We start from the raw sequence: 80,869 nt of genomic DNA on the forward strand, positions 1-80,869 counted from the left end.
CCGCGGGCCGCGCGCCCGCGCTCGCGCTGCCGCGGGGCGGGCGGGGTGCCGCCCCCGCGGAGAGCACGGCGGCGAACAGCAGCGCCGCCGCCGCCGCAAGCAGTGCCGTGGACCGGGCGAACATCCCGGTCCACAGCACGTTATCGCCCGCGAAGCGCAGCACGCGCGCCGCGAACGACACATCGCCGCCGGCGGAGGTAACGCCGCCGCCCCACTGGCCGAAATGCCCGGCGATGAAGGCAGCGCCCAGCCGGATAAAGCCCGCGGCACCGCCCTCGCTTAATGCCAGCCCGGCCAGCCACAGGAGCTGGAACCCGCAGGCCAGCGCCGCAAACGCCGCAAGCCGCGGCCATAACCGCCGCTTCTCCCCTCGCCAGTCCGCGATTGCGACGCCCAGCAGCCAAACAAGCCCGAGCCCGAAGGCGGCATACGACAGCCGCACGCCGATGAGCACGCCGAAGAGAAACAGCACGGCGGTCAGACGGGGCCAAGACCTGCGTTCCATCGCCCGCTGCCAGCTCCACAGGAACCACCACAACACGGCAATCCCGGCCGCTTCCGACATGGGCCGTTCCGCTTGCAGCCAAGTATAAGGCGACGTGATCGTCAGCAGCACCGCCAGCATCGCCCACGGCCGCGTCAACCGCCGTCGGGCAAGCAGCCATATCGGCACCGCTGACAAGCCGGTCAGCAGAATATTCAGCAGGATATAGGCGTCGGAAGGGCTGCCGGCCAGCCTTCGCAGCGCCATCGCGCCCATGACGAAATACGGATAGCCCGGAAAATGAGGCTGCATCGCCAGCAGGTCGAACCGCTCAAGCGCCAGCACGAAGTCCACTTCATCCCAGCTCGCCGCGTACGGGCTGCGATGAAGCCAGCTGTAGCCCGCCCACAGCAGCACGAGCAAGCCGGTCAGCCAAGGCGCGATACGCGCGCAAACGACAGCCGCCTTCCAGCCGACCGCCGCATGTTTGCTCCCCGATTCCCGATCGCCCACTTAACCCGCCTCCCTCAATACCGTTTGTTCCTCCAGCCCGACCTGCCTTACGCCATTTTCTTCCGCGAGAGCACCTGCATCGCCACGCCGTCCCCGTTTAGCCGAAGCTAACTATCTGCTTCAGCTTGCCGCTCACAGGGACCAGCCCATCAGCCGTTCCTATTCCAGGGCCCCGCCTATCTGCCGCTTCATTCCCGCTTCGCCGCCCGCCCCCGCACTTGAGCGCCTTCCGCGGCCAATTGCACGCCTGCGGCAAGCTTCCTCTTACGCACGCGGCTTTGATTGCCGACCGGACGCCGCATCTCCCGCCAGATCGCCGGCAGCACATGCCCCATATACTTGCGGAATTTAATAAACGACTGTCCGTACACCCGGACTTGATACGTGATCGGCACTTCTTCCATCACGAAGCCCTTCCGCACCAGATTGAGCGTCAGCACCTGCGCATAATTGTAATCATGGATGATTTCCGCGCTTTCCAGCGCTTCCCGCGAGAAACCGCGCATGCCCGACTGCCCGTCCCAAATCATGCGGCGCAGCAGCAAGGCCTGAAGCAGCGTAAAGCAGACATTGCCGATGCGCCGATGCAGCTTCATGCCCTGAATCGTCCCCTTAAACCGCGAGCCCATCGTATAATCCGCACGCCCCGAGCGAATAGGCGCGATGACCTCCGGAATCTCCTCCGCCGGATATTCGTTGTCCGCATCGATCATCAGCCCGATGTCGGCGCCCAGCCGCACGCAGCCTGCCAGCCCTTCCCGCACCGCCGCGCCCAGCCCGCGATTGCGTTCGAAAGACACGACATGCTCGGCTCCTGCCTTGCGCGCCTCCTCGACCGTGCCGTCCGTGGAACCGTCGTCCACGACCAGCACCTCGACTTCCCAGTCCATCCCTATTTCCCGGGGAATGCGCGCGATGACCCCGCCGATATTCCGCTCTTCGTTATAGGCGGGCAAAAACACGACCAGTTTCCTCTTCATCTTGATGTCTCCACTCTCTACGGAATCATTCGTTCGCGTTATTCAAATGCATCCTTCAGTATCGGCCCGCGGCTGTGGCTCGGAAGCGGCGCGCCCAGCAAATAACTAAGCGTCGGCGCAACCGATACGAGCGATTGCTTCGCGTCGATCTTGACGCCCTTTCTCACGTGCTGTCCGTACAGGAAGAAAGGCACGTACCGCTCTCCTTCGTCCAAATGCCCGTGACCGCCGATCCCGTCAGCCTGTCCATGATCCGCGCAGACGATGAACGTCGCGTTGTCCGCATCCCCGCGTTCCGTCAACCAGCCGACGAACTCCGCGATCAGCGCATCCGCTTCCTCGATTTTCTGCCGATACTCGTCGTACAGGGCGCCCATGCTGTGACCCGTTTGGTCGGTCGCGATGAACTGCACGACGAGCAGGTCCGGATTCTGTTCCGCGACGATAAGCTTCGCGCGCTCCATGATGTTGCGATCCGCCTTATCGTTATGCATCACGGCGGTCACGCTCTCCACATCGTCGCCCATGGAATCGATGAGATGCGCGATGCCGAGCAGTCGCCCGCGTTTGCCGATTTTGCGCAGGCTGTCGAAGATGGATTCGACCTTGATGCCGAGCTTCCATACCATGTTGGACGTAATCCCGTGTTCGCGCGGATAGGTGCCCGTGAACATCGAGGAGAAGCAGACGACCGTACGCGCCGGATACACCGTCTCCATCTGCGTATATTCCGCTCCTTCAGCCCGCCACTTCTTCAGGAAAGGCGCATTCGCTTCCTCGAACCTGTCCTTCCGCATGCCGTCGATAACCAATACGAACACTTTGCCCTCCGTCGACTTCGCGGGCCGTGCTGCAGGCACCGTATTGCCCGCCATCTCTTTGGGCTTCCAATCGAATAGATAGTGATGCAGCACCCATGCATAGACAGCCGCCCCGATCACGAACCAAGCGTAGCTCCCCCAGCCAAAATCATTCGCCTGCGCGGACGTTCCCGCCCACTTCGCGCCCGCCGTATCGACCACGAAGAGCAAAAGCAGGAATTTGGGCAGCTGCTCCTGCGCATTGCCGCTCGTGGAATCGCTGTTCTTCAGCACCAGCTTCCAGAAACGTCTGAAATTCCACCACGAGGTGCCGATGCGCAGATGATAATAGAACGTCCCCCAGAAGTAGATCGTGAAGAACAAAAACAAACCGATCCCTAACGCATACAGCCCGAGGTCAAGCTCCGTATCCCGCCAAAGCAGCAGCGCTGCGATTACAGGAAACCACAGATAATTGCGAAGAAACAACGGAAAATCGTAATAAAAATAAAGCGCGAACAGTGGCAGCGCAGCCAGCAGGCCAAGCCCCAACTGCTCCCAGAAGCTCCCGTCTCCCCATGCGTTCATATGGTAAAGAACGTATACGCTAAGCGTAAATATGGGCGTAAAAGGCTTTCCCTCGTTTAACAAATTCCAACAGCGCGCCGCTATGATTTCGAATCCTGACGCTTTCTTCATTCCCCTTGCCCCTCTCTCTTGTGCAGCCTAAGCCAGCCTCGCAGTTCCTTCCACGTAACGGCTGACAAAACGATCGATGCCGCTCCCGTTGCGAAGGCAAAAACAAACTTATAGCCGTGCGACAACAACGCTGCCGTATATGCAGCGCTCCCCGCGATGCCCAGCACGCCAAGCGATGCCGTCATCGTCGTCTCGTAGGTTCCGATGCCGCCGGGCGTAATATGAAAAAGCTGCCCGGCGACCGTCATTCCGGTCACCCATATCGCTTGCAAGGGATTCACGGAGAGTCCGAGCGCATGCACGACCCCATAGAGGACCGCTCCTTCCAGCAGCCAACTGGCAAACGTAAACATGGCCGCCGCGGCGCCCCTTCCCGAGGCAAGCGTCGTCCTCATATGCTCATAATGCCGCAGCACGAACCTAAGAGGCCCCTGGAGCCTTCCAACGTAGGTCGACTGTTTCCTCAGCCGCTCCAGTCCCAACCAGCCCATAGCGGCAATAAGCACTGCCATGCCTATCGCGGCCAAGTACCAAGGGGACGCTTCCAAGCCAAGCAGCAGCGCTCCCGAAGAGCCGATCAGCAACAGCGAGGCCATATCCAGCACGCGCATCGCGGCTACGGAGTGAAGCGCGTCGTCCAACCGCATGGAGGCGCTCCTCGCAAGCAAGCCGGTTCGCGCCAAGTCTCCTGCCTTCACGGGCAGCATATGATTGACCAGGAGACTGACGAACAACGGATGGATGTATAGCCGCAGCGGATCTGCCTTTTCCCGTCCCGCATAGAGACGCCACGAGATCGCCTTCAGCCAGAAGGAGAGTCCGTAGCCGACGGTCATGAGCGTCAGCATGCCCGGCGAATGCAGTAATCGCGACGCCGCTTCGCCGAGCATCCTTCCCTGAAACCAACGAACCGTAAACCATATAAAACAGGCCGTCAAACCAAGGCCGCCCACTAGAAGAACTAGTTTTCGCATACATTCATCCTGTCATCGGGAAGATTCACTTCGGCTCTAGTGAGAACCGTTATCATTTAGTAGTATAGTCGGCTCCATGCGTATTCGTCAAACGTTTTCATCCGCGTTTCGTTCCGATCAAGCCTGAATAACGACAAACAAAAAAAGCCGATCCTCCGGCAGATGACACCATCTGCTGGAGAATCGGCTTTCGATGCAGGCTGTTAGCCTTGTTTAACGGCGATCCGGTTCATTGCACGCTGCAGCGCAAGCTCGGCACGCAATTGATCGTGATTGTCTTTCTTGCCGCTCAGGCGCTGTTCGGCGCGCTGTTTGGCCGCTTCCGCGCGAGCAAGGTCGATATCGCCCGGCAGTTCCGCGCTTTCGGCCAGGATAACGACTTTATCCTTGCGGATCTCGAGGAAACCGCCGCCAACGGCGATTTTCTCTTCGGCGTTCTTCTTCTTGATCGTAATGGGAGCGATCTTCAAAGGCGTGACCATCGGGATATGATTCGGCATAATGCCCATCTCGCCCTCGGAGCCTTTGACGATCACCATATTGACATCCTCAGCATAAACCTTACGCTCAGGCGTTACGATTTCCAATAAAAAGGAGCTCATGATCTTACCCTCCCATGCGCCCTACGAGGTAAGACGCAACTTCGTTAGCTTAGGCGTATTAAACCTCTTGTGCGAGTTTTTGCGCCTTCGCAACTGCATCTTCGATCGTTCCGACGTTGTGGAATGCCGGTTCTGGAAGGTCGTCATGCTTGCCTTCGAGAATTTCCTTGAAGCTGCGTACCGTTTCTTTAACCGGCACGTACAAGCCCGGGATACCATTGAACGCTTCGGCAACGTGAAGCGGCTGCGACAGGAACAATTGGATACGACGCGCGCGGAGAACGATGAATTTGTCTTCTTCGGACAACTCATCCATACCGAGGATCGCGATGATATCGAGAAGTTCTTTGTAGCGTTGCAAAATTTTCTTAACGCCTTGCGCAACTTGGTAATGCTCTTCGCCGAGAATCTCGGGCGTCAGGATACGGGAAGACGATGCGAGCGGGTCAACGGCCGGGAAGATACCCATTGCCGCGATGCTGCGCTCAAGGTTGGTCGTTGCATCCAAGTGAGCGAACGCCGTAGCAGGAGCCGGATCCGTATAGTCATCGGCAGGAACGTAGATCGCTTGAATGGAAGTAACGGAACCTTTTTTCGTCGAAGTGATACGCTCTTGCAGTTGACCCATTTCAGTTGCCAGCGTCGGCTGGTAACCTACTGCGGACGGCATACGGCCGAGCAATGCGGATACTTCGGAACCGGCCTGCGTGAAGCGGAAGATGTTATCGACGAGCAGCAGAACGTCTCTGCCTTCCACGTCACGGAAATATTCAGCCATTGTCAGACCTGTCAGAGCTACGCGAAGACGCGCGCCTGGAGGCTCGTTCATTTGGCCGAATACCATCGCCGTTTTATCGATAACGCCGGAATCGCTCATCTCGTGGTAAAGGTCGTTACCTTCACGAGTACGCTCGCCGACGCCGGCGAATACGGAAATACCGCCGAGTTCTTGCGCGATGTTGTGGATCAGCTCTTGCAATGTTACGGTTTTACCTACGCCCGCGCCGCCGAAGAGACCGATTTTACCGCCTTTGGCATATGGCGCCATAAGGTCGATAACTTTAATCCCCGTTACCAGGATTTCTTGGGAAGTCGACAGCTCTTCGAACGTAGGAGCTTGACGGTGGATCGGGTTCGCGATCGAACGGTCGATGTCACCATTGTTGTCGATTGGATCGCCAAGTACGTTAAATACACGGCCAAGTGTTGCAGGTCCTACAGGTACTGTGATCGGGTTACCCGTATCTACAGCTTCTGTTCCTCTGACCAGTCCGTCAGTGGTAGACATTGCAACGCAGCGAACCAGGTTGTCGCCGAGGTGAGTTGCAACTTCAACCGTCAGTTTGATGTCGACTTCGCCCGGGTTTTGAGCTTTTTTCTCGATTTTTATCGCATTAAGAATCTCAGGCAAATGTCCGTTGTCGAACGCAATGTCGACTACAGGTCCTGTTACCTGGACTACACGCCCCTTGCTCATTCGTGTACCTCCTTCAATTTTCCGGAGAAAGACGCACTCCAGAAGCATTTTTCTTAGATAGATGGATGATAAATCTTACGACTGCGCATTCGCTCCGCCGACGATTTCCGCAATTTCTTGCGTAATTGCCGCTTGGCGCGCACGGTTGTATGTTAACGTCAAACCTGCGATCATCTTCGTCGCGTTCTTCGTTGCATTGCCCATTGCCGTCATTCGTGCGCCGAACTCACTCGCTTTGCCTTCTAATACCGCGCTGTAAATCACCGTTTCCGCGTATTTGGGAAGCAAGACGTCGAGTACCTTCTCAGGTGACGGCTCATATTCATAACTAGCCTTCGCACCCGAAAATTGCGACTGATCGAGCGGAAGCAGCTGCTTGATTACGGGAACTTGGGTAATTGCATTATAGAATTGGTTATATACGAGGTTCAGCTCGTCGTATTTGCCAGCTTCAAACCTCTTAACGGCGGCTGCCGCAAGCGACTTGATATCCGCAAATTTCGGCGAGTCGGACAGGCCCGTTACTTCATCTGCTATGGCGATGCCCCGGCGCTTGAAGTAGTCGCTGCCTTTACGTCCAATAACGAAGATCTCGTATTCTGCAGGAGACTTATGCTTCTCTTGCAAAGCCACCCATACTTTACGAAGTACGTTCGCATTATAACCGCCTGCCAAACCGCGATCCGAAGTGACGACCAGATACGCCGTACGCTTGATTTCACGGCTTTGCAGCATGGGATGCTTAATAGCGCCTCCGCCCGATGCAATGCTCGCTACGACTTCCTTGATCTTGTCGGTATATGGACGGGATGCTACCGCAGCATCCTGAGCTCTCCTCAACTTCGCGGACGAGACCATCTCCATTGCCTTCGTAATCTGCTTCGTATTCTGCGTGCTCTTGATCGCGCGTTTGATTTCGCGCATGCCTTTAGCCATTCGTTGTCACCACCTTGTTACCGGCTTTCTCTGGCGAAGCTTCGCTCCACCCTCAGCCGGTTCTATTCTGCGCTATTATTCGAACCGCACGCACGGCGTGCGGCCCGAAGGTGAGAATATGGTTTAAACCGACGCTGCAAAGCTGTTTTTGAACGATTTGATTGCCTCAACCAGCGCTTTCTCGTTGTCGGAAGTCAGATCTTTCGTATCGCGGATGGAAGCGAGAATTTCTGGCTTGTTCCCATCCACGTAGGCCAGCAGGCCAGCTTCGAAACGACGTACGTCTTGAACCGGAATGTCATCTGTGTGCCCACGCGTTACCGTGTACAGCGATACGACTTGACGTTCTACCGGCAGCGGCTGGTTAACGCCCTGCTTCAGAATTTCAAGCGTACGTTCGCCGCGGTTCAGACGGGATTGGGTTACTTTATCAAGATCGGAACCGAATGCTGCGAAAGCAGCCAATTCGCGGTATTGGGCAAGGTCGGTCTTGAGCGTGCCCGCTACTTTTTTCATGGCTTTGATTTGAGCCGAGGAACCTACGCGGGATACAGAGTTACCAACGTTAACCGCTGGACGCTGACCGGAGTAGAACAGGTCGGACTCAAGGAAGATTTGACCGTCCGTAATCGAAATTACGTTCGTCGGGATGTAAGCCGAGATATCGCCGGCTTGCGTCTCGATGAATGGCAGAGCAGTCAAGGAACCGCCGCCGAGCTCATCGTTCAGCTTCGCTGCGCGCTCCAGCAAACGGGAGTGAAGGTAGAATACGTCGCCCGGATAAGCTTCCCGACCCGGAGGACGGCGGAGCAGCAAGGAAAGCTCGCGGTATGCTGCCGCTTGTTTGGAAAGGTCATCATAGATAACAAGCACGTGTTTGCCGTTGTACATGAAGTACTCGCCCATCGAGCAGCCCGTGTAAGGCGCAATGTAAAGGAGCGGGGACGGCTCGGACGCGCTCGCAGTTACGACGATCGTGTATTCCAAAGCGCCTTGTTGGCGAAGGGATTCAACGACCGTACGAACCGTGGATTGCTTTTGTCCGATGGCAACGTAGATACAAATTACGCCGTTGCCTTTTTGGTTAACGATCGTATCGATCGCGATTTGCGTTTTACCCGTTTGGCGGTCGCCGATGATAAGCTCCCGTTGGCCGCGGCCGATCGGAATCATCGCATCGATGGCTTTGATGCCCGTTTGCATCGGCTCGAATACCGATTTACGAGCCATAACGCCCGGTGCCGGAGATTCGATCGGACGCGTAGCTGTCGTTGCGATCGGTCCGTTGCCGTCAACCGGTTGACCCAGTGCGTTAACGACGCGGCCCAGAAGCGCTTCGCCTACAGGTACTTCCATGATGCGGCCGGTTCTTTTCACTTGGTCGCCTTCGCGGATGCCCGTGTATGGTCCCATGATAACGACACCGACGTTGCTCTCTTCAAGGTTAAGGGCCATGCCCATAACGCCGTTCGAGAATTCGAGCAGTTCGCCAGCCATTGCGTTCTCAAGGCCGTGGACGCGAGCGATACCGTCACCGACTTGGATGACCGTACCGACGTCTACGACTTGAATTTCGGATTTAAATTGTTCGATCTGTTGTTTAATCAGCGTGCTGATTTCATCAGGTCTGATACTCAATTCCGTTCACCCCTATCTACAATGCTTGAGTTTTCAATGCTTGTTCCAGTCGAGCAAGCTTGCCGGAGAGGCTGCCGTCGTACAGACGGTCGCCGATGCGCACTTGTACGCCGCCGAGCAGAGCCGGTTCAACGATTTGATTCGCGATAATGCGTTTGCCCACCAGTTCGCCGAATTGGGCGGAAACTTTGGACAATTCTTCGCTGGACAGCGATTTTGCCGTATATATCGTAGCGCGTGCCTGACCAAGCGCTTCTCCCGCTACTTTCGTATAAGCTTCGTACACGCTGCCGATTGCGCCTTGACGGCCACGGACGATCAGAAGCTCTACCGTATTCAGAACCATAACCGATACTTTGTCGGACAAGGCACCTTTGATGATGGCGATCTTCTGGCTGACTTCAACGTTCGGCAGCGCCAGGAATTTGCGGATCTGCGCATCTCCGGTCAATGCTTCGACGACGACTTTCAGCTGCGTCTCGACATCGGCGACCGCGTTGCTGCTCTGTGCCAGCTCGAACAGCGCTTTAGCGTAGCGTTTAGCTACGACGCTCTCGCGGCTCATTTGCTTCCAACCTCGTTCAAGTATTGGTCAACGAGCTGCTCTTGGGACTTGTCATCGATTTGTTTCTCGATGATTTTGGATGCGATCATGACGGACATGCCGCTGACTTGGCCGCGAAGCGCCGCGATCGCTTTGTTTTTCTCGTTCTCGATATCTTTGACCGCTTCGTCCTTCAGGCGAGTCGCCTCGGATTTTGCAGTGTGTACGATCTCGTCCGCTTGCTTCGAGCTCGTTTGTTTGGCTTGCTCGATAATGTCATACGCGTCTTTACGTGCTTGCTGAAGACTGGATTTTTGCTCTTCGTATTGTTGTTCCGCTTGCTTGCGGCTGTTCTCCGCGCTCTCAAGCTGATCCTTCACGAACTGCTTGCGCTGTTCCATGATGGAAAGCAGAGGACCGAACGCATAACGGCTAAGCAACCAGTATAGAATTCCGAAGGCAATCAGTTGGATGAAAAAATTTGTCCATACGATATCCAACGTACGTCACTCCTTTCCGTAAATTAGCCGGCCGCAACGGTGCTGCCAGCAAAAGGAAGGCGCGGAGGCAATGGCACTCCCCGCCGGTTTTGCAAGTTCGCTATTAAGCTTCGCCGTAGAAAATGAACGCAAGAACGAGGGAGATGATTGGAAGTGCCTCGACGAGCGCGACACCGATGAACATCGTCGTTTGAAGCGTACCGCGAAGTTCAGGTTGACGGGAAATACCTTCTACCGTACGACCTACGATCAAACCGTTACCAATACCTGCGCCTAGTGCTCCCAGACCGAATACAATTGCTGCTGCAATTAAAGCTGTTGCTCCCATTAGAGAAATCCTCCTTAAATGTTTGAAAATAGTAGTTTTATATTGTCCCGCATTGAACGGGGTTGTTACTGTGTTAATGGTCTTCGTGAACGATCGCCTGCGACATGTATACCATGGTCAGCATAACGAATACGAAGGATTGAATCGCGCCGATAAACATACTGAAGCCCTGCCATACGATCAGCGCCGGAATACCTACCCAGCTCAGCTGCATGATGACGGAAATCATAACCTCGCCCGCGAAAATGTTGCCGTAGAGACGCAGCGACAGAGACAAAGGTTTCGAGATTTCCTTGATGACGTTCAGCGGGAAGAATGGAATGTAAGGCTCGAAATAGTGTTTCAGATAATGTTTGCGGTTACGGCGCAAGCCCTCAACGTGCGTGAGAACGATGACGATCGCCATCAAAGCACCTGCAACGGCCACGTCTGCGGTAGGCGATTTCCACCAGGAGATGTGCGCCTCTTCTTCACCGTCAGGAATAAACAATTCCATGCCGAGGAAAGTCGCTCCGTGATGCGCTTCCGTGACGATGCCGAGCGGAAGGCCAAGCATGTTCGCCACGAACAGATACATGATCAAGGAAATGCCGAGAATCAAGTACGGCCGTCCCTTCTTGATATCCATCGACGTTCCGATCAGGTTAATGACGAACTCGATTACCCACTCCAAGAAGTTCTGCATTTTCGTCGGATTCGTTACGGATGCACCCCGAACCGCCACTTTTGCAAGCACGAACACGATTATGCTGGTGATAACAATGGTGAGGATTGCAGCGAGGTCCCAACGCATGCCGAGCCAATGCACTTCAGGAAAAATATGTTCCATTAGTTGTTTTCACCCCTTTCATCGGAGAAATGCCTTGCTGCCGATCTGCCCTTGGAACGAAATCCCAGTATGAGTGTTGCCAATTGGGCAACAAATAATCCCGCGACCGTTCCGTAGACGTTGAAAGAAAAGTACCGGGTTGCCACGACTGCCGCCAGCAGACCGATGCACGCGCGCGTCAGAAAGCCTAGATTGCCGCGCCGCTTGATGCCGGCTGCCGCGTTAGCGCCCGCCCGTTGTACTTTCCACGAAAGATGGAAGGCGTTTACAAGACTTGCCGCAGTGCCTAAAACAAGGCCGCCGAAGAGCGATTCTCGTTCTGGGAACAGGGCCCACCCCACGAAACAGAGAGACAAAAAAAAGAACGTAACCCGCATGACCGTTCGAAGGTGGCCGGACAAATCATCCATTAGTTAGCTTTGCCCCCTGTGAACGTTCGAATCAAAAGCACCGTCATAATGACGGCCACGACAAAACCCGCAGCCATGCCGACAATGCCGCCATTTCCGGCGTCAATTTTCGACCCGATCCAGTAGCCCAGCCCGAGACATGCACCTATGGTGCCGCCGACAGATCCGATCAGGCCCATTGCCCGCCACGGATTATCGCCGAGAGTACCGTTTGCTGCGTTGCGATTCTTGTCGTTATCGGATGGATTCGTCATAGAATCACTCCAAAACTCTTATTTATTTTAGCCAAGCCGGTTCCGATTTGTCAATTGATATAAATTCAAACATTTAGTGAACGGTTAGCCGGAAACCCTTGATTTACCTAGGGTTTCCGGTTTTTCAAACCGTACAGTAGCACTGTATGCTGTAGCGTTGGCGGGCATGCCTGCCTAGCAGTGTAAACTATGAACGTTGTGTGAACGACTCCGGGCGCTCCGCGCGTCTTCCAAAATGATGCAGGATCGCCTGCACAATCCGGACGGAGGCTTGTCCGTCGCCGTATGGATTAGCCGCTTGGCTCATTCGGCTATACAGCTGTTCGTCCGACAACAGCGCCCGCGCGCGGTCGTAAACGACAGCTTCGTCGGTGCCGACAAGCTCCAGCGTTCCGGCCTTGATGCCCTCCGGGCGCTCTGTCGTATCCCGAAGCACGAGGGTCGGCACGCCAAAGGACGGCGCTTCTTCCTGCAAGCCGCCGGAATCGGTCATGATCATATGCGCATGCGGATAGAAATTATGGAATTCGAACACGTCGAGCGGCTCGATCAGCTTAATGCGCGGATGGTTGCCGAGAATTTCGTTGGCCGGCTCGCGGACTGCCGGATTCAAGTGCACCGCGTAGACGACCACCACGTCTTCGAACTCGTCCGCGATCCGTTTCACCGCCCGGAAAATATTGCGATGCGGCTCGCCCAGCGCCTCGCGGCGATGCGCCGTCATCAGAATCATCCGTTTGCCCGCCGCCCATTGGATGACCGGGTGCATGAAGGAAGGATCGACCGTGTACTGGAATACGTCCGTTGCCGTATTGCCCGTTATGTAGATTGCCGATTCCGGCTTGTTTTCTTTGCGCAGATTGTCCGCCGCTTGATCGGTCGGCGCGAAATGCACGTCCGAGAGCACGCCGGCCAGCTGGCGGTTCATTTCTTCCGGGTACGGCGACATCTTGTTCCAGGTGCGAAGGCCCGCCTCGACATGGCCCACTTGAATTTGCTGCGCGAAAGAGGCGTAGCTCGCAAGGAAGGTCGTCTGCGTATCGCCGTGAACGAGCACGATATCCGGCTTCGATTCGCGAAGGACCGGTTCCAGCCCCTCCAGCACGCGAACCGTCGTCTCGGTCAGCGTTTGTCTTTCTTTCATCACGTTTAGATCGTAATCCGGCGTGATCTTGAAGAAATCGAGCACTTGGTCGAGCATCTGCCGGTGCTGCGCCGTAACGCAGACGATCGATTCGATCTCGTCCGGATGTTTCTCGAGCTCCAATACGAGCGGAGCCATCTTCACCGCTTCCGGCCGCGTGCCGAAAATGGTCATTACCTTCAACTTTGCCAATGGGAGTCACTCCTAATTATTTGGTTCCGAACATGCGGTCGCCGGCATCGCCGAGACCCGGTACGATATAGCCGTGGTCATTGAGATGGCTGTCGAGCGAAGCCAGAAAAATATCGACGTCGGGATGTGCCTCCTGGACGGCCTTCACGCCTTCCGGAGCCGCGATCAGGCACATCAGCTTGATCTGCGTGCAGCCCCGCGATTTCAACGATGCGATCGCCGCGTTCGCGGACCCGCCCGTCGCCAGCATCGGGTCGACGACGATCAGCAGCCGTTCCGTGGCGTCGGCCGGCAGGTTCACGTAATATTCGACGGGCTGCAGCGTCTCCGGGTTGCGGAACAGTCCGATATGTCCGACTTTAGCGGCGGGAATCAGCTTCAGCATGCCTTCCACCATGCCAAGGCCGGCACGCAAGATCGGAATCAGGCCCAGCATGCGGCCGGAAACGACTTTGCTCGGCGCTTCGACGATCGGCGTCTGGACGTTGATCGTCTCCAGCGGCAGATCGCGCGTAATCTCATACGCCATCATGGTAGCGATCTCGTCTACAAGCTCGCGGAAATCCTTCGTCTTGGTGTCTTTGTCGCGAATATGCGTCAGCTTATGCTGAATGAGCGGATGGTCGCAAATTGTAAGAGTGCCCATTATTCATCCTCCTGGAAATCTTCTTCAACTGAGTATTATAACATTCGACGTCCAATTGTGCACACGCGGCCCCGAAGCCCCCAAATCCTATGCAAAGTATGCCCGAATGCGCCGATTTCTTGCAATTGAAGAGGACTCGCGAAAGCAGCGTGCAACAGCGTGAACGACCGCGCTAGCTGCTTCCCCCGCCGCAGGAGGAACCGCCGCCGCACGAAGATCCTCCGCTGCAGGACGATCCGCCATCGCTCCCGCCGCCGCTGTCGCCGCCACCACCGCAGGAGGACCCATTGTCGCTGCCGCCGTCGCAGGATGATCCGTCTCCCCCGTTGGAACCGTCCTCGCTGCTGCAGGCGAAGACATTCCCGCCGCTCCCGTTATTGAGTTCCTCATCGGGTCGATAATCGTCCATCCGGGAGGGGAATAGATCCGCCGGCCCCCACGACGAGAAGAAGAAGGCACCCGATAATGCGCCCGTCATCATGCCCGAAGAGCTCCAATCCGAGTCGTAGGCAGCCGCTCGCGGCTCCTCATGGCGAGAAGCGGCAAGTCCCCTTCCGCGCTCGATCAGGTAATCGACGATGGCCGACAGATCCGGAAACCGCTCCGCGGATCGAACGTTGAACCGACTGCCCTTAAGCGTCTCCGCATCAGATGACTCCAGAGCTTCCATCAGCTCGTGCGGCAATGGCGTCCGGTAAAACGCCCCCCACAGCCGCGCGCTTCCTGCGGCAGGCAGAAACAGCTCGCCGTAGATCCAGTCGAACCAGGCGCGCTCTCCGGGATCCGGCTTGGCATCCGGCGCATGCGGCGCATGATGAATAAGCTGTCCGCAGAATCCGTTGCAGAAGGTCTCGTATTCCCGCGTGAACATGAGCATCTCATGCCACACGCCGTCGACCTTCGCGCTGTACATCGGCACCCCGCGAAGCACGCCGCACATCAGGAAATACCGCTTCAGCTCGAACCAGCGCCAGCGCCATTCCGCGTCGCGAAGGTTCGGTTCGCCGCGCAGGACCCTGTCCTTGACGCGCGCCTCGAAATCCGCCGTCAGAGCTGCCTCCAGCCGTAAAGCGGCAGGCCGCGCCGGATGTCCCTCCGGAACGCCGAGGCACTCCGGCGGGACGGGAAGCGGCGCAGAGGAGCGGCTCATGCGCGGACGGCCCGGGCCGCGGGCGGAAGCGCCGTTTCTCGACTTCATCAAATTGGACACGACGACTACGGCGAGCAAAATGATAATAATTGTCAACAACGGCACTCGGACCGCACCGCCTTTCGGGATAGATAACTCCATCATAGCACGCACGGCACAGGCAGCATGCGGTTTTTGAGGAAAAATTAACTTATGCATCTTACCTGATTTACGCGCCAGAAAAAATCCCCCTCCGGTCTGGAGGGCGCTTAGCGCGTTGTTCCAGCGGAGAGGGATCTATCTTCGTCACCGATGATGGCTGCAAGCCGTTTATTTCTTAGCCGCGAAGCAGCAGCCGGTTCATATGATCAACCGTAAACTTGACGCCTTGCTCGCCGAGTTCTCCCGTCCACGTGCTGGAGTGCGGCTCTATGCTCAGTCCGCCCTGGTAACCAACGCCGTACAGGATCGCCATGAACGTTCCCCAGTCGGTTTGGTCGAGACCCGCCGGCGGATCGTCGAAGCGCTTGCCGTTCACGATGACCGAGCCTTTGATATGCACGTGCAGGAAACGATGTCCCCAATCCGTCATCTCGCGCAAATAATCCTGTCCGTTGTAACGGGCATGGGACGGGTCGAATTTGATGCCGAGCTCGGGCAGGTGACCATGGATGAGCTTCCATGCCGTCTCGTCGACGATATAGCTGTTCCAGTGGCAATTGTACGTCGCGATGCGGACGCCGCGGTCCCGGCCGTAATCCAGCAGCTTCTCGAGATAGGCAATCGAAGCACGAACATTCTCGAAGTAGGACAGCTCTTCGACATAGTTGGCTCCGCAGACGAAGACCGGGCAGCCCAGCTCCCGACAAGCGTCGATCAGCGCGTAGGAAGCTTGAAGCTCTTCCTCGACGATGCTGCCGTCCTTCGCGATCCGGTCGGGGCCCCAGCGGCCGATCGAACCTACGCCGACGCCGGTGCGCTCGCTCGCTGCCTTCAATTCGGGCAATTTGACGACAAAGTCGCTCGCCGGCACGCCGACATTAATGCAAAACTCCAAAAACTCCAGGCCGAGTCCGGCGGCATAATCGAAACTTTCCGCCTTCGGGTCAGCAATGATGCCTAATCTCATGTTCGAGTCTCCTCCACGGTCCATATTATGCGCGTTCAGCCGCAGGACGGCCGACCGTTTATGGATTCGACGGAGCGCCGCTTTCCCCTGCCTCGCGCGGCAAATCAAAAAACCAAAGAGCCATTGGCCTGCTGCGCGGTCGCAGCGGCCAATGGCTCGTCAAGAACGGGCAGCGCGGCAGCCGAAGCCGCGGCTGACCGCGTGAAAGGCAATCTTAGTAAGCGATGCCCGGGTAAAGCGGGTACTGCGACACGAGGTCGCTGACCATGCCGCGCGCTTTCTCCAGCACGGCTTCGTCTTTCGGGTTCTTCAGCGTCATCGCGATGACTTCCGCGATCGTCTTCATCGCTTCCGTGCCCATGCCGCGGGAAGTCGCCGCCGGCGTGCCGATGCGGATGCCGCTCGTGATGAACGGGCTTGTCGGATCGAACGGAATCGCGTTTTTGTTGACCGTGATTTGAACGGAATCCAAGACATGCTCCGCGTCCTTGCCCGTGATGTTCAGGTTGCGCAGATCGATCAGCATGAGGTGGTTGTCCGTGCCGCCGGAAACGATGTTGATGCCTTGCGCGATCAGTCCGTCAGCCAAAGCTTTGGCGTTGTCGATGACGTTCTTGCCGTATTCTTTGAACGAAGGCTGCAGCGCTTCGCCGAATGCAACTGCTTTAGCCGCAATGATGTGCATCAACGGGCCGCCTTGGGAGCCGGGGAATACCGCTTTGTCGATCGCTTGCGCCCATGCTTTGCGGCATAGGATCATACCGCCGCGCGGTCCGCGAAGCGTCTTGTGCGTCGTCGTCGTCACGAAGTGCGCATGCGGAACCGGGCTTGGGTGAAGACCCGCGGCTACCAGACCTGCGATATGCGCCATGTCGACGAAGAGCAGCGCGCCTACGTCATTGGCGATTTGGCCGAGTTTCTCGAAATCGATGATGCGCGGGTACGCCGAAGCGCCTGCGACGATCATGCGAGGGCGGTGTTTGAACGCCAGCTTGCGCACTTCTTCGTAATCGATCGTGAACGTGTTCTCGTTAACGCCGTAAGCAACGAAATTGTACAGCAGGCCGGATGCGTTAACCGGGCTGCCGTGGGTCAAGTGACCGCCGTGCGCGAGGTTCATGCCGAGAACGGTATCGCCGGGATTCAAGGCCGCCAGGTAAACAGCCATGTTGGCTTGCGCGCCGGAGTGAGGCTGAACGTTGGCATGCTCGGCGCCGAAAAGTTCTTTGGCGCGATTGCGCGCGATATCTTCCGCGATATCGACATGCTCGCATCCGCCGTAGTAGCGTTTGCCCGGGTAGCCTTCCGCGTATTTGTTCGTCAGGACGGAGCCCATCGCTTCCAGAACCGCCTCGGAGACGATGTTCTCGGATGCGATCAGCTCGATGTTGTCGCGCTGGCGCTGCAGCTCCAGGCCCATTGCTTTCATGATTTCGGGATCTTGCTTACGTAGGTTTTCCATAATTATATCTCCTCCTAAAAGTTAAATGAGCGCAGCCCGGAGCCGGGAGTAAGGATGAACCGGCATGAAAACAACCGATCCGGTCCGATGCATGCGCGTAGTCATGACGATGCGTTAGTCGCAGTTGCCGCTGGCGGCGTCCGCCTCCGGCTCGCGCACATAAACCGCACGTTCCCCGCCGATCAACTTCGGCCTCGTGAAGGCCATCGTCAAATGAGCGGACCCGATCGAACGAACGGATGGGCGCACCGGTACCGCAACGCGCTTCAAATGCATGCCGATGAACGTGTCGCCGATATCGATGCCGGCATGCGCCTGCACGGTTTCGACGAGGCACGCGTCAGGCAGCGCGCGGAACGCATAGGCTGCCATGGAGCCGCCCGCTTTCCGCACCGGGACGGCCGATACGAGCTCAAGCCCGTACCGCTCCGCCGCTTCGCGTTCGATGACAAGCGCCCTGTTCAAATGCTCGCAGCATTGAAAGACCGGGTAAAAGCCAAGCTCGCGCCGCACAGCTTCGATGCCGGCATAGATCGCCTCCGCCGTCTCCAGCGTGCCGGACGTGCCGATCCGCTGGCCAAGCACCTCGCTCGTGGACACGCCCACGACGAGCAATTGCCCTTGCCGGAGGTTCCCGGCCTCCGCCAGCTCGCGCACGGCCGTCTCCACGTCACTCGTCAGTCGCGCCGGCTGCCAAGCCGCTTCCGTATCCATATGGCTCACGGTCATCCGCTCCTTATTCCGCGTGCGCGGGATGCGCGTATTTCGCTTCGATCTGCTTCACTTTGCCCAAACGGCCGACATGACGCTCGCCGCCCGAGAACGGCGTTTCCAGCCAGATGCGGATGATTTCCTGCGCGATGCCCGGTCCGATGACGCGCTCGCCCATGGCCAGCACGTTGGTGTCGTTGTGGTCGCGCGTCGCTTGCGCCGAGAACATGTCGTGCACGAGCGCGCAGCGGATGCCCGTTACTTTGTTCGCGGCGATCGACATTCCGATGCCCGTGCCGCAAATGAGAATACCCCGATCAGCTTTCCCTTGCGCGACCAGCTCGCATACCGGCAGCGCGTAATCCGGATAATCGACGGACTGCTCGCAGTCGCAGCCGACATCCTCCACTTCATGGCCCAGCGATTGAATGAATGGGACAACGACTTCCTTTAGGCTGAAGCCCCCGTGGTCTGCTCCGATGGCGATTTTCATCCTGCATATACCTCCCGATTGAGACCGCGCGATGGCGGAAATTGTCGATTCGCAATGGTTCTAGTATACCTGATTTCGCCGGAAAAGACGAAAAAAGAGCAAGCATGCTTACGCACGCTGCTCTTTGCCCAGGCGACCGGCCGTATGATCCGATGCTCCACCGTGGTTGGACCCACTTTCGTCGCCAGTTACATCGGAAACCGTCTTTAATTGCTTTTATCATACCGGATCATGCCGGCAAAATCAATCCATTCCGGGCGAAATGCCCCACCCAATTATTTACGCTGCTGCAGCCGGTCGAGCAGCTTGTGAAGGGCTTTCTCGATCTCCGCTGCGCTCTCTTCGTAAATCTGAACCGAGCCGCCGAAGGGATCGGCGATGTCGAAGCTCGGGATGCCGGCTTCCAGCTCGAGCAGCCTGCGGCGCTCCGCGTCCGTCAGCTGCCCGCCGAGCGCCTGCTTCATTTGGAAATCCGTATACAAGCTCTCCAGCTCCGCGATTCGCCGCTGCCCCTCTTCGTCCTGGTGCACGAATTCCAGCAGCGTATGCGTCTTATCGACGGCCGCAGGGAAGCGCTGGAGCAGATGCCGCTTATGGCTGGCCGTCATCGTCAAGATAAGATCCGCCCAAGTGATCGATCCGCTCTCGAGCGCAGTAGACCCGTTATTATGATGAATGTCCCGCCTGCGAAGCACGGACTGCGCGTTCGTCGATACTGGCAGCCCGTCGACCGTGGATACGCCGGCGGAGCGGACCTCCAGGGACACGCCGCGCTTCTGGGCAAGCGACCGAAGCATCGCCTCCGCCATGGGCGAGCGGCAAGTGTTGCCGGTACATACGAATAAAATCCGTTTCATGCGAGAGCCCTCCTCTAAGTTGATGGCAGGCTTGCTGCCTTCAGAATATGATTAACAGCCCAAACGTAAATAGAATGACCCCGCCGATCGCTTCCCCGTATTCGCCGAGGCTGGAGCTGACCCTGCGGCCGAGCATCAATCCCGCGATGGACATGCAGCCGCCGGCCAAGCCGAACAGCAGCACCGCGACCAGCATATCCACGGCGAACATGCCGAGCGAGAGACCGACCGAGAACGAATCGATGCTGACGCTGAGCGCGAAGATCAGCATGCCCCAGCCGCTGCGGGGATTAATCGACGTCACCGCCCCGCCGCGGAGCGAGGTGTAAATCATATGGCCGCCGAGCAAGAGCAGCAGCCCGCCCCCGGCCAAAGCGGCTACGCTGCCAAGCAGCGCGCCGACGTAATTGCCCGTGAAAATGCCCATCACCGGCATCAAGATATGAAAAAGCGCGATAAGCGCGCTCAGCTTGAGAATGTCCAGCAGCCGAATGCCTTTGAGCCCGATGCCCACGCCTAGCGAAAATGCATCCATCCCGAGTGCCAGCGCGATAATGACCAGCGTCATCAACTGCCCCGCGTGCATGCCCGTCTCCACCATGCCGAACCACTCCCTGTCCATAATCTCATCCAAGCATATGCGGACAAGGTTGGAAAGATGACCGGAAGGGCTGGTTGGATTGGCGGGAAGGGTGGTTGGATTGGCAAGAAAGCTGGTTAAAGGCTGAGACGGCGATTCTAAGCGAAGGCAGTTTAGCGGAACGGTCAGGCTAGCGCGATGGGCAGGCTAGCGACGGGCGACATGCAATGGCCAGTGGCGAGTTGTGAGCCGTTATTCAAAGCGTTCTGCCGCGTGGGGCTGCGCAATTCGTGCAGCAGACCCTAGCCAGCGAAGCCTGGGATGAAGTGCTGCCGGTGACTTGCCAATGTAGTGCACCTCTTGGCTCGATTCGGCTTGGCTTGCGGCGCCGGCAGGCTGCGGCGCGACAGCCGCGTTAGACGCGGACGACCGCGTGGCCGGCTGCTTTGGCCAGGCGGTTCATGAGCGCGTGCCCGATGCCCTGCTCGGGGCACGTCTCGGCCCAGATGCGCTGCACGCCCTGCGCATCGAACTCGCGCAGCGAGGTATATAAGCCGTGCGCGGCGGTGTCGAGCCGCGCCAGGCTGCCGACGACGAGCACGCAGTCGGCGTCGTACCGGGCGGCATGCTCGGCAAAGGCGAGCACGCCCGTCCGCTCGCCGCTCTCGCGCGCCCTGCGGACGGCGGCATTGATCCAATCGGCGACCGCGCCCGGTTCGCCCTTGACCAGCTGCATCTGCCCTTGCGGCGCATAATGCGCGTACTTCATGCCGGGGGACCGCGGCGCCTGCCCGGCTGCCGCATCCTCCGCGGCTTCGGGCGCGGCGACGGCGTCGTAGACGACCGTCGCTCCGGCTTCCTGGAGGTCCTCGGCGGTGACCCCGCCCGGGCGCAGGATCCGTACGGTGCCGCCATCCACGACCTCGACGACGGTGGACTCCAGTCCCACGCCGGCGGCGCCGCCGTCGACAATGCCGTCGATCCGGCCGCTCAGGTCGCCCCGCACATGCGCGGCCAGCGTCGGACTCGGACGGCCGGAACGATTCGCGCTCGGCGCGGCGAGCGGGCAGCCCGATTCCGCGATCAGCGCGAGCGCCACGGGATGCGCAGGCATGCGCACTGCCACCGTATCGAGGCCTGCCGTGACGCGCGCCGATACCGCGCCGGGCTTCACGGGCAGCACGATCGTCAGCGGCCCCGGCCAAAACCGGTCCATGAGCCGATCCGCCAACGCGCCAGCTCCCTCCGCCGCAAGCGGAAGCGTCAGCTCTGCGAGCTGCGCGAGGTCCGAGATATGGACGATGAGCGGATTGTCCGAAGGCCTGCCTTTGGCCTCGAAGATCCGCGCCACCGCATCCGTCCGGCGAGCGTCCGCGCCAAGACCATACACCGTCTCCGTCGGAAAGGCGACGGCGCCTCCCGCTCGCAGCAATTCCGCGGCCGCTCGCAACTGCTCACGATCCGGATCCTGGCTGTCCACGCGCCAAAAGCTTGTATTTCGTAGAGGTACATTCATATTCACGTTCGTTTCTCCAGCTTCTGCAAAAATGCTTCTTTTTATAGCTATTATACCATACGCGTTACCGCATGAAACAAAGCAGGCCCGCTCACGGCTGCCTATAAAAAAATCAGGCCCATTCGCATAACGCGAGTGAGCCTGTCGTCCATCATTAGCTGAACAGATGTTTGATGAAGCTGAAGATCGATTTGAGCAGCTCCCACAGGAAAAACTTCACTTCCGGCTGCTGCGGCGCGCCGTTGTCGCTACCGTCTACCGCAGAGGCCTTCGCGTCTGTTTGCTTGACGTTTGCTGCGTTGTCCACTTGTTTATTGCTGTCATTCCCGGTATCGCCCGCTTTTGATGCCGCTGTCGTCACGGCTGCCGTCGCCGGGGTTGATGATTCGCCGCTCACGGCGTCCACGAAGCAAAGAGGAGGAAACAGCACGCACCACCAGTTCTGTCCGGCACCTGCGCCGAGGGTAATACGAAGCGCTTCATAGTTGCCGGCCGGGTAAACTTCCGTACCGTATATTTTGGTGGGGAACGGGACGATCCCGAGTTCCGCCTTGTATCCGTAGTGGAATCCGCGCGCTTGGAGCTTCGCGGCAATCAGAGTATTGATGTCGCCTATGCGGGCGTTGATCGTGCTGCGGGCTTCTTCGATCGTTTGGGGACCGGTAACCCAGGTTTTCATTTCCTCGACGATCGCATCGCGAACCTCGCGCTTGACCAGTTGGTCCATCGCGCTATCGGAATTCGCGAGAATGCGCAGGCGGATGGATTCCGAAGGGATGCTGCCGCCGGCAATCGCCGCGTCTGCACGCTGGAGCTCCCAGCTCATGAGAAGAATTGCCGCAATCAGAACAACGTAGCCGTACACCGGACGATAAGGAAAACGGGAATAAGTGCGGATCATTTGACACAAGCTCCTTTGTGGCACCCGTCGGTGCGGCGGCTTGCGTTCCGGAACGATAATATTCCCATTATGTCCGGCGATGGCAGTCTCTAAACCTAGCAATCTAGTGAAATTGAGAATCTGTCGGCGGGCGTTGGAGCGGCGGGGGTGCGGCGGGCAAAGGGGTGGGAAGGCGAAGTTAGTGGCGCCTGGGGCGGGCTGTGGAGTTGCTGGCTCGGCATGGCGGGTTGCGAAGCTGCTTGCGTGCGACGATGGGCTGCGGTGCTGCTGGCTTGCGAGGATCTGTAGCGAAGCTGTTAACTCCCGGGGCGGTGCTCAAAACTGGCGGCATGAGAAAACGGGCTGCGGAGTTGCTTGCATGCATGGACGGTCTGAGGAGTAGCTGGCGCGGGAAAACGAGTTGCGAAGCTTTGGCACAAGTCTGCGGGCTGTGAAGCTACTGCACGATGGGACGGGCCTCGGAGCTATGGGAACGCGGAAAGACGGGCTACGTAACTGCTAGTACGAGAGGAATGGCTGCGGGGCAACCTTCTGTCTAACGAATGTCACAAACCTTATTCGTGCGATTTTGCCTTCTGCCAAACTCTAACGATTACAGGAGAGCTTATTCGTCGAAAAACAGGCCCTAACGAGCGATTCGAGGAGCATTAACGCCTGTGAGATGCGTTAGAATTCCAAACGGCTCCAAAACCCGCCAATAAGGCTTCTGAGGATCGTTAGATTTTTCTCCGTCCTCTTCCGTCCCCCCCAATGTAGCGCGTGCAGACCGAAGCAGTGATCTAACAACTTCGAACAGAGTCGGGGGACGCGCCCGGACTCGTTATGATGCGGTATGTGTGAATGGCTAAAAAGAAAAAGCCAGCCCCGTCGTTAACAGGTGCCGGCTTAGCGTACCTCTATCGCGCAGTTATCGCCGCGCGTTCTACTCCACCGCCAGCACATGGCGGTCGATGCCCGCATAGTCAGGGATGATGCGGACTTCGCGCCAAGCGCCGATGCCGCGCAGCAGGTCGGCGACCGCCTCGGCCTGGCCGATGCCGAGCTCGAAGCCGACGATGCGCGGCAGCGCGGAGAGCTGCGAGAGCTGCTCCGCCATGCGGCGGTACGGCGTAAGGCCGTCGTCGCCGCCGTCGAGCGCGAGCCGCGGCTCGTGATCGCGCACCTCCGGCTGCAGGCCGGCAATGTCGCCCGCCGGTATATACGGCGGGTTGGAGACGAGCACGTCGATGCGCAGGCCGGCTACGCCTCCGGCCGCGCCATCGACGCTGCCGGGCCGCGGCTGCGCGAACGGCCCGAGCAGGTCGCCCTGCACGAACGTCATGCGCGCGGCCGCTTCATGGCTCGCCGCGTTCGTGCGGGCGACCGCCAGCGCGTCCGGCGACAGGTCGGACGCGCACACCCGCCATCGCGGACGCAGCGTCGCCAGCGTCACGCCGATGGCGCCGCTGCCCGTGCCGACGTCGACGACCGTCGGCACGGCAGCGCTGGCCGCGGCAAGCGGCTCGCTCCCGATCTCCGCAGCTGATGCAGCCTCACCGGCTCCCTCGGCACCAGCAGGTCCGTCATCTCCCTGCTCCCCTGCAGTTCCCGCGGCCGTAGTCCCTAGCGCTTCCGCAGCTCCCCGGGATGCTGTCCCTCCGGCTCCTTCAGTCCCCTCGGCAAACTCAGCTCCCGACGCCTCCGGCCACAGCCGGTCGGCCGCTTCCAGCACGGCCTCCACGAGCAGCTCCGTCTCCGGCCGCGGGATGAGCACGGCCGGCGTCACCGCGAACGGCAAGCCGTAGAACCATTGCTCGCCGATCAGATATTGCACCGGCTCGCCCGCGGCCTTGCGCGAGAGCAGCTCCCGCCACCGCTTATAATGCTGCGGCGGGAACGGATCCCGCCAATCGCGCAGCAGCTGCGCGCGATCAAGACCCAGCACATGCAGGAGCAGAAGCTCCGCATTGCTGCGCGGTTCCGCGATGCCGCGCGCCTGCAGCATCGCGGCCGCCTTCAGACAAGCATCCGCGATCGTCATGGGGATGAGCAGCGACACGCCGACCCCCTCTGCTTCCAGCAGCGCAGCCACTTCTTCGGGAACTCCGCAGTCCCCATCCCGACCGTCCTTATCCGCATCGCTTCCATGATCCTTGTGCTCCGCCATATCCACACCGCTCCTTCCATCCGCGTACTCAGCCGTTCAATCCATCTCTCAGCGTCGTGAGGCACCAAAAACGGGAGCGTGCCAAGGGGCAGCGCTGATATCGCTTCAGCGTTCTCCCCAAGACTGCTCCCGTTCATCCCGACTATTGCGGGCGATTACGCCAAGTTCTCGCGTTCCATCAATTCCGTCTGCGCCGTCAAAGTCAGCGCGTTGATGATCTCTTCCATGTCGCCGTTCAGCACGGAATCCAGCTTGTGCAGCGTCAGGCCGATGCGGTGATCGGTCACTCGGCTCTGCGGGTAGTTGTACGTGCGGATCCGCTCGCTGCGGTCGCCCGTGCCCACTTTGCTCTTCCGTTCGCCGGCGTACTTGGCCTCTTCCTCTTGGCGCTTCAAATCCGAGATCCGCGCGCGAAGCACTTGAAGAGCCTTCGCCTTGTTCTCGTTCTGGGACTTGCCGTCTTGACACTGCGCCATGATGCCCGTCGGCACGTGAAGCACGCGCACGGCGGATTTGGTCGTGTTGACGGACTGGCCGCCCGCGCCGCTGGAGCAGTACGTATCGACGCGAATGTCTTTATCGAGAATCTCGACTTCGACCTCTTCCACTTCCGGCATGACGGCTACCGTCGACGTCGAAGTGTGGATGCGGCCGCCGGATTCCGTAACCGGAATGCGCTGCACGCGGTGCGCGCCGCTCTCGTATTTCAGCTTGCTGTACGCGCCTTTGCCCGTCACCATGAAGATGACCTCTTTGAAGCCGCCGAGATCGCTCTCGCTCGCCTCCATCAGCTCCACGCGCCAGCCCTGCGTATCGGCGAATTTCATGTACATCCGGTACAAATCCGACGCGAACAAAGCCGCCTCGTCGCCGCCGGCCGCGCCGCGGATCTCGACGATGACGTTCTTGTCGTCGTTCGGGTCCTTAGGAAGCAGCAGCACGTGAATTTCTTCTTCCAGCTGCGCCATGCGAGCGCTCAGCTCGTCGATCTCCATCTTGACCATCTCGCGCATATCGTCGTCGAGCTTCTCGTTCTGCATGACCTTCGCATCGTCAAGCTGCTCGGATACCTGCTTGTATTCCATATATGCCGTATAAGTGGGCTGCAAATCCGATTGTTCCTTGGAGAGCTCGCGCAGTCGCTTCGGTTCGCTTGCCACATCCGGATCGCACAACAGCTCGCTTAACTTCTCGTATCGATCGGCGAGTGCCTGTAAACGGTCCAACACTGTCTTCACCTCTATATTGTTTTAGAATAAATCCAATCTTCGTCTCCCTAGTATAACATAACGCGCCGCATTCCATAAACGTGACAATTTTGGAGAATTGGCAGGGATCGCAAGGCAGAGGCAGCCGATCTCAAAAAAGGAACCTTCCGTGCGCGGCCGCTGCGGCAGTGTTCGCCCCAGCGGCCGCGCAGACGCCTTCGCGTCCGACGGAAGATTCCCTCTTGCAGGTCATGCAATCGAATTAGTTGGACATGACGTTGTAGCTCGTGACTTCGTCGACCGCCAAACGGATCGTCGGATGTCCCGGCTTCGCCGCCTTGCCGACCGCAATCAGCATGATAGGCAGGTAACGCTCGCTGACACCGAACGTTTCCTTGAACTTCGAGGCGTCATAGCCGCCCATCGGCACCGTATCCCAACCGCGTGCGCGTGCCGCAAGCATCAATTGCATGGAGACGAGGCCTCCGTCCGTTGCCACGATCTTCGTTCTCACTTCGGAGGGCAGGGACGAATACATCCCGACGGAGCGCTCCACGAACGCTTTCGCCGTGTCGGCCGGCATGAAGCCCGCTTCGACCGCGCGGCCGAAAATCGTCTCGGTCAGCTTGTAGGATTCCATGTCTCCCAGCACGGCGATGACCGCGGAGGCTTCCACCACTTGCTGTTGATTGAACGCGATCGGCAGCAGCTGCTGCTTCAGTTCTTCGGAATCGATGACGAGGAAGCGCCAAGGCTGGAGGTTCGAAGAAGACGGGGCCAGTATCGCCTCCCCGAGCAGCTCGTTTATTTCCTCGCGGGAAATTTTGAAGTTCGGATCGTACGCTCTAACGGACCGGCGCTCGCGGATAACCGTGGAGAAAGCTTGTTCTTCGCCTTGTTTTTGTTGAGTAGCCATCATGAATTCCTCCCAATAATAAAATGATTTCTAGTCTGTGTTAAAATCTGCACAGTATAGATCAAAAAAATAGCCGTCACTTGCAGTATATGTGTCTCCGATCAACTGTTGCATATATCGCACAGTATAAGGCGAAAAAAATCCGTTGTCAACCGCCTGCTTTTTCATGCTTGCTTTCGCAATTGATCGTCCGGTCAGCCAACTCGCCAAGCGTGTATCTCCCGAGCAGCGCCTGAAGCGATTTGTCCATCTCGGTCGAAATCTCGGAGAAAATCGTATTCATCTCCACGCCAAACGGATGCGTCCCCGTCGTCTCCTTCATGCCGTTGCAAAGCGGATCCGCGACCTGCAGCGCATTGAAGACGTCGGCGAGGGAAACCGTATGCGGGTCCTTGCGCAGGCGATAACCGCCGTCGCGGCCTTCGCGCGTCTCGAGTATGCCTCCCCTTGCGAGAATGGCGAGGATGCGTCGAAGCAAGGTCGGCTCGGACTGAAGCTGGAGAGCGAGTTCCGCGCTCGGACAAGTTTGGACGTTGTCCCGGGACAAAATGACAAGCGCCTGCAGGGCAAGCCCGAACCACTTGGGATTATGAGAGCCCGTGCATTTCTCCATGTTCATTTTGATTCCCTCCTTATCGCGCTGCGTGAGCTTCGTGTGCTTGAATTGTATCGAATCCGCGAGCCCCCGGCAAGAGGCAAATCCCTGGCTTTGTAACGGAGATGTACCGGGTTCGAGCATCTGCCGGGCTGATGAGATAGCGATTGAGCCAACTTCCGGCCGACTTCAAGCCGCGTCGGAATCGGCATCGATGCGCGCACAAGCAAAAGACCCGGTGGCCCGGGTCCCTGTCGATGACGATATGAGCCAATCTTATACGTTGAAACGGAAATGCATGACGTCGCCGTCCTGCACCACGTATTCTTTGCCTTCCAGACGGAGCTGGCCGCGCTCTTTGGCCGCGTTCATGGAGCCTGCCGCCATCAGATCATCGTACGAAACAACCTCGGCACGGATGAAGCCGCGTTCGAAATCGGTATGGATGACGCCCGCCGCTTGCGGCGCCTTCATGCCCTTGCGGATCGTCCAGGCGCGAACTTCCTGCACGCCGGCCGTGAAGTACGTGTACAACCCAAGCAGCTTGTAAGCCGCGTGAATGAGGCGGTTCAAGCCGGATTCCGTCAGGCCGAGCTCTTCCAGGAACATTTCCTTGTCTTCGCCTTCCAGCTCCGCGATCTCGGCTTCCACTTTCGCGCTGATCGGCACGACTTGCGCGCCTTCGGCCTTGGCGAATTCGCGCACGAGCTCGACGTAGCTGTTGCCGTCGGAATTCGCCGCTTCGCCCTCGCTGACGTTAGCCGCGTACAGCACCGGTTTCATCGTCAGCAGGTGAAGATCGCGCACGAGCGCCTTCTCGTCATCGGAGAGTTCGATGCTGCGCGCGGGCTGATCGTTGTACAGCGCTTCTTTGATGCGTTCGAGCGTTTCCACCTCTTGGGCAACCTTCTTGTCGCCGCCCTTCAGGTTTTTGCGGGAGCGCTCGATTTTGCGGTCGACGGAGTCGATGTCCGCCAAGATCAGCTCGAGGTTGATCGTGTTGATGTCGCCGATCGGGTCCACTTTGCCGGATACGTGCGTGATGTTGTCGTCCTGGAAGCAGCGAACCACGTGCACGATCGCGTCCACCTCGCGGATGTGGGCGAGGAACTTGTTGCCAAGGCCTTCGCCTTTGCTCGCGCCCTTCACGATTCCCGCGATATCGATGAATTCGAAGGCGGTCGGCACCGTTTTGTTCGGCACCACCAATTCCGTCAATTTATCCAAACGCTCGTCCGGCACCTCCACGACCCCGACGTTCGGGTCGATCGTGCAGAACGGATAGTTCGCGGACTCCGCGCCCGCTTGCGTAATTGCGTTAAACAGCGTCGATTTGCCTACGTTCGGCAAGCCAACGATACCAGCTTTCAAAGCCATTGCCGTACACCCCTGTTCCGTTTTAAACAATCTCAGGCCATTATACATGAAGGGACCTAAATAAAAAAGGCGAATCCGTCCCCTTCCCGCAATTTGCCTGTATCTTGTCCATGGTCATCGAGCCAGTCCGTCCCCGACCCCCCGCAAGGCCTGGAGCCTCCGAAAGCTGGAATTACCTCCCCTTCAGCCGCAGGGACTTTCTTCCTTATTTGGAACCGATTCATTGCGGGAAACGATGCCAGCCTTTAGGATGAAACTATTCTGCGGCGTCGCGATTGTCGCGGCTTCAATAGGGGAGGTTCGAAAATGACGTTCGGCATGACGCTTCTCGAGATCTTCGTCGCGTTGGTTTGTTTGGCCGTACTGTTCGGGGTTTGGGTGAACAGCGACGACCCCGCGCTAACGGGACTCGCCATTCTGACCGCATTGCTGACCTTCAATGCGATTCTGCTTGCGCAAGCATTAGGCTCGGAAGGAGCTTACCTTTTCTTTCGCCTGTCGCTTTCGGCCGCCCGCGTCTGGCTGTCGCTCAATCTGACCGGGGCGCTCATTGCGTTCACCGCCTATATCTTCGTAAAACAAGCCGACAGGTAGGGTGTATGAATTCCTGCGATTCAAGACCTCGATTCCATCGTTCTCAGCGCATGCCGGCCCCGCAATCCGAACATACTACGGGCGACGTTACCTGTTGGAGGTGAAACGGCATGGAGAACAAGACCCACGAAGGCAATTACAAAGGCACCACCCATATGAAAGCCAAAAACCAAGACATGGCCTTCGTCAACGATACATTGGAGGACGCCAAGTCCATCACGAATTACAGCAGCGTGAAGAAGAAAACGGATAAATAACGCGCAGGCTCCGATTGAACATCCGGCCCTTACCCGTTATCGCAACCCGACATTTCGGGCGGCCAAAACCGCCCAGGCAGAACAAAGGCGCCCGCCTCGGTCTACTTGACCGAACGGACGCCTTTGTTGTTGTTCCGCTTGCCTGCAGGCATACGGAAGCAGTCTACGCACCACCGCCTGCCGCGCCGGTATAAATATGGATCGCATCCCGCAGGAATTCGGCCGTCCCGGGCTGGTTCACGTCGTAATACGCCCGGAAGCGCTCGTCGTCCACGTACATTTGCGCCAGATTGGCATGCGCCTCCTTGCTGTAACCGTCCCAGTAGAAGCTCAGCCATTGGCGGTGCAGGTCCGCAGCGCGCTGGGCGGCCTCGCCTGCCGGATCCCCGGTCTTGAACGCCTCCGCAAGCGTACCGAGCACCTCCTGCGTCAGCCGGTTCTGCTGCTCGTGCTGCTCCTGCGTCATGCCTTTCAGCTTGGCGTTCGACCTGTTTACGGCATCGTCGCCGTATTTCTCCCGCGCTTCCTTGCCGTACTGCTGCTCGTTCTCGTCGATCATCCGCTGCTTGAAGCCCTCGAATTTCTCTTGGTCGCTCATGTCTGTTCTCCCCTCGGCCGATGCGATCGTCTTCTCCACGTTCGCGATAAGCGCATCGAGCTGTTTTCGTTTATCGAGAAGCTGCTCGCGATGCCGGCGCAGGGCCGCTTCGCCGTCGAAGGCCGGGTCCGTCACGATTGCTTTGATCTGGTCCAAATGAACGCCGAGCTCCCGATAGAACAGGATCTGCTGCAGCTTGCCGACCTCGGCCTGACCGTAAATCCGGTAGCCGGACGCGTTCGTCCTGGCCGGCTTCAAGAGTCCGATCTCGTCGTAGAACCGCAGCGTCCGCGTGCTGATTCCCGCGAGCCTGCCCAGCTTCTGCACGGTGTATTCCACCTTCTCACCTCCCGATAACCTCACTCTACACATTGACGTAACGTGAATGTCAAACCCGAATTTCGCGGGGAAATAAAATCAATCATGCTCCATCGCCGACTCCATATAGCCTGCCGTTTCAGCCGCCGGTCCAATCAAAAACCCGGCGTGCCGCAGCGCCGGGTTAATAGATTATTTGCATGGTTGGAGCGAACCGCAGTTTGCAGGAATACTTCTAATCCTTCTAGATCCACGCGTCCTTGGAGTAGCCGCGCTCTTCCCAGTACCCGGTATGATCGTAGTCGATCAGCTCGATGATTTTCAGCCACTTCACCGACTTGTACGCGTACATCTTCGGCACGACGAGCCGAACGGGACCGCCGAGATCGCTCGGAATCGGCTGCCCGTCGTGGAGGACGGCAACGATGACGTCGTCCATGTCCGCCTGCTCCAGCGTCAGCGAGTCCGTGTAGACGCCGTCGCCGGAATAAAATTTGACCATTTTGGCGCTCGATTTCACCCCGGCCATGCGAAGAAGGTCCTTCAGCTTGATGCCTTCCCACGTGTTGCTGTATACCGACCAGCCCGTGACGCAGTGAAAGTCGCTGACCTGCACCTCGCGCTTCAACGCCACGAACTGCTCCCAGTTCCACTGCAGCTTCTTCTCGACCAGCCCTTCGACGGTCAATGAAAAATTGCTATTGTCGAACTTCGGGATCGGCGTAACCGTGTACACGCGAAACGAACCCTTGCTGCCTCCGCCGATCGGCGGACTGGAGGCCGGCAGCGGCGAAGGCGCGGGTATCAGCCTGTTGGCATCCTTCTCTACCGCCGCGCTGTAATCCATTCCGGAGCCCAGCTGATTGCCGAGCCAGCGCAGGAAAGACGGCCCCGCCGCAATGGCGATGCCGGCGCCGACGGCCGTCTTGATGAAAGTCGCCCGCGACATCACGGCCGTGGGCTTCGCCGCCGGATGGAGGCCGTCATTTCGGCCCGCGCTCGAAGCATCGACCGCTAAGCCCTCGCCGACCCGACCGGTCTTCACGGTGCGGCGGTGCGGCTCCTTGAGCCATTTGAGCCGCGTGACGGAATGATAAATAACGTAAGGCAGGCCGATCCACGTGAGCAGATCATGGACCAGCAGCGCGTTGCTCGACCAGCGCGGCCCGATGGCCCGGAACTGCCACAGCAGCAGGCCCGAGATCAGCCAGCCGACGAGCAGCGCAAACACGATAATGACATTGGCCTTCTGCGCCGTCTTGCCTCGCAGCTGCTTCCAGTGCTTCCCGGCAAGTAGCAAATAATACACGACCGGCAAGAGCGAAGCGATCCCGACGATGATATGCACGTACCGGATGATGACGCGTCCCTCTCCGAGAATGCCGCGCCACAGTCCTTGGAACAAGATCAATCCCGTAAACGCCAGCACAACGACAATCCAACCGTTCCAAGCATGCAGGGACACCAGCTTCTTGCCATATCCCTTGCGAAGCTTACTCAGCCATCCCGCCATGGGATCGACCTCCTCATTCCGCATTCGAGATTACTACGGTTACGAATCCGCAAAGAGCAGAAAGCGCTTTTACCTTATTATAACGCTCCGGGCGCAGGAAACGAACTCGGTGTAGCATATATTCCCTTCCAGCATAGCGAAGGAACATAACCGAAGAACAACGAAAAGATTACGAAAGTATTAAATCAGCGGGGTCCAATCGGACGCGGGGCTCGTGCGAGTGGCGCGCGAAGCGCGGCCGACAGCGCAGCTGGCCGCACCGGCGCAGCCAAGCGGAAGCGAGGCAAGCACTGCGCAAAGCGCATCAAGCGCGAAATAGACGAGCGACGCGAGGCGCGCATAAGCGTCGCGCGAAGCGCAGCGGACAGCGCAGCGGACAGCGCAGCTGGCCGCACCGGCGCAGCCGAGCGGAAGCGAGGCAAGCACTGCGCGAAGCGCATCAAGCGCGAAGCAGACGAGCGACGCGAGACGCGCATAAGCGTCGCGCGAAGCGCGGCGGACAGCGCAGCTGGCCGCACAGGCGCAGCCAAGCGGAAGCGAGGCAAGCACTGCGCGAAGCGCATCAAGCGCGAAGCAGACGAGCGACGCGAGGCGCATATGAGCACGGAGCGCGAAGCGCCGGCGGACAGCGCAGCTGGCCGCACCGGCGCAGCCAAGCGGAAGCGAGGCAAGCACTGCGCGAAGCGCATCAAGCGCGAAATAGACGAGCGACGCGAGGCGCATATGAGCACGGAGCGCGAAGCGCCGGCGGACAGCGCAGCTGGCCGCCCTCCGGCGAAGCCGAGCGGAAGCGAGGCAAGCACTCCGCGAAGCGCATCAAGCGCGAAATAGACGAGCGACGCGAGACGCATATGAGCACCGCGCGAAGCGCCGGCGGACAGCGCAGCTGGCCGCCCTCCGGCGAAGCCAAGCGAAGCCAGCCCAAAATAAAAACCGGGACGAGACGAAGGAGAGCGACCTTGGTGCGGAGCACCACGGAAGCGCTAATTCGTCTCGTCCCGGCTCACGGGCTGGCGAGCTTTCATCAAAGGGGGGAGGGGGGCATTGCCCCCACTCGCTCTACCACCCTGCGAAGGTTTGCGAATGGGAACGACTTTGGTGCGGAGCACCACGGGAGTGCCCATCGCAACACCGCAGCTTAGATTTGGCCTTGAATCTTATTCTTCAGCGAATCCTTCGACTGCAGACCAACCATTTTGTCGACCGGCTGTCCGTCTTTGAACAGGATCAGCGTAGGGATGGACATAACGCCGAATTGGGAAGCCAATTCAGGCTCTTCGTCGACGTTGATTTTACCGATGTTCGCCGTGCCGGCAAGCTCGGTGGAAAGCTCCTCTACGATCGGAAGCTGCATTTTGCAAGGTCCGCACCAAGGGGCCCAGAAGTCTACGAGCGTAACGCCGCTCTCGATGCTCGAATTGAAGTTATCTTTCGTCAATACTTGTGCCATAACACAATCATCCTCTCTACAAATAAGTTCGAAGCTATGGGAAGGGGACAAACCCGTCTCACCGATAAAGAAGCTAGCACTCCTTGCATTCCTTGATCTGGCCTAGGACATCGGAAATCGTAATTCCGCTGAAGTAGGCCTCCAGCTGCTTCTCCGCCTTGCAGAAAATCCCATCCATCACTTCCTGCATGTTGGAGCCGACGACACAATCCATATCCGGATTGCCCGAGCACCAGCTCGGGATAACGGAGCCCTGCGCCATGAGCCGATAAATATCGGCCAAATTGACGATCGCCGGGTCCAATGTCAGCCGGTAGCCGCCGCCCGCGCCTTCCCGCGTATCGACATAGCCGCCGCGTTTCAAGCAGCTCATGACTTTACGGATCCGGGCAGGATTGGTAGAGACGTTCTCGGCGATGGCCTCGCTCGGCGCCATGCGCTCCGGCAAGTAAGCCAAGTAAACTAAACTGTGGACGGCAATCGTGAATTCGCTGTTCATGGTTTAAGGCACCCCGCTTTGTACTGTAATCATATCAGTTACAGTTGAAGCTGTCAACGGCGTTGGCCTTATTATTTTGCGAAAAACGTCCCGTTCTTATTCGCGGGTTCTTATGTGCAGGACCGCGGTCAGTCCAGCTCGAACAGCTTCAGCTGCTCGGGCTCTTCCTTGGGCGGCGCCAGCTCGTAGGAGCCTCTCGGGGGCAGCTGGCCGAGCATGGCCATTAACTGCAGGGCATTGTCGGCGGCATCGCCGCCGGAGTTATTGTTGAACAGCACGCAAACCTCGTCCGACAGCCGCTCGAGCCGCCGCAGCCGTTCGGCCCATTCCGCAAGCTCCCGCTCATCGTACCGGTACAAATACCGGACATCGCGCCAATTCGGCTGACCCGCCGACACCCAGCCGTTCGCGTTGCGGCCGTGAAAACGCACGATCGTCAGCGCATCGTCGGCCGCCGCCTCCACGATGGGAATGCAGCCGTCCCCGACCTGCGGCTCGTCGCAAACGGTATGGATCCAGCCCTCGCGCCGCTCGAAAGCCAGCGTCTTCTCCCGCATCTCGCCGGCAAACCAGCTCTGATGGCGGAATTCCAGCCCGCATGGAACATCGCCCATTCGCGCTTTCGCGCTACGCAGGACATCGACGTTCTGGCGCGTGCAATTGAACCAAGGCGGGTATTGGAACAGCACGGCCATCAGCTTTCCCGCCGCCCGAATCGGCGCGATCGCGTCCAGGAACGCGCGGAACATCGCTTCTTCACCGTCAAACGGATGGCCGCCCTTGCCGCCGCGGGCATGGCCGGTCATGCCCTGGTAAGCTTTGATGACGAAACGAAAGCCCTCCGGGGTATCGCTCGCCCATTTCTCCATGACTTGCGGCGCTTGGATGGCGTAGAACGTGCTGTCTACCTCTACTACCCGAAACCAATGCGCGTAAACCGGCAGCTTGTTCCGCGAAGCGCCGGCTTCCCGGTACAGCTCGGAATGGTCCCCCCATCCGCAAAGCCCGATTTCGATCATAGCCGCCTGCCTCCTTTCGGATGCTTGTCCGCCCCTTCAGGAACGATTCCCGAATAATCACAGTGTACCGTTCATCGTTTAGGTAAATCAAACTTCCCGCCCCCCGTCTCTCAGCCGAATGCAGCGCTTTTCCGGAGCGGTACTTCGCTGGCGACTTGTTTCGGGACGCAGGTTATCGAACCCTTGATTGATTGCCCAATCTGCATTAGCATGGGGATAGGTCAATTAATGCGTACGTTGGCTGCTGCCATTCAAGCCGCCCGATTCGGGGCGGATCCACAAAATACACTCAGGGAAAGGTTGTCGTGATCAGATGCATATAGACCTCTATTCCGATATCGCTTGTCCATGGTGCCGAATCGGGAAACAGAACCTTGCCCGCGCTCTGCAGTTATGGGCCGAGCAAAACGACGAACCCGTTACCGTTGCTTATCATGCGTACCAATTGGATCCCGAATTGCCGGAAGAAGGTCAAGCGTTCGACGAAGCGATGATCAGAAAAATGGGCGGCGCGGATTCCATGAAGCGCGTCGTCGAGCATGTAACGGGCGCAGGCGCGGCGGTCGGGCTGACGTTCCGGTTCGACCGGGTCGGCAAGATGCCCAACACGCGGCTGGCGCACCGCTTCGTGGCTCTCCTTCCCGAAGAGAAGAAAGAAGAAGCCGTCGAAGCCTTGTTCAAATCGTACTTCGAAGACGGCGGGGACGTGACGCAGATGACGGAAATCTTGGCCGTCGCGGAACAAATCGGGGTGTATGCGCCCGATCTGCAGGAACGCTTGGAACGGGGCGAGGGCGAAGACGCCGTCGAGGCTGCCTTGAGGCGCGGGCGCCAAATCGGCGTGCAGGGCGTGCCGTTCTTCGTGTTCAATAACCGCTACGCGCTGTCCGGCGCGTATCCCGCGGAAGAGCTGTTCGGTCTGATGGGCGGCGCCAGGGTCTAAATACATGCATGATGCGCGCCTGTTAACGCGCAAAAAACGTCCGGAATCGGCTGCTGCCGACTTCGGACGTTTTTTTATGCGGTGCACGCTTTATTTGGCAGCTTTTGCCGCGTAGACGTTGATATGATCGATATGCGCCACTTTTCCCTTAGCGACCGTGCTCGGACCGACGAATTTCAGCTCATAGGCTGCCGCCGGATGGTACACGTAGATTTTATCCGTGCCGTTGAAGCGAACTTCCTTCGGCATGCCGAGCGTCTGGATAACGGAAGTGAAGGTCAACGACTTGATGCCTACCGACTGATCGACGGATTCGCCGAAGTTGCGGAGATCGTAGATGATTCCGGATGCATTGACGCCGAAGGCGAAGGCGCCTTTGCCCATGCCGAAGTTGTACCCTTCGTAGTGGTTGCCTTTTCCGGCGCCCGTATCCGGTTCGCCCCATTTATAATGAACGGCGGAGATCGGCGTTTTGCCCGCGATGGCGTTCAGCCCCGGAATCTTGCCTTGTTTGGCGAGCGAGTAGATGGTCTTGATATAGGCGCTGCCTTTTTGCGCGCTCAGGCTGGCCGCGGTCGTTGATGCGGTCGCGCTCGCTGCATGGGCTTGCGGATGCGGAACGAATGCGGCGGAACCCGCAACGATGACGCCGGCCAGGGCCAGCTTGCTCCATAGTTTCAGGGACGATTGATTGGTGCTCTTCATGATGCACACTCCTCTTCAGTGTATGTTTGCGCCTAGGGACGACGGCTTGACTGTTTTTCTCTACACCCTCATATTACCCACTCTGCCCAGCGGTTCCGTTACAAAAAAGTAACGAAATAGCTACAATAAAGTAACAAGTAACAATAGGAAAGTAAGCACGCAATCGCCCCATTGGCCGCAGCCGCGGAGAAGCGTTCGCGCGAAATGCCGCCGGCGCAGACCGGGAATCGATAGGAAAACACGAAAAAGACGGCCTGCTCAATGCACGCCGCCTACGAATTTCAGCCCTGCTGCGCCGATAATAATCATCGCGATAAAGACCAGTTTTCGTTTGTCCCTCGATTCGCCGAACACCAGCATCCCTAGAATGACGCTGCCGACGGAACCGATTCCCGTCCAGATCGCATAGGCCGTACTGATGGGTATGTCCTGCAGCGACCGCGATAAGCAGTAGAAGCTGACAAACCCCGAACCCAGCGCGAGCAGCGTGCCCTTCCAATTCTTAAAGCCGTTCGACAGCTTGATTCCCGTGACGCCCCCGACCTCCCCGAGTCCGGAAAGCAGCAAAAATAACCATGCCACGACAGATTCCCCCTTTCATGCGTTCTCTCTTAGTCTACAGAGGATTTCGTCGACTGAACCGTTTGCGCCGATGGAACTGCTTGGGGCGATTGGCTGGAACCTTCTGCCTCATCCCGGCCGGAAATCACCTTCAGTCCGACGATGCCGCCCACCAGCATGGCGATAAACAGCAGCTTCAATATATTCACGGGCTCGTCGAGCACGACGATGCCCACGATAACCGTGCCTACCGTTCCGATCCCCGTGAAGACCGCATAAGCCGTGCCGATCTCGACCCGCTTCATCGCTTTGGCGAAGAACACGAAGCTTACCGCTAGGAGCGCGATCGTGATCAGACTCGGCAGCCACCGGGTAAAACCCTCGGATTCCTGCAAGCCGTAGGCCCATGCCACTTCCAGGAAGCCCGCAATCAGCAAATACAACCATGCCATGGCATGTTCATCCTCCTTATCCCGCTTGCTCCGAACGAAGCGCGTGCTGCAGCCAGCCCCATAACAGGGTTTGCCGCCGGCGGTACAGCTCCGTATCGTACAGCTTGTGTTCCACGAGCAGCCCGTCGATGACGGCGTAGAAGAGCGCGAGCAGCCGTTCGACTCGTTCCTCGTTGTCCGCTTCCGTTCCCGCGCATTCGCGGAGCAGCTTCAACATTGGACCGGTAAACACATCCTCGTATGCGATAAACTCGCTCCGCAGACGCTCCTCCAAATTCCGCGGCGGCATCAGCATCGTCCGCTTCAGGAACGACTGCCCGTTGGTCAGCCCGTCGAGGTCGGTGAAGAAGCGGAATGCCGCGTAAAAGCGCTCTATAGGCGGCTGATCCTCCATGTTTTGGAGCAGCAGCGTGAACTTCTCGTGTTCTTCGTGTACCGCATCGTCCAGCAGCGCAAGAAACAGCTGTTCTTTGGACTCGAAATGCGCATAGATCGAAGGCGTCTTGATGCCGACGGATTTGGCGATCTCCGACAAGGAGACGCCGTCGTAACCCGACTCCGCGAACAGTGTCAGGGCAGCTTGCTTGAGACTTTTGGCTGTCATGGACATGCACTCCTTTTCGGCGCGAAGCGTGTTTCCTAACGAACGTTAGTTAACCTCTGGCTATGATAGCTTGGTACGGGGGTTCTGTCAAGGGGCTTCGGTTTTGCGAATGGGCGCTCCCGTGGTGCTCCGCACCAAAGTCGCTCCCATTCGCAAAACCTGCGCGGCGGGGTAGTGCACAAACCCTGGGGTCCCCCCTTCTCCCCGTAGGTGCGCTTCGCTTGCACCTTTCACTTCGTAGCTCCGGTTTTGCGATGGGCGCTCTCGTGGTGCTTCGCACCAAAGTCAGGCTCCGGTTTTGCGATGGGCGCTCTCGTGGTGCTTTGCACCAAAGTCGCTCCCATTCGCAAAACCTCCGCGGCGGGGTAGTAGTGCACAAACCTTGGGGGTCCCCCCATCTCCCCGTAGGTGCGCTTCGCTTGGCACCTTTTACTTCGGAGCTTCGGTTTCGCCCATGGGCGCTCCCGTGGTGCTTCGCACCAAAGATACTCCCATTCGCAAAACCTGCGCGGCGGGGTAATGCGCAACCTTGGGGGCCCCCGCTCCCCTCCATGAGCTGCGCTTTTCACTTCTAGCGTCTGTGTCGGCGGGGTAGTTCGTAAACACGGGTACTTCTCCCTTCCCCCTACGTGCCGCGCTTGGTGCCTTTTGCCTGCTACATCTTCGCCGCGTTGTAATTGGGTCTCTGCGCGGCCGTTTCTTTCTTCAATTACGTTCGTATCGGTGCCATGCCCACTGGAAATGGCTGGTTAATTATGTTATTATGTAATTACGTAATTACTAATTAATCGCGAGGTGATGAGAATGAACGACGAACGGAATTTCGGAGCAGAGTTGGATTGGCTGAAGGCGCAGGTCCTGCAGCTGCAGGACCTGATTGGGCGGCCGCCCGCTGCTCGGGCGGGCAGTGCCGCTCCCTTGGTTGCCGCCGATGAGCAGGCGCCTGCTCAAGGGGCCGTGCATTATGCCGGCACTTTTCGGCAGGAGAATACCCTGTTGAAGTGGGAGCCCCAGGAGCGCATTGCGGATGAGCTGCTTCGATTCGACAGCGACCGGGCGGCGAAGGTGTTGGCTGCGCTTGGCCATAAGCAGCGGCTGGATATCTTGCGTTCGCTGCTCGAGCAGCCGCAGACGGGGACCGCATTGGTCGAGCAGCTGCAGATGGGCACGACCGGACAGTTGTACCATCATATCAAGGCGATGGCAGGGGCCGACCTGCTGCGGCAGGAGGAGCGGGGCGGCGCTTATTCCGTTCAGCCCCGGCGCCTGCTTCCGATTCTGCTGCTCCTGGCGGCCGTGAATGATCTTAGCGATACGAGCGATTATATAGATATGACCGCGGTCAGGGAGCGGGCGGACGACTATTTGGGCTCGGCGATCATACCCGGCAATTGCGACCCGCATGCTTTGCTGTGGGCGGTGCTCGAGAATGCTCTGATGGAATATGAGGCCGGCTATTGCAGCGACATTGACCTGTTCCTCCACGACACGTCCATCACGGTCGCGGATAACGGCCGCGGTATCCCGACCTCGCTCCTCGGCGGAACCGGCACGGAACGCACTTGGCTGCACGCCGTCATGACCGACCTGCGGCAGCTGGCCATTCAGGGAGCTGAAGTCGCCGTACCCGGCAGCGCCAAAGGCATCAACATCGCGGTCGTCAACGCCATGTCCACGCAGCTGCAAGTGGAGGTCCGGCGGGAAGGAAAGATTTCGCGCCAAAGCTACAAGCACGGCATTCCGCAGCACCCCCTGCTCACGATCGGCATGACGGCCGAGACCGGGGCAAGCGTAACGTTCGAGCCCGATCCGGAGCTATTCGCCGGACGCTTCGATCGCGCGCAGATACAAGCACGCGCGGAGGCGATCCGCGCCGCTTATCCGGCACTCCGCATTCATGTCCATGCCTAACCGCCGAAAGGAGCTCCCATGATTATCGCCATCCTGCTCTTCCTGCTTGCCGGCATCGCCGAGATCGGCGGCGGCTACCTCGTATGGCTTTGGCTCAAAGAGGCCAAACCGCTTTGGTTCGGACTCGTCGGAAGCCTCGTGCTCGTTGCTTACGGCGTTATTCCGACGTTTCAAAGCTTCCCCTCCTTCGGTCGCGTCTATGCCGCATACGGCGGCGTGTTCATAGTCCTTGCCGTGCTCTGGGGCTGGCTCGTCGACCGCAAAGCACCCGATGCCTACGATTGGGTCGGCGCGGCGGTTTGCATTGTCGGCGTGTCCATCATGCTATGGGCGCCACGCTCCGCTTAACTTAGAAAGATCCGGATTCAGGACCGCAAACCGAAATAACCCGCGCCATTTCCGGCGCGGGTTCATTTCAATGCTGCTATTTCTATTCTCATACGACGGCGTTCAAGCTCTCACGGAATCGTCGATTCTTCGCTGAAATGCCCCGATCGGTTCACTTTCGTCTGCAAATACTTGCGGTTGAAATCCGACACGTCGCCCCACAGCGGCACGCGGCCGCCCACGTTCATGCCGGACGCCTTGAGCGCCTCCAGCTTCCGCGGATTGTTCGTGATCAAAGTCACCGGCTTGCTCCGCAGATGCTTCAGCACGACCAGCGTATCGTCATAGCTGCGCGTATCGTCCTTGAAGCCGAGCTCCAGATTGGCTTCCACCGTATCGTAGCCCTTCTCCTGCAGCAGGTACGCCATCGCCTTGCTGAACAGCCCGATGCCGCGGCCTTCGTGGTTGGCGAGGTAGAAGAGCGCCCCGTTTCCGTGAGAAACGATCATTTTCATCGATTGATGCAGCTGATAGCCGCAATCGCATCGCTTGCTGCCGAAGATGTCGCCCGTATGGCAGATACTGTGCATGCGGATGAGCGCATCCTCGCCGTTCGCAAAATCGCCATGCACGAGCACGCTCGACTGCTGCTTCTCCGCCAAATTCGAGGCCGACAGCTGCTCGATCAGAAACTCCGTCCGTTCGGTCTCCTTGCAGCCGCCTTCCTTATGAACGAGATCACGGCACGGCAGCCAGCAGTACCATTGGAATTCGACCGTTTCTCCATCCAAATTGACGGGCAGCTTAATCGGCCCTACCAAAATAATCGTGCCGCTCTTGCTTTTAATCGTCTCGATGTTCTGATCGAGCATGGAGACGATGTTCTCATCGATAACCGGCATTCCGTACCTCCTTGAACTTCGGCATTCGTCGAACGCTATTCATCCATCCGTATGGCTTTACCCGCTTAGGATTCCCACGGAATAAAAAATCAGCCGTTCCCCGCACAGCCTGCGCTGCCGTCGAGAACGGCCTTTATCACGCCATATCCGTCCCTGCCGTTCTCTATAAACCGGCCGTCTTCCCGGTCAGTGCCCGGCGATAGCTTTCTTGATGGCTGCATTCACGCCGCTGACGTCGGGATGCGCGCCAACGGCTGCGTCGCTCAGCTTGTATTTCTGCTTCATCGTCAGAATGCGGATAACGCTCTCGTCGATCCGCTTCTCCGTCAGGCCGCCCTTCTGGATGCTTTGCTTCAAAGCGGTCAATACCGTCTTCGCATCCTCGTAACCGTGCGCGAGCAGGATGATGTCGCTGCCGGCTTTCACCGTTGTGACCGCAGCCTGCGCCAGTCCGAAATGATTGGCGATCGCGCCCATCGTCATGTCGTCCGTAATCACGACGCCGCGATAGCCAAGCTCCCCGCGCAGCTGATCCGTGATGATCGTCTTGGAGAGGGATGCCGGCATGGCTTTGTCGATACTCGGGAACAGAATATGCGCCACCATTACCATGTCCACGCCATCCTTGATTGCGGCTTGGAACGGCAGCCATTCGAACTTTTTCAGCTGGGACAAGCTCTTGTTCACGACGGGCAGCTCGAGATGGGAATCCACCGACGTGTCTCCATGCCCCGGAAAATGCTTCACGACCGAAATGACGCCCTTCTTCTGAATGGCCTCCATGACAGCCAAGCCCATATCCGTCACCCGCTTCGAGGTCGTGCCGTAGGAACGATCGCCGATGACGGGGTTGTCCGGATTGCTGTTGATATCCAGCACTGGGGCAAAATCCACGTTGAAGCCCATCAGTTTGCTCGCCTGCCCGAGCGCGCTTCCGATCGCGCTTGCGTACGACACGTCCCCCGTATCGCCGATTACCCTCGCCGCGGGAAACTTGAGCAAGCCCGGCAGCCTGCTGACACGGCCGCCCTCCTGATCCACAGAGATCAACAGCGGCGACGGATTAGCCTTGTTCCACGCTTTGAGCTGATTGACGTACGCAGCCACGCCCGCCGGCGTCGTGACGTTATTCTTATAGAAAATAAAGCCGCCGACATGCTGCTGCTGAATCAAAGCTTTGGTCTGCGCGCTGGCCTCTGTCCCGTCGAGCCCGGCGATGACCATCTCGCCCAGCTTCTCGTCAAGCGACATCCGCTTCAGTTGCTCCGCGGCAAGCTCAGCAGGCGTAGGCGGCTGTTCTGCCGGTTCCTCAGGGTCCGCCGGCTGGGACGGCGCGCTTCCGGAGTCGTTCGGTTCCGCCGGTGGCTGCGAAGGTTCGTTCCCGGATGTATGATCCGGCTGGTCCGGGGTTTGCGAAGGCGGATTCCCATCCGCAGGCGTCTTCGGCGGCTCGACGCTGCCCGAAGGCGTCGTCCCGCCGCCGGTCGTTCCTTCGTGATTTTCGCTGGTTCCACAGCCGCTCACAAGGGCGATGGACAGCGCCAGCAGGATAAGCCCTATTTTTTTCATCATATAAGTCTCCACTCGTTTCAAGGATGTCTTCCTAGTCTTACCCTATCCGACGAAAGAAGACACGCGAAATGTTGCAGTTCGGCCCTGGTCAGAGGAGGAAGGCTAAACATCTCATGAGGAAAAAGGATGAATGCTGCATTTCCTGTCTTCCGACAGCGAACGCAAACCAATCATCCTGCGCAAACCAATCTCTATGCTTACGAAGCGGCTGTATACTGCGTTCTCTGACCTTCGTCGGAAAGGATGAATGCTGCATTCCCTGTCTTCCGACAGCGAACGCAAACCAATCATCCTACGCAAACCAATCAGCTTAAATCGTCCACTGGCTCCAGTCGCCCCGGCGCTTGCCGATGCCGTCGATCCAACGAAGCGAGACATCGAACAGCTCGTCGCGGGAGGCTTTGCTGGAGAAGGTATGGTTCCCCTGCAGGATGACTTCCTTATCGCAATTGCCTTCCTTGCGGAGCCAAAACATTTTCTGATACAAGAAGCAGTAGTCCACCGGAATGACCGTATCCCCCGAACCATGGACGATGAGCACGTCGCCGGCGTACGCGCGCGTTTCCGTCAGCGGCTGATATTGGGCGAGCGAGTCGGTGAAGCGCTTCGTGAACAAGTAATGCAAATGATCCGTCTGGCCGACGGTCTCGATTTCCTTGATCGCCTTGGTGCCGATAATGTTGCGGATATCCATGTACGGATGCGCGACCGGCGCCCATAGGACCAGCGACCTCACGCGCGTATCCCGCGCCGCCGTCAGTACGGCGACCGCGCCGCCCAGGCTGTGCCCCAGGAGAATGAGCCGTTCCGAATCGACCAAATCAAGACCCGACGCATAATCGATGACCGTTCGCGTCTGCGCGATCAGCTCGTCCAAGCCGCCGCTGCCATAGTCGCCGGAGCTTTCGCCGCAGCCGCCGTAGTCGAAGCGCAGCACGAGATAGCCGCTCTTGGTCAATCGTTCCGCCGCCTCTACGAACAAGCGGTCCGTTCCCATCCGATTGCCTACAAACCCGTGGCAGATGATGACAAGCGGATACTTCTCCGCGTATCTAGCGCCTTCCTTTACGACCGGGTACTGCAGCACGCCTGCCAGCTCGATATCGCCGCTTTTGATTGTTATGGGATGATTCATGTTCGGCACCACCTTATTCCTATAATTCCTACCTACTTTGTTGGAATTAAGAATATCACGGTTCCTGCCCCTCCGTCAATTGGCATTTTGGCTAGATGTTAGGCAGCAGAAACGATCTCTAATCGGAGCTCCGGATTTCATAATCCGATGCCAACGAAGCTGGATTCCACTCTATTGGCTCAAAGTTGTATAACGTGCACCTTTTCCAGCCTAAAAACTTGGAAAAAACTGAATTTATGTAGATACTGCAAGAATTTCGCCCGATTTCGCCCGATATGAACCATTTCACCGTTATTTTGTGTAGTTTATGCAACTTTGCATAGTAGGCAGGGCAAATCGCCACATGATTTATGTATTCCATGCAACTTTCATTATCAGCCCTTCATATGAGAGCCAGCTATGGCGGGTTTCGACTACTTGCTCTCATGCATATCTACCAACCGAATCCGAGCATGTCTCGCTCAAACCCGCCAGCCTTCCTCTTTTTGCCGCAACTATACGTCGACATCATTTGCACCGACCATACGGCACTGTCATTCACCGATATGTTTTAGCGCTTCGCGCACGCTGAGCGGAGACAGTTCCGTCTCGCGAACGAAGGCACGCACCGCGTCAGGGTCGCTCTTCCCGTACTCTCGCAGCGCCCAGCCGATCGCTTTGCGCATGAAGAAGTCACTCTCGTGCGCCGTGCGGCGGATGAGCGAGAACAGCAGTGCCGCATCCGTGCGATCTTTATACCCGAGTTGATATAGAATGGCACTACGGCGAAGCCACAGGTTGTCCGAGCCGATCCATTTCTCCACATACGCCGGCACCAGCTCCGGATGCTTGCCGAACGCCGCGCCTGCCAAGTGACTAGCCAGCAAATCCACCGTATCCCACCAGGATTTCGTTGTAATCAGATGTTCCAACAGCTCCATCCGCTCCGGGCCCAGCTCCTTCTTCCGCTTCTCCATAAGCAGCATCGCCGTATAATGGAACTCCCGCTCCGGCAGCGCCCATAGCAAGCGGACGACCGACCCCAGCTCGTCCATTGCCGGCACGCCATGCTCCTTCATGAACGGCTTCGTCAGCGCAGCCCGTTCCGGCGTACGAATACCCAGAAAAGAAAACTGATCCCGCATGTACGCCTTCATCTCGACCGTCTGCTCCGCGTTCGCATGGCTGCGAAGCAACGTCTCCAGCTTGTCGGCATAGGCTGCAGCGCTTCCCGTTCGTACGGTTCCCGCCATTCCATCCACCTCCTTAGCTATATGCAGTGAATTATACCAAAAACGACGGGTGTGGTGGGCAGCCAGGTGCCGGGTGCGAGGTGCGGGTGCGGGGTGCGGGTGCGGGGTGCGGGTGCGGGTGCGGGTGCGGGTGCGGGGTTACGAGGTACGGTGCACGGAGGTGCGGGGCTACGAGGTACCGGGCACGAAGGTGCGGGGTGCGGGGGTGCGTGATTGCGTGATTGTGTGATTACGGGGGTGCGGGGTTCACGCTCCAGCCCCTGTTTTAATTTCCTAGTACCCCGCCACAAACAAAGCAGCCTCACCCCGATTACATCGGAATACGGCTGCCCTGGATAACCTAACCTCTGTGCTATCGAAGCTAATATGGAACGGATTAATCCTGCAGAACCGCCTCGACCGCGCGCCACCGCAGCTTATCCCGCATCGTGACGACCGGTCCGATGACGATGGCCGCCGGGCTGCTCAGTTCCGCCGTTTCCGGCATCGCCGCGATCGTCTTCAACGTACCGACGACTACCCGCTGCTCCGCCAACGTGCCGCTCTGGATCAGCGCGATCGGCGTGACCGGAGACTTGCCGTTGCCGAGCAACTGCTCGACGATATAGGGCAGCTGCTGCAGCCCCATCAGGACGACAAGCGTCTCCGCGCCCGCCGCCCACCCCCAGTCCACGCAGGCGCCGTCTTTATCCGCGCACTCATGGCCCGTGATGACGGCGAACGATGCGGCAAGCTTTCGGTGCGTCACCGGAATGCCGGCATAGGCGGGCGCGGCGATGCAAGAGGAGACGCCCGGTATGATTTCAAACCGAATGCCCCGCTCGGCCAGATACGCCGCTTCTTCGCCGCCTCGGCCGAATACGAACGGATCGCCGCCCTTCAGGCGGGTCACCGTAAGCCCGCGCTCCGCATGCTCGGCAAGCAGCGCGTTGATCTCGTCCTGCTTCAGCGTATGATGGCCCGATGCTTTGCCGACGTAAAGCAGCTCCGCGCCTCGGCGCGCTTCCATTAACAGCGCATCGGATACGAGCCTGTCGTAGATGATGACATCCGCGCAGCGAATGCTCTCCAAGCCGCCAACGGTAATCAGCTTGGGATCGCCCGGCCCCGCGCCGGTTAAGTAGACTATTCCGCTATGACCCATGCGCGTTCCTCCTTAAGCGACGTGATCTTCGGCTGCCGCACTGAAGAACTTCCGGATGGCGACCACCATGCTGCCCATTCGCTCTTCCTCCGGGAAAAGCACCCGCTCCACGCCTTCCTCATGCAGCGCCTCCGCCGACAGTTTGCCGACGGCCGCCGCCAGCACCCGGCCCGCGAACGCCTCCCGTACGGCATCCAATTTGCCCAGTTCAGCCGCGAAGCCCATGACGCAGCGCACTTGGGCGGTGCTCGTAAAAGCGACGGCGTCCACTTGACCGCGGATAATCTCGTCGAGCAGCAGGCCGACTTCGCCGTCCTCGGGCGGAAGCTGACGGTACGGCAGCAACTCCTCGCAGACGGCACCCCGGGCCGCAAGCTCGCTCGTAATCTTCGGAGCCGGATCGCCGTACAGCTGAAGCACGACAAGCCGGCCGTTCAGATCGCAGTCCCCCATGGCGCGAAGCAGGCCGGCCGTCGTGCCGTCCTCGTCGCGCACGTCCGGCGCCAGACCGAACCGGCGCAGCGCGGCCACCGTCTTGTAGCCGCGTGCCGCAATGCGCATCCGCCCGAGCGCGGCCAGGAACGGCATGAGAAGCCCCAGCCGGTCCGCCGATTCCAGCAGGGCTTCCGTCCCCGTGCCGGTCGTCAATAGAAGCCAATCCGCCGGCCGGGCGATGAGCGCCTTCAGCTGCGCCTCGATGCTCGATTCGTCCAGGTAGACCGTTCCCTGCGCCGGCCGGGATACCGCCGTGCCGCCGAATTTCGCCACCATTCTGCTGAAGTCATCCCATTTGCGCGCGCCAGTCACCGCAACGACCTTGCCTTCCAATCTCGCCATCGTCATCGCCTCCCGATCTCATCCGTCCATGCCGCCGTCCGGGTATCCTCTCGACTGCCTTAGGCCGATTCGGCCGCGTCCTTCACATACACGATCACATTGCCGTTTCCGTCCACCTCGACCTGATACGTATTCACGCATCCCTGGTCCGGCGCCTGCACGAGGCCGTCATGCAGATCAATCTTCCAATCATGCAAGGGGCAATAGACGTGATGGTCGCAGACGATGCCTTCCGAGAGCTTCCCCCGCTTATGGGGACACAGATTCTCGACCGCTTTGACCGTACCGTCGGATAATTTGAACAGGGCCAGCTCCAAACTGCCCATTCGGAAGACCCGCCCCGATCGCTCGGGTAATTCGGAAATATGCCCTGCCGCCACTCCATTCATCGCTCTTCCACTCCTTTATGCGGCGCCGTCAGCTGCGGCGGCCGCTCTCTATATATTTTGAAGCCACTATCGTGCCGTAATGGATACCGCCGCTTACTTCACGTCAGCCTGCGCGGCAGCTTCCGAGCTTCCCGTCGCCGTCAGCGCTTCGAACGCGCTGCGCAGCTCGTCGCTCTCGATGATTTGCTTCCACGGATCTTTCGTAAGCTTCAGCGTTTGGTCGATGCGAGCGTTCAGCGCGTCACGGTCTTCCTGCTTCTCCAGCGCCTTCTTGATCGTATCCAGTCCGACGCGGACGGACCATTCGCTCGTGCGCTCCATATAATTCGCCGTTTCGCGGTAGTATTGCAGGTACGCGCCGGTCCACAAGAGTACTTCCTCCTCGGTCTTGACCTTCGTGAGCAGTTCCGCCGCCCGGACGCGGGTACCGCCATTGCCGCCCACGTAGAGCTCCCAGCCGCCGTCGATCGCGACGACGCCGAGATCCTTGATCGTCGCTTCCGCGCAGTTGCGCGGGCAGCCGGATACGGCCAGCTTCACTTTATGCGGCGTATTCAGACGTTCGAATTTTTTCTCCAGGTCGACGCCCATCTTGATGGCATCCTGCGTGCCGAAGCGGCAGAACGTGTTGCCGACGCAGGTCTTCACCGTTCTCAGCGACTTGCCGTAGGCATAGCCGGACGGCATATCGAGGTCCTTCCACATGCCCGGGAGGTCTTCCTTCTTCACGCCGAGCAGGTCGATCCGCTGACCGCCGGTGAATTTGACGAGCGGCACTTGGTATTTCTCGGCCACGATCGCGATCCGCTTGAGATCCTCCGGCGTCGTCACGCCGCCGTAGATGCGCGGCACCACGGAGTACGTGCCGTCCTTCTGAATATTGGCGTGATTGCGTTCATTGACGAAGCGCGATTCCTGCTCATCCTCATGCTCTTCCGGGAATGCCATGCCCAGGTAGTAGTTCAGCGCCGGCCGGCACTTGGAGCAGCCTTCGGGATGTTTCCATTCCAGCACGTGCATGACTTCCTTCGTCGTCGTCAGGCGCATCTGCTGGATCGCGCCGACGACTTCGTCCCGGGACAGCGTCGTGCATCCGCAGATGCCTTCTTTTACCGCGGCCACTTGATCGGCGCCGAGCGTCGTCGTCAGAATCGCTTCCACGAGCGGCTTGCAGCCGCCGCAGCCGGCAGATGCCTTGGTGCAGGCTTTCAGCTCGGGGACGCTGACGCAGCCTTTCTCCGCGATGGCTTCAAGCAGCGTATCCTTCGTCACGCCGTTGCAGCCGCAGACGATTTCGTCGCCGCTCATGGCCGCCACGAGATCCGCGTCGCCCGCAGGTTCTTTGCCGCCCGCCCCGCCGGAAGGGCCGAACAGGACCTCTTTCTCTTTCCCCGTGTAGTCCTTCCCACTGCGGATCGCCGAGAACAGCTTGGAGCTGTCGCTCGTATCGCCGAACAGCACCGCGCCCACGACTCTGCCATTCTCGAAAACAACCTTCTTATATATACCGTCCAATTCGTCCTGGACGCGAAGCGCCTTCGTGCCGGGTTCATCCGTGTAGCGTCCCGCCGAGAAGACGTTGACGCCGGATACTTTGAGCTTTGTCGACAAAACCGAGCCATGATAGCCGTCGCTCTCCACGCCGGCCAGCCTTTTGGCCAAGACAGCGCCTTGTTCATACAACGGGGCTACGAGTCCGTAGGCCACGCCTCGATGCTCCACGCACTCCCCGACCGCGTAGACGTTCGGGATACTCGTTTCCATATAATCGTTCACTACGATGCCGTCGTTCACCAAGACGCCGCCGGCGCTCGCGAGCTGCGCATTCGGCCGGATACCGATCGCCATCACGATCAGATCGGCTTCCTCGTGCGTGCCGTCCTTGAACGTCAGTCCCGTGACGCGCGCTTCGCCCGTAATGGAAGCGGACTGTTTAGCCAGCAGGAACTTCATCCCCTGGCCTTCCAGCTCCGCCTGCAGCATGCGCGATGCCGTCTCGTCGAGCTGCCGGTTCATCAGACAAGGACCGTTATGGACGACGCCGACCTCCATGCCGAGATTAAGCAGCCCCCGCGCCGCTTCGAGACCGAGCAGGCCCCCGCCGATCACGATGGCCTTCCGGTAATGCTTGGCGGCTTCCATCATCGTCTCGCAGTCTTTGATGTCGCGGAATGCGATGACGCCTTCCTTGTCGGCTCCCGGAATCGGCAGCATGAACGGCAGGGATCCGGTCGCGAATACCAGCTCGTCGTATGCGAGCGTCTCCCCGGTTTTCGTGGACACCGTCCGCCGCTCCGCATCTACCCCGACCGCCTCATGCCCGGCCAGCAGCGTGATGCCGTTATCTCGGTACCAATCCCAATCGTTAAGCACAATATCATTCATGCTGGCGTCGCCCGCAAGAACGGACGAGAGCATGATACGGTTATAGTTCGGATGAGGCTCCGCTCCGATGATGGAAATGTCATACCGGTTCGGGCTCAGCTTCAGCAGCTGTTCGACGAAGGACACGCCGGCCATACCGTTTCCAATCATGACGAGTTTCTTTTTCATGGCGATCTCTCCTATATCGTAAAGTAATGATGAGACTTGCTGCCTGCGCTGATCATGCGCCGCGCCGTGCTGCCCGGAAATCAGAAAAAGCCCATCCCCGCGTCAAAGAGAAGAAGACGCATGAGATAGGCTCCGTTGCCAGATCGTAGAGGCACGCCATTGTGCCGTCGAATCGAATATCTTGACTCGATTATAGTTCGTAATCAGATATATGTCAACTATCTTGACACGTAATGGGGCATTGTTTCATAATACTACCAGTAGCTTCTTTTTATCAGCCGGTTTATCGTGTCATTAACGTTAGGTTACATTACATTTCAATCTATACACCCCATTCCTACCCAACAATATGGAACCCCAGCCCCGTCCAGTGAGGTGATCATCGTGAAATCCATTCTTTTGCTCGAAAAAGGAAGACCTCCCATCTCCCTGCACAGCCTGCAGCAGAACTGCAAGACGCTTCACCGGGCGGCGAACGCGGAGGAGGCTCGGAAGTTCGTCGGCGATGCGGAAGTCGTCGTGCTCCATGTTCCGATGGATGCGCTGCAAGGGTGGCAGTCCACGATTGCCGGCATGCGGCGCGTGCCGACGCTGTGGCTGTGCACGGACGGCGCGATACCCAAAAACATCGACTGGGGCTACACGCTCGACGGCGTCCTCTTCGGTTCCATGAACAGCCTCGAGATGAACGTGGCGCTGGGCTGGGGACAACGAGTCTTCCAACAGCGCAAGCGCTGGGCGGAAGAACGCGAGCAGCTGATGCAGCGGATCGAGGAACGCAAGTGGATCGATCAGGCAAAGGCCGTACTCTGCGAGATCAAAGGAATCAGCGAGTCGGAGGCCTATGATTTCCTCCGCAAGCAGGCGATGAACGAGCGCAAGCGGATCGGCGACGTATCCGCCTCGATCGTGAAAGTCTACCAGCTCATTCACGGCTGAGGCGAATGATTGGCTGCGAAATGGACCTCTTTATTTTTTGTGTCAGCTATCTTGACATGTGGTTTCATCCGCCACTATAATGCAAACTAAGATCACAAAGATGTGTATCGAACGACGTTAAATCGGCAAGCACACCGACGTGCTGCCGATGGCAATGAGGCCGTATTGCAGTTTCCCCAACTGCGATGCGGCCTTTTATTGCTTTACGCACGGCTGCGGCAGCGCGGCACTCGAGTGAACGGCCCTTATGCATGCACCGGACGCGGATCGTCCTTCCGCTGCCTTGCAGTCCACAGAGAGAGAAGAACGAATAAATTCGGAGATTCGGAGAGGAGTTTTACAATATGATGGACCGTAAAAGTTTCTTGAAGAGCGGGCACGCCCCCTCGCTGCTGAGCGCCTTCCTGTATTTCGATTTGAGCTTCATGGTATGGTCGCTGCTCGGCCCGCTTGCCGTGGTCATTATGAGCGACTACCCGATGGATGCCGCGCAAAAGGCGAACCTAGTCGCCCTGCCCGTCCTCGGCGGATCGGTGCTGCGGCTCGTGCTGGGCTACCTGACGGACGTGATCGGCGCGAAGCGCACGGGTCAAATGGGCCTTCTTCTCACCATGGTTCCGCTCGTCTGGGGTTGGCAATTCGTCGATTCGCTAAATGAGCTGTATGCCGTCGCGCTCATGCTGGGTATCGCCGGTGCCTCCTTCGCCGCGGCCCTGCCCCTGGCGAGCCGCTGGTACCCGCCGAAATACCAAGGCCTCGCGATGGGCATCGCGGGAGCCGGCAACAGCGGCACCGTGTTCGCGACGCTGTTCGCGAACCGGATCGCGCAGCACTACGGCACCTGGCATGTCGTGTTCGGTTTTGCCCTAATCCCGATCGTAATCGTGTTTATCGTCTTCTCCATCCTGGCGAAGGACAGCCCGAACCAACCCGCTCCGCGCAAGCTCTCGGATTACGGCGCCGTGCTGAAGCAGCGCGATACCTGGATGTTCTGCATCTTCTACGCCGTCACGTTCGGCGGCTTCGTCGGCATGGCGAACTATTTGACCATCTTCTTCAACACCCAGTACGGCCTGAGCCCGGTGCGGGCCGCCGACTTCGCCACGCTCTGCGTCATCGCCGGCAGCTTCTTCCGGCCCGTGGGCGGCTGGCTGGCCGACCGGGTCGGCGGTCTCCGCATGCTGATGCTGCTGTACGGCGTCGTCGCCATCATGATGGGCTGCATCTCGACGCTCCCCGTGCTGCCGGTCATGATCGTGCTGCTGTTCATCGGCATGATGGCGCTCGGCATGGGCAACGGCTCCGTGTTCCAGCTCGTCCCGCTCCGCTTTCAGAACGAGATCGGCATCGTGACCGGCATCGTGGGCGCCGCGGGCGGGCTCGGCGGCTTCTTCCTGCCGAAGATTCTCGGCAGCCTGAAGCTGTCCTCCGGCTCGTATACGCCGGGCTTCCTGATCTTGAGCGGCGTGGCGCTCGTCTGCATCGTCCTGATTGTGGCTATCCAAGGCGCGTGGAAGAGAACATGGATCGGCAGCGGCGGCAAAGCCCGCGTCGATGCGAACGTGCAGGGAAGCGCCGCTTCCTAACGGCTTGGATCGACGCGAAGAAGCTTGGATTCGCGGACTGAAGTTTGCCACAGACAGGCAGATGAACGGACAGACGGATGCCCTGTACGACAAGCCGATGCATGGGCTGACTAGCGGATGATTGGGTCGCAGAGTCGAAATTCGATTCGACTTGCTGCTTCTTAGGCGCAATAAGCCGATCGGGCAGACGGTTTAGACAGATGCGCTTACCTTTGGAGTTCGGAGGACTGCCCCCGGCGGCGTCCTCATGCCGAATCTCCACATGCTGTACCTTGAAATGCTAACTCGGACTGGAGGAGTCGCCATGAACGCTGTCCTTCCGCTTGCGGCCGATCCGGCCTTGGCACGCATCCGCACGCACTGCTGCTTCTGCAGCATGCAGTGCGGAATGGAGCTGCTCCCTGCTGCCGGCGGACTCGGCTTCGACATCAAGCCGAGTCCGGACTTCCCCGTCGCTACGGGAAGGCTGTGCCAGAAAGGGCTGAACGCGCTTGGCCATGTCGTTCATGAAGAGCGGCTGCTGGCGCCGCAGCGCCGGGCAGGCGCAGCCTTACCGGGAGCCCCTTGGCAGCGGGCCGGTTGGGAAGAAGCATTGGACGGCATCGCCGCTTCCATCCGCTCGATTCAAGAGCGGCACGGCGCCGACGCCGTCTCCGTCTTCGGCGGCGGTTCGCTCACGAACGAGGTCTGCTACCTCCTCGGCAAATTCGCCCGCGTCGCCCTCCGGTCCAAATACATCGACTACAACGGCAGGTACTGCATGTCCTCCGCGGCCGCCGCGCAGGTTCGCGCCTTCGGCATCGACCGGGGCATGAGCATACCGCTCGACGACCTGCAGATGGCCGACTATATTATTTTGGCCGGCACCAATATCGCCGAATGCCAGCCGACGATGGTTCCCTATCTGCTCGCCGCGAAGAAGCGCGGAGCCAAGATCGTCACGATCGATCCCCGGCAGTCCATGACCGCCAAGCTTGCGGACATCCACGTCTCGCTGCAGCCGGGCTTCGACTCCGTGTTCGTCAACGGCCTCCTTCACGTCATCCTGAGCGAGAACCTCTACGATGCCGCTTTTGTCGACGCGCATACGACTGGCTTAAATGACGTTCGCGAGGCGGTCAAAGGCTTCTCCCCGGACACGGTCGCCATGTACACGGGCATCCCGCTCGAAGTCATTCGGACGATCGCCCGCGGTTTCGCCCGCGCCCAAACCGGCGTCGTTCTGACCGCCCGCGGGCTCGAGCAGCAGGTCAACGGGATGGAGCACACGCTCAATTACATCAATCTCTGCCTGCTGACCGGCAAAATGGGCCGTCCCGGCTGCGGCTTCGGCCCCGTCACGGGTCAAGCCAACGGACAGGGCGGCCGCGAGCACGGCATGAAGGCGGACCAGCTGCCCGGCTATCGGTCGATCGAGGATCCCGAAGCGCGGCGGCACGTCGCCGGCGTCTGGGGCGTCGATCCGAACGACCTGCCGGGCAAAGGCGTATCCGCCTACGAGCTGTTCGGCAAAATCCTGGACGGCGAGATCAAGGCCATGATCGTGCTCGGCTCCAATCCGCTCGTCTCGAGCCCCAACAACGCCCGCGTGGCGGAAGCGCTGCAGAAGCTGGAGCTGCTCGTCGTCGTCGACCTGTTCGCCACGGAGACCGCCGCTTATGCGCACTGGCTGCTGCCGGGCTCATCTTTTCTGGAAGCCGAGGGCACGCTGACGAACCTGGAGGGCCGGGTCTTCCACCGGCCGCGCGCGCTTCGGACGCCCGGCGAGGTCATGGAAGATTATCGGCTGATCTCCGCTTTGGCCGACCGTTTGGGATTCGGCGAGTCGTTCCGGTACGAATCGCCGGAGGCCGTCTTCGACGAGCTCGCCCGGGCCAGCTCGGGCGGACCCGCCGATTACGGCGGCATGAGCTATGCGCGAATCAAAGAAAAGCATGGCCTCTACTGGCCCTGCCCTTCCGCGGACCATCCCGGCACGCCGCGCATGTTCGAGAACGGCGCATATCCGACGGCGACCGGCCGCGCCAAGCTGCACGGCATCGCCCCGCAAAAGCCCGCCGAGACGACCGACCGCGAATATCCGTTCATTCTGACGACCGGCCGGCTCGGCAATCACTACCTGAGCGGCGCGCAGACGAGGCGCACGGCGGCGCTCTTGAAGAAAGCGCCGTTCCCCGTGGCAGAGATTCACCCCTCCGCCGCGGAGCGAATCCTGCTCCGGCCGGGCGACCGCATCCGGCTCACCACCAGGCGCGGCTCCATGGTGTTCGACGTGAAGGTCGTGCCGGATATTCATGCGACGACGATTTTCGTGCCATTCCACTGGGGCGGCGAGCATGGTATCAACCTGCTGACGAGCGATGCGCTGCATCCCGTCAGCCGGATGCCGGAATTCAAAATCTGCGCCGTCCGTATCGAGCGTGAAGCCCCGTAGCGCTGCGCCAAAGCCCGACCGGCCACAGTCTGACCCGGACTGGCGGCGCTATCCCAAACAGAAATCCCCGCCATGGCCATCAGCCATGAGCGGGGATTTTCGTGTACGCAATTTCATTTTTATTTTCAACTTTATTTTTATTTTCAATTTTATTTTCAACTGCATGTACGATTCCATTTACGCGGAGCCAGTCCATTCAATCGATAAAGCTCTGAAGCGAAGGCGGCCTCCGGAACTTCGTGCCCTGCTCGAAGGCATAGGCGAGGCGGATCAGCTTCGGTTCCTCGTAGGCCCTCGCCGTGAACGCGACGCCGAACGGCGGGCCGGCCGCCGTGTAGCCCGCCGGCACGGCGACGGACGGGTAGCCCGCGCGGGCCGCAAACCGCGAACCGAAGTCCGCAGGGAACAATACCGCGTCCAAGCGATGCTCCTGCATCACCGCATCGATGCCCTCGTCCTTGCACAACCGGATGTCCGTCGCCCGGTCTTGCAGATAGCGAACGTCGGTTAACGTGCCGGACGAATGGAACTCCGCATTAATCAGCGTCTTCTGTCCGTACTTCAACGTCTCCACCGGATGCTCGTTATTAAACGCGATGATCGCCTTGAGCGTGCGCATCGGGGCGCCTGGGCCGAGCTTCGAGAGGTAGGCGTTCAGGGAGGCTTTGAATTCGTTCAGCAGCACCGTCGAGTAGGCAATGGTTCGGGCCGTCGCGATATTCGCCGGATCGACGATCGTCGCGCCCATATCCCGCATGATCCCGACCGCCCGGTCGAAGATCGCCAGCTGTTCCTCGGTCAATTCTTCGAAGAAATAATCCCGCGGAACGCCGATTCTCGCGCCTTGCAGCCCGTCTTTATCGAGGAACGCGGCGTAGTCCGCCGGTTGCTTGCCGATGCCGCCGCCCATCGCCGCGTCGCGGTCGTCGTAGCCCGTCATTGCCTGCAGCATCAACGCGGCGTCCGTGACCGTTCGCGCCATCGGCCCCGGAGTGTCCTGCGAGTTGGACAACGGAAGAATGCCCGTCCGGCTGAGCAGTCCGACCGTCGGCTTGATGCCGACGACCGAGCACAGGTTGCTCGGATTCAGAATCGAGCCCGACGTCTCCGTGCCGACGGCCGCCGCGCAGAAGTTCGCCGCGACCGCGACGCCCGATCCCGCGCTCGAGCCGCCGGTAGGCGTAGAGATGTTGTACGGGTTCATCACCTGGCCGCCGCGGGAACTGTACCCGGAGGGCATGCCTTCGGTCATCATGTTGGCGAATTCCGTCATGTTGGCTTTGCCCAGAATGACGGCTCCCGCATCCCGCAGCCGCTTCACGATAAAAGCATCCTCCGGCGCGTAGCTGTCGGCCAAGGCAAGCGAGCCGGCGCTCGTCGGCATTTTGTCGCCGGTATCGACGTTGTCCTTGAGCAGGACGGGGATGCCATGCATAGGACCGCGCGGTCCCTGCAATTCGCGTTCACGATCCATCGCTTCCGCGATGAACAGCGCGTCGGGATTGACGGAGAGCACGGAATTGAGCAGCAATCCGCCTTTGTCATGGTCCGCGATTCGTTTCAAATAACCCAGCACCAATTGCTTGGAAGTCAACTCACCACTAGCGAACGCCGCCTGCATGTCGGCGATCGTCGCCTCTTCGATGTCGAATGCCACGCTATCACCTATTTCCATTTCTTTCAATTTTACTATAGCTTCGCAGTCTTGTCCCTTTATTCCTTGTTGTGCAGGGGATCGTCCGCCGTCGTATCGATTACGAGAAAAAAGGGACCTGCCCTTGTCCAAAACAAGGGCAAGTCCTCGCAGCGGAGACGAGCTCCGAACCAGGTCCCCCGGTCAGTCGCGATTGCCGCGCAGATGAACATACCGCTCATAAAGCTCCGGCGTGTTCAGGTTAATGAACGCCTCTTCTTCGCCCGCGGCCGGCTCCAGCTCGACCGTAAGCAGCGCGTTCAGCAGCGGCATGACGCGCAGGTCTCCCCGCTCTAACCGCCGCTCCAGTTCCTCGGCCGCGCTCGTATGATAGAGCGCATGGAAGGGCTGCAGCGCCGTCCGGACGAGCTGCGGACGGCTCGCCGATTCCTCTGCCGCCCTTCCCATTCGCGCGAACAACGTCTCCGAGATCACCGGCATGTCGCAAGCCATAGCGAAGCCGTATCCGGGCTCGGGCATCGCGCTCAGTGCGGCATGCAGACCAGCAAGCGGTCCGCAGTCCGGGAAGCGATCGGCCGTCAAGCCGACGGTTCCATGCAACCCTTGGAGCAGCGTGCGGTATTCGCGTCCGCGCTCCTCCGTGCCGCAGGCGACGATAATGCGCCGCACGCCCAGCGCCAGCATTCGTTCCGCCAAGTGCCGCAGCAGCGGCTTGCCATCCACCGGCAGCAGCGCCTTGTTGCTCCCCATCCGCGCACTCCGTCCTCCGGCAAGAATGATGCCGGTTATCGCCTCTGCTTCCATGCCCGATCGCTCCCTTCCGCTCCGCTGTTTCTTCCAGTATAGTGGGCGTTGAAAGGAATGTGAAGGAAGCTTACAAGCTTGCAGGCATGCCTGTCCGGAATGCGGAGTCCGGCCGCGTCTGCACGCTTTTTGCAGGAAGAGACATACCCCTTATGGAAATACTAGGTGCTAGAGTTGCCCGCTTGTCCACGGCTGAATACAAGATTGACGGAGAGGATGAATTCAAATGGCATTGAAAGAAATCATCAAAGGACGCCGCTCCATACGCAAGCTGACCAATTCGCCGGAGGTACCTCGCTCGCAGATCGAGGAGGTCATCAAGCTCGCGCTGCATGCGCCGTCGGCCTTCAATATGCAGAGCGGACGGCTCGTCGTGCTGACCGGCAAGAACCACGAACAGCTGTGGAGCATCGTCACCGAGACGCTTCGCGCGCACGTGCCGCCCGAGAAATTCGGTCCGACGGAAGCGCGCATGAACGGATTCAAAGGCGGCGCCGGCACGGTGCTTTTCTTCGAGGACCAAGAGACGGTCAAGGCAACGCAGGAGAAATCATCGCCCTCCTATCAGATGCATTTCCACAACTGGTCGCATCAGGGCAGCGCCATTCTCCAGTATGCCATTTGGCTCGGTCTGACCGAGCAAGGCCTGGCCGCTTCGCTGCAGCACTATAATCCCATCATTGACGAGAAGGTCGGCCGGGAATGGGGCATTCCCGCATCCTGGTCGCTCGTCGCCCAGATGCCGTTCGGACGGGCGGCGGAAGAGCCGGGACCGCGCACCTTCCTGCCGTACGAGGAAGTCGTGAAGTGGCATTAACGCCAGTAAGCGGCGCCCAACGTGGCCGTCAAGACAAGTGTCTGACCGGCGTAAGCGCGGGCTTGGTACGGATAACCGGGTTACTGAGGGCATAATCGGATTTCTCAAGCGCACTTATCCAAAGCAAGTCGGGCTTTTCGATTGATTCGGCCCCGTACGCCAGTTTCGTATCCATGCCATGTATGCAGAGGAACGGCGTCGGGGCCTTTCCCGTCCTTCAACAGATAGCTAGCATAGGCCACCGTTATTACTCGAACCTGCAGCCCATATGCCGAACCTACCACCATCATCGCGCGTGCCTGCAATTGACGCGCCGAACCTGCACATGCCGCTCCTTTGGCATGCATGCCCTCTTACGCTTCAACCCCTCAACAATTAAAAATAAGTGCAAATCTGCAACTATTATTCCAAAACGCCCTTTCCATATCGCAAATAAGTGCAAATCTGCAACTATCTCAAGTGAAAGGGCTCCCATGGGCTCGTAAGGGAGGAAATAGTTGCAAAAACGCACTTATTTCATTTTAATCGTTCATTTGGCTGGGAATAAGTGCAGAATTGCACTTATTTTGGGTAAAGTAGATCCAACCCGTATCCCCGCAGCACAAAAAAGGCCGCCCCAACGGGACGGCCCTCCTCAACCCTCAAGCTTTCGGATCGAACGAGCTCTTCAGCGATACGATGCGGTTGAACACGATACGGTCGGCATTCGAATGCTTCGGATCCACGTTGAAGTAACCGTGGCGGAAGAATTGGAATTTGTCCTGACCTTTCGCATCCTTCATGTTCGGCTCGACGAAGCCTTGCAGCGCCGTCAGCGAGTTCGGATTGATGCGGTCGAGGAAGTCCTTGTCGGAATCGCCTTCTTCTTCGGTCAATAGCGGTTCGAACAGACGGAATTCCGCCGGTACGGCTTGCGAGGCCTCGACCCAGTGGATCGTGCCCTTGACCTTGCGGCCGGTGAAGCCGGATCCGCTCTTCGTCTCGGGATCGTACGTGCAGCGCAGCTCGACGACATGACCGTCCGCGTCCTTGACGACCTCTTCGCACTTAATGAAGTACGCGTTCTTCAGACGCACCTCGTTGCCCGGGAACAAACGGAAATACTTGCTCGGCGGGTTCTCCATGAAGTCGTCCTGCTCGATGTAGATCTCGCGGGAGAACGGAATTTGGCGCGTGCCCATCTCTTCATTCTCGGCGTTGTTCTCGGCATCCAGCAGTTCCGTTTGGCCCTCAGGGTAGTTCGTGATGACGACCTTCAGCGGTTGAAGCACGGCCATCGTACGCGGCGCCTTCAGCTTCAGATCCTCGCGGATGAAGAACTCCAGCAGCCTTTCGTCGACGACGCTGTAAGCGCGGGCAACGCCGATCTCGCGGCAGAACGCGCGGAGCGATTCCGCCGTGAAGCCCTTGCGGCGAAGGCCGCTGATCGTCGGCATGCGCGGATCGTCCCAGCTCTCGACGACGCCTTTATCGACGAGCATTTTGAGATATCGCTTGCTCATGATGGTGTTCGTTACGTTCAGCCGGGCAAACTCGTACTGATGCGGCGTCGCTTCCATCTCGCATTCGGCGACGACCCAATCGTACAGCGGACGGTGATCCTCGAATTCCAGCGTACAGATGGAATGCGTCACGCCTTCGATGGCGTCGCCGAGCGGATGCGCGTAGTCGTACATCGGATAGATGCACCATGCGTCGCCCGTCCGGTGATGATGGGCATGCGCAATGCGGTACAGCGCCGGATCGCGCAGGTTGATGTTCGGCGAAGCCATGTCGATCTTGGCGCGGAGGATGCGTTCGCCGTCCTTGAACTCGCCGGCGCGCATGCGCGCGAACAGGTCGAGGTTCTCTTCGACGCTGCGGTCGCGGCTCGGGCTGTTTTGACCGGGCTGCGTGAGCGTGCCGCGCATTTCCCGCATTTGCTCGGCGGTCAGGTCGTCGACGTAGGCTTTGCCTTTCTTGATCAGCAGCACCGCGCGCTCGTACATTTCTTCGAAATAATCGGAAGCAAAACGAAGATCGTCCCACTCGAATCCGAGCCAGCGGACGTCCTCCTGGATCGCTTCCACGTATTCGGTATCTTCTTTTACGGGATTCGTATCGTCAAAACGCAAATTCGTCCTGCCCTTGAACTCGTCGGCAAGCTCGAAATTCAGACAAATGGATTTGGCGTGGCCGATGTGCAGATAACCGTTCGGTTCCGGCGGAAAGCGGGTTACGACTTCGCCGACCTTGCCGGACTGCAGGTCGTCACTCACGATATTCTTGATAAAGTTAGAGGATGATGTCTTATTCTCCATAACGACCAACCTTTCCCAGTGAAAATCTTTATCCTACTATCATACACAATTTTAGGTCTCTTTATAAATAGCAATCTTGTTTCCAAGGCCTTAATCGCGCATAGAGGAAGTCGAGGGTCAAAGGCTTTTGGAGGAAGGCGGCTCCATGCGAGTACTGAAAGCTGCACCTTGGCAAGTGCGGAAAGCTGCTCCACGGCAGCTTTTTCAGCCGAAGCGACCTAGGTAGGCTCCGAAAGCTGCATCTCAGCAGCTTATTCAGCCAGTTCAGCCTCGGCGGGCACCAAAAGCTGCATATCAGCAGCTTTTCTGCCAATTCAGCCTCGGCGGGCACCAAAAGCTGCATATCAGCAGCTTTTCCAGCCGGATCGGTCTCGGCAGGTGCCGAAAGCTGCACCCCAGCAGCTTTTCCTGCCGGATCGGCATCGGCGGGCACCAAAAGCTGCATATCAGCAGCTTTTTCAGCCGGATCGGTCTCGGCGGGCTCCGAAAGCTGCACCATGGCAGCTTTGCCTGCCGAACCGGCCTCGGCGGACTCCTGCCCGCCTTCAGAACTCCCCTAGCCGCTCCCAACCGTTGCATTACACCACCCTAACTCCCCTGCCGCCGCGGCATATCCCCGCAAAAACCCGCTTGACATTCTTTTCCCATTTCATATACTTAGGTTAGCTAATGAAATTACTTTTTGTGAAGGAGCAACATGCAATGCAGGATGAACATAACCACCCCCCGCCCGCCGCGCACGAGCTGATGCGCGCTTTGCGCAATCTTCGGCAGCTGCCTTGGAACGGCCGCAATCCGATCGAGAACTGCACGCCGAGCGAGACGATGACCTTGTTCAGCATTCGCAGGGCGACCGAAGGGAATTCGACCGGCGTCAAAGCATCCGAGCTGAGCAGCATGCTGAACGTCGCATCGCCTACGATTACCCAGAGCGTCAACCTGCTCGTCGCCAAAGGCTTGCTCCAGCGAAACGCCGACCCGCATGACCGCCGGGCCGTCCGCATCACGCTGACGGAGGAAGGCGAGCGGCTGACCGGACTGGCGCATGCCGCGATGCAGGAGCGCATGACCGCGCTCGTCTCCCATCTCGGCTCCGATCGCGTGCATCTGCTGGTCGAGCTGCTGAATGACGTCGCCGCTTTCTACCAAGACGGCGAAGGCGGTTCGAAATCCGGGGACGAGACTCTGTTCAAACCCGGCTGCAACGCCCCCACACACAATCCCAAAGGAAGGTGATTAAGGTTCTATGATGAAGCTGCTGCGTCTGTTGAAACCGTACCGCGTGCTCGTCTCGTTCGTTCTGCTGTTCGTGTTCCTGCAATCGCTGTCTGACCTCTATCTGCCGACGCTGCTCGCCGACATCGTCGATAAAGGCGTTGTCCAAGGCGACAACCCGTACATTTGGAAAATCGGCGGTTTCATGCTGCTTATCGCGCTCGTCGGCGGTCTCTGCTCCATCGGCGCCAGCTATTTGTCCGCCAAGTCGGCGGGCGGCTTCGGACGCGATCTGCGCAGCCGCGTCTTCGCGCATGTCGAGAAATACTCGCTGCATGAATTCGATCAAATCGGCACCGCCTCGCTCATTACTCGAACGACCAACGATATTACGCAGGTCCAGCAGGTCCTTATGATGATGATGCGGGTCATGGTCGCCGCCCCGATGATGTGCTTCGGCGGGATCATCATGGCCTTGTACAAGGACGCCCATCTCTCCCTCATCATCATCGCGATCGTGCCGATTCTGGCGCTGGTCATTCTCGGCGTCGTAAGCCGGGGCGTGCCGCTGTTCAAGGTCATGCAGGTCAAGATCGACAAGCTGAACCTCGTGCTGCGCGAGAACCTGACCGGGATTCGGGTTATCCGTTCATTCAACCGCACCAAGCATGAGCAAGGCCGCTTCAACGATGCCAACATGGACCTGACGGATACGGCCATCAAAGTCAACCGGATCATGGCTACGCTGATGCCGGTCATGATGCTCGTCATGAACTTCGCCAGCTTGTTCATCATTTGGTTCGGCGGCCTCCGCATCGAGAGCGGCAACATGCAGGTCGGCGACTTGATGGCCTTCATCCAATACGCATGGCAGATTATGTTCGCCCTGATCTTCGCGTCCATGATGTTCGTCATGATTCCGCGCGCATCGGCTTCCGCAACGCGGATCAACGAGGTACTGAACACCGTTCCGGACATTTACGATCCGGCCGGGATACCGCGCCGCGCAAATGCTTCCGATTCCGCCGCCGGCTTGCCTTCCGTCTCGAGCGGGGAGCTGGCGTTCAACAACGTCTCCTTCCATTACCCCGGAGCCGAGATGCCGGCACTCTCCGACATCTCGTTCACGGCAAGCGCAGGCGAAGTGACGGCCATTATCGGCGGCACGGGCTCCGGCAAATCGACGCTGATTAATCTCATCCCGCGCTTCTACGACGTCTCGGGCGGCAGCATAACGGTCGGCGGCGTGGACGTGCGCGAGATGACGCAGGAGTCGCTGCGCGCCGGCATCGGACTGGTGCCGCAGAAAGCCGTCCTCTTCACCGGCTCGATCGCGGACAACATCCGCTTCGGCAAGTCGGACGCCACGGACGAAGAGCTCCGGCACGCCGCCGAAGTGGCGCAGGCATACGATTTTATTTCCGAGATGAAGGAAGGATTCGACGCTCCGATCGCCCAGGGCGGCACGAACGTCTCCGGCGGCCAGAAGCAGCGGCTCTCCATCGCGAGAGCGCTCGTCCGCAGGCCGTCCATCTATTTGTTCGACGACAGCTTCTCGGCGCTCGACTTCAAGACCGACGCCAAGCTCCGCGCCGCGCTCCGCAGCGAGACGACGGAAGCCACCGTCCTCATCGTCGCCCAGCGGGTCAGCACCGTCATGGACGCCGACCGAATCATCGTCTTGGACGACGGCCGGATATCCGCGATCGGCACGCACCGCGAGCTGCTGCAATCGTCGACCGTTTACCGCGAAATCGTGACGTCACAGCTGTCAGAGGAGGAGATCGCATGAGCGAGCAACAAAAAGGCCCTGCAGGCGGAGCTCCGGGCCAGCGCCCCGGCGGACCCCCGGCGGGCGGCATCGGGTTCGGCCCAGGCGGCGGACGCGGCGGTCCGGGAGGCATGATGGGCATGCCGGTGCAGAAGGCCAAGGACTTCAAGGGTACGCTCCGCCGTTTGACGGGCTACCTGCGGCCGCATCGGTTCGCGCTTTTGATCGTGCTGCTGACTGCCGTCCTCAGTACCGTCTTCTCCATCCTCGGCCCGAAAATCCTGGGCAAGGCGACGACGAAGCTGTTCGAAGGCCTTATGGGCAAACTGAACGGAACGCCGGGCGCGGAGATCGATTTCGGCTACATCTGGCAAATTCTCGCCCTTCTTGGCGTGCTCTACATTATCAGCGCCTTGTTCAGTTTCATCCAACAGTACGTCATGGCGAGCGTAGCGCAGAAAACCGTCTACGGCCTGCGCAAGGACGTGAACGAGAAGCTCGAGCGCCTGCCGCTCAAGTTCTACGATTCCCGTACGCACGGGGAAATTCTAAGCCGCGCCGTCAACGACGTCGACAACATCAGCGGCACGCTGCAGCAAAGCTTGACGCAGTTCATCACGGCCGTCGTCACGCTCGTCGGCGTCATCGTCATGATGCTGACGATCAGCTGGATCATGACGCTCATCACGATCGTCACGCTGCCGCTGAGCTTCATCGCGATCAAGATGATCGCTAAGCGCTCGCAGCTGTATTTCAAGGGGCAGCAGAAGGCGCTCGGCGAGCTGAACGGCCATGTCGAAGAGATGTACACCGGCCATAATATCGTCAAAGCCTTCGGCCACGAGAAGAAATCCGTCGGCAAATTCAACGAAGTGAACGAGCAGCTGTACGAGTCCGGCTGGCGCGCGCAGTTCGTCTCCGGCATGATCATGCCGATCATGGGCTTCATCGGCAATATCGGGTACGTTCTCGTCAGCGTGGCCGGCGGCATTCTCGTGCTGCACGGCCGAATCAGCATCGGCGACGTACAGGCGTTCATCTCCTATTCGCGCCAGTTCGCGATGCCCATTACCCAGACGGCGCAGATCGCCAACATCATTCAATCGACGATCGCGTCGGCAGAACGGATCTTCGAGCTGCTGGACGAGGAAGAGGAAGTGCCGGAATCGGCGCATCCGGTCGCGCTCGCGGCCGGCGGGAACGGCGCCGCTGCGGGGGCAGCCGCCAAGGTACGTGGCGACGTCAGCTTCAACCATGTGCAGTTCCGCTACAAAGAAGATACGCCGCTCATCGAGGATATGGACATTCACGTCCGCTCCGGCCAAATGATCGCCATCGTCGGCCCGACCGGCGCCGGCAAAACGACCTTGATCAATCTGCTCATGCGCTTCTATGAGCTGAACGGCGGCAGCATCACGATCGACGGCGCGGCGCTGACTGATCTGAAGCGCGGAGACCTGCGCAGCCTGTTCGGCATGGTGCTGCAGGACACGTGGCTGTTCAACGGCACGATTCGCGACAACATTGCCTACGGACGCAACGGCGCGACCGAGGAAGAGATCGTGGCGGCCGCCCGCGCGGCGTACGCGGACCACTTCATTCGCACGCTGCCCGAGGGCTACGACACGGTGCTGAACGAAGAAGCCTCCAACATCTCGCAGGGGCAGAAGCAATTGCTGACCATCGCCCGTGCCATTCTGGCGGATCCGGCGATTCTCATCCTCGACGAGGCGACGAGCAGCGTCGATACGCGGACCGAGATTCACATCCAGCAAGCCATGAACGAGCTGATGGAAGGCCGCACGAGCTTCGTCATCGCGCATCGCTTGTCCACGATCCGCGACGCCGATCTCATTCTCGTCATGAACCACGGCACCGTCATCGAGCAGGGCACGCATGAAGAACTGCTCGCCGCGGGAGGCTTCTACGCCGACCTGTACGAAAGCCAGTTCAGTCAGAAAAAGGCGCAGGACGTCAGCTAGCAAGCCGATCGCACGCAGGATTAAGGCCCTCCCCAGTCAAGCTCAGCTTGATTGGGGAGGGCCTTTTGGTCGCCGACGCAAAACGGCCGACGCCCGGCAGCGACTTCGCCAATTTTCCCCCGAGAGCTGTCCCCCATGCATAACAAGGAAAAAGCTGGATATTATAAGCACGATCGTCAAGTCTCGCCCGTGTCAGGAGATGGCCATGGAATTATTCTACTTCGAGCAGCTTCTCTCGCACGCCGTCGCGCGGCAGCCGGATTTCAGAATCCAGCGCCTGTTGGTCGATGCCGATTATCCGGTCGCAATCTGCTACCTGGAGACGCTGATCGACAAGGCACAGCTTCAGCAAACGGTGCTGCTCCCGCTGATGGACATTCGTTTCGATGGGGAAATGGAAAGCGGGGATAAAGTACAATTCATCCGAGGCAAGCTCGCCGGCGCTCCTCCTATAGAAGCGCCCGCAGCAGCTGCCGATGCGCTGGTATCCGCCATTCTGGAGGGTAACTGCATCGTGTTCCTCCGCGATAATAACGGCTTCGCGCTCGATATCGGGGAGGCGAAGCACCGCGGCATTCAAGAGCCCAAGTCCGAGAAGACGGTCCGAGGCCCCGGGGAAGCGTTCACGGAGGATGTCATGACGAACGTCTCCCTGATCCGAAACCGCATCAAGACGCCGCAGCTCGCATTCGAGGCCTTCGAGATCGGTACGCTTACCAAGACGAAGGTGCTGATGGCTTATATCGAAGGTAAAGCCTCTCCGGAGCGGATCGCCGCGTACCGTGAACGGCTTAGCCGGATTCAGACGGAAGCCGTTCTCGAGGGCGCCAACGTCGAAGAATGGATCGAGGAGAAGCAGCTCACGCCCTTCCCCCGCGTCCTTAACACGGAGAGGCCCGACGTGCTCAGCGCGCATCTGATCGAGGGCAAGATCGCCATCCTGGCCGACGGCTCTCCCGACTGCTTAATCGTGCCGGTGACGTTCTTCCAATTCTTCATCAGCGCCGAGGATTACTACCAGCCGCCGCTGTTCGCCACGCTGCTGCGCTGGCTGCGGTTGCTTGCCTTCGTGCTTGCGGTCTACACGCCGGGCATGTACATCGCCCTGACCAACTACCGGCAGGAGATGATTCCGTCCGCTCTGCTCGTTAATCTCGCCGCGCAGCGGGAGGGCGTGCCCTTCCCCGCGTTCGTGGAGGCGATTATCATGCTCGTCATGTTCGAGCTGCTCCGGGAGGCCGGCATCCGGATGCCTTCCGTGACCGGCCAGGCGATCTCCATCGTCGGGGCCGTCGTGCTCGGACAAGCCGCCGTCGAGGCGGGGCTGGTCTCGGCGGCGATGGTCATCGTCGTCGGCATCACGGCGATCGCGAATTTCGTGACGCCCTCGTTCACGTTCGGCATGGCGCAGCGCGTCCTTCAATTCGCGTTCATGGTGCTGGCCGTCGGTCTCGCGCTGTTCGGCATGTTCTGCGGTACGCTGCTGATGGCCATCCACCTGGTCTCGCTGAAAACCACGGGCGAGCCTTATCTGACGCCGCTCGCGCCCGCCAAACCGTCCGACTTCAAAGATTCGCTGTTCCGCGTCCCTTGGTACGATATGAAAAACCCAAAGAGGTAGGTTCCGATGATAACGATGCTCCGCCGCGGGCTGATCCTGCTCGCCGTCCTGACCGCCCTGCCCCTGCAGGGCTGTGCCGACCATAAGGAAATCAACGAGCTCGCCCTCGTCGACATGGTCGGCGTCGACGAACGCGAGGACGGCACGAAGCTCGCATATTACCAGATCGTCAATCCGAACGGCGTGGCCAGCTCGAAGACCGGGGGCTCCCGCTCGCCGATCTATACGTTCGCGTTCAAGGGCAAGAGCTGGGCCGAATTCTCCAGCAACGCCTCGAGCACGATCCCGCGGAAGCTGTTCATCAGCCACTTTCAGGCGTACATCGTATCGGAGCGCTTGGCTAAGAAAGGCCTCGGCGAGCTGCTTAATTTCCTCGAAAGCGATCCGACGCGCCGCATGGCGACGAGCGTCTTCATTGCGAAGGGTTCCGTGCGGGATATCATGGACACGTACGTGCCGCTGGCGCGCAGTCCCGGGAATGAGCTTCGCAGCATCCACGAGCTCCAGGCCAAGCTGACAGGCCGGGCAGACCGCGACTCGCAGGTGAAGACGCTGGTCGAGAATTATGAAGACGGCAGCCTCGCCTTCGTCTCCAACATCTCGCTGTCGGGCGGCGAGCCCTTCGACACGACCAAGCGCTATGAGACGATCGAGGGCAACCGGGGAAATTTCACGCTGTCGGGCGCCTCCATCATCCGCCAGGGACGCTGGATCGGCGAGCTGAAACCGGAGCAGCTGTCCACGCTGCTGCTCGTGCTCGGCAAGGAACGCGCCCTGATCGAGGATATCGTCCTCAGCAAGGGAGCGTCCGCCCAGCTCGAGATGCTGGTTAGGCCCCGGATCGAACGCCGGCTGTCGCTAAAGGACGGCAAACCGGCTCTCCGCGTCATCGTGAAGCCGAAGCTGAAGCTGATGTCGATCAACGCGGCGGGCAAAATCGACTCCGTCATGCTGCGCCGGCTCGAGCGGCTGTTCAACCAACGGCTGGAGGGCCGGATCGGCGCGCTCCTCGCCGAAGCCAAGGCGAAGCAGTGGGACCTGCTCGGCATCGGCAGGCAGATTGGCCGCCGGTCCGGATCGCGGTGGGCGGCTGCCAAGCGCGATCCCAACGCCTGGCGGGAGGCGGAGGTCTCCGTCTCCGTCCGCTCGTCCATCGTCAAAACGGGCGTTCTGCTTACGCCTTACGCGGGAGGCTCGGCGCCATGAACGATACGACCGTCACGATGAGACAATTCCATATTATCGTCGTCTTCACGACGCTCAGCACCGCCTTCTTCCTACTGCCCTCCTCGTTGATCGCGGACGCGAAGCAGCATGCCTGGCTCGTCCCGCTCTGGACCGGGGCGGCGGGGATCGCAAGTACGCTGCCGTGGATCTATTTGGCCCGCCGGCATGCCCGCCTGAATCTGATGCAGATCAACGAGCGCATCCTCGGCCGCCCCTTCGGCAAGCTCGCGAATCTAATGCTCCTTTTCCATATGGTGATCGTCTGCGCCTGGGTGCTCAACAACCTCGACGATTTCATGACGACGACGCTGATGCAGCAGACCAAGGAATGGGTGTTCGATGCCGCCTTCCTCTTCACCGCCCTGTACGCCGCGCAGAAAGGAATCACGGCCATCGCCCGGACGGCGGAGCTGTTTGCGCCGATGCTGATCGCGATGTTCTCCGTCTTCTTCGTGCTCGCGGTGCACAGCTGGGACTGGTCCCAGTTCGCGCCGGCGGCGGAATTCGATTGGAGCGGCATCCTGCGCAAGCCGAGCTACATGATCGCTTTCCCGTTCATGGACGGATTCATGTTCGTCATGATATTCCCGTACATCAAGGAAAAGGCGGGCGCGAACTATGTCAAATGCGCGGCCGCGGGCGCTCTGCTGCTGTCGCTGATCACCTTCATCGTCACGGGAGTGCTGGGCGTCTCCCGCGCGCCGCACGTTACGTTTCCGCTGTTCGTCATGGCGCAGGAGCTGATGATCAGCTCGTTCCTCGAGCATATGGAGGCGACCATCGCCATCCTCTGGTTCGCGCTCGTGTTCGTCAAACTGTCTTTCACGTTTTACTGCGCTATCACCGGCATCGCCCAAACCTGCGGCATGCGCAGCGGCGGCTTGATCGCCGTACCGCTCGCCATCTTGATTGTCGGCTTCGCGCAGAGCATGCACCGGAATCTGATCGAAAACTTGGAGTGGCTAGCCCGCTATCTGCTGCCATATTACTCCCTGAACACGTTAGCCCTGCCGCTCCTGCTCATTGCCGTAGATCTCATCCGAAGGAGGAGAGCCGCGTGACGCCGCTCCTGCTTGCCATCCTCGTCACGGCTGCCCTGTTCATCCATTACGGGAAGCAGCGGCGGCCCTTGAAGGACATGCTGCTGCTTGCCGCCTTGTCGCTCGCCGGCATCGCGCAGTTCGCGCTTCTGATCGTCGACAAGCCGGTCCGACTGCCCGCCCTTATAGCGGCGGTCATCGACGTGCTCGGCTTCGCCTGACGCCGGACGGGCCAGAAAACTCCTGGGAACAAAAGGATTGACAGCCTCCAAATTCATACCTATACTTACTATAGATTATTAAGTTTATTACTTAATGTAACTAATTAATTGGAGGTTTTTCCATGTCCAAGTCCAAATGGCTCATCGACGCCACGCACAGCAGCGTAGATTTCACGATCAAGCATATGATGATTGCGAAAGTCAAAGGCGCTTTCCATGAATTCAGCGCGGAAATCGAAGCGGATCCTAACGATCTGACGACGGCCAACATTCAGTTTACCGTAGCGCTCGCAAGCATCGATACGCGCAATGCGGACCGCGACAATCACCTCCGTACCGGCGATTTCTTCGATATCGAGAACTACCCGACCATGACGTTCCAATCGACGTCGATCGTAAAGACCGACGACGGCGAATACGACGTGACCGGCAACGTCACCCTCCGCGGTCTGACGCGTCCCGAGACGTTCCAAGTGACATACGAAGGCAGCGGCAAAGACCCATGGGGCAACGAAAAAGCCGGCTTCAGCGCGAAAGGCGCCCTCAAACGCAGCGAATTCGGCCTGACCTACAATGCCGTTCTCGAAACGGGCGGCGTCCTGATCGGCGACGAAGTGAAATTCACGATCGAATTGGAAGCCGTGAAAGCCTAAACGCCGGCATTGGTTTCATAGAATAGAGAAAAGGCCTTGCGGGCGTCAGCGACCGCGGGGCTTTTTTGCCGTTCTGTATTTTCGTTCCGATGCGGTTATAATGGACGTAGCTTAGAAATTCACGAAATTACAGCCTGCCAGATCGGCTGATCGGTTAGGAGTCGTTTATGGTTTATCGTAGCTTAGAAGAATGCGTGGAAGATCTCGAGAGGCACGGCCACCTGGTCCGCATCCGCGAAGAAGTGGATCCTCACTTGGAAATGGCCGCCATTCATATGAAAGTGTTCGAGGCAGGCGGTCCCGCCCTGCTGTTCGAGAACGTCAAAGGTTCGAAATTCCGGGCCGCGTCCAATCTGTTCGGCACCGTCGAACGCAGCAAATTCATCTTCCGAGATACGTGGGCATCCGTCCAGAACGTGATCGCCCTGCGCAACGATCCCATGCAGGCGCTCAAGAACCCGTTCAAGCATCTCGGCTCCGGGATGGCCGCCAAGAACGCGCTGCCCGCGAAGAAGTCGGGCGGGGCTCCCGTCGCGCTCCAGGAAATCCGCATCTCCGACCTGCCGCTGATCAAGCACTGGCAGGGAGACGGCGGCGCCTTCGTCACTTTGCCGCAAGTCTACTCCGAGGATCCGGACAAGCCCGGCATCATGAATTCCAACCTCGGCATGTACCGCATTCAGCTGAACGGCAATGACTATGAGGCAGACAAGGAAGTCGGCGTGCATTTTCAAATCCATCGCGGCATCGGCATCCATCAGGACAAAGCGAACCGCCGCGGCGAACCCCTCAAGGTCAGCTGCTTCATCGGCGGTCCTCCGGCGCATACGCTGTCGGCCGTCATGCCGCTGCCGGAGGGCATGAGCGAGCTTACATTCGCAGGCCTGCTGTCGGGGCGGCGCTTCCGCTACAGTTATATCGACGGCTTCTGCATCAGCAACGACGCCGACTTTGTCATCACGGGTGAGCTTCATCCCGGCGAGACGAAACCCGAGGGACCGTTCGGCGATCATCTGGGCTATTACAGCTTGACGCACGAATTCCCCGTCATGCGCGTGCACAAAGTATATGCCCGTCCCGGCGCCATCTTCCCGTTCACCGTCGTCGGCCGTCCGCCGCAGGAGGATACCGCATTCGGCGCGCTCATTCACGAGCTGACGGGCGATGCCATCAAGCAGGAGATCCCGGGGGTCAAGGAAGTCCACGCGGTTGACGCCGCAGGCGTCCATCCCCTGCTCTTCGCGATCGGCAGCGAGCGCTATACGCCCTACCAACGGGTGAAGCAGCCGGCCGAACTGCTTACCCTCGCCAACCGGATTATGGGTACGGGGCAGCTAAGCCTGGCCAAGTACCTGTTTATCGCGGCGGAGGACAAGCAGCCGCTCGACACGCATGATGTCCAAGGGTTCCTGACGCATGTGCTGGCCCGAATCGATCTTGGGCGGGATCTGCATTTTCAGACGAACACGACGATCGACACGCTCGATTATTCCGGCACCGGCCTCAACAGCGGCAGCAAAGTGGTCTTCGCCGCGGTCGGCGAGCCCGTCCGCGAGCTGTGCCGCGCGGTTCCCGAAGCGCTGCAAGGGCTCCCAGGAATCGCGCAGGCCAGCCTGGTCATGCCGGGCATCGTCGCGCTCCAAGGCGGCGCGTTCGAAAGCTACGAGGCGGCGCAGCGCGAGCTGAACGAGCTGTGCGAGGCCATTCGCGCGAGAGGCCCGCTGGCGGACTGCCCGATGATCGTGCTGTGCGACGACAGCCGCTTCTTAAGCGAGACGCTGAATAACTTCCTGTGGGCAACCTTCACGCGGAGCAACCCGTCGCACGACATTCACGGCGTGAACAGCCGTTACGACTTCAAGCACTGGGGCTGCGACAATGTTATCATCGATGCCCGCATCAAGCCGCATCAAGCGCCGCCGTTGATTCCGGATCCCGAGGTCGAGCAGCGCATCCAGCGGCTGTTCGCCCCGGGCGGCAGCCTGAGCGGCGTGCGGCTGGGATAGACGGCGGCAGACGAGCAGGTGTTGTTCGACACCGGCGCACGCCTGGTGGCGTGAGGCTGGGGTAGACTGCGGCAGACGGACAGGCGGTTGTTCGACCCGGGCGCACGCCTGGCGGCAGACAGGAGCGCCGCTCCCCCTGGCGATAGCCCGAGCGGCAGACGGGAGTGCCGCCCTGTTTCTGCAGTTGCCGATGCAAGCCATGATCGTCCTGCCTGCGAAAATGGCCCTCAACCTAAACACCTTGCAGCTAACGGTTGTACGGATCGTTAATTGGCTCAAAATGCCCCTTTTATATCGCTAACGGTTGCCAGGAGGCTTATTGTGCGTTTTTTCGTTCGAATCCATCTCCAAACGCCAAATAACGTCGGACAGAATCGTTAGGTTTGATTTAGCCGCGTTATTGGACGATTAGCAGCGCTGACAATCGTTAGGCATTCGGAGTCAGCTCGAAGACACGTTGAGGGTAAACGATCGGCAGCTTTCGCCGTTTGCCGATTACCTGCCGCCGTCGTATACGCTGCCTGCGCTGTTGTATTAAAAGCTGCCTGATAGGCAGCTTTTCTGCTTATTCAACCAGCTGCGGGCCAATAAGGCTGCCTCTTAGGCAGCATTTCCTCCTGCACGACCAGAATCGAACGCAAAAAGCTGCCCGATAGGCAGCTTTTCTGCTTTATTCACCAACCACATGCCCACGAAGCTGCCACTTAGGCAGCTTTTCCTCCCTCGCGGCCCCAGTACCCGAGGCTACTGCTCTAGCGCCTTCTCGAGGTCGCCGCACCACTTGCTCCAGCCGTACTTCGCTCCGCCGAGCGCTTGCGGGCTCGAGATGCCGCTTTGCTCGAGATGCAGGTTTACCTGTCCATCCCCCAAATCCTGCAGCGTCCAGGTAACGGTGTGCTGCTCCCCTCCGCTTAGCCACGTATAGGACATCCGGTTCGGCGCGTCCACGGTAAGCACTTCGCCGCCGATGACGCCATCCCACCATTCGGTCGGCTCCGTCCGGAACTGAAACCGATAGCCCACGACGGGCTTAAAATCATTTTCCATCGCCTTGCCGGTATGAATGTTGGACATCCACTTGGCAAGCTTGCTTGAATCGGTCAGGGCGGACCACAGCTTCTCGATCGTCGTCTTGAACTGAAAATCCATGGATAACGTTAAACTCATTCTTCTTCCTCCTCCAAAAATTTGCCCAAGTTCAGCATGTTCGCATGCCAAAACTTGCCGTAGAAAGCTACCCAATCTTGAATTTCCCTGAGCGGAGCGGCATTTAGCCTGAATCGCGTTTCTCTGCCGACCTTCCGGTCAAGGACCAGTCCGGCCTCTTTCAGAATGGTCAAATGCTTGGATACCGCCGTACGCCCCATTTCGAACTGACCCGTCAACTCATGAAGCGGCACTTCCTCCGCCTCCGCTAACAGACGAATCAGCCGGCGCCTGGTCGGATCCGCAATCGCATCGAACACGTCCCGCAACACATCGTTCTCTTTCACAACACCCTCTCCCAACTCTTATTTTCCGGCAGAATGCTATTGTCGGCAAGAAGGACGGGCGTTATTTTTTCCTGCTCCCTAAAGTTTGCGGCCGTTCGGACGCAATGCCCACGAGGCGATACCGAGCGCGGCATAGACGAGCGGAAGAATGACATGGAAGCCGGCATCCCCATAATCGTGCGCGTACACGTGGGACAGCGCCGCGCCGGTCATCAAGAAAAAGATACCCGCGTACGCCCATTCCTTAAGCCGAGGAACGCCCGGGACAAGGATCGCGAGGACGCCAAGCAGCTTCCAGGTCCCGAGAATGTTCGTGATGTAAAGCGGAAACCCGATGTCGGTCACCAGGTCGACGTTGCCTCCCATCCGCATCAGCTGTCCGATTCCGCTCAGCGTGATCGAAAAGGCCAGCATGATCGTGACCGTCCAATAGGCGGCCACTTTCCCAGCGGACCGTGCTTCTGCTTTCGTAATCGTTTCCGAACCGATCATCATCTTGTTCATTTTGTTTCCTCCTCGTGGTTTCGCGTTATTTTGGTTTTCATGCGTTTTGTCCGACTGTCGTCTAACGCGACACTATTTGGTGTCGGTTTTATTATAGGACACCATTTAGTGTCATGTCAACATTATTTCCTACTCCGGCCGATTGCGCTCGGTCAGATTCCACGGCCTCCGTTGCGCTCGGCACGCAAGGAATGTTCAGCCCCCGCCGCCCATAAAATGATGAAGATCGATTTCTGCGCCTGCCGCTCCGCGCGGCCGTGCGCGAACGGCGGGTGAGGCATGACGGACACGGTAATCGTATTTCCCCACTGCGCGTGGGAGGCGTTTCCTTACGGGGGCTTCATCGAGCGACTCGGGCGGGGCCGCTCCGTCCGCTTCGTCGCGAGCACGGAAGCCATGGCCGGCGCGCCGCCGCAGTATGGCGCCATGACGCTGGATGACCTGGACGCAGTACCCTGGCAACGGACAATCGTCATTGCGACGCATCCCTCTTGGGTATATGAGATCGCCGGAAGAAGCCCGGCCGCTCTCCTGGTACTGCTCCCGAGCGAGCTCGAACAGGGCGAAGCGGATTATCTCGTCTGCCGGGACGCGCTCTGCGCGGCGGCGACGGTCGTCGTAACGGGGTCGGAAACCTATTACTTCGAGCAGTGGTTCCGGCGGGGCCGCGTCTTCCTGCAGGACGGCCTGGACACGGCCTCGGACCTGCTGGCCGATGCAGCTGCAAGCGATGCCGCTGCCGGCAAGTCCGTCGATGCGCTCGCGAAGCTGCAGCTGCAGCGCCGGGCGGATTTTCGCGCGGAGCAATTGCGCGGTCTGCGCCCTTCCGCGATGCAATTCTTCTTCCAATCGGTCTATCACTACCTGCTCGGACAAGGGGAAGAGGCCGAGCGCTGGGCGCTGGACGCCTTCCACTTGGCGATTCTGTCCGCCGAAGAGGGAGCCGTCCAAACTTACTTTCGTTTCTTGTCCGTCATACGGCTGCAGCAGGGACGCGCGAACGACGCCTTCGCGACCTACGGCATCAGCGCGGCAAGCGATGAAGAGCGCGGCGCCTACGGCGAGATGCTCGAGCTGCAGGCGTCCGGAGAAGCAGCGCTGGCCGCCGGCCTGCTCTACCGGATGAACGAAGATTTCCGGCAAACGGCGGGATTGCTGAACGCCGCGCCGGCGCAGCTTCCAGACGGGCCGCTCCGGGAACGGGCCGTCTCTCTCCTCGTGGAAGCGCATGAGAGGAGCAGCCGGCCGGGCGCGGCACTCGCGCTGCTGCCTCCCCCGCGCACGGTGAAGGAAAGGCTGCGGCGCAATCTGCTGGAGGGGCGCGCCTACGCGCTCGAAGGCAGACGGCATGACGCTGTCCGCGCGCTGCTCCAAGCCGCGATGACCGGCCTGGAGCCGCTGCACGCCATTGCCGATATCGCGGCCGCGCTGGCGAGAGCCAAGAAGCTGGCAGAGGGGGAATACACGTGAGCGAAATACCGCTGCTGCGCAAGACCGGCGGCAATAAGCTGACGGCCATGATGCAGGTCCGCAACGAAGCCGGCCGTTATCTAGAGGCGGCGCTGGCGGACCTGTCCGGCTTCGTGGACGAAATCGTCATCGTGGACGATGCCAGCGAGGACGAGACGCCGGACATCTGCCGATCGTTCCCGAAGGTGGTTCGGCTCGTTCGGCTGCCGGAGCCCTTGTTCGGCCAGGAAGGCCGGCTCCGGCAGCTGCTCTGGCAGGCAGCCGTCCAGACGGAGCCCGACTGGCTCCTGTCGATCGACGCGGACGAATTTTTCGAACGCAGCGCCAAATCGCACATTCGCTCGCTGATCGACCAAGATCGTTACGACTGGGTTTCTTTTCGCATGTACGACTTCTGGGGCTCGCTCGCGTACTACCGCGAAGATGAGCTGTGGCAGCTGCATAAGCGGCATACGATGATGCTCGTCCGCTATCTGCCGCTCTATTCGTACATCTATCCGGACTGGAACCATCATGTGCCGCGGCTGCCGCTGACCTGCTCCGCCCTGCCAGGGTTTCAATCGGAGCTGCGCGTGAAGCATTACGGCTGGGCCGGCGACGAAGCCGCGCGGCATGCTAAATACGAGCGCTACATGGCCATCGATCCGGATGGGAAATGGGGAAGCCTTGCCCACTATGCTTCCATTCTGGACCCCAGCCCGAGGCTCGTTCGCTGGCAGGAGGAGGCGGGGCCGACGTGAGAACGGTGACGATCTTGACCCACAGCTACTTGAACGCTTACTCGGAAGGCGAAGGATTCGTCCGTCCGTTCGGCGGCGGACTGGAGCGTTACATGCACGACCTCTGCGCCGTCGTGCATGCCAAGGGCTGGCAACCGATCGTCCATCAGCTCTCTTACTACCGGAGCTTCGACACGGTGTACGAAGGCACGCGCGTGCGCGGATATCCTTATGAGCTGAATGACATCGCCGGCGCCTTCGATCGCATGGCCGCGGACGCCGAAGGACTGATCGTATACGCCAGCTGCATCTGGCACCCGATCGCCTACAAACCCGGCAGCATCGGCATCTGCCACGGCATTAACTGGGATTGGCCCGAATTCGGCGACAAGGTCAAGAGCGGCGTAGCCGACATGATTCAGCTCGCCGTGGACGGACTTGACCGGCTCGTGTCGGTAGACTCGCATTTTCAGACCTACTGCCGCGCGGTCTGTACGTTCGACGACCCGGAGAAGCTCGTGCTGCTGCCGAATGCGGTCGATACGGCTTGGTTTACCGGGAAGGACGCGGAAGCAGGCATTGGGGCCGGGGCTGAGGATGGCACGCAGGAGAAAGCGGTGATCGGGATCGTTGGCGGCGCGGAAGCGGCGTTTGGGACTGAGGCTACGGAGGCCTCGCGGTTGCGTGAATCGGCTGGAGCCGGTGGTGCGGAGATTGCGTGGGCCAGTGAAGCGATCGGAGCTGCGGATGCAGAGAATACGGATGGGCACGACGCTGAGGACGCGGAGAGCTTGGATGGGCGTGACGCTGAGGACAAAGAGAGCTCGGATGGGCACGACGCTGAGGACGCGGAAATTTTAGAGAGGCATGACGCACAATACGCTGAGGATTCGCCGGCCAGTGAATGGACTGGGAACGAAAATGCGGCGGCTTTGGGAGCAGGCGGCTTGGCCGTTGCGGATGGATTGCCGGAGACCGGCGAGTTACGGCTGCTGTTTCCCAGGCGGCTCAGCTACGAGCGCGGCATCGTGCCGATGATGCTGCTCGCGGACCGGCTGCTGGCAGCATTTCCGTCGCTTATCGTGGAGTTCGCAGGCGAGCTCGTGGAGCAAACGCCGGTCGCGGTTGCTTTTCGCCTATGGCTGTCCACCCACGGCGAGCAGGCACGCATCCGGCATAACACCTACACGTTCCAGACTGTACGCGACGCTTACCGCGCGGCCGACGTCGTCGTCATCCCCACGGTCTACTCGGAGGGGACCTCCCTATCCTGCCTGGAAGCGATGAGCTGCGGCAAGGCAGTCGTCGCTGCGAACGTCGGCGGTTTGAACGATCTCATCACGGACGGCTTCAACGGCAGGCTCGTCGCGCCCACCGTGGACGCGCTCCATGCCGCCGTGGAAGAGCTGCTGCGGGACGCCGCCCTTCGAAGGCAGTACGGCGCGGATGCCAGCAGAACGGCGGCCGCCTTCGATCTGAAGCGGTGGAAGCAGCGCTGGGCGGAGCTGCTGGAAGCGCAATTCGCGCGCAACGGCTTATGACCGCTGCCGCATCGATGAAGGCAACAAAATAACAGCGGATATCCTGGACGGTAAAAAGTCCTGGCTATCCGCTGTTTTATGGTCATCGTTCCGTCAGCATTCCCGTGAAACGAATAGTTGGCGTTTGAATACATAAGAGCGCCGCTGCTTATCCATCGGCCGCCTCCCGTTCCTGAACTTTCAGATTGTCCGCTTTGCTTTGCAAACTCTGCTTGTTGGCATAGAAATTAATAATGTCGTCAACGGTCGAAAACGTAACGGCAGCATTCGAATCATGGGGTGGAATGGTAATAAAAAACCGCCTTCCAGATGTGGTTTCATCTTATTTTTTATTGCAGTCGGTGGTGGGGTGCTTGGGTTGGTGCTTATTGGAGCTTATTGGTGCTTCGATTAAAATGGTTAGTTTAAAGCATTTTTCAACGTGAGGCCTGCCGTGAATACCGGTACTTTGCCCGCTGGAAGCTCCACCTCTTCGCCCGTTTTGCGGCTTCTGCCCATACGCGCTTCGCGTCTGCGGACATCAAACTTTCCGAAGCCCACGAGTTGAACCTCTTCGCCTTGCTTTAACGCTTCGAAAATGGCGTCCAGCACGGACGTAACCGCCTTCTCCGCGTTCTTTTTCGAAAACCCACTCGATTTGGCAACATCGGCGATCAGTTGTTCCTTATTCATGCATCATACCTCGCTTATCGGATTAATATGACGAAACTGGCAGACTTAATCGCGAATGTGGGGAGAAAAAAACTGCCCCAACCTAAGTCAGGGCAGCTTGAAGGATTAATAGATTTTCGAAACGTTCTCGGCTTGTGGACCGCGTTGGCCTTGCGTTACATTGAACTGCACGCGTTGACCTTCATCCAACGACTTGTAACCTTCGCCTTCAATCGCGCTGAAATGCACGAATACGTCGTTTCCGCCTTCGATTTCGATGAAACCGAAACCTTTTTCTGCATTAAACCATTTAACTGTACCTGTTTGCATTGTATTACCTCCAAAAAATAGTTTTACTTCATTGATCATTCCCAAAAAAAAAATTCACATACTGAAAACAGTTTCATCATAAAAATGAGACCATTTTCAATATGTGAATTGGCTTCGATTTGAACAATAGGTTAATCATAACACACTTTTCAATAAAAAGTAGCAAACCGGCGAAATATATTTTGAAATTCAAATGGGAATCGACTGTTGTACCCGCTGCAAGTCGCGCCGTGACTGGGATTCGGCGGCGAGTTAAGGTTAGCGAGACCGTTATATTTGTACGGCATGCATTGCCGATGGGGATGCGCGGAGAAGTAAAATTGGCTGCGGTGGCATGACAATTTGGGCTTGGCGCGACCTGGTGAGCGAACCTGCCTATGCCGGGGCGACTGGAAAGCGGAATGGGATGCGACGGGCAAGACAAGGCGGGATGGCGTGACCTGGTGAGCGAGCTTGCCGATAGCGCTGCGATCGGAAAAGCGAAATCGGCTGTGGCGGGGCAAGACGATGCAGGCTTGGCGCGACCTGGTGAGCGAGCTTGCCGACCGCGCTGCGACGGGCAAGACAAGGCGGGATGGCGTGACCTGGTGAGCGAGCTTGCCGACCGCGCTGCGACCGGAAAAGCGAAATCGGCTGTGGCGGGGCAAGACGATGCAGGCTTGGCGCGACCTGGTGAGCGAGCTTGCCGACCGCGCTGCGACCGGAAATGCGAAATGGGATGGAATAAGTCAGCGTTATTGCGACTTGATGACCCAACTGCGAAAACCCCGATCGATTCCCACGCTAGCTTCTAAGCTATGTAAAACTGCAATGCCCGTTTCAAGTACCGACGCACTCACGCGCTGCCTACTACGAAAATCAAACCGGAATGTTGCCTGACCATGCGAATAAGTGCATTTATGCACTTATTTTTGCGATTAAGCCCTCCAATCCGGAAATAGGTGCAAATCTGCACCTATTCTGGTAGTAACGTGCCGATATTGACATTATTCATGAGGAATAAGTGTATTTTTACACTTATTTTGATTTCAGAGCGCTATATACGAGGAAATAAGTGCAGAATTGCACTTATTTCGGATCATCGAGCAGCCTCGAAGCATGCATTGGCGCGAAGGCGGCGCCAAGACTTGCCATGCATTGACGATAGGGATCGAAGCTGCCGTTAACGCTTATTTCGACGCCGCCCGCGAAAATATATTTTCCAGCAGTCAGAGTTGCTGCGTATTGGAACCCATTCAGCGTCAAAGCGCCAAGCTGCCCGCGCTCGATGCGGGTTAGCCCGGCGGCAGCATGGCCGTGCCGAGGATGAGCGGTAGGGCCGCTTCGCTGTAGAGCGCGGGCAGGTTCGCGCCCGCGCCGGGGCCAGGGCCGCCCGCGGCGCGCGCGATCGCCGCGCCGGCGGCGGC

Annotated in this window: 78 protein-coding genes, 1 pseudogene and 1 riboswitch; of the genes and pseudogenes, 23 read left to right on the forward strand and 56 right to left on the reverse strand. The window is 59.0% G+C overall.

Going from position 1 to position 80,869, the window contains the following annotated elements; translation table 11 throughout:
- The 30 genes from GT003_RS29060 to ychF form a co-directional block, all read right to left on the reverse strand.
- Window positions 1-997, reverse strand: a 997-nt coding sequence (locus tag GT003_RS29060) for a glycosyltransferase family 39 protein (protein WP_161704602.1), incomplete at its 3' end; no start/stop codon positions are given.
- Window positions 998-1,185: 188 nt separating this feature from the next.
- Window positions 1,186-1,977, reverse strand: coding sequence for a glycosyltransferase family 2 protein (locus tag GT003_RS29065; RefSeq protein ID WP_161704604.1), 792 nt, complete (start codon window positions 1,975-1,977; stop codon window positions 1,186-1,188).
- A gap of 38 nt (window positions 1,978-2,015) precedes the next feature.
- The gene (locus GT003_RS29070; protein ID WP_161704606.1) at window positions 2,016-3,476 is read right to left on the reverse strand and encodes an alkaline phosphatase family protein; all 1,461 of its coding nucleotides are present in this window, start codon (window positions 3,474-3,476) and stop codon (window positions 2,016-2,018) included.
- Window positions 3,473-4,450 carry a lysylphosphatidylglycerol synthase transmembrane domain-containing protein gene (locus GT003_RS29075; protein WP_161704608.1) on the reverse strand — a complete coding sequence of 326 codons (978 nt, stop codon included), beginning with the start codon at window positions 4,448-4,450 and terminating at the stop codon, window positions 3,473-3,475. The genes GT003_RS29070 and GT003_RS29075 overlap by 4 nt, the downstream gene beginning before the upstream one ends.
- 203 nt (window positions 4,451-4,653) lie before the next feature.
- Complete coding sequence (locus GT003_RS29080; protein WP_161704610.1) at window positions 4,654-5,052, reverse strand: F0F1 ATP synthase subunit epsilon; 399 nt, start codon at window positions 5,050-5,052, stop codon at window positions 4,654-4,656.
- A 58-nt stretch (window positions 5,053-5,110) separates the two neighbouring features.
- Complete coding sequence (gene atpD / locus GT003_RS29085; protein WP_161704612.1) at window positions 5,111-6,529, reverse strand: F0F1 ATP synthase subunit beta; 1,419 nt, start codon at window positions 6,527-6,529, stop codon at window positions 5,111-5,113.
- Window positions 6,530-6,604: 75 nt separating this feature from the next.
- Entirely contained in the window at window positions 6,605-7,465 is an 861-nt protein-coding gene (gene atpG / locus GT003_RS29090; RefSeq protein ID WP_161704614.1) for an ATP synthase F1 subunit gamma, read from the reverse strand.
- Window positions 7,466-7,588: 123 nt separating this feature from the next.
- On the reverse strand, window positions 7,589-9,103 hold the full coding sequence (gene atpA / locus GT003_RS29095; protein WP_161704616.1) for a F0F1 ATP synthase subunit alpha: 1,515 nt from the start codon (window positions 9,101-9,103) through the stop codon (window positions 7,589-7,591).
- Between the two features lie 16 nt (window positions 9,104-9,119).
- Window positions 9,120-9,668, reverse strand: a complete 549-nt coding sequence (locus GT003_RS29100; protein WP_161704618.1) for a F0F1 ATP synthase subunit delta — start codon at window positions 9,666-9,668, stop codon at window positions 9,120-9,122.
- A complete protein-coding gene (gene atpF, locus GT003_RS29105) occupies window positions 9,665-10,147 on the reverse strand; it encodes a F0F1 ATP synthase subunit B (protein ID WP_161704620.1) in 483 nt (160 codons plus the stop codon). The genes GT003_RS29100 and atpF overlap by 4 nt, the downstream gene beginning before the upstream one ends.
- Window positions 10,148-10,250: 103 nt before the next feature.
- Window positions 10,251-10,475 (reverse strand): F0F1 ATP synthase subunit C, encoded by a 225-nt coding sequence (gene atpE, locus GT003_RS29110; RefSeq protein ID WP_110041963.1) that lies wholly within the window; start codon window positions 10,473-10,475, stop codon window positions 10,251-10,253.
- A 73-nt stretch (window positions 10,476-10,548) separates the two neighbouring features.
- Window positions 10,549-11,304 carry a F0F1 ATP synthase subunit A gene (gene atpB / locus GT003_RS29115; RefSeq protein ID WP_161704622.1) on the reverse strand — a complete coding sequence of 252 codons (756 nt, stop codon included), beginning with the start codon at window positions 11,302-11,304 and terminating at the stop codon, window positions 10,549-10,551.
- Window positions 11,304-11,714, reverse strand: coding sequence for an ATP synthase subunit I (locus GT003_RS29120; RefSeq protein WP_161704624.1), 411 nt, complete (start codon window positions 11,712-11,714; stop codon window positions 11,304-11,306). The genes atpB and GT003_RS29120 overlap by 1 nt, the downstream gene beginning before the upstream one ends.
- Window positions 11,714-11,968, reverse strand: a complete 255-nt coding sequence (locus GT003_RS29125) for a hypothetical protein (protein ID WP_161704626.1) — start codon at window positions 11,966-11,968, stop codon at window positions 11,714-11,716. Before GT003_RS29125 ends, GT003_RS29120 begins: the two co-directional genes overlap by 1 nt.
- Before the next feature lie 187 nt (window positions 11,969-12,155).
- Window positions 12,156-13,304: a non-hydrolyzing UDP-N-acetylglucosamine 2-epimerase gene (wecB, locus tag GT003_RS29130; protein ID WP_161704628.1), complete on the reverse strand. Its 1,149-nt coding sequence runs from the start codon at window positions 13,302-13,304 to the stop codon at window positions 12,156-12,158.
- 16 nt (window positions 13,305-13,320) lie between these two features.
- Window positions 13,321-13,950 carry a uracil phosphoribosyltransferase gene (upp, locus tag GT003_RS29135; protein ID WP_161704630.1) on the reverse strand — a complete coding sequence of 210 codons (630 nt, stop codon included), beginning with the start codon at window positions 13,948-13,950 and terminating at the stop codon, window positions 13,321-13,323.
- A 172-nt stretch (window positions 13,951-14,122) separates the two neighbouring features.
- Window positions 14,123-15,205, reverse strand: a complete 1,083-nt coding sequence (locus GT003_RS29140; protein ID WP_161704632.1) for a glycine-rich domain-containing protein — start codon at window positions 15,203-15,205, stop codon at window positions 14,123-14,125.
- A 211-nt stretch (window positions 15,206-15,416) separates the two neighbouring features.
- Window positions 15,417-16,208, reverse strand: a complete 792-nt coding sequence (locus GT003_RS29145) for a sugar phosphate isomerase/epimerase family protein (RefSeq protein ID WP_161704634.1) — start codon at window positions 16,206-16,208, stop codon at window positions 15,417-15,419.
- Window positions 16,209-16,422: 214 nt separating this feature from the next.
- Window positions 16,423-17,670: a serine hydroxymethyltransferase gene (locus tag GT003_RS29150; RefSeq protein ID WP_170312374.1), complete on the reverse strand. Its 1,248-nt coding sequence runs from the start codon at window positions 17,668-17,670 to the stop codon at window positions 16,423-16,425.
- A gap of 114 nt (window positions 17,671-17,784) precedes the next feature.
- Window positions 17,785-18,399, reverse strand: coding sequence for a TIGR01440 family protein (locus tag GT003_RS29155; RefSeq protein WP_161704636.1), 615 nt, complete (start codon window positions 18,397-18,399; stop codon window positions 17,785-17,787).
- A gap of 7 nt (window positions 18,400-18,406) precedes the next feature.
- A complete protein-coding gene (rpiB, locus tag GT003_RS29160) occupies window positions 18,407-18,874 on the reverse strand; it encodes a ribose 5-phosphate isomerase B (protein WP_161704638.1) in 468 nt (155 codons plus the stop codon).
- A gap of 119 nt (window positions 18,875-18,993) precedes the next feature.
- A riboswitch (ZMP/ZTP riboswitch) is annotated at window positions 18,994-19,076 on the reverse strand.
- A gap of 73 nt (window positions 19,077-19,149) precedes the next feature.
- The gene (locus GT003_RS29165) at window positions 19,150-19,731 is read right to left on the reverse strand and encodes an arsenate reductase/protein-tyrosine-phosphatase family protein (protein ID WP_161704640.1); all 582 of its coding nucleotides are present in this window, start codon (window positions 19,729-19,731) and stop codon (window positions 19,150-19,152) included.
- Between the two features lie 40 nt (window positions 19,732-19,771).
- Window positions 19,772-20,353 (reverse strand): manganese efflux pump MntP, encoded by a 582-nt coding sequence (locus tag GT003_RS29170; RefSeq protein ID WP_239565911.1) that lies wholly within the window; start codon window positions 20,351-20,353, stop codon window positions 19,772-19,774.
- A gap of 373 nt (window positions 20,354-20,726) precedes the next feature.
- Entirely contained in the window at window positions 20,727-21,827 is a 1,101-nt protein-coding gene (locus GT003_RS29175; RefSeq protein ID WP_161704761.1) for an L-threonylcarbamoyladenylate synthase, read from the reverse strand.
- A gap of 154 nt (window positions 21,828-21,981) precedes the next feature.
- Complete coding sequence (gene spoIIR, locus GT003_RS29180; RefSeq protein WP_161704642.1) at window positions 21,982-22,728, reverse strand: stage II sporulation protein R; 747 nt, start codon at window positions 22,726-22,728, stop codon at window positions 21,982-21,984.
- A 922-nt stretch (window positions 22,729-23,650) separates the two neighbouring features.
- Window positions 23,651-24,874, reverse strand: coding sequence for a N5-glutamine methyltransferase family protein (locus tag GT003_RS29185; protein WP_420831456.1), 1,224 nt, complete (start codon window positions 24,872-24,874; stop codon window positions 23,651-23,653).
- 155 nt (window positions 24,875-25,029) lie between these two features.
- Complete coding sequence (gene prfA / locus GT003_RS29190) at window positions 25,030-26,103, reverse strand: peptide chain release factor 1 (protein ID WP_161704644.1); 1,074 nt, start codon at window positions 26,101-26,103, stop codon at window positions 25,030-25,032.
- A gap of 241 nt (window positions 26,104-26,344) precedes the next feature.
- Window positions 26,345-26,998 carry a nitroreductase family protein gene (locus GT003_RS29195; protein ID WP_161704646.1) on the reverse strand — a complete coding sequence of 218 codons (654 nt, stop codon included), beginning with the start codon at window positions 26,996-26,998 and terminating at the stop codon, window positions 26,345-26,347.
- A gap of 148 nt (window positions 26,999-27,146) precedes the next feature.
- A complete protein-coding gene (locus GT003_RS29200) occupies window positions 27,147-27,617 on the reverse strand; it encodes an RrF2 family transcriptional regulator (RefSeq protein ID WP_161704648.1) in 471 nt (156 codons plus the stop codon).
- Window positions 27,618-27,869: 252 nt separating this feature from the next.
- Entirely contained in the window at window positions 27,870-28,970 is a 1,101-nt protein-coding gene (gene ychF, locus GT003_RS29205; RefSeq protein WP_161704650.1) for a redox-regulated ATPase YchF, read from the reverse strand.
- 306 nt (window positions 28,971-29,276) lie between these two features.
- Here ychF and GT003_RS29210 point away from each other — a divergent pair, with 306 nt between their 5' ends.
- Window positions 29,277-29,564: a hypothetical protein gene (locus GT003_RS29210; protein ID WP_161704652.1), complete on the forward strand. Its 288-nt coding sequence runs from the start codon at window positions 29,277-29,279 to the stop codon at window positions 29,562-29,564.
- A gap of 110 nt (window positions 29,565-29,674) precedes the next feature.
- Window positions 29,675-29,821 carry a hypothetical protein gene (locus GT003_RS32200; RefSeq protein WP_170312376.1) on the forward strand — a complete coding sequence of 49 codons (147 nt, stop codon included), beginning with the start codon at window positions 29,675-29,677 and terminating at the stop codon, window positions 29,819-29,821.
- A gap of 163 nt (window positions 29,822-29,984) precedes the next feature.
- Here GT003_RS32200 and GT003_RS29215 read toward each other — a convergent pair whose 3' ends face one another.
- Window positions 29,985-30,758: a TipAS antibiotic-recognition domain-containing protein gene (locus GT003_RS29215; RefSeq protein WP_161704654.1), complete on the reverse strand. Its 774-nt coding sequence runs from the start codon at window positions 30,756-30,758 to the stop codon at window positions 29,985-29,987.
- Window positions 30,759-30,981: 223 nt separating this feature from the next.
- Window positions 30,982-32,250, reverse strand: a complete 1,269-nt coding sequence (locus tag GT003_RS29220; RefSeq protein WP_161704656.1) for a molybdopterin-dependent oxidoreductase — start codon at window positions 32,248-32,250, stop codon at window positions 30,982-30,984.
- Window positions 32,251-32,847: 597 nt separating this feature from the next.
- Here GT003_RS29220 and GT003_RS29225 point away from each other — a divergent pair.
- Complete coding sequence (locus GT003_RS29225; protein ID WP_161704658.1) at window positions 32,848-33,081, forward strand: hypothetical protein; 234 nt, start codon at window positions 32,848-32,850, stop codon at window positions 33,079-33,081.
- A 307-nt stretch (window positions 33,082-33,388) separates the two neighbouring features.
- Here the strand turns inward: GT003_RS29225 and trxA are convergent, their stop codons facing one another.
- The 3 genes from trxA to GT003_RS29240 form a co-directional block, all read right to left on the reverse strand.
- Entirely contained in the window at window positions 33,389-33,700 is a 312-nt protein-coding gene (gene trxA / locus GT003_RS29230) for a thioredoxin (RefSeq protein ID WP_161704660.1), read from the reverse strand.
- A gap of 73 nt (window positions 33,701-33,773) precedes the next feature.
- Window positions 33,774-34,199: an RrF2 family transcriptional regulator gene (locus tag GT003_RS29235; RefSeq protein WP_161704662.1), complete on the reverse strand. Its 426-nt coding sequence runs from the start codon at window positions 34,197-34,199 to the stop codon at window positions 33,774-33,776.
- A gap of 128 nt (window positions 34,200-34,327) precedes the next feature.
- Complete coding sequence (locus tag GT003_RS29240; RefSeq protein WP_161704664.1) at window positions 34,328-35,218, reverse strand: DUF72 domain-containing protein; 891 nt, start codon at window positions 35,216-35,218, stop codon at window positions 34,328-34,330.
- Between the two features lie 313 nt (window positions 35,219-35,531).
- Here GT003_RS29240 and GT003_RS29245 point away from each other — a divergent pair, with 313 nt between their 5' ends.
- Window positions 35,532-36,161: a DsbA family oxidoreductase gene (locus tag GT003_RS29245; protein ID WP_161704666.1), complete on the forward strand. Its 630-nt coding sequence runs from the start codon at window positions 35,532-35,534 to the stop codon at window positions 36,159-36,161.
- A 90-nt stretch (window positions 36,162-36,251) separates the two neighbouring features.
- Here the strand turns inward: GT003_RS29245 and GT003_RS29250 are convergent, their stop codons facing one another.
- From GT003_RS29250 to GT003_RS33190, 4 genes and pseudogenes are all read right to left on the reverse strand, one after another.
- On the reverse strand, window positions 36,252-36,866 hold the full coding sequence (locus GT003_RS29250; protein WP_161704668.1) for a YjgB family protein: 615 nt from the start codon (window positions 36,864-36,866) through the stop codon (window positions 36,252-36,254).
- Window positions 36,867-37,124: 258 nt separating this feature from the next.
- Window positions 37,125-37,448: an SMR family transporter gene (locus GT003_RS29255; protein ID WP_161704670.1), complete on the reverse strand. Its 324-nt coding sequence runs from the start codon at window positions 37,446-37,448 to the stop codon at window positions 37,125-37,127.
- Window positions 37,449-37,477: 29 nt separating this feature from the next.
- Entirely contained in the window at window positions 37,478-37,879 is a 402-nt protein-coding gene (locus GT003_RS29260) for a DMT family transporter (protein ID WP_161704672.1), read from the reverse strand.
- A gap of 447 nt (window positions 37,880-38,326) precedes the next feature.
- Window positions 38,327-38,483 (reverse strand): annotated as a pseudogene (locus GT003_RS33190) (TetR/AcrR family transcriptional regulator); the annotation flags it as partial.
- Between the two features lie 804 nt (window positions 38,484-39,287).
- Between GT003_RS33190 and GT003_RS29270 the strand changes: the two are divergent.
- Together GT003_RS29270 and GT003_RS29275 are read left to right on the forward strand one after the other, a co-directional pair.
- On the forward strand, window positions 39,288-40,394 hold the full coding sequence (locus GT003_RS29270) for a helix-turn-helix domain-containing protein (protein ID WP_161704687.1): 1,107 nt from the start codon (window positions 39,288-39,290) through the stop codon (window positions 40,392-40,394).
- Window positions 40,395-40,412: 18 nt separating this feature from the next.
- Window positions 40,413-40,742, forward strand: coding sequence for a YnfA family protein (locus GT003_RS29275; protein WP_161704689.1), 330 nt, complete (start codon window positions 40,413-40,415; stop codon window positions 40,740-40,742).
- A gap of 110 nt (window positions 40,743-40,852) precedes the next feature.
- Here GT003_RS29275 and GT003_RS29280 read toward each other — a convergent pair whose 3' ends face one another.
- The 8 genes from GT003_RS29280 to nirB form a co-directional block, all read right to left on the reverse strand.
- Window positions 40,853-41,623 carry a GTP cyclohydrolase II gene (locus tag GT003_RS29280; RefSeq protein ID WP_161704691.1) on the reverse strand — a complete coding sequence of 257 codons (771 nt, stop codon included), beginning with the start codon at window positions 41,621-41,623 and terminating at the stop codon, window positions 40,853-40,855.
- Between the two features lie 186 nt (window positions 41,624-41,809).
- Window positions 41,810-43,192 (reverse strand): beta-N-acetylhexosaminidase, encoded by a 1,383-nt coding sequence (gene nagZ, locus GT003_RS29285; RefSeq protein ID WP_161704693.1) that lies wholly within the window; start codon window positions 43,190-43,192, stop codon window positions 41,810-41,812.
- 313 nt (window positions 43,193-43,505) lie between these two features.
- A complete protein-coding gene (locus GT003_RS29290; RefSeq protein ID WP_161704695.1) occupies window positions 43,506-44,330 on the reverse strand; it encodes an alpha/beta hydrolase family protein in 825 nt (274 codons plus the stop codon).
- Window positions 44,331-44,863: 533 nt separating this feature from the next.
- Entirely contained in the window at window positions 44,864-45,562 is a 699-nt protein-coding gene (locus tag GT003_RS29295) for a DNA alkylation repair protein (protein ID WP_161704697.1), read from the reverse strand.
- 376 nt (window positions 45,563-45,938) lie between these two features.
- Window positions 45,939-46,706: a uroporphyrinogen-III C-methyltransferase gene (cobA, locus tag GT003_RS29300; RefSeq protein ID WP_161704699.1), complete on the reverse strand. Its 768-nt coding sequence runs from the start codon at window positions 46,704-46,706 to the stop codon at window positions 45,939-45,941.
- A gap of 12 nt (window positions 46,707-46,718) precedes the next feature.
- The gene (locus tag GT003_RS29305) at window positions 46,719-47,543 is read right to left on the reverse strand and encodes a uroporphyrinogen-III synthase (RefSeq protein ID WP_161704701.1); all 825 of its coding nucleotides are present in this window, start codon (window positions 47,541-47,543) and stop codon (window positions 46,719-46,721) included.
- Window positions 47,544-47,602: 59 nt separating this feature from the next.
- Entirely contained in the window at window positions 47,603-47,932 is a 330-nt protein-coding gene (gene nirD / locus GT003_RS29310) for a nitrite reductase small subunit NirD (protein ID WP_161704703.1), read from the reverse strand.
- A 93-nt stretch (window positions 47,933-48,025) separates the two neighbouring features.
- Window positions 48,026-50,485 (reverse strand): nitrite reductase large subunit NirB, encoded by a 2,460-nt coding sequence (gene nirB, locus GT003_RS29315; RefSeq protein WP_161704705.1) that lies wholly within the window; start codon window positions 50,483-50,485, stop codon window positions 48,026-48,028.
- A gap of 384 nt (window positions 50,486-50,869) precedes the next feature.
- On the opposite strand from nirB, the gene GT003_RS29320 reads away from it, so the two are divergent.
- From GT003_RS29320 to GT003_RS29330, 3 genes are all read left to right on the forward strand, one after another.
- On the forward strand, window positions 50,870-51,424 hold the full coding sequence (locus tag GT003_RS29320; RefSeq protein ID WP_161704707.1) for an ANTAR domain-containing protein: 555 nt from the start codon (window positions 50,870-50,872) through the stop codon (window positions 51,422-51,424).
- Window positions 51,425-51,771: 347 nt separating this feature from the next.
- Window positions 51,772-53,010, forward strand: coding sequence for a nitrate/nitrite transporter (locus tag GT003_RS29325; protein WP_161704765.1), 1,239 nt, complete (start codon window positions 51,772-51,774; stop codon window positions 53,008-53,010).
- Between the two features lie 304 nt (window positions 53,011-53,314).
- On the forward strand, window positions 53,315-55,444 hold the full coding sequence (locus GT003_RS29330; protein ID WP_239565912.1) for a molybdopterin oxidoreductase family protein: 2,130 nt from the start codon (window positions 53,315-53,317) through the stop codon (window positions 55,442-55,444).
- Window positions 55,445-55,640: 196 nt separating this feature from the next.
- Here the strand turns inward: GT003_RS29330 and GT003_RS29335 are convergent, their stop codons facing one another.
- Together GT003_RS29335 and GT003_RS29340 are read right to left on the reverse strand one after the other, a co-directional pair.
- Window positions 55,641-57,119 (reverse strand): amidase family protein, encoded by a 1,479-nt coding sequence (locus GT003_RS29335; protein ID WP_161704709.1) that lies wholly within the window; start codon window positions 57,117-57,119, stop codon window positions 55,641-55,643.
- Window positions 57,120-57,281: 162 nt separating this feature from the next.
- Window positions 57,282-57,902: a molybdenum cofactor guanylyltransferase gene (locus tag GT003_RS29340; RefSeq protein ID WP_161704711.1), complete on the reverse strand. Its 621-nt coding sequence runs from the start codon at window positions 57,900-57,902 to the stop codon at window positions 57,282-57,284.
- 226 nt (window positions 57,903-58,128) lie between these two features.
- On the opposite strand from GT003_RS29340, the gene GT003_RS29345 reads away from it, so the two are divergent.
- A complete protein-coding gene (locus GT003_RS29345; RefSeq protein ID WP_161704713.1) occupies window positions 58,129-58,719 on the forward strand; it encodes a nitroreductase family protein in 591 nt (196 codons plus the stop codon).
- A gap of 641 nt (window positions 58,720-59,360) precedes the next feature.
- On the opposite strand, the gene GT003_RS29350 is transcribed toward GT003_RS29345, so the two are convergent.
- Both GT003_RS29350 and GT003_RS29355 read right to left on the reverse strand, forming a co-directional pair.
- A complete protein-coding gene (locus tag GT003_RS29350) occupies window positions 59,361-61,019 on the reverse strand; it encodes a glutamine--tRNA ligase/YqeY domain fusion protein (RefSeq protein WP_161704714.1) in 1,659 nt (552 codons plus the stop codon).
- Between the two features lie 61 nt (window positions 61,020-61,080).
- Window positions 61,081-61,518 carry a hypothetical protein gene (locus tag GT003_RS29355; protein WP_161704716.1) on the reverse strand — a complete coding sequence of 146 codons (438 nt, stop codon included), beginning with the start codon at window positions 61,516-61,518 and terminating at the stop codon, window positions 61,081-61,083.
- A 203-nt stretch (window positions 61,519-61,721) separates the two neighbouring features.
- Between GT003_RS29355 and GT003_RS29360 the strand changes: the two genes are divergently transcribed.
- From GT003_RS29360 to GT003_RS29400, 9 genes are all read left to right on the forward strand, one after another.
- Window positions 61,722-62,255, forward strand: coding sequence for a MarR family winged helix-turn-helix transcriptional regulator (locus GT003_RS29360; RefSeq protein ID WP_239565913.1), 534 nt, complete (start codon window positions 61,722-61,724; stop codon window positions 62,253-62,255).
- 10 nt (window positions 62,256-62,265) lie between these two features.
- Complete coding sequence (locus tag GT003_RS29365) at window positions 62,266-64,026, forward strand: ABC transporter ATP-binding protein (RefSeq protein ID WP_161704720.1); 1,761 nt, start codon at window positions 62,266-62,268, stop codon at window positions 64,024-64,026.
- Window positions 64,023-65,987, forward strand: a complete 1,965-nt coding sequence (locus GT003_RS29370; protein WP_161704722.1) for an ABC transporter ATP-binding protein — start codon at window positions 64,023-64,025, stop codon at window positions 65,985-65,987. The genes GT003_RS29365 and GT003_RS29370 overlap by 4 nt, the downstream gene beginning before the upstream one ends.
- A gap of 205 nt (window positions 65,988-66,192) precedes the next feature.
- Window positions 66,193-67,608 carry a spore germination protein gene (locus GT003_RS29375; protein WP_239565914.1) on the forward strand — a complete coding sequence of 472 codons (1,416 nt, stop codon included), beginning with the start codon at window positions 66,193-66,195 and terminating at the stop codon, window positions 67,606-67,608.
- A 6-nt stretch (window positions 67,609-67,614) separates the two neighbouring features.
- Window positions 67,615-68,814 (forward strand): Ger(x)C family spore germination protein, encoded by a 1,200-nt coding sequence (locus tag GT003_RS29380; protein ID WP_161704726.1) that lies wholly within the window; start codon window positions 67,615-67,617, stop codon window positions 68,812-68,814.
- A complete protein-coding gene (locus tag GT003_RS29385) occupies window positions 68,811-69,896 on the forward strand; it encodes a GerAB/ArcD/ProY family transporter (protein ID WP_161704728.1) in 1,086 nt (361 codons plus the stop codon). The genes GT003_RS29380 and GT003_RS29385 overlap by 4 nt, the downstream gene beginning before the upstream one ends.
- Window positions 69,893-70,096, forward strand: coding sequence for a hypothetical protein (locus GT003_RS29390; RefSeq protein ID WP_161704730.1), 204 nt, complete (start codon window positions 69,893-69,895; stop codon window positions 70,094-70,096). Before GT003_RS29385 ends, GT003_RS29390 begins: the two co-directional genes overlap by 4 nt.
- A 122-nt stretch (window positions 70,097-70,218) precedes the next feature.
- Complete coding sequence (locus GT003_RS29395; RefSeq protein WP_161704732.1) at window positions 70,219-70,749, forward strand: YceI family protein; 531 nt, start codon at window positions 70,219-70,221, stop codon at window positions 70,747-70,749.
- Between the two features lie 167 nt (window positions 70,750-70,916).
- Window positions 70,917-72,755: a UbiD family decarboxylase gene (locus GT003_RS29400; protein ID WP_161704734.1), complete on the forward strand. Its 1,839-nt coding sequence runs from the start codon at window positions 70,917-70,919 to the stop codon at window positions 72,753-72,755.
- A gap of 744 nt (window positions 72,756-73,499) precedes the next feature.
- On the opposite strand, the gene GT003_RS29405 is transcribed toward GT003_RS29400, so the two are convergent.
- From GT003_RS29405 to GT003_RS29415, 3 genes are all read right to left on the reverse strand, one after another.
- The gene (locus tag GT003_RS29405) at window positions 73,500-73,922 is read right to left on the reverse strand and encodes an SRPBCC family protein (RefSeq protein WP_161704736.1); all 423 of its coding nucleotides are present in this window, start codon (window positions 73,920-73,922) and stop codon (window positions 73,500-73,502) included.
- Complete coding sequence (locus tag GT003_RS29410) at window positions 73,919-74,248, reverse strand: metalloregulator ArsR/SmtB family transcription factor (protein WP_161704738.1); 330 nt, start codon at window positions 74,246-74,248, stop codon at window positions 73,919-73,921. Before GT003_RS29410 ends, GT003_RS29405 begins: the two co-directional genes overlap by 4 nt.
- A gap of 78 nt (window positions 74,249-74,326) precedes the next feature.
- Window positions 74,327-74,752: a DoxX family protein gene (locus GT003_RS29415; RefSeq protein WP_161704740.1), complete on the reverse strand. Its 426-nt coding sequence runs from the start codon at window positions 74,750-74,752 to the stop codon at window positions 74,327-74,329.
- Between the two features lie 279 nt (window positions 74,753-75,031).
- Here GT003_RS29415 and GT003_RS29420 point away from each other — a divergent pair, with 279 nt between their 5' ends.
- From GT003_RS29420 to GT003_RS29430, 3 genes are read left to right on the forward strand one after another with little or no spacing between them, the layout of a single operon-like run.
- Complete coding sequence (locus GT003_RS29420) at window positions 75,032-76,222, forward strand: hypothetical protein (RefSeq protein WP_161704742.1); 1,191 nt, start codon at window positions 75,032-75,034, stop codon at window positions 76,220-76,222.
- Window positions 76,219-76,962 (forward strand): glycosyltransferase, encoded by a 744-nt coding sequence (locus tag GT003_RS29425; RefSeq protein WP_338045954.1) that lies wholly within the window; start codon window positions 76,219-76,221, stop codon window positions 76,960-76,962. Before GT003_RS29420 ends, GT003_RS29425 begins: the two co-directional genes overlap by 4 nt.
- On the forward strand, window positions 76,959-78,482 hold the full coding sequence (locus GT003_RS29430) for a glycosyltransferase family 4 protein (RefSeq protein ID WP_338045955.1): 1,524 nt from the start codon (window positions 76,959-76,961) through the stop codon (window positions 78,480-78,482). The genes GT003_RS29425 and GT003_RS29430 overlap by 4 nt, the downstream gene beginning before the upstream one ends.
- Window positions 78,483-78,881: 399 nt before the next feature.
- On the opposite strand, the gene GT003_RS29435 is transcribed toward GT003_RS29430, so the two are convergent.
- Both GT003_RS29435 and GT003_RS29440 read right to left on the reverse strand, forming a co-directional pair.
- Window positions 78,882-79,154: an HU family DNA-binding protein gene (locus GT003_RS29435; protein WP_161704744.1), complete on the reverse strand. Its 273-nt coding sequence runs from the start codon at window positions 79,152-79,154 to the stop codon at window positions 78,882-78,884.
- A gap of 105 nt (window positions 79,155-79,259) precedes the next feature.
- On the reverse strand, window positions 79,260-79,463 hold the full coding sequence (locus GT003_RS29440; RefSeq protein ID WP_161704746.1) for a cold-shock protein: 204 nt from the start codon (window positions 79,461-79,463) through the stop codon (window positions 79,260-79,262).
- A gap of 453 nt (window positions 79,464-79,916) precedes the next feature.
- Between GT003_RS29440 and GT003_RS29445 the strand changes: the two genes are divergently transcribed.
- Window positions 79,917-80,054, forward strand: coding sequence for a hypothetical protein (locus tag GT003_RS29445; RefSeq protein WP_161704748.1), 138 nt, complete (start codon window positions 79,917-79,919; stop codon window positions 80,052-80,054).
- Window positions 80,055-80,869: the final 815 nt, after the last annotated feature.

It is taken from the genome of Paenibacillus sacheonensis, from assembly GCF_009909195.1.
GTDB classification, from domain to species: Bacteria; Bacillota; Bacilli; order Paenibacillales; family Paenibacillaceae; genus Paenibacillus_Z; species Paenibacillus_Z sacheonensis.

Excerpts from the sequence above, each read along its gene's own strand:
- GT003_RS29165 (WP_161704640.1), bottom strand. The coding sequence starts at position 19,731 with ATGAAACGGATTTTATTCGTATGTACCGGCAACACTTGCCGCTCGCCC.
- GT003_RS29080 (WP_161704610.1), bottom strand. The coding sequence starts at position 5,052 with ATGAGCTCCTTTTTATTGGAAATCGTAACGCCTGAGCGTAAGGTTTAT.
- GT003_RS29375 (WP_239565914.1), top strand. The coding sequence starts at position 66,193 with ATGGAATTATTCTACTTCGAGCAGCTTCTCTCGCACGCCGTCGCGCGG.
- GT003_RS29330 (WP_239565912.1), top strand. The coding sequence starts at position 53,315 with ATGAACGCTGTCCTTCCGCTTGCGGCCGATCCGGCCTTGGCACGCATC.
- GT003_RS29200 (WP_161704648.1), bottom strand. The coding sequence starts at position 27,617 with ATGAACATGGAGAAATGCACGGGCTCTCATAATCCCAAGTGGTTCGGG.
- atpE (WP_110041963.1), bottom strand. The coding sequence starts at position 10,475 with ATGGGAGCAACAGCTTTAATTGCAGCAGCAATTGTATTCGGTCTGGGA.
- GT003_RS29295 (WP_161704697.1), bottom strand. The coding sequence starts at position 45,562 with ATGGCGGGAACCGTACGAACGGGAAGCGCTGCAGCCTATGCCGACAAG.
- GT003_RS29270 (WP_161704687.1), top strand. The coding sequence starts at position 39,288 with ATGAACGACGAACGGAATTTCGGAGCAGAGTTGGATTGGCTGAAGGCG.
- GT003_RS29420 (WP_161704742.1), top strand. The coding sequence starts at position 75,032 with ATGACGGACACGGTAATCGTATTTCCCCACTGCGCGTGGGAGGCGTTT.
- GT003_RS29280 (WP_161704691.1), bottom strand. The coding sequence starts at position 41,623 with ATGCCGGTTATCGATGAGAACATCGTCTCCATGCTCGATCAGAACATC.
- GT003_RS29220 (WP_161704656.1), bottom strand. The coding sequence starts at position 32,250 with ATGGCGGGATGGCTGAGTAAGCTTCGCAAGGGATATGGCAAGAAGCTG.
- GT003_RS29225 (WP_161704658.1), top strand. The coding sequence starts at position 32,848 with ATGAGCACGGAGCGCGAAGCGCCGGCGGACAGCGCAGCTGGCCGCACC.
- GT003_RS29385 (WP_161704728.1), top strand. The coding sequence starts at position 68,811 with ATGAACGATACGACCGTCACGATGAGACAATTCCATATTATCGTCGTC.
- GT003_RS29305 (WP_161704701.1), bottom strand. The coding sequence starts at position 47,543 with ATGGCGAGATTGGAAGGCAAGGTCGTTGCGGTGACTGGCGCGCGCAAA.
- GT003_RS29440 (WP_161704746.1), bottom strand. The coding sequence starts at position 79,463 with ATGCAAACAGGTACAGTTAAATGGTTTAATGCAGAAAAAGGTTTCGGT.
- GT003_RS32200 (WP_170312376.1), top strand. The coding sequence starts at position 29,675 with ATGGAGAACAAGACCCACGAAGGCAATTACAAAGGCACCACCCATATG.
- rpiB (WP_161704638.1), bottom strand. The coding sequence starts at position 18,874 with ATGAAAATCGCCATCGGAGCAGACCACGGGGGCTTCAGCCTAAAGGAA.
- GT003_RS29070 (WP_161704606.1), bottom strand. The coding sequence starts at position 3,476 with ATGAAGAAAGCGTCAGGATTCGAAATCATAGCGGCGCGCTGTTGGAAT.
- cobA (WP_161704699.1), bottom strand. The coding sequence starts at position 46,706 with ATGGGTCATAGCGGAATAGTCTACTTAACCGGCGCGGGGCCGGGCGAT.
- GT003_RS29170 (WP_239565911.1), bottom strand. The coding sequence starts at position 20,353 with ATGGACAGGGAGTGGTTCGGCATGGTGGAGACGGGCATGCACGCGGGG.
- GT003_RS29405 (WP_161704736.1), bottom strand. The coding sequence starts at position 73,922 with ATGAGTTTAACGTTATCCATGGATTTTCAGTTCAAGACGACGATCGAG.
- GT003_RS29245 (WP_161704666.1), top strand. The coding sequence starts at position 35,532 with ATGCATATAGACCTCTATTCCGATATCGCTTGTCCATGGTGCCGAATC.
- GT003_RS29250 (WP_161704668.1), bottom strand. The coding sequence starts at position 36,866 with ATGAAGAGCACCAATCAATCGTCCCTGAAACTATGGAGCAAGCTGGCC.
- GT003_RS29260 (WP_161704672.1), bottom strand. The coding sequence starts at position 37,879 with ATGGCATGGTTGTATTTGCTGATTGCGGGCTTCCTGGAAGTGGCATGG.
- GT003_RS29065 (WP_161704604.1), bottom strand. The coding sequence starts at position 1,977 with ATGAAGAGGAAACTGGTCGTGTTTTTGCCCGCCTATAACGAAGAGCGG.
- GT003_RS29155 (WP_161704636.1), bottom strand. The coding sequence starts at position 18,399 with ATGACCGTGAGCCATATGGATACGGAAGCGGCTTGGCAGCCGGCGCGA.
- GT003_RS29415 (WP_161704740.1), bottom strand. The coding sequence starts at position 74,752 with ATGAACAAGATGATGATCGGTTCGGAAACGATTACGAAAGCAGAAGCA.
- GT003_RS29350 (WP_161704714.1), bottom strand. The coding sequence starts at position 61,019 with ATGGAGAATAAGACATCATCCTCTAACTTTATCAAGAATATCGTGAGT.
- GT003_RS29380 (WP_161704726.1), top strand. The coding sequence starts at position 67,615 with ATGATAACGATGCTCCGCCGCGGGCTGATCCTGCTCGCCGTCCTGACC.
- GT003_RS29395 (WP_161704732.1), top strand. The coding sequence starts at position 70,219 with ATGTCCAAGTCCAAATGGCTCATCGACGCCACGCACAGCAGCGTAGAT.
- atpG (WP_161704614.1), bottom strand. The coding sequence starts at position 7,465 with ATGGCTAAAGGCATGCGCGAAATCAAACGCGCGATCAAGAGCACGCAG.
- spoIIR (WP_161704642.1), bottom strand. The coding sequence starts at position 22,728 with ATGATCCGCACTTATTCCCGTTTTCCTTATCGTCCGGTGTACGGCTAC.
- nirB (WP_161704705.1), bottom strand. The coding sequence starts at position 50,485 with ATGAAAAAGAAACTCGTCATGATTGGAAACGGTATGGCCGGCGTGTCC.
- GT003_RS29435 (WP_161704744.1), bottom strand. The coding sequence starts at position 79,154 with ATGAATAAGGAACAACTGATCGCCGATGTTGCCAAATCGAGTGGGTTT.
- atpD (WP_161704612.1), bottom strand. The coding sequence starts at position 6,529 with ATGAGCAAGGGGCGTGTAGTCCAGGTAACAGGACCTGTAGTCGACATT.
- GT003_RS29145 (WP_161704634.1), bottom strand. The coding sequence starts at position 16,208 with ATGAGATTAGGCATCATTGCTGACCCGAAGGCGGAAAGTTTCGATTAT.
- GT003_RS29150 (WP_170312374.1), bottom strand. The coding sequence starts at position 17,670 with ATGGAAAACCTACGTAAGCAAGATCCCGAAATCATGAAAGCAATGGGC.
- GT003_RS29125 (WP_161704626.1), bottom strand. The coding sequence starts at position 11,968 with ATGACGAATCCATCCGATAACGACAAGAATCGCAACGCAGCAAACGGT.
- ychF (WP_161704650.1), bottom strand. The coding sequence starts at position 28,970 with ATGGCTTTGAAAGCTGGTATCGTTGGCTTGCCGAACGTAGGCAAATCG.
- GT003_RS29075 (WP_161704608.1), bottom strand. The coding sequence starts at position 4,450 with ATGCGAAAACTAGTTCTTCTAGTGGGCGGCCTTGGTTTGACGGCCTGT.
- GT003_RS29100 (WP_161704618.1), bottom strand. The coding sequence starts at position 9,668 with ATGAGCCGCGAGAGCGTCGTAGCTAAACGCTACGCTAAAGCGCTGTTC.
- GT003_RS29185 (WP_420831456.1), bottom strand. The coding sequence starts at position 24,874 with ATGGCGGAGCACAAGGATCATGGAAGCGATGCGGATAAGGACGGTCGG.
- GT003_RS29240 (WP_161704664.1), bottom strand. The coding sequence starts at position 35,218 with ATGATCGAAATCGGGCTTTGCGGATGGGGGGACCATTCCGAGCTGTAC.
- GT003_RS29235 (WP_161704662.1), bottom strand. The coding sequence starts at position 34,199 with ATGAACAGCGAATTCACGATTGCCGTCCACAGTTTAGTTTACTTGGCT.
- GT003_RS29360 (WP_239565913.1), top strand. The coding sequence starts at position 61,722 with ATGCAGGATGAACATAACCACCCCCCGCCCGCCGCGCACGAGCTGATG.
- GT003_RS29340 (WP_161704711.1), bottom strand. The coding sequence starts at position 57,902 with ATGGAAGCAGAGGCGATAACCGGCATCATTCTTGCCGGAGGACGGAGT.
- trxA (WP_161704660.1), bottom strand. The coding sequence starts at position 33,700 with ATGGCACAAGTATTGACGAAAGATAACTTCAATTCGAGCATCGAGAGC.
- atpB (WP_161704622.1), bottom strand. The coding sequence starts at position 11,304 with ATGGAACATATTTTTCCTGAAGTGCATTGGCTCGGCATGCGTTGGGAC.
- GT003_RS29210 (WP_161704652.1), top strand. The coding sequence starts at position 29,277 with ATGACGTTCGGCATGACGCTTCTCGAGATCTTCGTCGCGTTGGTTTGT.
- GT003_RS29120 (WP_161704624.1), bottom strand. The coding sequence starts at position 11,714 with ATGGATGATTTGTCCGGCCACCTTCGAACGGTCATGCGGGTTACGTTC.
- GT003_RS29370 (WP_161704722.1), top strand. The coding sequence starts at position 64,023 with ATGAGCGAGCAACAAAAAGGCCCTGCAGGCGGAGCTCCGGGCCAGCGC.
- GT003_RS29175 (WP_161704761.1), bottom strand. The coding sequence starts at position 21,827 with ATGAATGTACCTCTACGAAATACAAGCTTTTGGCGCGTGGACAGCCAG.
- GT003_RS29400 (WP_161704734.1), top strand. The coding sequence starts at position 70,917 with ATGGTTTATCGTAGCTTAGAAGAATGCGTGGAAGATCTCGAGAGGCAC.
- GT003_RS29325 (WP_161704765.1), top strand. The coding sequence starts at position 51,772 with ATGGACCGTAAAAGTTTCTTGAAGAGCGGGCACGCCCCCTCGCTGCTG.
- upp (WP_161704630.1), bottom strand. The coding sequence starts at position 13,950 with ATGGGCACTCTTACAATTTGCGACCATCCGCTCATTCAGCATAAGCTG.
- GT003_RS29365 (WP_161704720.1), top strand. The coding sequence starts at position 62,266 with ATGATGAAGCTGCTGCGTCTGTTGAAACCGTACCGCGTGCTCGTCTCG.
- GT003_RS29355 (WP_161704716.1), bottom strand. The coding sequence starts at position 61,518 with ATGGTGCAGCTTTCGGAGCCCGCCGAGACCGATCCGGCTGAAAAAGCT.
- GT003_RS29275 (WP_161704689.1), top strand. The coding sequence starts at position 40,413 with ATGATTATCGCCATCCTGCTCTTCCTGCTTGCCGGCATCGCCGAGATC.
- GT003_RS29290 (WP_161704695.1), bottom strand. The coding sequence starts at position 44,330 with ATGAATCATCCCATAACAATCAAAAGCGGCGATATCGAGCTGGCAGGC.
- GT003_RS29195 (WP_161704646.1), bottom strand. The coding sequence starts at position 26,998 with ATGGCTACTCAACAAAAACAAGGCGAAGAACAAGCTTTCTCCACGGTT.
- GT003_RS29345 (WP_161704713.1), top strand. The coding sequence starts at position 58,129 with ATGGCATTGAAAGAAATCATCAAAGGACGCCGCTCCATACGCAAGCTG.
- nagZ (WP_161704693.1), bottom strand. The coding sequence starts at position 43,192 with ATGAAAAAAATAGGGCTTATCCTGCTGGCGCTGTCCATCGCCCTTGTG.
- nirD (WP_161704703.1), bottom strand. The coding sequence starts at position 47,932 with ATGAATGGAGTGGCGGCAGGGCATATTTCCGAATTACCCGAGCGATCG.
- GT003_RS29335 (WP_161704709.1), bottom strand. The coding sequence starts at position 57,119 with ATGGAAATAGGTGATAGCGTGGCATTCGACATCGAAGAGGCGACGATC.